This window comes from Flavobacterium sp. PLA-1-15, assembly GCF_049060005.1.
Classification (GTDB): Bacteria; Bacteroidota; Bacteroidia; order Flavobacteriales; family Flavobacteriaceae; genus Flavobacterium.
Genome location: NZ_JBMGQS010000001.1, coordinates 346,030 through 454,439, shown reverse-complemented (window position 1 = coordinate 454,439; position 108,410 = coordinate 346,030). Strand labels below are relative to the sequence as shown.

Here is a 108,410-nt window from a genome sequence, read left to right as displayed (position 1 = left end):
CTCTTTCGGATAATGGTGGACAATTTTCTGGATCGATGACAGCTACTGTCACACTACCTGATACAGCGCAATTTGCATTACTTGCTACAGCTGTAAAAGTATAAAAACCGGTGTCGGTGAACGGTCCGACAGTGTTGCCAGAAATGGCAGTTCCGTTAGCATCATACCAAATTATTGTTTCATCTGAAACAGCATCCAAAGTGACAGTTGTTCCTTGATTTGCAACGATATTTGAATTCGCAATGGTTAAGGTTGGATTCGGATTTACCGTAACCGTAACTTGGGCAACAGCAGATTCGCAACTTCCCGACAAACTCACGGCCTGAATAGAATAGACACCGCTGGTTGTTATTTCAGAAGCTGTTTCGGCAGAAATTGGACTATTGGAAGCATCCGTAAAATTATATTGAATATCGGCAGAACCATTGAAGTTGAGAATGGCATCCCTCAGATTCACACTTCCGCAACCTGAAATTGCATTCTGAACTTGCAATGTTAGCGCTGATGAATAATTGACCGTTACTAATTTCAAAGTATTAGCTTCGTTCTCGCAATTATTATTTACAATAGAAATATAATAGCTGTAAGGCGAATTTGCTTCTGATAATCCAGCGATGGTCAATGTGCCTGTAGTGTCGTTTTTGATATAAGTAACTCCAACATCTCCATTAAAACCTGTTGTAATTTCTTGTGTTTTCTGTTGATCCTTATAATATTTGAAACTGGCACCGCCTATTGATGAAGAAGGCGATAAAATAACACTTCCATTACAAGCGGTTACAGTATCTGGAATCAAAATATCAGTTGCGGTTGGCAGATTTGAAACGGCAACATTTATTCGAATCCGTGCTGATTCTTCTGGACAGCCAATACGCTTTGCGGCAACATAAAAAGCGATATTTTGGTTTAAAACAGGAGTAACAAAAGGAGCTCCTGAAGTAGTTGTAGCCAATATACTCCCTCCTTGTGGCTGACCATACCATCTCAATTCATTTCCTGCATCGGTTGTTGCAATCAAGGAAGCTGTAGATCCCGAACAAGCCGTTGCATTTTGAGTAGCGGGGTCGGTTATGATAGGCAAAGCTGGTGCACGGTTGATGCTGTATAAATCCAAACTTTGGGTAAGTTGTACATTCAACAAAGAATTATACCGTATCGTAATCCTGCTGACTGGAGCATTGGGTGAATACCGAATCGTAGCGACTTGGTTGCCTTGCAAAAGCGTTAGCAAATCTAAATTCAGCAATGAATTTAAATTGATGGTTTGCACCGTATTGGGTCCGTTCGAAGCAATAATTTGGATATTATTTGCAACTCCCAAAGCCAATAATGCTGGGTCAACTCTCATCTTTATATAAAAATCATCGGTTGTTTGCGACGAACTTCCAAAGTAAACTGTTTGCTGTACCGATGAAGCAACGGCTACAACACCAAGGCTTAATCTGGAAAAATTATTTTGATTGGCATCCAAAACATGATGCGGATTGCTAACTCCAGCCTGTCCTAAATTCAATAAGTCCAAATTTAGTCCGGCTCCATCAAATGAAGTGAAGGAAGCTCCTCCACAAGCATCGGGAGTTCCGATATAAAAAGCTTCAAAAACATCTAATCTCTTGGTGTTGAAAAGCCCCAATAGAGCCCCTACTCTGTTGGTCAATCTAACTCTATCGTAAGCTTGATTTGGTGTAATGGCAATAAAATATTCGTTATTAGCATTAGCAACTACACGGAGTCTAGGTCCGGAAAAATCATTAAATAGTTGACTATTTCCTTCCAAAACTACGGTGTTTTGATTTTTAGCCTGTACTGAAAATTCTTGATTCCCAATAAGCACAACACCCAAAACATCGGCAACTAAATTGCCTAAACTTCCACTAAGAAGTGCTGGCAAAAGATTGTCATCTGTCTGAATCTTGATGTAGGTTGTGGTATTGGCTGGAATCTGTGTGGGATACTGTAATTCCAAGTGCCCTGAATAATTCCCGATGTTTAATGCAATCCCAGAACTTGCCCTAATTCTTGCTCTGGTTGAAAGATTTCCATCGATGGAATTGTTTGAAAAGTCAGTATTGCTCTGACTTGAAATGGTGGTGGTGTAAACAGGCGAAAATTGAGCCCGAACATTTTGGAAGAATAGCGATAAAATAAAAACAATAAGATACCGCAAATCAACCCTCGGTTGAAGAGTAAAAATTTTCATAAGCAAAGGATTTTAAGTTATATATAAGGGGTAATTTATATACGTGTTTATAAGCTTCGCATGTATTGGTCGAAAGGAATATAGATTTACTAAAATTGAGCTTAGATTACAATAAACTAGGGGTTATTTATTGTTATAGTAAATTTAAAATCATTAACACTTGTTTATTTATAGTATTTCAATCAATGTTTACAAAATTCCCACAAAAATGAAGTTGATGTATTTTAATTATTATAAATTCGAAAATTGTATAACTATATTGCTAATTAATTGATTAATATTTATAATAAAAACCATTGTAACATTTAGTCAATCAAAAACAAAATAAACAAAATGCTTTTTATATTAATTTTTTGATCAAAAAAAATCGTCCAACTTGATTGTAAAATCAAGAGGGACGATTGTATAGCAATTACAAGCAATTTTAACTTGTATTCATCTACTTAAAAAATTTACTATCCACCATTCATAAGTCTTTTTAGCAATAATTCTAAATTTACACTGGCAAAACCAGAACTGTGATCAGAAAGTCCGTAAGGAATGATTAATTCTTCGTTGTGCACAATAGAACCACATGAATATACTACATTAGGTACATAACCTTCACGTTCATCAGGATTTGGCATAATGAGTGGTTCTTTTAATCGGCCAATCTCTTTTTCTGGATGTTCCAGATCCAATAAGGAAGCGCCAATACAGTAACGTCTCATTGGCCCTACCGCATGTGTCATTACTAGCCATCCGTGCTCTGTTTCAATTGGAGAACCACAGTTTCCAATTTGCACCAACTCCCAAGGATAAAGCGGACTTTGGATTTTGATAGGGTCGTCCCAAACATTTATATTGTCAGAAAACATCAGATAATTGTTCCAGCCATCAATGCGGGACATCATTACAAATTTACCATTTATTTTTCTTGGAAATAGAGCAAGGTTTTTGTTTTTAGCGCCTTCTCCGTTCAAAGGAGATGTCTTAAAATCATAGAAATCAGTAGTCTGTAAAAGCTTGGGCATGATATGAACACCGTCATAGGCGGTATAAGTCGCATAGTAAACAGTTTGCTCATTCTCTTTCGTGAATTTTACAAATCTGGCATCTTCAATACCTTTGCTTTCAAAATCCGATATCGGGAAGATTACCCTGTCGCTAATATCAGTATCTCTTGAAAAACTGATTTTTCTGTAACTATCAGACAGAGCTAATATCTGATTATACTGTTGAATTGTCCTTTCATCCTGTGTTTGATTCTTTGCTTCAAGCACTAATTTTTTCAAGCTTTCATAGTCAAACCTTTCCGGCAAATGGGAGTCAACATCTTTTAGAAAATCGGCATTGATATCAGCTTCTTCGCCTTTTTTGAGGAACAATTTCTTCTGATAGATTGTTGGATGCATTTTTTCAGCTTCATCGATGTAATTTCCAGCAGGAATAATAGTAATATTGTTATGCTTATCAATCATCGCCCGACGAAAAACTACTGATGAAATGTGGCCTTCACCGACAGCCCTAAAGCTAATCAGCAAACGTTGTTGGCCCTCTTCGAGATGGCTTTGATCTGGATCTAATATGATCGAAGGATTAAAAAAAGCCGCTGATTCAATCGAGTACTCGTGTGTAAAATAGGCACCAATAAGATACTTGGTATAATCAGGCATTTGGCTATAATCAGCTCCCGCTTTTTCAATAAAAGGTTTAACCTTTTCACAATGCTTCAATAATTTTTTGGTAATATTCCGATGCCTTTTGGAAAAGTCCTGCAATAAGGGTGAAATAATCGAGAACACTTGATCTTGATTCATTTCTAATATCTTACCAATTAAGAATAAGGCTCTTTCTTCTCCGTTGAAAAAATAACGAGCTATAACACGTCGGGGATCAGGGTATACTTTTACTGATTTACGTTCAATGGATAATCTCATATCAAAGTTTTTTTTTACATTAATTCATATATAAATGTATAGGTAGTTCTAAATTACAATTAAAAACTAACAAACTACAAAAGTGAATTGCTAAAAAAAACCTAATAAATTTCTCTTAACCACAATCTGATCATAAAAAAGACGTGAATTTAATTATCGGCTCTCAAGATAATGTTTAAAATACTTACGCATACCTTTTTGCTCTACTAATGATTTCAGCAATTACACCAATTTTCCAAGGAAAAATGTTTTCTTCCTCTTCATCATAAGGTAATTTAGAAAGATCAATCTCATTTTCCAAAGAACCTATTGCATGAATCGTTTCATTAATGAGCGTATTAACCGCATAGGCAGTAACAGTGCTTATTTTTTTTCTATTAACTAGAAATCCGTAAGAACTTTTATTTTTTGTTTTTGCTCCAAATGGATTCCAAAATGTTTGTATGATTATCTTTCGGTTAGTAGTCTTTAATATAGTTGCGATTTCTGGGGAAGATAATCTTGTGTTGCACATTTGGGGTAGCGATGCTATTTTTTCATAAAAAATGTCGCTTGCCAAGATTTCATTTGCTCTTTGAACAGCCTTCGATATTGAAGTGCTATGTCCTGAAAATATTAATGTAATCATAATGAACAGTTTATACATAAATAAGAACATAATTTATATTGTAAATTTACAAAAAAAGCATCTACTGAAAATCCTTATAAATAGGTATTTTGATATGTAGATATGAAAAATATTATACCCGTTAAAAATACACATTCTTCATTTTTACCCCACAAATAACAAAAATCATTAAAAATGATTCATAAAATTTTCTTTTATTTGCGTAAACAACATACAATATGGAATTCAATCCTGACGAGCTGGATCAAAAAGCCATTTACAAATTACTAACCGGGGCGGTCATTCCACGTCCAATTGGCTGGATATCTTCCATCAGTGAAGATGGAATACTCAACCTCGCTCCTTTTTCATTCTTTAATGCCGTTGGCGACGATCCGCCTCACGTGATGTTTTCAGCCTCTGGTTCGCCTAAAGCCAATCGTGATACTTTGAGCAACGTTTTGGCAACCAAACAATTTGTTGTGAACATGGTGACGGAGGAATTGACCGAACAAATGAACTTGACCTCCCATTCAATTCCATCCCTAGAAAGTGAATTTGATCATGCAGGCGTTACTCCAATTGCTTCTATAAAAGTAAAACCTCCGCGTGTTCAAGAATGTCTCATCACGATGGAATGCGAACTCGTACACCATTATACACTCGAAAACAGTCGCTTTGGCGGACAAACCATAATGGTCGGAAAGGTCGTGATGTTTCATTTTGACGAAAGTGTCCTTTTGGATGATTACAAAATCAATCTGGAAAACTATCAGCCTATTTCAAGGCTTGCAGGTTCGGGTTATTCTAAATTAGGAGAAATTTTCTCTGTCAAAAGAAATTAAAATGAAGATTACAGTTATAGGTGGAGGTCCCGGCGGACTTTACTTCTCCATACTTACCAAAAAAGCCCTACCCGATTGTCAGATTGATGTTTACGAACGTAATAAAGCCGATGACAGTTTTGGTTTTGGCGTTGTATTCTCTGATGAAACTCTGGGCGAATTCCTTACACGGGATACAAAATCGTATGATTTAATCCGAAGCAAATTTGCGTATTGGGATGATATTGTTGTAGCTCGAGATGGCGAAACCGTCAATGTTTCCGGAAACGGTTTTTGTGGCTGTTCCCGAAAAACGCTATTGCAGTTATTACAGCAAAGATGCCAGGAAGAAGGTGTAAATCTTCATTTTGAGCACAATGTTGATGATTTGAATCAGTTTAAAGACTCCGATTATATCTTGGGTTGTGACGGCATCAACAGTGTGATTAGAGATAAATTCGCATCCGATTTCGGCAACAAAAGCGAATTAAAGAAAAATAAATTCGTCTGGCTGGGCTCTACCCGACCATTAGATGCCTTTACCTATTTTTTCAGAACCACACCTTACGGAACCTTTGTGGCGCATTCTTATCAATATCAAGAAGGAATGAGTACTTGGATTTTCGAATGTGCTCCCGAAACTTGGGAAAAAGTGGGTTTTGAAACCACAAACGAGGAAGATACAATTGCCCGAATTTCTAAGATATTTGCAGAAGAATTAGACGGTCACGGCTTGATTTCAAATCGTTCCCATTGGCGTCAATTTCCTGCAATTACTAATGATGTTTGGCATAAAGACAATATCGTTCTTTTGGGAGATGCAAAAGCAACGGCGCATTATTCCATCGGTTCGGGAACAAAATTGGCTATGGAATGTGCTATTGCTTTGTCCGATTCCATCGTAGCTTTTGGTACGGATAAGGAAAAGGCTTTCGCTAAATACGAGCAGTTACGCCGAAACCGTGTCGAGATGATTCAGCATGCAGCCAATGTGTCGCTGGATTGGTTTGAAAACATGGACCGTCACATCAAACATGATTTCTATCAATTCGCATTTGGCGTAATGACGCGTGCTAAGAAAGTGACATTTGAAAATCTTGCACTTCGCGATAAATCGTTTCCTGAAAAAGTTTTGAATGAATTCAATTCAAAAAGAGGAATCGAAAATGTAAAAACTCCGGCCGCCTTCACTCCTTTTTCATTGCGAAAAATGGAACTTCAAAACAGGATTGTAATGGCTCCGATGGGACAATATTCTGCCGAAGACGGACTAATAAACGATTGGCATTTTACGCATTATACCAATCGTGCAATCGGAGGTTTGGGATTGATTCTGACCGAAATGACGGCTATTTCAGAAACAGGAAAAATCACTTTAGGTTGTGCAGGTATATACACTAAAGAACAAATAGTTGAATGGAAAAATTTAACTGAATTTATTCATAAAAACACCAAAACGAAAATTGGAATTCAATTAGGACATTCTGGCCGGAAAGGAAGCATCAAAAAACCTTGGGAAGGAACAAACGAGCCTTTGGAAAATAGCTGGGATTTGATTTCAGCTTCGCCAATTGCCTTCAATGAAAAGTTTTCCACACCAAAAGAAATGACGCTTTCCGATATGGATGAAATTGTTGCCCAATTTATCCAAGCTACAAAAAATGCAGACGAAGCTAGATTTGACATGATTGAATTGCAAGCACATCACGGTTATCTATTGGCTTCATTCCTATCGCCTCTGACAAATATTCGTATGGATGAATTTGGCGGAAGCATCAAAAACAGATTAAAGTTTCCGTTACGAGTTTTCACAGAAATCAGAAAGGTTTTCAATCAAGATAAACCGATGTCGGTAAGGATTTCAGCTTCCGACTGGGTTGAAAACGGAATTACCGAAGAAGATGTTTTTGCAATTGCCGAAGCCTTTAAAAATGCTGGAGCAGACATCATCAACGTTTCGACAGGAAATACCGTTTCGCATCAAAAACCAGCAATTGGAAGAATGTGGCAAACTCCTTTTTCCGAAGCCATTCGAAATACTATTGATATTCCAACAATTACAGCAGGATATATTCAAGACATCGACCAAATCAACACTATTTTATTAAACGGTCGAGCCGATTTGGTAGCATTAGGAAAGACATTGCTTTTGGAACCTAATTTCGTTCGAAATGCACAGGCTTATGAAAGTTTTGAGAGCAACGATGTTCCTAATCAATATAAGATTGCCCTACCCCATTTTTACCCGATGAAAGCCGGAGAACGAAAAATGGTCGAAGGAATGAAAAAAGCACTAAAACCTGAAAGTCACAAATAGAATTATGAAACATTATATTGACAATTTTGCTCATAATCACATTCCGTCAGAAGAACTACAGCCTGATTACATCTGGAATCATCCTGATTTTGAATTCCCTGAAAATCTTAATTGTGTCGATAAATTACTCGATGACCACATTAAAGAAGGTCGAGGAAACGCTATCGCCATTCAAACCTTTATAGAAAAATGGACGTTTCAGGATTTATATGAAAAATCCAATCAGATTGCCCATGTTCTGGTCGATGATTTGGGTTTTGTTTCAGGAAATCGTGTTTTGATTCGTTCTGCCAACAATCCAATGTTTGTTGCTTGTTGGTTTGCTATATTAAAAGCGGGCGGAATAGTTGTCGCAACAATGCCCCTTTTACGAGAAAAGGAATTATCGGTCATGATTGAAAGTGCCGAAATCTCTCATGTTTTTTGCGACATCAGATTATGCGATGAAATGAACTTGGTGAAATCTCCTTTTCTAAAAAAGGTCTGTACGTTTGACGGTTCAAATGAAAATACTTCTGATTTAGAACGCTTGATGGCTTCAAAACCGACAACTTTTCATAATTATCATACACTTTCAAACTCCATCTGCCTTATAGGATTTACATCTGGAACTACTGGAAAACCTAAGATGACTTCGCATTATCACAAGGATATCTTATTGATTTGTGAGGCATTTCCAAAATATTCATTACAACCAACCTCGGCTGATATTTTCACAGGAAGTCCACCTTTGGGATTCACTTTTGGATTGGGAGGTTTGGTGTTATTTCCGTTTTATTATGGAGCTTCGACCTTTTTAATCGAAAAACCATCGCCTGAACTTTTGTTAAAAGCGATTGAAGAATACAAGATAACCATCTGTTTTACAGCGCCAACTGCTTGGAGAGTCATTACCTCTAAAGTAAAAGAATTTGATATTTCGTCGTTACGGAAATGTGTTTCAGCCGGAGAAGCCCTGCCTCTAAAAGTCTGGGAAGATTGGTACGAAGCCACAGGTTTGAAAATCATTGACGGCATTGGTTCTACCGAAATACTTCATATTTTTATTTCATCCAACGAAGAAAACATGCGAAAAGGTTCAACAGGTTTGCCAATTCGCGGTTATGAAGCAAAAATCGTAGATAAAAAAGGAAATGAAGTTGCCGTAAACGAACCGGGAAGATTGGCTGTTCGAGGAATTACAGGTTGCAAATATTTGAATTCGGTTGACAAACAAAAGGAATACGTTCAAAACAAATGGAACATTACCGGTGATATTTTCCGCAAGGACGAAGACGGTTATTTCTGGTTTGTAGCCCGAGGCGACGATATGATTATTTCGTCAGGATATAACATTGCCGCAATTGAGGTTGAAAGCGTTTTGCTAACCCACGATGATATTGCAGAATGTGCTGTTGTAGGCTTACCAAATGAAGAAAGAGGAATGTTGGTTTGTGCCTACATTGTTTTGAAGGATCAAACAAAAGCCAATCCTGAATTTGCCAAGCACATCCAAGATTGGTTCAAGGAAGTCGCTGCACCTTATAAATATCCTAGAGAAATACATTTTATAGAAAGTCTCCCAAAAACAGAAACTGGCAAAATTCAACGCTTTAAATTGAAGAATAAAGCGTAATTTTAGCACATTTGTATTTTGTGATTCAAGAATAAGGAAATGAGAAAAGTATTTGTTGTTTTTAGCATAACATCACTGGCCATTATCGCCATTATGACGTATATCAATTGGAAATCTTTATTCCTCCTATTGATATTTCTTCCATTGATTGTAATGGGATTTTACGACATGTTCCAATCCAAGAAAACCATAAGGAGAAATTTCCCATTGGTTGGTAGAATGCGGTATTTGCTGGAATCACTTGGTCCTGGTGTTCGCCAATATTTTGTAGAAGGCGATTTGGATGGAAAACCTTTCAACCGATTGGAGCGAAGTCTGGTGTATCAGCGAAGCAAAAAAGAAACTGATTCAAATCCTTTTGGAACGCAATTGGACACCTACGATGTTGGCTACCAATGGATCAACCACAGTATAAAAGCAATTCCTTTCTCGGCTGTGAACAGCAATCCGAGAGTAAAGATTGGTTCATCCCAATGCGAAAAACCGTACGAAGCCAGTTTGTACAACATCAGTGCGATGAGTTACGGTTCGTTAAGCAAAAATGCAATTATAGCCTTAAATGAAGGTGCCAAGCAAGGCGGATTCTACCATAATACTGGAGAGGGCGGGCTTTCTCCGTATCATCTGCAAGGTGGCGATGTGGTTTGGAACATCGGAACTGGTTATTTCAGTTGCCGGGATGAAAATGGAAATTTCAGCTATGAAAATTATGCCAAAAGAGCCCAATACGAAAATGTAAAAATGATCGAAATAAAATTCTCACAAGGTGCAAAACCAGGCCATGGTGGAATTTTACCAAAAGAAAAAGTAACCGATGAAATTGCGGCAATCCGTTTGGTTGGCCGAGGACACGATATCATTTCGCCTCCCACCCATTCTGCTTTTAAGACGCCATTGGAACTTATGGATTTCATAAAAGTTTTGAGAAAAGGCTCTGGTGGAAAACCCATTGGTATTAAAATCTGTATCGGAAATAAATCAGAATTTATAGCCATTTGCAAGGCAATGGTGCAAACCGAAACCTATCTCGATTTTATTACCGTTGACGGTGGCGAAGGCGGTACAGGTGCAGCTCCACAGGAATATTCCGACCATGTTGGGATGCCTTTACGTGATGCTCTGGCCTTTGTTTATGATTGCCTAAAAGGTTTCGGAATTAAAGACCAAATCAAGATTATTTGCAGTGGTAAAATCATTACTGGATTTGACATCATCAAGACCCTTTCCACAGGAGCCGATTTATGCAATTCTGCACGAGGAATGATGTTCGCCTTGGGTTGCATTCAAGCGTTGGAATGCCACGCTAATACTTGCCCTACTGGTGTTGCCACACAAGATCCAAGATTAGTAAAAGGATTGGTACCACAAGAAAAAAGCATCCGAGTTGCAAGATTTCAGCATGAAACAGTGAAAAGTGCAATGGAATTGATGGCTTCGGCAGGAATATCACATCCTGATGATGTGGACAGACACGTGGTAAGTATGCGTGTCGATAGAACCAAAATCCAAACCTTTGCAGAAACTTATCCCGAATTGGACAGTGGCTGTTTGCTGGACCAAAATGCAATTCCGAAAACGTTTTTACACCATTGGAAAAAAGCCTCTGCAGAAAGTTTTTAATAAAAAATAAAAATATGAACCAACCCTTTATAAAAAAAGAAAAAATACGTTTCAAACACGTCGATTACGCTGGAATTGTTTTCTATCCAAGATTTTTGGAAATGCTGAACGATTTGGTGGAAGATTGGTTTGAAGAAGCCTTGGAACGTCCTTTCTCTAAAATCCACGAAACCAACGGAATTCCAACAGTTGATTTAAAAGTGCAATTCAAAAAAGCGGCGCGTTTAGGTGAAATCCTAACCAAATCGCTTTGGGTGAAAAATATTGGTGGTGCCTCACTACTATGCGGGTTTAAATTTGAAGATGAAGATGGAAACACCTGTTTGGAAGGTGAAGTGACTTTAGTTAATGTGGCTTTCAAAGATAATCGTGGTGGTATCAAAGCAGAATCATTTTCAGAAGAAATGAAAGAAAAAATATCGAAGTTCATTCTGTCTTAATACTTAATACTCCAACCTTAATACAATCCTATGGAATTTAAAAAATTCAAAGCTGCAACTGTTCAAACCTCGCCTGTTTTTTTAAACGTAGAAAAAACGATTGAAAAAGCAGTTGCATTTATAAAAGAGGCTTCAACCAATGGAGCAAATCTTATTGCTTTTCCTGAAGTATTTGTTGCCGGTTATCCGTATTGGAACTGGATTATGACACCGGTTCAAGGGAGCAAATGGTATGAAGAATTGTATAAAAGCTCAATAAAAGTCTGTGACGATGCTATGCAACCTTTGTACGAAGCCGCTAAAGAATTCAATTGCCATATAGTAATTGGAATCAATGAGCGTGGCGACAGTTATGGCGAAATCTATAATACCAATCTTATTATTGATAATCAAGGAAAAGTAATTGGAAAGCACCGAAAACTGGTGCCAACTTGGGCTGAAAAGCTAACTTGGACGAGTGGTGATGGTTCTTCTTTAAAAGTTTATGATACAGAAGTGGGTCCGATTGGAACCTTGGCTTGTGGCGAGAATACTAACACATTGGCACGTTTTACGTTATTGGCTCAAGGCGAATTGATTCATATTGCCAATTATATTTCGTTGCCTGTTGCACCACCTGATTACAATATGGCCGAAGCGATAAAGATTCGTGCAGCGGCACATTCCTTTGAAGGAAAATTATTCACCATCGTTTCGTGTTCGACTATTTCTCAGGAAATAAAAGATGCCTTGCGAGAAGATGTTGCAAATGTAGATGAATTGCTGACAAGGAAAAATTCTGCTTTCTCAGGATTTATTGGTCCGAATGGAGCTGTTATTGGTGAGCCCTTGATTGATGAAGAAGGAATTGTATATGCAGATATCGATTTAGAGAAATGCATCCAACCGAAGCAAATGCACGACATTTTGGGACATTATAACCGTTTTGATATCTTTGATTTGAGGGTAAATATTGCACCAACAAGGAAGATTACTTTTGTTGATAATCATGAGGATTTTAATAGAAAATAAAATTTGGCTAAAGCCAACAAAATTTTAATTAATGCACCTCTGGCTAAAGCCAGAGGCAATTCAAACAATAAATTATCAATAACAATAGGTTTCGACCCTTGATTGCAAATAAAAATATATGCCATTTATAAAAGTTTACATTCATTTTGTTTGGAGTACAAAAAATAGAATCCCTTTTCTTGAAACACCTGAAATTAGGAAAGAGATGTGGAAACACATCAAAGAAAATGGAGAGAAAAAAGGAATTTTTATTGATTTTGTTAATGGATACAATGATCATTGCCATTGTTTGGTTTCATTAGGAAATGAGCAAACTATTAGTAAAGTTGTACAATTAATAAAAGGGGAATCTGCATTTTGGTTCAATAATCAAAAACTTATTTTAGATAAATTTGAATGGCAAAATGAATATTTTGCAGTTTCTGTTTCTGAATCTGTGATCGAAAAAGTTAGGAACTATATCAAAAATCAAGAGTTACATCATAAAACTAAATCATTTCAGGATGAATATCAAGAATTGATTGATAAATTTGGTTTTCAAAAATTTTTAGATAATAAATAATTCTTATGTCACTTATCAATTGCAATGGGTTTTAACCCATTGTATAAAGAGGAAGCAATTAAAAAACAAGACAATGGAAGGAAAATACAACGACGACGTAATTGGAAGAGCCAGAGTGCAAGATACTCCGGAACTCGAAGCCTATTATAAAGAACTCGAAACCCTTGGTGCTGGTGCATTGTGGACGGTTGCCAACGATATTGAGCCATGGGAGCCGAGAACATCTTCGGTGCCGATGCTTTGGAAGTATGATGATTTGCGGGATTTGGTTTTGAAATCCTCTGAGTTGGTAACACCTGAAAAAGCAGGACGTCGCGTGGTGTATTTGGTTAACGATAAGCGAAAGGATGTATCGGCGGCTGTTGGTTGGTTGTATACTGGAATTCAGGTTACACGACCAGGGGAAAGCACTTCGGCTCATCGTCATAAGGCTTCGGCTTTGCGTTTTATCATGGAAGGCGAAGGCGGTTACACGGTTGTGGATGGTAATAAGATTACTTTTGAAGTCAATGATTTTGTGATTACCCCGAATTCTACCTGGCATGAGCATGGTGTTGCCGAAAATGGAAAAACATGCATTTGGCAGGACGGTTTGGATATTCCGTTGATTAATGCTTTGGAAGCAAACGATTATGCGGTATATGATGGTAAGCAACCTTTAGAAGTTCCAATCAACTATTCTCCAATAAATTATGGCGGTTCACCTGGACTATTACCTTCAGACCAAAAATGGAATAAAGACTATTCTCCTTTGTTTAAATATGCTTGGAAATCGGTTTATCCAGCTTTGGTTGAAGCTTCAAAAATCAATGAAACTTCTCCTTATGATGGAATTATTATGAAATATTCGAATCCATTGACGGGTGGTCATGTCATGCAAACCATGGGAGCTTCAATGCAATTATTACCGGCTGGTTTTAAAGGAAAAGCACACAAACACACAGGTTCATTTGTGTACCAATGTGCCAAAGGAAAAGGCTATTCTACTATTGATGGAAAGCGTTTCGATTGGAAAGAACGCGATATTTTTTGTGTTCCGTCTTGGGCTTGGCACGAGCATCACAATCTTTCGGAAACCGAAGATGCTTGCCTGTTTTCATTTAATGATTTGCCTGTAATTGAAAAACTGGGCTTATACCAAGAACAAAATTACACTGACAACAACGGTTTTCAGACTGTTTGAGAACGAAGATGAGAGCTTATCACGAAACCATTTTAACTAAATAAACGATTAAAAATAACGACTTTGAAACTACTTACCTACAAAACAACAACCTCAGAACCAAGATTAGGATTTTTGCATAACAATCAAGTGGTGGATATGGAAGATTTTGGTGAAACCGTAAATTTCCCTTTGCCTTCGGATATGCTTGAATTGATTGATATGGGACTCGAAGTGATTCCAGAAATCAATGAATTCTTGAGTGAAATTGATGCTGAAGCTTTAGCCGAAGTTTCGTATTCGATGGACGAAATTACCATCCTCGCTCCTATTCCAACGCCTCGAAAAAACATCATCGGAATTGGATTGAATTATACCGAACACGTTGCAGAAAGCGCCAGAACATTGGATACTACAGGAAAATTGCCTCAAAAACCAATCATCTTTTCGAAACCGCCAACAACTGTAACGGGAACAAATACCAATATCTTATTAAACAGAAAACTTACCCAGCAATTGGATTGGGAAGTTGAACTGGCTGTAGTTATTGGGAAGAAAGGAAAATACGTTACGAAAGAAGATGCAATGGAGTATGTTTTCGGTTATACCGTAATCAATGATATTTCGGCACGTGATTGCCGTCGCGAAGGACAATGGATTGTTTCGAAAGGGCAAGATACTTTTGCGCCAATGGGACCTTATTTGGTTACAGCAGACGAAGTTGAAAATCCACACAATTTAAATCTATCTTTAAAAGTGAATGGTGTCGAAAAACAAAATTCCAATACAAAATTTCTACTCTTCAATATCAATGCTTTGATTGAAGATTTAAGCACAGTCTTTACAATTGAATCTGGAGATATTATTGCTACTGGAACACCTTCGGGAGTTGGAGCCGGAAGAAGTCCACAAGAATGGATGTGGGATGGTGATGTTGTGGAAGCAACTGTTGAAGGAATTGGAACCATTATCAATACGGTAAAAGAGATTTAAAAGAAGAAAGAGAAAAGAATAAAGATTTCAAATAAGATGAAAAAATACAGAATAGGACAAATAGTTCCTTCCTCAAACGTAACAATGGAAACCGAAATCCCTGCTATTTTCAGGTCAAGGGAAACCATTTTACCAGAGCGTTTCACCTTCCATTCGAGTAGAATGCGAATGAAGAAAGTAACCAAGGAAGAACTTGAGGCCATGGATGCTATGAGTTTGAAATGTGCACAGGAACTTTCGGATGCTCATGTAGATGTTATGGGATATGCGTGCTTGGTTGCAATTATGAGCATGGGGCGCGGTTATCATTGCGTTTCGGAAGTGAATTTACATCAGGAAACGGTAGCCAACGACTTCCCTACTCCAATTGTTACTTCGGCGGGAGCCTTGATCAATGGATTAAAAGTTTTGGGAGCTAAAAAAATCTCCATCATTACACCTTATATGAGGCCTTTGACCGATATGGTTGTTGATTATATCGAGCATCAGGGCTTTGAAGTAAAGGAAAGTATCGCTCTCGAAATTCCAGATAATTTGGAAGTTGCCGCACAAGACCCAATGAATTTATTGGAAATTTACAAACGATTGGATTTGACAGGTATTGATGTATTGGTAGTTTCGGCTTGTGTACAGATGCCTTCATTGGAAGCAATCGATTTAATCGAAAAAGAAATTGGAATTCCGGTTACTTCTGCTGCGGTTTGTACCACTTACGAGATGATGAAAAAGCTCGGAATTGAAGCAAAATCAGCAATTGGCGGAAGTCTTTTGAGTGGTAAATATTAAATAATGTAAATCCTATAACTTTTAAAAAGAACTCTGTAAGCATTTTCAGCGATTGTTTGATGAAATTTGTAAAACAAACCTCAAAACATTGCACCTATGGAAACTATTTACACATCTTTTAAAGCTTTTCAAGAACTAGACACTGATATCAACAATATCATCAGCATTAATGATAATCATGACGATGATGAAATGGATTATGATTTGGATTACGACCATAATGAATATTTCTACGAATTGGAACGTTTGAACAGCTAAGTAGCGTTATCCACACTAACGTTATGGAGAAGAACCTATAAGATGCGTCTTATAGGTTTTTTTATGCAAATTTAATTGTGTAACATTTATGGAAAATTGCATAAAGGATTTGATAATGAGTAGGGTAACTTTATCATTATAATTAAAAAAATAAATACTATGGGAACTTTAAATAACGGTTCGGGCGGGAAAGGAAATCCTGCAGGACAAAACCACGACGGTCAGAAAAACTACCAACACTCTAACCAGCGTAATCCTGATAACATCAGAAATGCTACGAGAGACAAGGAATATAAGGAGCACGACGAAACGTTGACTAACGATGAAAACTACGATTTGGATTCAAAAGAAATCAAAGGAAATCCGGATTTTGACGACAAGAATCAAAACGTTGACAAAAATCAATAACCACAACCACTAAAACAAAACACTATGAACGGTTTTTTCAAAACAATAATTGCAGGATGGGGAGCTAAGAAATTAGGAGGTGGATGCATCGGTACCATCATCGTATTCATCATCATCTACTATCTTTTAGGCTACTTGTAACATTTAAATTCAAGCGTTATGGAAAATTTAGATATATTCTTTTTCAGTGATGATAGAGAAAAGAGAAAAATAGATGATCCGCTACTGAATCAGGATCATCCCTATGACCCGAATGAAGATTTTGACGATACGGATGATTTTCATAAATATGATGATACCGCAGAAGACGATACTTCAGAATCGGATAAAGAATAAATAAAAAAACTCCAGAAATTCTGGAGTTTTTTTATGTTGTAAATAGTATAAGACTATTTGATAAATTCAATTTTCTGGGCTTCTTCAGCATTTACGCTATCAAAGAAACCTTGCTCGTGCATCCATTCATCACTGAACACTTTGCTCATGTATCTTGAACCATGGTCAGGGAAAATAGCAATTACGTTACTTTCTGCTGTAAACTCTCCTTCTTCTGCATATTGTTTAATGGCTTGCAAAACTGCTCCTGAAGTGTAGCCTACGAATAAACCTTCTTTCTTAGCGATTTCTCTAGTTGCGTGAGCACTTTCTTCATCGGTTACTTTTGTAAATTTATCGATGATGTCGAAATCTGTGGCCGATGGAATCAAATTTTTCCCCAAACCTTCTATTCTGTAAGGATAAATTTCCTTGTTGTCGAATTCTCTTGTTTCGTGGTATTTTTTCAAAACCGAACCAAAAGCATCCACTCCTAAAATTCGGATGTTTGGATTTTGTTCTTTCAAGTATTTAGCCGTTCCGGAGATGGTTCCTCCAGTTCCGCTACAAGCAATTAAGTGGGTAATTTTTCCGTTGGTTTGTTCCCAAATTTCCGGACCAGTAGTGTTATAGTGTGCATCAATATTCAATTCATTAAAATATTGATTGATGTAAACTGAGCCTTTGGTTTCCTCATGAAGACGTTTTGCTACATTGTAATAGGAACGTTCATCATCTGCCGAAACGTGTGCGGGACAAACATAAACCTTTGCTCCTAGACTACGCAACATATCAATTTTGTCTTTTGATGATTTTGAACTAACCGCCAAAATACAGTTGTAACCTTTTATAATACTTACCATTGCTAGACTGAATCCTGTGTTACCAGAAGTAGTTTCGATGATGGTATCGCCTGGAGTTAGAATTCCTCTTTTTTCGGCTTCTTCAATAATATAGAGTGCAATTCTGTCTTTCGTAGAATGTCCAGGATTGAAGGCTTCTACTTTTGCGTAGAAATTACCTTCTAGACCTTCGGTAACCTTCTTAATTTTGATAAGGGGCGTGTTACCTATTAATTCCAAGACATTATTGTAAGCTTTTATTTCTTCTTTCATAAAAAAATAGTTAATCAAGGTGCTTCATTGAATTTTTGACGACCTCAAATCCTTGCAAATTTAACAAAAAAAATCGAATTACTTTTCAATTCCCTCTAAATCTAATAAAAAAGTAAACTCCTTAGCCAATTCTTTCAGGGCTTCAAACCTTCCAGAAGCGCCACCGTGTCCGGCATCCATATTGGTATCGAGGAATAAAAGTTTTTTATCAGTTTTTACAGCTCTTAATTTTGCCACCCATTTAGCTGGTTCCCAGTATTGTACCTGAGAATCGTGCAGTCCAGTTGAAACGTACATATTTGGATAGGCTTTAGCGGTAACATTATCATAAGGCGAATAGGACTTCATATAATCGTAGTATTCTTTGTCGTTTGGATTTCCCCATTCGTCGTATTCTCCCGTTGTTAATGGGATAGAATCGTCTAGCATTGTCGTTACAACATCCACAAAAGGCACTTGAGCGATGACTCCGTTGTATAATTCTGGGGCCATATTCACAACAGCTCCCATCAATAATCCACCTGCCGAACCACCTTCTGCATACAAATGTTCTGGTGAAGTATATTTTTGTTCGATTACAAATTTGGAACAATCGATAAAATCAGTAAATGTATTTTTCTTTTTCAAGAGCTTTCCATCTTCATACCATTGTCTTCCTAAATCTTCACCACCTCTGATATGAGCAATTGCATAAACAAATCCTCTATCCAAAAGGCTCAATCGGGTTGAAGAAAAATAAGCATCCATACTGGCTCCATAAGAACCATAAGCATAAAGCAAAAGTGGATTCTTACCGTCTTTTTTCAATCCTTTTTTGTAAATCATTGAGATTGGCACTTTTGTTCCGTCAGTTGCTGTAGCCCAAACCCTTTCTTCGGTATAATTTTCTTTTTTGAATTTTCCACCTAAAACCTGTTGCTCTTTCTTTACCTCTTTTTCTTTGGTCTTCATATTGAAATCAATTACAGAAGAAGGCGTATTCAAAGATTGATAACTGTAGCGAAGGATATCGGTGTCAAAATCAACATTTGTTGCAGTATAGGCCGTATAGGTTTCGCTCTCAAAAGGCAGATAATACTCCCCTTTTCCGCTCCAAGGCATGATTCGGATTTTGTTCAAACCGTTATTTCGCTCCGAAACCACCAAGTAATCTTTGAAAATATCAATATCTTCTAACAGCACATCTTTTCTGTGTGTAATAACATCTTTCCAGTTTTCTTTAGAAGTAGCATTTTCAGGCGTTTTCATCAATTTGAAATTGGTTGCCTTGTCTTTATTCGTTACGATGTAAAAGCTGTCGCCGTAATGCGAAATGCTGTATTCCAAACCTCTAACCCTTGGTTGGAAAATCTTGAATTCAGCATCCGGAGTATCTGCCAAAAGGGTTCTGAATTCGGTTGTAAGCGTACTTCCAGATTCAATTACAATATATTTTTTAGATTTCTCTTTGCTGATGGATACATTGAAGGTATCGTCTTTTTCATCGAAAATCAATACATCTTTTTTAGCATCGGCTCCTAATTTATGTTTAAAAACCTTATCCGAGCGAAGTGTTACTTTGTCCTGGGTCGTATAAAAAATGGTCTTGTTGTCGTTTGCCCAGATCCCTCTGCCGTCTACATTTTCAATTTTATCCGATAGAATTTCTCCTGTTTCTATATTCTTGATTTGTAGCGTATAAATTCTTCTTCCAACAAAGTCAGTGGAATACACTACGAATTTATTATCAGGGCTTACACTCATTCCTCCCAATTGAAAAAATGACTTTCCTTTTGCCAGCTCATTGCAGTTAAAAAGGATTTCTTCTTTTGCCGAAAGGCTTCCTTTTTTACGGGAATAAATCGGGTAATCTTTTCCTTTTTCGTAACGTGTAATATAGTAATATCCGTTGTGCAAATACGGTACAGATTCATCGTCTTCCTTGATTCTGCTCTTCATTTCCTCAAACAAATCCTTTTGGAATTGCTTTGTATGAGCCGTCATTTTATTGTAGTAATCGTTTTCTTTATTCAGGTAGTCAATAACTTCTGGATTTTCCCTGTCATTTAGCCAATAGTAATTGTCAATTCGCTTATCACCGTGTTTTTCTATCGTTTTGGGAATTATTTTAGCTATTGGAGCGGGTATGTTTTCTGCCATTTTTGAATCGTTTTTTTTAGAACAAGAAGTTGCAAAAATAAAGCAAAGACTCCCTAAAGCATACAGGTTTTTCATTAAATTATTTTATAGTTTATAACAATGCAATTTAATAAATTTGTCACATAAACAATTTTAAAATTATAAACAATGTTTGGAGACCTAATGGGAATGATGGGCAAATTGAAAGAAGCCCAGCAAAAAGTAGAAGAAACAAAATTGCGCTTAGACACCGTATTGATTGACGAACAAAGCAACGACGGATTGTTTAAGGTAACTTTGACGGCAAATCGGAAAATAAAATCTATTCATATTGACGATGCCTTATTGGAAGACAAAGAACAATTGGAAGACTATTTCGTACTAGTTATGAACAAAGCCATCGAAAGGGCTACTCAAATAAATGAAGCCGAATTGGCTGCAGCCGCACAAGACGGGATGCCGAATATTCCAGGAATGGATATGTTTAAATAAAACCATGAAACAACTCCTTACCCTAATCGTTTTTATTGCAAGCATAACCTACTGCAACGCGCAAACCATTCTTGCACAAAAAGGGACATTCACATCGGCAACAAACGAGAAAATTGCTTTTGAGAAAATTCAGATTATTGGAAGTGATTTTCACTATATAGAACCCGCTACGGGCGAAGAAAAGAAAGTAGCTATCAAGACTGTCAAAGTAGTTGAAGATGAAAACTACAAGCGCGTTTTCACCAATAGAAGTATCATTGTTTCCAGTGAATTTTCTTCACAAGGCATTGTGCAAGAAAAAACGCTTACAGACACCATTGCAACAGCCAGAACACAGCTTCCAAAAAAAGAAGAAGTTGTGGCTTCGGAAAATGGCTATCCTGTTGGAATCTATTATACCAAAGATGATTTCATTAGAAAAGTACCCAACTCTAGAGCCGTAATCGTACCAAAAGAGCTAGTAGGCTGGGAAAAAGACGAGTTGACAGGCATTCCGGACAACTGCTATTTTTACCTCGCTAGCGAAGATACAAGGATCAAGAAGGTGTTTGCCATTTGCTACAAAGGTTATATCTATTTTCAAGCGCAGGCTATCCTGGACAACCGCCACAAAACAGATAGAGCCCAGACCAATGCTTTTCCCAACGGTTTTTCCAAAGTTCAAATCATGGGCGAGAATTATTTTTATACAGAAGTGGGCCTCGTCAATAAATGGGCACAAGGTCTTGCCTACAGCGGAGGAGTTGCTGGTAGCGTAATGGCTACCGGAATGTACAACCAGAAAGGCATTGTTTGGGATGTAAAGAATCAAGAATTCAATATCTTCAAAAACTGCAAAGACTATAACGACTTCATCAAAGACCTTTATCCAGAGGGTGTGCAGGATTGCAAAAACCATCAGCCGGACATTCATAAAGTAAGGCAGGCCATGGAAATCATCAAGTAAAAAGCTGAAAAATACTGCCGTAGCATCGGTTGGAGCTCTTCCGTGTAAAGAATTCCTTCCCGTAGGGTCGGTTCTTGCAATTCTGTGCGCAGAATTCCTTCCCGTAAGGTCGGTTCTTGCAATTCTGTATGCAGAATTCCTTCCCGTAAGGTCGGTTCTTGCAATTCTGTGTGCAGAATTCCTTCCCGTAGGGTCGGTTCTTGTAATTCCGTGTACAGAATTCCTTCCCGTAGGATCGGTTCTTTCAATTCTGTACACAGAATTACTTCCCGTAGGGTCGGTTGGGAATTTCACAAATTATTCATCAATAAAAAGCCTTTTCAGTGTCCAAACTGAAAAGGCTTTTTTTATGAGCGTTTAAAATTACTATAACTCTAAGAGGTAGTTGTCAAAGATAAATGCGGCTTTCGCCAAATTGCCTCAGATAACGCCCATTTGCTAAGTCAGTTTCTGTAGCGCCTCAATAACATAAGTATGCATCACTTCCTTATAGTCCAAATGCGTCACGATTCGCAATTTCCCATGCCCCATCGAGCTGATGTAGATGCTTTTTTGTTTCAATTTTTCAATCAACAAATTCTCACTGACTCCTTTTTTAAGGCTAAAGATTAAAATATTGGTTTCTACAGGCTCTACTTTTTCCACCCAAGGCAATCTCTGCAAGACCACAGCCAATTCCTTCGCACGACGATGATCGTCCACCAATCGGTTGATGTTATTTTGCAAGGCATAAATTCCGGCTGCCGCCAAATATCCCGCTTGGCGCATGCCTCCACCAAATATCTTTCTTACTCGGAAAGCCCTATCGATTGTGGCTTTATCGGAAACTAAAACCGATCCAACAGGAGCTCCCAAACCTTTTGAAAGACAAACTGAAATGGTATCAAAAATCTTCCCGTATTCCTGTGGATTTTCTTTTTTATGAACAAGAGCATTCCAAATTCGGGCGCCATCAAGATGAAATTTCAAATTATTGGCATCGCAAACCTGCTTGATTTTCTTCAATTCTTCCATATCATAGCAAGCGCCTCCCCCTTTGTTTGTCGTGTTTTCTACACAAACCAAGCTCGTTAGTGGACTGTGGTAAAACTCAGGATTATTAATCGCCCCGGCAACTTGCTCGGCAGTAATCATTCCTCTTTCACCATCCAATAATGAGCAAGAAACGCCACTATTAAAGGCTACTCCTCCTGCTTCGTAATTAAAAACGTGTGCCCATTTATCGGCAATCAATTGTTCGCCCGGCTGTGTGAGCAATTTTATAGCCGCCTGATTGGCCATTGTTCCCGACGGAAAAAACATCGCCGCTTCCATCCCGAAGATGGAGGCAACCATACTTTCAAGTGCATTTACCGTGGGATCTTGTTTGTAAACATCGTCACCCACTTGAGCCTGAAACATATAGCGGAGCATTTCCTGTGATGGCTTGGTTACGGTGTCACTAACTAAATTTATTTCCATAATATCAAAAGGATATCTTATTTTTGTGGTTCAACTTCGATGAAATCATTTGAACCGTTTCAAAGCAATTTTATCGCAAAATTACACTAATTTATGACAACTACCGAACAAATTAAAGGTATTGTAGAGCGCCTTGGTGCGTTGAGGAGGTATCTTTGACGTCGATAAGAAATTAATCGAAATCACAAACGAGGAGGAAAAAACCCTTGCTCCTGATTTTTGGAACAACCCAAAAGAGGCCGAAGCTTTCGTTAAAGTACTGCGTTCCAAAAAGAAATGGGTCGAAGATTACAACAAGGCGGTTTCAATGACCGACGAGTTGCAAATTGCCTACGAATTCTACAGGGAAGGCGAATTGACGGCTGAAGAATTGGACGAGCAATACAATGCCACGAATTTGCACATCGAAAACATCGAATTCAAGAATATGCTTTCCGACGAAGGCGATTCGTTGAGCGCAGTTTTACAAATCACGGCTGGAGCGGGCGGAACGGAAAGTTGCGATTGGGCTTCGATGCTGATGCGAATGTACATGATGTGGGGTGAGAAAAATGGTTATAAAATCAAGGAACTGAACTTTCAAGAAGGTGATGTTGCTGGAATTAAAACTGTGACATTGGAGTTTGAAGGCGATTATTCTTTCGGCTATTTGAAAGGTGATAACGGCGTGCATCGTTTGGTGCGAATTTCTCCGTTTGATAGCAACGGAAAGCGCCATACTTCGTTTGCATCGGTTTACATTTATCCTTTGGTGGATGATACAATTGAAATCGATATTAATCCAGCCGATATTGAAATCATTACTTCGCGTTCGAGCGGTGCAGGTGGACAAAACGTTAACAAGGTGGAAACCAAAGTACAATTGTTTCACAAGCCAACGGGAATCCAGGTGCAATGTTCGGAAACGCGTTCGCAACAAGACAACCGACAAAGAGCTATGCAGATGCTTCGTTCTCAATTATACGAAATTGAGTTGAAAAAGCAGATGGCCCAACGAGCAGATATTGAAGCAAGTAAAATGAAAATCGAATGGGGATCGCAAATCCGAAATTATGTGATGCATCCTTATAAATTGGTCAAAGATGTAAGAACAGGACACGAAACAAGCAATGTTGAAGGTGTTATGGACGGCGATATCGACGAGTTTTTGAAATCCTATCTGATGATGATGGGACAACACGAAGAAGAATAAATAAAATATCAAAACCTACATTTCTATGATTTGTAGGTTTTGTTTTTTATAGCCATTCTATGAGCGAAACCCCTATTCCTATTGTAGTTTGTACGTTATTATAATCAATTAATGTTTCGCCAAAACCATGCGAAATTTGCAGATAGCCTTTTAGATTTCCTTGAATCGGATAGGACCATGAAAAGGTGCCACTTCCGCGAAGTGTGGAATCAAAATGGAGGTTATGACTTCCGATAAAGGAGAAAACATTTCCATTCTTCGTATAAATAACATTCAAATCACCTCTTCCGATATATTTTGAAATATCGGGATTGTCGTCCTTTGTAGCTCTTAATCGTAACCAAGGCCGAACATAGAAACTCCAATCACCACTTTCGAAACCTGCATGAAAAATAATCCGATTCCAACTTCTTGAAAATGGCAGGCTTTTTCCATTGGATTCATGGTTGAAAGCCACGCCAAACATTCTTGTTTGCACACCAAGAAAATTAAAATTCAACGGAAAATTCAAGATGATTTCGGGCTCATAATTGATTTCCCTGAATGGTCTTGAAAGTGAATTATTGTACAACTGCCAGTGCGATTTCTGCGTGTAAGCCACCCACAGGTCGCCTTTTCCCCAGAGAACGTTTTGCAAAACTTTCGTCTTGAAACTCAATTGAAATTTGGCTTCTATATTGTTGTAATCTGTTCCGGGTTCGGCAACATAATCGGGATTTCCATTACCTGAATAGGGTGTTTCATTGGGTAGCGATGACCATCTGACAGGCAAAACAAAAATAGGTTTATAGGGTGTAACCAAAAAAGTACCTCTAACGGATGTGGTATCTAACTCCCATCTTTCGGTCATGGTTCGGAGTTCATTTTTATTGTTTACAAGTGCTTGGATCTGTGCATTTACTGCCAATGGAAATAATAAAAGTAAAATGCTTTTCTTTATAAAACTCATATCATAAGAGGGGATTTAAACAAATGTAGCTGTTTCGAGTAGGATTTTATTTATAACATTTTACGAATTAGTATTAATTTAATGTAATGGATACTAAATTATTTGGAAATACAGTTCTATTATGGTTTATTTGGTAAAAATTAATCAAACCAATTTTACACTTATATGAAATCATTCACTGTTCAGGAACTAAATGACCTATTGAAAGGGGAACTTGTAGGAAACACTACTCAAACTATAAATGCCCCCGAACAATTGGAACTAGCCAAGGATAATGAGATTTCATTTATTGGGAATAAGAAATATGAGAAATTATGGGAAGCTTCGAAAGCTAGTGTTGCCGTTGTGAACCAGGATATTTCTATTGAACCAGGTGAAAACAGGGCTTTCATTAAAGTAAAAAATGCCGATCTGGCAATGTCCCAGATTTTGGAATTATTTGCTCCTGCTCCACCTCAATTTCATATCGCTATCCATCCAAGTGCTGTAATTGACCCAACTGCAAAAATTGGCAATGGATCAAGAGTTGGTGCGGGAAGCTATGTAGGTCCGAATGTTGTCATTGGAGAAAACACAACCATCTATCCGAATGTTACCATTTTGGATGAATGTACGATTGGAAGCAGAACCATCATTTGGTCGGGAACTGTTGTGAGAGAGAGATGTCATATCGGAAATGATTGTATTCTGCACCCAAATGCTACTATTGGTGCCGATGGATTTGGTTTTAGGCCTTGTGCTGAAAGAGGTTTGGTAAAAATTCCTCAAATAGGAAACGTGATTATTGGTAATGGTGTTGAAATTGGTGCCAATTCTTGTGTCGATAGAGGCAAATTTAGTTCGACTGTTCTTGGAGACGGCTGTAAAATTGACAATTTGGTTCAGATTGGACATAATAGCAAGTTGGGTAAATTCTGTATTATGGCTGGAAACAGTGGACTTGCAGGTTCTGTAACCCTAGGAAACGGTGTTATTATTGGCGGAAGCGCTTCGATAAAAGACCATACAACAATTGGTGACGGCGCAATTGTAGGAGCTGGTTCTGGAGTAACAGGCGATATTCCTGCTGGAAAAACAATGCTGGGTTATCCTGCAATTGAAGCCAGAGATGCCTTGAAACAATGGGCAATTTTGAAAAGATTGGTAAAAGAATCTTGCACTAAATAGATTAAATATAAAAACAAAAAAAATCCGTTATTTCTAACGGATTTTTTTTGTCTATAATTTATTTAGAATAAGCTGATAGTGTAATATACAATTGCTGCAATTATTGCCGAAACAGGAATAGTTAAAATCCAAGCCCATAGCAAATTGATCGTTACTCCCCAACGAACAGCTGAGATACGTTTTGTTACACCAACTCCAATGATACTTCCTGTAATGGTATGTGTTGTAGATACTGGAATTCCGAAATGCTCTGAAAGATATAATGTCATAGCACCAGCCGTTTCAGCACTCACACCTTCTAAAGAGGTCACTTTTGTAATCTTAGATCCCATCGTTTTTACGATTTTCCATCCACCACTCATGGTTCCTAAACCAATAACTGAGAAACTCACAAAAGGAACCCAAGCATAATCATTTACGAAATATTTAAAGGTATCCGGTGCGTTGATGTAGTTCGGATCCATATCAATTTTCAAATGGTAGTAGATGACAGCTGCACCAATAATACCCATAACTTTCTGAGCATCATTTGCTCCGTGTCCTAAACTGAACAAGGCAGAAGAAACCAATTGCAATCTTTTGAACCATTTATCGGCCTTACTCGGGTTGGCTTTCCTACAAATAACCATAATCAAAATGGTCAAAAAGTAGGCTATCGTCATACCGATCAGTGGCGCTAAAAAGATAAATGCTATCGTTGGAATAACTTTTACATAATTAATAACGTCAACACCTTGTACTGCCAAGGCACCAGCGTGAGCCAAAGCAGCTCCCATAAATCCACCCAATAAAGTATGTGATGAAGAAGATGGAATTCCTAATTTCCAAGTGGCAAGGTTCCATACAATTGCAGCAATAAGTCCGGCAAAAATCACTTCAAGTGTGATGAAATTTTCGTTTACTGATTTTGCAATCGTGTTACCGATTTTAAATTCTCCAATCCAATATTTTGAAATAAAATAAGCAAGGAAGTTAAAAAATGCAGCCCAAACAACTGCTTGAAAAGGTGTCAGCACCTTTGTTGCAACAATTGTTGCTATAGAATTTGCCGCATCATGAAAACCATTAATGTAATCAAAAATCAGAGCAAGTATTATAATGATGATAAGTAGCGTCATAAAAATAATTTCAGGATGAAATTGATTGTATTAAGAATGCTTTACAGCGATTGATTCTAAAACGTTGGCCGCACTTTTACATTTGTCAGCCGCAGTTTCCAATACAGAAAGTACTTCTTTGTATTTGATGATTGTTTTTGCATCTGTTTCATTTTCGAAAATATCTGCAACCGCCTTATCATAAACCGTATCCGATTTATTCTCTAATTTATTAATTCTAGCGCAAGCATCCGTAATGTTCTTGATTTTCTTGAAATTACGCAATTCTTTCACTGCTACATCAATATTCTGACAAGCTTCAAGGTTGATTTCTGTCAGCTTTCTGATTGATTTTGTAATCTTATCAACGTGGTACAATTTCATTCTACTTGCAGCACCGTGGATGTTTCCAGCAATATTGTCAATTGCAGTACTCAAAGAATAAATATCTTCTCTATCAAAAGGAGTGATAAAGTTACTGCTCAATTCCAAGTTCGTTTGTCTTGCGATGTCCTCGCCTATTTGCTCTAATTCTTCAATTTTTTGAAATAGTTCATTTCTTTGTTCCAATGGAAGGTTTACTACTTCGTGCAAAGCCGTAGCCATTAAAATTAAATTACTGGTAGCTTGTTCAAATAAGGGAAAGAATTTTTTATCTTTCGGAACAAAATACTGGAAAATGCTGTTTAGAGACATAAAATTAGTTTTTTTTACTCGGCAAAGGTATTCTTTCAATGTTAAGATAACATTAATTTAATATCAATTACTAGTTACGCAAATCAAATAAATTAACCTTCATAACTCTACGATTGAATATTTTTATATTTCAAACGTTTTCGTATTTTAGCAATCCTAAAAATTACCAATAAAATTAAGGATTCATAACCTTTTTATATCTAACACAAAACAGCAATATGGACATTAACTTCAATAAAAACGAAGACCACAACAGACTTTTATTATCTGATTTAAAGCAAAAAACTGCGAAAGTTAAATTAGGCGGAGGCGAAAAGAGAATAGAAAAATTACATGCCGAAGGTAAAATGACCGCCCGTGAGCGCATCGATTATTTGCTTGACAAGAACAGTAAGAGTATTGAAATTGGAGCTTTTGTTGGTGAAGGAATGTATGCCGAACACGGAGGCTGCCCTTCTGGTGGTGTTGTGATAAAAATTGGATATATAAAAGGAAAGCAATGCATTGTGGTAGCAAATGATGCTACGGTAAAGGCTGGTGCGTGGTTTCCTATCACTGGAAAGAAGAATCTTCGTGCACAAGAAATCGCGATGGAAAATCGTCTTCCTATTATTTATTTGGTAGACAGCGCTGGAGTTTACTTGCCCCTGCAGGATGAAATTTTCCCAGACAAGGAACATTTCGGACGCATTTTTAGGAACAACGCCATCATGAGCAGTATGGGAATTACCCAGATTGCAGCCGTTATGGGAAGCTGTGTTGCTGGTGGAGCGTATCTTCCAATCATGTCTGATGAAGCTCTGATTGTGGATAAAACCGGAAGTATTTTCCTTGCCGGAAGCTATTTGGTAAAAGCCGCAATTGGTGAAAGTATCGACAATGAAACCCTTGGTGGAGCAACAACACACTGCGAAATTTCTGGAGTTACAGATTATAAAGCCAAAGACGACAAGGATGCTTTGGACAAGATTAAAAAAATAGTTGACAAAATTGGTGATTATGATAAGGCTGGCTATAGCCGAATCAAGGCTGAAAAACCAGCTTTGGATGAAAAGGAAATCTTCGGAATTCTGCCAAAAGCAAGAAACGAACAATACGATATGATGGAAATCATCAATCGATTGGTTGATAATTCTGAATTTGAACCTTATAAGGATGGTTACGGACAAACCATTATCACGGGTTATGCTAGAATCGACGGTTGGGCTGTTGGAATTGTAGCCAATCAACGAAAAGTTGTAAAATCTAAAAAGGGTGAAATGCAATTTGGTGGCGTAATTTATTCTGATTCAGCCGACAAAGCAACACGTTTTATTGCCAACTGCAACCAAAAGAAAATTCCATTGGTATTTGTTCAAGACGTGACCGGATTTATGGTGGGTTCAAAATCGGAACACGGTGGCATTATTAAAGACGGTGCCAAAATGGTAAATGCAGTTTCCAATTCGGTTGTACCTAAATTTACGGTTATCGTTGGGAATTCTTATGGTGCAGGAAATTATGCCATGTGCGGAAAAGCATACGACCCAAGATTGATTTTTGCTTGGCCAAGTGCAGAGCTTGCCGTAATGGGTGGAACACAGGCGGCGAAAGTACTGGCACAAATTGAAGCTTCTTCATTAAAATCAAAAGGCGAAGTTGTAGATGAAGCCAAGGAACAAGAGTTGTTTGATAAGATCAAGGCAAAATACGACGCTCAAGTTTCGCCCTATTATGCTGCTTCAAGGCTTTGGACCGACGCTATTATCGACCCACTCGAAACCAGAACTTGGATTTCTATGGGAATTGAAGCGGCCAACCACGCTCCTATTGAAAAGCAATTCAACTTGGGCGTGATTCAGGTTTAAGATTCAAAATATTTCAACATAAATGGTTTTCACTGTACAAATAATGTATGCTGAAAACCATTTTTGTTTATTTTTGATGCAACCATTACAATAAAACGAACGTCTTTAAATGGTATCAACCCATTACAATATGAAAAAATACTTTTTGGCTTCTTGCCTTGCGCTATTCCTTGCGAGCTGTTCATCAGTTGAAAACCACAACCGAAAATTAAACGAACTCAAATCTGAAAAAGATTTAAAGAAAGACGTTGACTATACTTATAAAAAGCTGAAAAGAATGCATCCAAATTTGTATTGGTACATCAGCAAGGAAAAATTAGATTTTAAGTTTGACAGCTTGAAAACGACCATCACACAACCTATGACGAGCTTTGCTTTCTATAAAAAAATTGCGCCAATTGTCAATGAAGTGCGTCAAGGACACATGATGGTATATCCTGACACGAAGCAATTGACCAAAAAGGAAACCAAGGAATTAATCAAGAAAGGAACCGGACCATTCTCTCAATTTGAATTTCAGATTTTTAATGATAAGATGTATGTCGTTAAAAACAATTCGAAAGACAAATCAATCAAAGCGGGTTTTGAGGTTGTAGGCATTGACGGCAAAAATACAGCTGATTTATTGAACGATTATAAAAACCTTTTCACTTCCGATGGTTACAACAAAACATATTATAAATACAAGCTGGGCAAAGGCTTCGGAGGTTTTTATACCAATGAAAATGGTATTAAGGACAGTTTGCTTTATAACTTTAAATACAATGATTCTGTAAAAACGGTTTGGATCAAACGAAAAGCAAATGATACTGCAAAAGTAGCCGTAAACGATACAGTGAAAACCGAGGTACCCAAACCCTTGGAAAAGATTGTCCTCACGAAAGCCGAGAAAAAAGCAAAAAGAAAAGCCGAACATCGTAAGAAAAATATTTTCGGTTACAACGATGAAACCAAGCTCTACAACAGAAACTTGAAATTCATTGAAGCCGACAGCAGCGTTGCGGTAATGAAAATCAATGCATTTGCGATAGGGAATCATTATGCGTTTTACAAAGAAAGTTTTGAAAAAATAAAGAAAAACAAAGCCGAAACCTTGATTATCGATTTGAGAAATAATCCTGGCGGAAGACTTAGCGAAATTGCCGAATTATATTCCTACCTGACCGATACCACGATGGTTTTTACCGATAAATCCGAAGTGGCTACCAAAACAAGTCTTTTAAAGGGCGATTATTTCAAAGGTGGCAGTATAGGTATGAAGGCCCTTAAAGGAATTTTCTATCCGCTGTATATAGGTTATACTTTCTTTAAAGTGAAAAAAGCCGATGACGGTAAGTTTTATTACGCAACGAGTGATTCAAAACCGCAGAACAAAAAAGCAAATGCTTTTGAGGGAAAAATATATGTCCTTATCAATGGCGGAAGTTTCTCGGCTTCCTGTATTTTATCATCTAATTTGCAAGGGGCAAAACGCGCCACTTTCGTGGGAGAAGAAACCGGCGGTACCTACAATGGAACCGTTGCCGGAAGAATGCCTCTCATTAAATTACCAAATTCTAAGTTGAAGGTACGTGTAGGATTAATGCGTATCTCGCCACATTACAAGACCGATGTTGAAGGCCGTGGAATTTTTCCAGATGTGGCCATAACTCCTACTTTGGAAGATAGAATTAAAGACATCGACCCGGAAATGAATTGGGTAATGGAGGATATTAAGAAACATCAGAATAGTCAAACAGCCAGCAACAACTAATATGACAAGAATATTCATCATAACTATTCTACTACTTGCAAATCAAATTGCAGCACAAGAATTCACCCGAAAAGATTCGCTTCAAGGCGGTTTTTCGTTTGAAAGGATGTGCTTTGACGTGCAACGTTATGATTTGAATATTACTATAAATCCAGATGAACGCTCAATTGTTGGCTATAATGACATCACTTTTAAAACGGTAAAGGAATCCAAAACCATCCAGCTCGATTTGTTTGAGAACATGCAGGTGGACAGTATTGTTTATGATCATAAAAGACTTGACTATAAAAGAGAATTTGGAGCCGTTTTCATTTCTTTTGAAGAAAAATTACCCGTGGACGGTTCCGATAAAAAACTACGTTTTTATTATTCTGGAAAACCTGTCGTGGCTAGAAATGCGCCTTGGGATGGCGGTTTTGTTTTCGACAGAGATAAAAACGGAAAGCACTGGATTGGTGTTGCCGTTCAAGGAACTGGAGCCAGCTTGTGGTATCCCGTGAAAGATTCGCAAAGTGATGAACCAAACATGGGTGCTTCCATAAAAGTGGCGGTTCCTGATGATTTGATGAATGTTTCCAACGGCAGATTCATCCGCAGTGAGGAATTAAAAAATGGCTATACTTCCTGGCTTTGGGAAGTGAAAAATCCTATCAATACTTATAATATCACAGTCAATATTGGCGACTATGTTCACGTTCATGACAATCATAAGGACTTGGATTTGGATTATTACGTTATCCGTGGCAACGAAGAAAAAGCGAAGAACCATTTTGAGGAAGTAAAACCGATGATGGACTGCTTTCAATCGAAATTTGGGAAGTACCCTTTTTCGGATGATGGCTATAAACTAATTGAAACTCCTTATTTAGGTATGGAACACCAAAGTGCTGTTTCTTATGGAAATAAATATAGAAAGGGTTATCTAGGAGGCGACACTTCCGGTACAGGAATTGGGATGCTTTTTGATTATATCGTAGTGCACGAAACGGGGCATGAATGGTTTGGAAACAGTATTACTTCCCGCGATATTGCCGATATGTGGATCCATGAAGGCTTTACAACTTACTCAGAAACCGTTTTTGTAGAATGCCTCTATGGCTACGATAAAGCGATGGAATACATCAACGGACAAAAGAATCTGGTTGCTAATAGTCGGAAAATAATTGGTGCCTATGGTGTGAATGATTCGGGACCGACGGATAAATATTATAAGGGATCGCTGTTGCTGAATACTTTGCGGCACGTTGTTGATAATGATGATAAATGGTGGAAAATGATTCTTAAATTTTCTGAAAATTACCGTCATCAAATTATTGATACGGAGACTGTGGTGGCTTTTTTTAATGCCGAAAGCGGTATGGATCTCGCTCCTATTTTTAATCAATATTTGAATTATAAGGACATTCCTGTTTTTGAAATTAGAAAAAACGGTAAAGCTTTTCAATACCGATGGAAAACGGATCTAGCTTCTTTTAAAATGCCGGTTGATGTAATCTTCAATAAAAAGAAAATCAGGCTGATTCCTACCACTACTTGGAAAAACCTCAACCTTAAAGTCAAAAAGTCAAACGATATCAAAGTCCTCACCGATCAGTTTTATATTGCGGTTCGCTACTAGCCATCCTTAGCTTGGTTTTTACTTTTTAGAAGCGCAATTCCATATTCTATTAGGCTTTGGCAGAAAACAATGCTCCGTTAAGCTTGTTTCCACTCCTTGTTTTAGTCTCTTTTAAAATTCCTCTGATTTAGACCCAAGCATCTTATGTTTTAGATCCAGTATCTTTTGATTTAGGTCTATTCACTCTTTCGCGAAAGCGTTCTTGAATCGATTATTTATATTTTATATTCTTGAACAAAAAAAAGGGGCTTTATCGCCCCTTTCTTCTTTAGTGTTTATTGTATTATTTTCTTGTTGAATTGTAATCCGTCTTTTGTTGTCACGGACACTATGAGTACCTGATTGGGAAGATCCAACTTGAGGAAGGCTTGGTTGTCGTTGACGTCATCGAGCGTATATAAAATTCTTCCCTGCATGTCGATGATCCTAACGGTACGGATTTCTCCGATAGAAGACTTTACATTTACCGTTTTTTCATCATTGTAGATCAGGATGCCTTTTGAACTACTATTATCTGGAGTTCCTAAAGCGGCGTTCACATAGACTATTTCAAAGCGGTCGTTGAAAGTTCCGGATTGGGTGTTGAATTCATAATTGCTCGCTTTTAAATCATGCACCACATTCAGCTCCTTGTCATGCAGATAAATATCCTGCTGGTCAAAAAGTCCGTCGGTTTTATTGAGCATGATGCTGTGGCTTCCTGCCGTATTGGTTTTATAACCCACTGGAACAATTTGGTTTACATCAAATGGCAAAGCAAACGATTGGATAGAAAGCTTCTTGTCTTCCACGAAAGTGTAAAGAGTGAGTCCATCAGCATCCATCAAACTACCATCCCATCCTCTATCAAAATCGTTAGTAGCATTCGTTGAATGGCCAATCAAGATCTGTTTGAAGCCTCCCGACGCATTGCTGATGCTGGCCCATAATCTGTGCTTTTCTTCTTGAGGACTTCTAAAAAACTGGTTGTTGTTTCCTCCAACTCTCATTTCATTTTTAAAAGTGGCAGTACCGGCAGTAAGTCCACCGATGAAAAAACCTTGACCGGCGGCAATGTATCCGTTTGGCACGTTTAGAGCCTGATCAGGTTCCGACGGTGCGGCGGTTCCTGTTCCGCCAAGGAAGTTATATACCGCATAATCATCTGTAGAATAGCTGTAGATTTGACCTGCAGGGATCAGAGGAGTATTGTGCGTCCAGAGATAGATAACACCGTCGAGATTAGCATTATCAGGATCTGAAAGAAATAAATCGGCATCTATAGCAGATGGATACGGGTTTCCAAGCAGGTTAAAATTTCCATCACCTACCACTGGAATTGTGTAAATCCCGTTATGAGGCATTCCTATGAAATTGCCGGTATAAGGCTGTACATCTGTTGGGTCTGTAGCATAATTTTGCGGTGCTCTGACCACATATCCTGCTCCGGCCTGCATCGTACGATTTCCTACCGGATAGGTAATCCACGTTTGTGAATTAGAATCCCAACCAAAATATTTGTCGAAAAGTGTCAAAGGCGATAAGTTCTTAAGGGTCTGATTTGCTACCGGAGATGACCAATATGTAAGATCATACCTGTACATTGGCTCAGTGATCCTTTTCATGGTGAAATTTGTGCCACTGTTTTGTGAAGTATTATTGGTTTGGACAAGGCTACCATCGTCTTCTACGGTCAGACTTCCACTATTGATAATTAGCGCTCCATTTATGGTCAAACTTATATCGCTTGCCACAATAATATCGGCATTGTTCTCAATTGTAACACTACATGCAATAAAATCTGCATCTAGTGTAGTGTCTCCCGTTACAACGACGTTTGTATTGGGAGCTGGAAAACCGTTGCTCCAAGAAGTTCCGTCCCAAGTTGTAGAATTTATGATTGCACTGGTTATTGTTGAATATACTTCGCCGCAATTTCCGTTACTGATTACCGCTCTAAAGTAAGTGGTTGCCAAAATAAGACCTGCATTTTCACTGGTCAACACATCGGTAAAGTTGGAAAGGTTGGTAATGCCACTTGCAAAAGTTGGACTCTCGGAACGTTGCCAATACAATACATTTCCGGTGTAGCCCGTCAAGGCAATTGGGTCTGGCGCTGTTCGCAAACAAACAATCTGACTACCACTCAAGCTTCCACCTAAAGATTCTGTAAGTACCGTAATGTCTCCATCATCCGTAGCAACAAAACCATTTGCATCGATTACTGTTACCGAATAATTTTCGGTTCCTGCTAAGGCTGTTGGAGGTGTTGCGGTTGCTTGGCTGCCTAGTCCATCTGACCAAATATATGTGTAGGCACCATCGCCTCCAGAAGTTGCAGCCAATAACGTTACTGGTTGATCTTCACAAAAAGCACCAAATCCAGTAATCTCTACAGTGAAGGGCTCTGCTTTTATTCCTGTAAAATAATTAGGAACTCCTTGTGTTAATGGCGCTCCTGCTACAGCAAGCGAGGTGCCAGTCAAAGTATTGTATTTTCTCCAAGGATTGCTTACTGGGTTTAGAGAACCAGCCAACTGGCCCGCAGCAATTGTAGAAATGTCGGCTGATAAATCAGATGACAGATAGGTGGCATTTATAGTAGCAATAGCATCGGGCAAACCTACGGGTGTTATGCGCCAATATCGAGAAAGATGATTTTGCAAACTGTTGTTCTCTGGGTGGATGCCATCCGCAACCGCCACATCGATGTAAGTATAACCCGAAATGGTAGCGGCATCAATGCTGACTTGTATCGGAGAATAGGCCGGTGTGGTATTTTCACCTATCGGAAAGAAATAAGAACCTACGGCTGTAATTTGTTTTCTGACTACTCCAGTCCCTTCGGTAACAATCATAGACGAGGCATTGAAAGTACCTGCCACCGGATTTGCACTAAGAATCAATAATCTGTTATTGACAATTAGTTGCCCAGAATTCAGCGTAAGCGTAGCATTTACTGCTACATTGAAGCCTAAATTGACGTTGCCATTTGTATTTTCTATGATTAAATTATTAAAAGCTGAACTTACTGTACCGCCTATTGTTTGCGGTGTAGACCCTTTCATAACGACTGTTTTTCCTGTAAAATCGACTGCTTCATTTAAGGTTAGATTACCTGTAACATTCAAAGTTGTCGGAATATTTGCAGAAGTTCCAGAAATAATCAGGTTGTTGTAGGCGGCAAGTCCTGTTGTTAGTGATGGAATAGTTTGTACAGATCCGTTGAATTCTACTGTATTTTCTACCGCTCCAGGGCTGAAGATTCCAACTCTTGTAAACACACCCGATATACGCATTGTGTTTCCTGTCAAAGGCCTGAGGCCTGCTCCAGAAGGAATGGTGATGTTTCGGAAATTAGTTGTTCCTGCAATTGTTGCATCCAAGTTCGTAAAAGTTACTGTGTTTCCTGTCGATGCCACATAATTTCCATTGTTGATCCAAGCACCTGCGCCATTGTTCACGGTCATTTGTGAGTTGACAGGAGTATTCACAATACCGCCTGCAAGGATATTGACACTTCCCACCAGCGTTGGATTATTGATCAAAGGATCATTTGGAGTAGTTGCCGCATCTGGAATAATAACTGTTGTATTATCAGAAGGCGTTCCATTTGGAGTCCAATTGGCCGCCGTTGTCCAAGAGTCGCTAAGGGAGCCGTTCCAAGTTAAAACCGATGCGGTTGCTTCGTCAAGTGTAAGTTTTACCAAATCAAATGCAGTTTGAAATACAAGTCCGACATTCACGTTGGTAAGCTCCACCCAATTTTCGGTTGTGTTGTAGTTGGATCTTCCCTGCTCTAGCGTATTATTAGCAGCTACAAAATGAACGATATCAACCAGTCGTGCTTCTACATTTCCGTTTAATTCTGAATCTTTATAATGGGCCTTAATAATTGCTTTTGTGTTGTTTCCACCCGTTTGCCTCAAGTCGTAGATCCTTTGTATTGCACCAGTACGCCAAGTTGGTGCTGTACCTATTTGTATTTTAAGCCCCATCGAGGTTGGCAATGTTCCTATACTTGGAAAAAGAATTGAAGTATGTTCGTGACCGAAGGTATAAAGTACATTTGGTGCAAAAGTATTTCTTGTTACGATTCCAGTGACATCACCGATACCTGTATTGGTAGCCACAGCCCCCATCAGCAGTTCAAATGTTCCTGTAGAAAAGCTTCCAAGTGTTGCAGATGGGTTTGCAGTAGGGAGATTCAGCGTACCATTGACTGTAAGAGCGCCTCCAGCTACAGCACCGCCTGTCGAAGAAACTGTTAGTCCATTATAGGTTCCTGCCACTACTGTTTGTGCAGTCGTAGCCGAATTATAATGAACTGTTCCATTTCCTGACCATGTTTTTCCTGTTGGCAAAGGTGTTGTTGAAGTATTTGCCGTTTGCAGTGTTCCATTCACTACTGATGCCACCAAAGTTCCTGTGAGTGCATTCGTACCCATATCTAAAACTTGATCAGCTGCTATGTTGAGCGTTCCGTTTACAGCCAAGGCATTCCCAACAGTTGTGGTATTGCTTGAGGTCGCAATGGTAAGGTTGTTTAGTAAATTAGTAGTCCCAACTGTTGTCTGATCAAAGCTCAATGTGTTGCTCTGTGTTCCTCCTATTACTAAGTTACTGGTACCGCTCCCTCTTATTCCTGCTTGTGTAGTATTGGTTATACTTCCATTAGATGTTAATGTATTGGAGGCTATTCCTAATTTAGCATTTCCTGTAAAATTTAAATTCCCTACTACTTCTACGTTACCCGAAAGGGTTGCGTTTCCGTTTAATACAAAACTTTCGGCAGTACCGCTAAACGGAACAAAATTAGCAACAGGGTTTATAACAACCGAGATATCATCCAAGGCAAATTCATCGAAATCTACACTTCCCGATACTGTTGCGCTCTCCCATCTTAGAAAGTAATCCGATCCCACAGGAATACTTAGACCTGTGATAGTCGTTACGCGATAATAGGCTTTCCAACCTGGAGTCATATCCGCAGCGGCAGGAGAAACTACATTAAGTGTAGGTACTGCCGTGTAGGCAGAATTATTGATTGAATGACTGAAATTGAAGTTACTTGAAGAAGGCTGATCATTATAGACATAGACTTTGTATCCAACATTTAAAGTTGTCATAGTAGCCCCTGTTCTGTTTTGAAATCGAAGCGTAACAGTTCCTGGAGCAAAATCGCCCGCAGCCGGTTGAATTCCTAATGAAAAATTATCAGGCTGTGTTTCGAAAGCATAGAGGCCTCCTTCAGAAACGCCTCCTTCAGAAGCACCTTGATCATAATCGCTGTCTTCGGCACTTGTTCCTAGAAAAGCAACATTTCCATCACTGAAACCTGTAAAAGCCCAAGCCCTGGAACTTAATTGTCCTACTTGTGCAGTTGCCGAAACGCCATCAGCTTGAAAAACATCATTATTCACACCATCCACAGTAGCATCAAATGTAATGGTATTGACTGTATTGACCGCGTTGATCTGCCATCCTAAAGGTATCGCAGCCGTGGTAGTATTACCTGTAAGCCCGCTAGTTGCATAATTTTCAATACCACTCGTGGTTCCGTTATATTCTACGACCGAAACGTGATAAATTGTCGATGGATTGAGTCCGGTTACGGTAGCACTCGTTCCTGTACCGGAATAGAATACATAATTTCCTGTACCTATTTCTGAACCCGTACCAAATTGCTGTGATGCTGTATAACTTTGCCCATCAACAGGAAGTGAATTTACGGCTCCAGCCTGACGAATAAGCACCAGTCTTCTTGCACCATTCCCAGAATTGGTCCAATTGACCGTAAAACTCGTCGAAGTGATATTGGTAAAATTTATTGCAGTTGCATTTGAGGTTGGCTGTGCAGCCAATACGGTTGCATTTACAGTTATTGTTTTGGTTACTGCTCCGGGTGCCGTATTCGTAATCACGGTATTGTAGATACCTGCAGTTGCAGTTGCCCTTGTCCGAACATATATCGTAACAGGTTGTCCTGTCAGTGTATTTCCTGATCGGGTTAGTACAAGTGATGTTGCATAAGTGACGCCGTCCCTTGAAAGCTCCAAGTTAGCCGGTGCCGTAATGGTTACCGGATCTGCGGTAAGATTGGCTCCAGTAATTGTATAGGTTGTAGCGGCTGATGGTGTTCCCGCTACGTTGGTAGCTAAGTTTATCGCTGCAGTTGAAGTTGTCAAAGTTGGTACTCCAGCCGGATCAATTGTAAAGATATTCGAATTGGAAATTGTTGTTCCGTTGGCTACCGTAACTAATGCAGTCCCAGATGTTATTATATCAGCCGCAGTTATGTTGGCTGTCAGTTGCGTTGGTGAAACATAAGTGGTTGTTCTATTGGACCCATTCCATTGTACCACACTTGTGTTTGAAAAATTCTGACCATTAACTGTTATGGTAAACGAACCTGTTCCGGCAATCTTTGAGTTGGGTGCTATAGAAGTTATAAAAGGCACCCCTACCGTTACTCTCACATTATCAAAAAAGGCTGTTTGGTTGGCTACTGTACCTGCATTCCAATAGACTCCTAACATAGGTAATGATGTTCCCGTTGAGGCATTGTTCACCACACTTCCTTGTGCGGTTAAAGTACCTGAATTGGGATCGGCGAACGCAGTTGTCCCATCGTTTCTAACAAAAAGTTGCCAAGTATTTGTAGTTGGTGTGTAAACTACCTTGACACTCAGGTATTGTGTTCCGAAATCTGTTAATCCAGTAGTGGATGAAGCCAGAAGATTAGTATAGTTTCGTATTCCTGAAGTATATCTTACAAGTCTAATAGGATCAATACTGGTGCTGTTTCCCAATATTACAGCATAGCCAGAGCCTGTAAGGTTGGTACTTCCTGCTGTACCTGCCAAAATAAAAGCTGCGCCATAACCCGAAGCTGCAAATCCTGAAGGATTGGTCCTGCTTTGGCGTAAATTAAAGGTCCATGTTACAGCTCCGGGATTGTTTGCAAGAATAGTATTGTAAGGCGCGGCAAAGCTGGATGACGAAGTGGATCCCAAAACCCATCCAGAATAGTTGAATAGACTTGTAGCCGCAGTATTCGTTAGTTGCATCCGACCATTGCCAATCGCAGATCCAAAATTGGCACCACTCCTGACCATTGTCCAAGTCCCAGATCCACTAATTGGACCGTTGACAATGGTGTAGTTGGGCGCTACAGGAGTTGTAAAATCATCATTGAAGACAGTTGTGGTTTGCCCAAAGGAAAGATGGACGACGAAAAATAAACATAGGACAATACATGCCCTCCGTTTAAGAGAGTAGTTCTTTTTCATTAGTAGGTATTTTATAGATTCTTGTGGGGCAAGAATTTAGGTTGTAGTAAATTTAATAATTTTAAAATTGCCAAATAACCATAAAACGTTAATATTATATCAATTACAACGAAAAAGCATCTTAAACCTAAACATAAACAGTATTCTACTTACATTATGCTCAATAAAGAACCGTATTCTCTAATAATTCAAAAATAATATTCTGTATCCGATGGTTAATTAAATTCTTAATAACTATTCAATAATTAAAAATTGTGCTTCTATTTTCTTTGTAATTTTAAAAGAAAATGAGCACAAGAGACCAATTTATCAGAGAATTTAGAGGGGAAATGCTTGGAACCATCAACAGCCAGTCGTCTGCAGATGAATTTTTTCAGAATGAAACCCTACGGCCCATCCTAAAATTGCAAAATGATATTTTTATTGAAGTTTTCCGGAATTATATTGCCAAGAGCAAAACCGATTTTTATCGTTTTACTATGGAAAAGAAATTGCAGTTTATTGAAAATTCAATCCAGCGCGACATCAAATTCAGGAATTCTTTGAAAGGAATTGTCATCGGATTGTTTACGGTTGAGGAATATTCCAGATACATCCAAAACTCTTCCGACCTTAATAAGAGAATGATGTCGCTCTTAATCGAACGACTGAAAAATCAGGTGTTGTTATTTGAGTTACAGGTATAAAAAAAAGCCACTGATTCACAGATTTGTTCTTTTCAATCTGTGAATCAGTGGCTAAATATTTTAAAAGTCGATAATATCGATATCACCCTTACCTTCCCTAACTAAAACTGGCTCGTGACCTGATAAATCAATGATGGTGGAAGGCTGGTTGTCGCCATATCCTCCATCAATTACCAAATCAACAAGGTTCTGCCATTTTTCAAAAATCAATTCAGGATCTGTGGTATATTCAATCACATCATCTTCATCATAGATGGAAGTCGAAACGATTGGATTACCCAATTGACGCACAATTTCCAATGCAATAGAATTATCGGGAACACGAATCCCGACCGTTGTTTTCTTCTTGAATTCTTTCGGAAGATTGTTATTTCCAGGTAAAATAAATGTGTAAGCTCCCGGCAGAGCTCTTTTCAACAACTTGAAAGTGCTGGTATCAATCTGCTTCACATAATCCGAAAGGTTGCTCAAATCGGAACAGACAAACGAAAAATTGGCCTTTTCCAATTTGATTCCTTTTATTTTTGCTATCCTTTCTAAAGCTTTGGTATTGGTGATATCGCACCCCAGACCGTAAACCGTATCGGTCGGATAAATCACCAAACCACCTTCTTTTAAAACTTTTACAACCTTTGCAATTGCCGATTCGCTGGGTTTGTCTTCGTATATTTTTATAAACTGGGCCATCTTTTTCTTGTAATTTTATTTCAAGTTACGCAAAATTACAGAAATAGTAAGAGTATTTAGCCTTTTATTTCAAATACAAAAACGGGTCAACCAATTTGTATTTTGGACTTCTCTTCATAAAATCATTGAAAAATGCAGTATGGCTCGCCCCCATCAAGATAAAAACACGGTCGCCTGCCTTGAACTCAATTTGGTTAAGGTTGGAGTACATTCTCAGATTTCTGTGGTAGTATTTCGAAGCTTCATCGGCTCCTTCAAAATTGCCTTTCGTGGAAACATACGTCAAGACATCGGCATTCACATTCAACAGAAAATCAAGGTATTGCGGATGATTGTCCACTTTCAATTTATCCAATAACGAAAGATTATCATAGTTCATTTTTTGCTCTTCTTTTTCAACCCAGTCAAAATATCTTTCATAGGTGTTATCATTTACTTTTCCTTTTACCTGACTTCCAATCATATAATTATACCCCATTTGATGGTCGATGCCATAGATGCGGGTAGTTTTGCTCAATCTTCCCAATTCAAAAGCCAAGAGTTCAATTTCTGAAGGCTTTTCAAATTTCATTTTAGGATTGTTGAGGTAATCCTGATACGCTTTTTGAATCAAATGATTGTTCTCTGGAATATCCTCAACAATAATTACTGTAGGTTTGAATTCGGCCAGCATTTTAGCTACCTTATGCACGTCTTCTTGATTTTTCTTGTTGTGTTCGTCAAATTCAACACTGTTGGCGTCTGGTGTATAGCCCATGTGAAAAGTTCCAAAATTCAATACCTGAACGGCATCTGGAAATTTATCGTCGTAAAGCGGTTTTTGCTGTGCTTGAAGTTGCGAAACGATTAGCAATTGAAGGAATAAGAATAATTTGTTCATGATTTTTAGTTTTAAATATTTGATACAAAACTCCAACCTTTCCCCATTTTAAATCGAATCTTTTCGATGAACACCCCATAATTATCGGTCAACACTTTTTGCTTTCAAAAAATGCACACGTACCTTTACCAAAACGAAATTCATCACTATGAAGTTATTTTCAAGACAAAAAGAAATCATCATCCATGTACTATATTGGCTGATTATCATAATTGGTTCCATTATAAAATTGGAGCCCGAAAAACAATTTGTTTTTGGTTTTGATGAAGTAACGCTTTTCAGCTTGAGTAATCTGTTCATCAACATTTCGACGTTCTACCTCAATTATCTTTATATCATGAAGAGGTTTTTTGATGTGAAGATGCTGAGCAAATTTTTGATTGGATTCATCTTAATCTTTGCCTTTTTCATCACGTTCCGTTATCTGCTCGAAGAAGTTTTGTTTTTACATTTGTTCGGAACTGGCAATTATTTTGAAGGAACCACCATCCAATATTATATTTTTGACAATCTCCATTGGGCTTCGGCACCGATTTTTGCAAGTACGATTATATGGATTGTCATCAATTTTATTCGGACGCTTCAAAAAGAAGTGGTTTTGAATGAAGAAAAGAAAAAGGCGGAAATCCAATTTTTAAAGTCGCAAATCAATCCGCATTTTATCTTCAATACCTTGAATAATATTTATTCGATGGTTTTTCTAAAATCTGAAAAAGCATTGCCTGCCATTGAAAAACTGAGTGAGATTATGCGTTTTACAACGTATGAAACACAGAAAGAACTCATTCCGATTGGAAGCGAAATCAAATACATTGAAAGTTTTATCGATTTGGAACGAATTCGCAATACGAAGGAAATCCACATCCAACTTTTGACGGATATTGAAAATGAAAATCGGATGCTTCCACCCTATTTACTTTTGCCTTTTATCGAAAACTGCATCAAGCACGGAATTTTAGACGATGAAAAAAATCCGGTTGTTTTCTCGATTAAATCGGATGAAAAAAAACTTGCCATTAATGTTGAAAATAGAATTAACAACAAATTGAAAGATGCTCATTCAGGAATTGGCGTATCAAATTTAAGAAAGCGATTGGCACATTATTTTCCGAATAAATACCAATTTGAGATTATAAATGATGGCGTAAATTTTAAAAGCCATCTTGAAATAGAATTATAATGAAAAAAATAAAATGCATCATCCTCGACGATGAACCTTTGGCAGTTGAACTCTTAAAAAACTATGCCAACAAACTCCTGCAATTAGAAGTAGTTTTGGCTACAACCGATGTTTATGAAGTAATTGAATTCCTTCAGAAAAACACAGTTGATTTGATTTTTATCGATATTCAAATGCCTGAATTATCTGGAATTCAATTAATGCAGATGTTCAACAAGGACAATTATTTTATCGTCACGACCGCTTATGCAAATTACGCACTTGAAAGTTACGATTATAGAGTTGTTGATTATTTATTGAAACCCATAACCTTTGATAAATTCCATAAAGCCGTGACTAAATTCACTGATTTTGTCACGCTGGAAGCAAAAGAAACTTCGAATTATTTATTTGTAAAAGTCGATGGAAAACAAGTCAAAATCAATCCAGAAGAGATTTATTTTATCGAAGGATTAAGCGATTATATCCGAATCCATCTTCAAAACGAACGCCTGATTGTATTGGATAATTTGAAAGATTTCATCAACAAGCTTCCTGCAAAGGATTTTATGCGAATCCATAAATCGTATATCATTCAATTGGATAAGATTAAATCCATTGATGGGAATATGATTTACCATGCATTGGGCTCGACTCCTATTGGGGAAACGTATAAGAGTGAGGTTAAAAAATGGGTTGGAAGTAAAGATTGAGGTTGCTTTTTCTTTGCGACTTCGCGACTTTGCGAGCAATTATTATCACGCAAAGTCGCAAAGACGCAAAGTTCATTAAATCAAGACATTAAGACTACCCAATCACATCCAACTTCGCAAACCTTAACAACAATTTTTTAATCCCACCAATTTCAAATTTAATCTCCGCTTTTTTATCCGCTCCAACACCTTCAATATTCACCACTTCCCCTTTTCCGAAACGTTCATGCATCACGATATTTCCTGCAGTCAAACCACTGTCAAACAGATTGGCACCTGTTTTTGTTGGTGCAGAAAGAGGCTTTAATTTTCTAATATTCGAATCAGGTTTTGGTTCGTTGCTGGTTATATGCTTCGGAGGTGTTCCGCTTATAGGCTTCATCTGACGTAGTTTTGACTTATCCACATCACCAAAAATATCGCTGTCAATCATCGGTTTGTAGCGGTAATTGGTTTCTTCAGGCGATAGATATTCCAAAAACTCGCTTTCAATTTCATTGATAAATCGCGAAGGCTCGCTGTCGGTCAGTTTTCCCCAACGGTATCGTGATTGGGCATACGTCAGATACGCTTGATGTTCGGCTCTGGTCAAGGCCACATAAAACAAACGGCGTTCTTCTTCCAATTCGCTTCGCGTACTCATTGACATGGCACTCGGAAACAAATCTTCTTCCATACCCACCACAAAGACATAAGGAAACTCAAGTCCTTTTGCCAAGTGAATCGTCATCAGGGCCACACGGTCGTCATCGCCGGTATCTTTATCCAAATCTGTCGCCAAAGCCACATCTTCCATAAACTCCGACAAGGCTCCCCTTGCTCCATCAATTTCTCTTTGACCTTCTATAAAATCCTTAATACCGTTTAAAAGTTCCTCTATATTTTCAATTTTGCCAATTCCTTCCGGAGTGGCGTCTTTCTTCAATTCCTGAATCAATCCTGTTTTCTTGGTCACATGGTCGGCCAAATAAAACGCATCCTGATTTTCATTGATGACTTGGAAACTCTGGATCATCGTTACAAAATCCTGTAATTTGGCTTTTGTTCCGGCATTCAGTTTCAAATCAATCCGGTCGATGTTCTGCATCACTTCAAAAATCGAACGTTTGTAGTGATTGGCTGCTATGGTCAGTTTTTCAACCGTTGTATCGCCAATTCCACGTGCCGGATAATTGATGACACGAATCAACGCTTCCTCATCTTTCGGGTTGATTACCAATCGCAAATAACACAACACGTCCTTGATTTCCTTCCTTTGATAGAACGACAATCCACCATAAATTCGATACGGAATATCGCGTTTTCGCAAGGCATCCTCCATTGCTCTGGATTGTGCATTGGTTCTATATAAAATGGCAAATTGTCCATTTCCTAGTTGGTTTTGCATCTTCTGTTCCCAAATCGTAGAAGCCACAAAACGGCCTTCTTCGCCGTCGGTCATACTGCGGTGCACTTTTATCTTTGGTCCGAAATCATTGGCCGTCCAAACGACTTTATCGAGCTTTACCTTATTCTTGTCGATAATAGAATTTGCCGCTTCCACAATATTTTTTGTAGATCGGTAGTTTTGCTCCAAACGGTAGGTTTTTACCCCTTCATAATCCTTCTGAAAATTCAAGATGTTGTTGATGTTTGCGCCACGGAACGCATAGATACTCTGTGCATCATCCCCTACTACGCAAATATTTTGGAACCTATCCGATAAGGCACGAACAATCAAATACTGCGAATGGTTCGTATCCTGGTACTCATCTACCATGATGTAACGGAAACGGTCCTGGTATTTGGCCAAAACATCTGGAAAACGATTTAATAATTCGTTGGTTTTCAACAGCAAATCATCAAAATCCATCGCTCCGGCTTTGAAACATCTTTCTACATAAGCCTGATAGATTTCCCCAATACGCGGTTTTTTCGACATTGCATCGGCTTCCTGTAATTCGGGATTATTGAAATAGGCTTTTACGGTAACCAAGCTGTTTTTATACGAAGAAATCCTTCCCAAAACCTGCTTTGGTTTGTAGATGTCACGGTCAAGTTGCATCTCCTTTATGATGGCCGAAATCAACCGAACGCTGTCCTGGGTATCATAAATGGTAAAGTTGGAAGGATAGCCCAATTTATCAGCTTCGGAACGCAGGATTCGCGCAAAAACGGAGTGGAAAGTTCCCATCCAGAGGTTTTTTGCTTCGGTTGTACCTACAATATCAGAGATACGTTTCTTCATTTCACGGGCTGCCTTATTGGTAAAAGTCAACGCCAAAATGTTAAACGAATCGACTCCCAAACTCATCAGATAGGCAATCCTGATGGTTAAAACCCTTGTTTTTCCTGAACCTGCACCAGCTATTATTATCATTGGTCCGTCCTTGTGGAGAACGGGTTGTTGCTGTGCGTCATTAAGCTGGCTGATGTATTGTTGCATGCTGTTTTTAATTTGCTCAAAATTACTATTACTCTACCGTTATTGCAAATGGGATTTGGTTTATTTGTGTTATAAAAATTGGCCACAGATTCACAGATTTTTAATTTTTTCAATCTGTGAATCTGTGGCTAATAAAATGACAATGCTTAACGCTTTATATTCAACTAAAATTATATTTTTGCGTTATCAATAAAAACCTAAAATGGATTCTACAAAAATCATCGAGTTACTGAGCTATACGTTACCTGCCGTAATCACTGGAGGTGTTGCCTATTATTTGTTCAATTCTTACTTTAAAGACCAACAAAATACCCGAAGATGGTTGTTGCAGAAAGAAGCGCAGAAAGATGCTTTGCCTTTGCGTTTACAGGCTTATGAAAGATTGTCGTTGTTTTTGGAGCGCATCAATCCATCAAAATTATTGATTCGCGTGGCACCAATTTCTAATGACAAATATGATTATGCCAATTATGTGATTGCGCAAATTGAACAGGAATTTGAACATAATTTGACGCAACAGATTTATATATCAAACGCATGCTGGAATTATATTTCGACTGCAAAAAACGCTACGATTCAAATGATTAGAAAGGCTTCTACACTTGAAAATGTAAACGATGCCAATGATTTGAGGGAAGTGATTTTGAAGGATTTATTCGACAAGGAAGTTCCAAGCAATGCGGCGTTGGCGTATATAAAAAACGAGGTAAGCGAACTATGGTAGGATGTTTTCGCTCATAACTTCACTCTTATTTTGGGCGTATTCAAATCCATCGTGCCACCATTTTTTCATCTGTTTTTTATTAAAAATCAAGGCATTGTCCGTCAGTTTTATAGGAGTATGATATAAATTCAGTTTTACATCTTTATTCTTTGCTGATAACTTTCCGATAGTGATATCGTGTTTTTCAACCTGATTCAAAAGTGTCTGAAACAAATCGACCATCAATGAAAACGGATTTTTTCCGATGGTTCTTGGAGCTGTTTGTGTTTCGGTTTCTAAAATAATCACGTCTATTTCTTTTGCCCCCCTATTGATGGCTTCGCGGATGGGCACCAGACTTGAAAATCCACCATCACCATATTCGCATTCATTCTTTGTAACCAAACTCATAAACGGAATATAGTTGCAGGAAATCCAAATCCAGTCGCAAAATTCATCGTATTCAAAATCACGAATGCACTTGTATTCTACATCGTTTTTGGACAAATTCGTAACCGTAATGACAATATTGCAATTCGAAGATTTCAACTGATTGAACTCCGAAAGCGAAAAATTCTCCCGAATGTATTTTCTTAAATTCTGGCTTTCGCCAAAGGTTCTTTTTCCTTTGAAAAATTGCTTGATTACATTGAAATGATTGATGGTTACAATATCAACATCCTCTTTTTGTTTGATTACAAACGGATTGATACTGAAAATCTTCTCCATATTGACATTGGTATAGATGCCGTAAATCTTGTCGATATTTCCCAACGCCAAATGCGGAATCAGCAAACTTCCCGTTGAAGTTCCCAACAGCAAATCATATTGGTATTTTTTTTCCTGCATCAAATATTGCGCAACGCCTCCCGCAAAAGCCCCTTTACTTCCACCTCCTGAAATCACTAATGCTCTCATATTTTTTCATTTAGTAATCGGTTCAACTGGAATTGTTCATTTTCTGGAAGTTCAGCAACAATGGATTCAAAGTACTTTCGATGCTTATCGCTTTTCAACAAAGCACGGATATTATCCCTTGAATATTTTGAGAATTGCCATCTGTGGCTTACCAATCCATTCACCAAATATTTCATTGGGTTGATGTCATTCTTATCCAAATACAAAAGCTTGGTCAAGGCATTTTGACGCAAGGTACTTTCATAATTTGGTGAAGCATATTGCAACAATTCTTCGTAGAATTTTACGTTATTTTCAGGCTGATAATCTTTTTTTCGCAAAGCGAGTGTCAGCCACAAAACACGAAGGTTCTTGTCATTAAAACCTATCCAATCCTTAGTTTTTTCAAGTAACCATTGTTGGTCATCCGGAAACTCAGAGAAATAGACATTCATTGCAATTTCCTTTGTGATGTAGGAATCGTCGTCAAGCAATGTCTCGTATTCAGCTTTAAAATCTGTTGGAACTTTACGCATTGTTTTGGCAATGGCCTGACGTGTTTTGAAGTCCTTCGTCTGCATGGCAGTTTTTAGAAAATCGGCCTTTTCCTCATAAGCCAAATCCTGCAATTGATAGATGATTTCTTCCTTTATCGGATAAAAAACATCCGATTTCAATAATGCTTCGATTTGGTTTTTTTTCTGAGAAAACGAAATATCTTTCAATTCCGAAACTTCAAAATAGTGTTGGATGAATTTATTTTTATTTAAAATCGCCATCACTTCCTTCACTTGAAACACGGGACTTTCCAACCAAACTTCTTGAAATTTCTTGGTATCGTATTTGGAAACTTTTTTGATTTCAGCAAAAAAATCATCGGTGTTTACATTTTTAAAACCATATTTTTTTAGATAGCTTTTAACGGCTTTCTGAAAATTTTTGTGTCCAACGTTTTCACGTAAAACATGCAAAGCCCAAGCTCCTTTTTGGTAGAAACTCAGCGAGCTCGCCTTTTCATTCAAAATCGGAATGGTATCGGTTTTAGATGCTTGTTGCAATCTTTCGGCAATTTCATACATTTCCCAATTGAAATGGTCTTCGCCAAAGAGTTCCTTCTCGGCCAAAAGTGCATAGTAGGTGGCAAAACCTTCCTGAAGCCAATGGTGTTTTCCAGATGTTGCCGTAATCAAATCGCCAAACCATTGATGGGCAAGCTCGTGTGCATTGACATTGATATAGGTCAGGTCATTAAAGCCTGTTTCATCTACAACATAATACTGGGAAAAAATCGTGGAAGTCGTGTTTTCCATTCCACCGTACAAGAAATCCTTTGCCGGAATCTGACGGTAAATTTCCCATGGATAGTTCACGCCAATCTCCTTTTCGAAGAAATCAAAAATCTGTTTGGTATATCTGTAAGTTGGTTCAAATTTCGAAACATCTTCTGGCGAAATATAGTTTTCCAAAAGTGTTCCCGAAGTTGATGTTAAGGTTTGTTTTTCGAATTTTCCAATAGCCAGCATCAATAAATACGAGCTCATCGGTTTTTTCATCTTATAATTCCAGATAAAATTGTTTCCGCTTTCGGTTTTGTTTTCTAGAATTCCATTTGAGATGACTCTATAATTTTTATCATAAGTTATGCGCATATTAAAGATGACTTTCTCGTTCATATCATCAAAACTTGGAAACCAATGGCTGGTGTATTTTCCTTGACCTTGTGTCCAGATTTGCATGTTTTCGCCTGTACCAACAAAGTACATCGTCTGTTTTGGATTGGCCGAATATTCAAAACTTAAAGTATTATTTCCCTTTTTATATCCTTGATAAATCAATAATTCCTTAGCTGAATTACTGAATTTATACATCTGATTATTGACTTTTACATTATTGAAATTCAAATTTTTAGCATCAAGCCGAATGGTGTCAATATCCGCCAAAACTTCAAAGGTATATTCTACTTTTCCTGAAACTGATTTATCAATCGGATTCACGGTAATATCGGCGTTTACGCTTTTAAAATCAACTAATTTTGTTTGCTGAGAAAAAAGAAAAGAAGGAAAAAGTATAAGAAAAAATTGGAGTTGCTTCATTTTAAAAAATATCAGAACTCCAAATTTACAAAGGTTTGATAGAAAATTAGGTTATTTTTCTTCAAACATTTTCAACAACTGTGTCACGGTATTCCAATTTCGGATGGTGGAAATGACGTTTAATTTCTTTTCAATATATTTTTGGTCCAATCGAGTTTTACCTGCACCAACGGCATATTTGATATAGATTCTGTTTTCATCGATACTCACTTCATCTGGCTTAAACTGACTCATTTTTAAATCATTGATACTTTCCTTTTTCAAGGCAATCGAAACAAAAGCGACATATAACTTCTTGGTATCTACGTCTTTTTCATTCAAAAACGGATTGTTTTTAAAGCAAGCTGACAAGTCATTCTTTGCAATAACGATTACAGGAACTTCATGCCCAAAAACCTTGAAAATTTCCTGTTTGATCATAAAACCAACTTTGGAAGCATTTTCTTCCTCTGTGTCCACAAAAACATTTCCTGATTGGATATAAGTGGTTACATTCTGAAAACCGATGGCTTCCAGAGTAGTCTTTAAAGCTTCCATTTTGATCATATTATGCCCGGAAACATTGATGCCACGAAGTAATGCGAGATGCGTTGTCATATTCTTGTTATTTATAATTTCAAATGTATCATAAAAAAATCAAACCATTAAGGTATTAAGAAAATTAAGGCTTAATGAACCTTAATCTCTTACTGGTTCCAAAAAAAATCAATTTTAAAATTCCCAATTAAAAACTATCTTCGCTTTTGATAATTTTAGTTCTGCTTTTTCATTTTCAAATCATCAAATCAATTTATTTCCAAATCAACTAAATGTCCTATAATCTCCTCCAAACTCCAATCGAATACCTTAAAGGCGTTGGCCCGAATCGTGGCGAACTGCTTCGAAAAGAGCTGGGGATTCACAAATACCAAGACCTAATCAATTTTTTTCCAAATAGATATATTGACCGGACGCGGTATTATAAAATCAATGAACTGCAGCACAACAATGCCGAAGTTCAGATTATCGGAAAAATAATCAACATCAAAACCGTTGAACAAAAGAGAGGAAAACGTCTTGTGGCTACCTTTGTGGACGATACCGGACAAATGGAACTCGTTTGGTTTCAAGGCCATAAATGGATCCGCGAGAGTTTGAAACTGAATGTATTTGTTGTCATTTTTGGAAAATGCACATCTTTCAACGGATTGTTCAATATGGCACATCCTGAAATTGAACTGCTTTCGGAGCATGAACAAAGCCTTCGTTCGGCAATGCAACCGGTTTATCCATCGACAGAAACGCTTACCAACAGAGGCATCAGTAACCGAGCCATCAATAAAATGATGCAGCAGCTATTTCTCGAAACCCAGGCACTTTTCAGTGAGACGCTTCCTGATTATATCATAGAAGAATTAAAGCTGATCCCGAAAAACGCCGCCTTATTCAACATCCATTTTCCGAAAAGTGCCGATATTTTGGCTAGAGCCCAATTCCGATTGAAATTTGAAGAATTGTTTTTCATCCAACTGCAATTGATTACTAAAAATCTGATTCAAAAGCACAAAGTAAAAGGGCATCCTTTTGATAAAGTGGGCGAAAATTTCAACAATTTCTTCAAGAATCATTTGCCTTTTGATCTGACAAATGCCCAAAAAAGAGTGCTGAAGGAAATTCGAAACGATATGGGAAGCAATGCCCAAATGAATCGTTTGCTTCAAGGAGACGTAGGTTCGGGAAAGACAATTGTGGCTTTGATGACGATGCTTCTGGCGTTGGACAATGGTTTCCAGGCGTGTTTGATGGCTCCTACTGAAATCCTCGCCAATCAGCATTTCAAAGGACTAACCGAATTGGCTCAAAATTTAGACATCAACATCAAAATACTAACGGGTTCGACCAAAACTGCTGATAGGAAAATAATTCATGAAGAGCTGATAAACGGCACTTTACATATTCTTATCGGAACGCATGCTTTATTAGAAGATAAAGTTCAATTTCACAATCTTGGACTTGCCGTAATCGACGAACAGCATCGTTTTGGCGTAGAACAAAGGTCGAAACTTTGGAAGAAAAATGACATTCCTCCACACATTTTAGTGATGACGGCAACGCCAATTCCAAGAACTTTGGCGATGAGTTTATATGGTGATTTGGATATTTCGGTTATTGATGAATTGCCTCCTGGCAGAAAACCCATCCAAACCGTTCATCGATTTGATTCCAACCGATTGAAGGTTTGGAAATTTCTTAAAGATGAAATTGCAAAAGGGCGACAGATTTATATCGTTTATCCGTTGATTCAAGAATCTGAGAAAATGGATTACAAGGATTTGATGGACGGTTATGAAAGCATTTCAAGGGATTTCCCTTTGCCCGAATATGCGATTTCAATTGTTCACGGCAAAATGAAACCTGCAGACAAGGATGCTGAAATGGAACGTTTTTCGAAAGGCAAAACCCAGATTATGGTCGCGACAACCGTTATAGAAGTGGGTGTTAATGTTCCCAATGCCAGTGTGATGATTATTGAAAGTGCCGAACGTTTTGGGCTTTCGCAACTTCATCAGCTTCGTGGTCGTGTGGGTCGTGGTGCTGAACAAAGTTATTGCATCATGATGACTTCGCATAAGCTTTCAAACGACAGCAAGATCCGAATGGAAACGATGGTACGAACCAATGACGGTTTTGAAATTGCCGAAGTTGATTTGAAACTTCGTGGTCCCGGTGATATCATGGGAACCCAGCAAAGTGGCGTTTTAAATCTTCAAATCGCTGATATTGTTCGGGATAAAGATATTTTGCAATTGGCTAGACATCATGCGATGAAACTTTTAAAGGACGATGCCTCTATGGAAAAACCCGAACATCAAACCCTCCGAAAAATCTTCATCGAACTTTCAAAAAAGAAAAACATCTGGAATTACATCAGCTAGACTGCCTTTAAATTTAACACAAACAACTGTTAAATAATATTTAACGATAATAAACAGTCTGCTTTATAAGGTTTAGTTTTGTTCAAAACTAAATTCATCCCTACTTTTTATCACATTATGAAAATAAAATACATCGTTTACACCTTAATTATTGTAGGAATCGGTGCCTTCATAGCTTACAGAATTTCAGAAAATAGTGCCGGTGACGAAAAAAATGCTTCTAAAGGCGGAGATAAAAAACAACCTATCGGTGTAAGCGGAATTGTATTGCAACCCCAAGAGTTTGCTGATAATCTTTCGCTTTCGGGTTCCATTGAAGCCAATGAGCAGATTGATTTGAGAAGCGAGGTTTCGGGAATTGTGGAAAGCATCAATTTTAAGGAAGGTAGCTCGGTAACAAAAGGACAAATCCTCTTTAAAGTAAATGATACAGAGCTTCGTGCACAATTGGCACAAGTAAAAACGGCTCAGAATTTATCTTCCGAAAATGAAAGAAGGGCAAAATTATTGTTGCAAAAGGAAGCCATCAGCCAAGAAGAATACGACATTGCAAGTGCTGATTTTTTATCTGCGAAAGCACAAGCACAACTGATTCAAGCACAATTGGCAAAGGCTACTGTAAGAGCTCCGTTCTCAGGAAAAATTGGCTTGCGCTATATTTCACAAGGAGCTTATGTAACGCCAACTACCTTGATTGCAAAGCTTGTCAATACCAACCAACTTAAAATTACCTTTTCGATTCCGGAGAAATATGCTTCTCAGATGAAAGTGAACAGTACACTTACTTTTACGACAGCAGGTTCGAAGGAAAAATTTACTGCCAAAATTTATGCCATCGAACCAGAAATTGAAGTGGCAACAAGGACTTTGAAACTTCGCGCGATTGCACAGAATCCAGAAGGTAAATTATTTCCTGGAACTTTCGCTAATGTGACGCTTCCCCTGGAAAAGTTATCAGATGCCCTACTCGTCCCTACCGAAGCCTTGATTCCGATTCAAAATGGAAAGAAGATTTTTGTTTCTAAAAATGGTCAAGCCAAAGAAATAATCGTGGAAACGGGAGCAAGAACTGACAAAGACATCTTGATCACATCAGGTTTAAAAGCGGGCGACACTGTACTGACTTCTGGTGTAATGACCTTGAAAGATGGAAGTCCGGTAAAAGTAAAAATTCAAAAATAGATTTCAATTTAGGTCAATCCTAAATCAGAAATCTAAAATCTAAAATCTAATGAGTTTATCTACTTTAAGTATAAAAAGGCCGGTTCTGACGATTGTAATGAATGTATCTCTGATTCTGTTTGGAATTATTGGCTACACTTATTTGGGAATTCGTGAATTTCCATCGATTGACCCTGCTCAAATTTCGGTAAGAACGAGCTATTCGGGTGCCAATGCCGATATCATAGAGTCGCAAATTACCGAACCTCTCGAAAAAGCCATCAACTCCATTGACGGAATCCGAAACATCACTTCTTCTTCCAATCAGGGTTCGAGTAATATTACCATCGAATTTAATTTGGATAAAAATCTTGAGGAAGCGGCGAACGATGTCCGTGACAAAGTTTCGCAAGCGATTAGAAGCCTACCGCAAGATATTGATGCTCCTCCTGTTGTTTCTAAGGCTGATGCCGATTCGGAGCCCATTATTACGATGACAGTTCAGAGCGACAAGAAAAACGTCTTGGAACTTTCAGATTATGCCGATAACGTGATTGCACAAAGATTGCAGACGATTCCCGGAGTCAGTAGTGTCCAGATTTGGGGACAACGAAAATATGCGATGCGATTGTGGATTGATCCTGTAAAATTGGCTTCTTATGGTGTTACGGTTTCGGATGTTCTGCAAGCGCTAAACGCTCAAAACGTGGAACTTCCATCAGGAAAATTAACGGGTGCCAATACAGAATTGACGGTAAAGACATTAGGGAATCTTTCCAATGAAGAACAATTTAACAACATTATCATACGTGCCGAAGGCGAAAAGATTGTCCGTTTCATTGATATTGGAAACGCCTCATTGGAAGCCGAAAATCTTGAAACTAAATTGAGTGATTCCGGACAGCCGATGGTGGGTATGGCAATTATTCCCCAACCGGGAACAAATTATCTGGAAATTGCAGACGCTTTTTATGTTCAATACGAACAATTAAAGAAGGATTTACCAGCCGATTTCAAATTAAATATAGCGATTGACAATACGCTTTTTGTGAAGAAAGCTGTTCTTGAAGTTGCTGAGACGCTTTTAATTGCAATTATTCTTGTTGTTTTAATTATTTATTTATTCTTCAGAAATTGGGCGATTGCCTTCCGTCCATTAATAGATATTCCGGTTTCGTTGATTGCCACCTTCTTCATCATGTGGCTTTTTGGATTCTCCATAAATGTATTGACGCTGTTAGCGATTGTATTGGCAACCGGATTGGTTGTAGATGATGGTATCGTGGTAACGGAAAACATCTTCAAAAAAGTAGAGGAAGGAATGTCACCGATTGAAGCAGCGATAAGGGGTTCCAATGAAATTTTCTTTGCCGTAATTTCTATTTCAATCACTTTGGCGGCTGTATTCTTGCCGGTTATTTTCTTGGAAGGATTTGTCGGACGACTATTTCGGGAATTTGGCGTCGTCATTGGTGCCGCAGTTTTAATTTCGGCTTTTGTGTCGTTGACCTTGACACCAATGCTGAATGCCTATCTGATGAAAGGTGGCGAACAGAAAAAATCTAAATTCTACAATTGGAGTGAGCCCTATTTCTTGAAATTAAATTCAGGTTATGCAGATTCTTTAAAAAGTTTTATGAAGAGGAAATGGTTGAGTTTCCCAATTCTGATTGGTTGTATCGGTTTGATCATTTTGTTTTTTGGCATATTACAAAAAGAAACTGCACCTTATGACGATAGAAGTTTTGTGAGTGTAAATGTAACTGCTCCAGAAGGTGCTTCCTACGATTATATGGACCGCTTTATGAACGAACTGACAGAGTTGATAAATGATTCCATTCCTGAAAAGAAAGTGAGTTTGATTATTACTTCTCCAGGTTTTGGTGCTTCTTCTGTTAATAGTGGACGTGCAAGAATTGCATTGGTAGAAGCCAACGAAAGAGATCGTTCGCAAAAAGAGATTGCAGATAATTTGTCCAAATGGACCAAGCAATATTCGGAAGCAAAAGTATCCGTTTCGGAAACCCCAACCATTGCCGTCAACCGTCGTGGCGGATTACCGATTCAATACATCATTCAGGCTCCGAATTTTCAAAAACTTCAAGAAAAGATTCCTGAGTTTATGGACGAAGTTGCAAACGACCCAACATTCTCAATTACAGATGTTAACCTAAAGTTTAATAAACCAGAAATTTACGTCACGATTGACCGTGAAAAAGCACAAAGTTTAGGAGTTTCTGTCATTGATGTGGCACAAACACTACAACTTTCTTTGAGCGGACAACGTTTTGGTTATTTTATGATGAATGGAAAGCAGTACCAAGTGATGGGGCAATTTGACAAGAAAGACCGAAATGCGCCGATGGATTTGACTTCGATGTTTGTTAGAAATAACAACGGCGATTTGATTCAACTGGATAACTTGGTGACTATTGAAGAACAAAGCAGCCCGCCTCAATTGTACCATAACAACCGCTATATGTCGGCTACGGTTTCCGCAGGTTTGGCACCAGGAAAAAGCATCAGTGATGGAATTGCTGCCATGGAAAGAGTCAAAGAAAAGGTTTTAGATGAAAGTTTTACGACGGATTTAAGTGGAGAATCACGCGATTTTGTGGAAAGTAATTCCAATACTTCGTTTGCATTCGGATTGGCATTATTGCTTATTTTCTTGATTTTGGCCGCACAATTTGAAAGTTTCATAGATCCGTTCATCATTATCCTAACGGTACCAATGGCTGTTGCCGGAGCTTTATTTTCATTGTGGCTTTTCGATCAGACTTGGAATATCTTCAGTCAGATTGGGACCATTATGTTGATTGGTCTGGTAACCAAAAATGGTATCTTGATTGTCGAATTTGCAAACCAACTTCGAGAGCAAGGAAAATCAAAAATGGAAGCCATCATGGAGGCATCGGAATCCCGACTTCGTCCTATTTTAATGACAAGTTTAGCTATTGCTCTTGGCGCTTTGCCAATTGCAATGTCACTTGGAGCCGCATCCACAAGTAGAATTGGGATGGGTGTCGTAATCGTTGGAGGAACTTTATTCTCGTTGATTTTAACGCTTTTCGTCATTCCAGCGATCTATTTTATGTGGTCAAGAGAAAAAAAACACCGTCCTGAATTTGATAATATAAAAGAATATGAAAATGAATAGTGCTATGAATCGTAAACTCATTTTTAGTATTTGCTTGGTATTTCTTGCTGGTTTCTCAATGAAGTCTCAGGAAACGTTGACGGTTGAAGATGCTGTAAAAATCGCTTTGGAAAATAATTTTGAAATCAAGATTGCTTCCAATGATCTGAAAATTGATCAGCAAAATGTAAGTTTGGCTAATGCTGGAATTCTGCCAAGTTTAACTGCCAACGTTACCAATAACAACAGTATTTTGGATACAAAGCAAACACAAGGCGATGGAACGGAGCGGGAATTGGACAATGCTAGAAACCTTAATCTTACCTATGGAGTGGCCTTAAATTGGACTGTGTTTGATGGAATGCGAATGTTTGCAAGACACAATCAGCTCAAAGAATTGGAAAAATTAGGCGATGCCGAACTGAAGCTTACAATCTTAACCAAAATCAGTGATGTCATTACGACTTATTATGACATCGTTCAGCAACAGCAACAGTTATCAGCTTTAGACACCACAATCGTCATTTCAAATGTTAGAGTCACAACTGCAACGAATAGATATACAATTGGAAAAGCTTCAAAACTGGAAGTCTTGAACGCTCAAGTTGATTTAAACACCGATACCACTGAATTTTTAAGACAAAAAGAGTTGTATGCCAATACCAAAATCCAATTGAACCAAATCCTAGCAAGGGATCCAAATATCGACTTTAAAGTCAAAGAAGAAGTTCAAATAGACGAAAGCCTACTCCTACCCGATTTGATGATTTTGGCAGAAAAACAAAATCCCCAATTGCAAGCACAAGTCATTAATAAGAGAGTGGCTGAATTGGAATTAAAGCAGATAAAGGGCGATCGATATCCAACCGTAAACATCAGTTCGGGCTACAACTTTACCCGTTCTGAAGCTTCATTGGGCTTTATTACGCAATCATCCGGAAAAGGTTTTGTGTATGGTATCAATGCTACAATGAATATTTTCAATGGAGGTTTGCAGAATCGAAACGAAAGGATTGCAAAGCTACAGATTGAAAATTCCCAAATATTGATAGACCAGCAGAAATTGGCTTTGAACACGCAACTTTCAACTGCTTATCAAACCTATATGACCAACTTGCAATTGAGTAAATTGGAGGCCAAAAACGAAGAAATTGCCAAGCAAAATATGGACATTACGTTTGAGAAATTCAGAATTGGAACCATCACTACAACTACTTTGGAATTCAGAACGGCCCAGCTGAATTACATCAATGCAAAAGTGCGAAACAGTAATGCCCAATACCAAGCAAAAATCTCAGAAATTGCCTTAAAAGAATTGGCAGGAAATCTTAATTTTGATTAGTTGCACAAACCGATTTTTCAATTAAATTTGATGAAAATTCAACGCTAGATGGTTTCATACAATACAAAGGATTGGTTTACCTTTATTTTCCGTTTTCACAAAGCAGATACTTTCCGAAAATTAATCCCAATAATGCTTGCCATCGGTATCTATTCTGGCGCGGTCGGCTATTTAGAGGTTGAATATTGGAAGCTTTCCGATACCAATTACATCAAAAACATTACGATAATGCACGGAATGTTAGGTTTCGTGATTTCGCTATTGCTTGTTTTCCGAACCAATACAGCCTACGACCGTTGGTGGGAAGGTCGAAGATTATGGGGATCATTGGTAAATAACAGCCGAAATTTTGCCATTAAATTGGCCGTTCTTTTGAAAAATGAAGAAGACAAGGCATTCTTTCGAAAAGCAATTCCAAATTATGCATCTGTTTTGCACATTCACCTTCATAACAGCGATACGGGAAAACAACTTTTTGACAATTTAGATTTAGAGATCGATCATCACAAACACAAACCCAATCAAGTGGCAAAGTTGATGTTTGAAAAGTTGAACGATTTACATCTTCAAGGAAAAATTTCAGGAGATCAATTGATTGTTTTAAACAACGAATTTATGTCGTTTACCGATATTTGTGGTGCTTGCGAAAGAATCAAAAACACACCAATCCCCTATTCCTACAGTGCTTTTATCAAAAAATTCATCTTTTTCTACGTGATGACACTTCCATTTGGATATGCTTTCAGCCTTGGTTATTATGTTGTTCCAGTTGTAGTTTTTATCTTTTATGTTTTGGCGAGTTTGGAATTGATTGCCGAAGAAATTGAAGATCCTTTCGGTGATGACGAAAACGATTTGCCTACCAGAAAGATTTCTGAAAACATAAAAAAACATGTAGAAGAAATCATATAAAAGAGTTGATAAATCAGGAGCATTTTGCCCTTTTACAACTTTGAACCTCACAAAACATTGACTATATTTGCATCCTTATTAAAATTGACAAATGAAAATATCCTATAACTGGTTAAAACAATTCATCAAAACCGACTGGAATTCTGAAGAAACATCTGCCCTACTGACTGATTTAGGTCTTGAAGTGGAAGGTGTAGAAAAATATCAATCTGTAAAAGGTGGATTGGAAGGAATTGTAGTGGGCCACGTTTTAACCTGTGTTCAGCATCAAAATGCCGACCGATTGAAAGTGACAACTGTTGATTTGGGCGATGGTGACCCAGTTCAGATTGTTTGCGGAGCTAGCAATGTTGCTGCTGGACAAAAAGTGCCGGTTGCAACAATTGGGACCACTTTATATGATAAAGAAGGTAATTCATTTGTAATCAAAAAAGGAAAAATCCGCGATCAGGAAAGCCACGGAATGATTTGTGCCGAAGACGAATTAGGTCTTGGAACAAGCCATGACGGAATCATGATTTTGAATGAAGATTTAAAACCAGGAACTCCAGTTGCAAAGGTTTTCAATATTGAAAATGATGAAGTTTTTGAAATTGGCTTGACGCCTAATCGTGCTGATGCAATGAGCCACATGGGAGTTGCAAGGGATTTGAGGGCTGGATTATTACAGAAAAATATTTCTACGGAATTGATTACCCCTTCCATCTCTAATTTCAGGATTGACAAAAGAACCCTGAAAATGGACGTTTCGGTTCAAGATTCAAAATTGGCTCCGAGATATTGTGGTGTTACGATTTCGAATATTACGGTAAAACCCTCTCCTCAATGGTTGCAAAACCGTTTGAAAGCAATTGGTTTGACACCTAAAAACAATATTGTGGACGTTACGAATTATGTTCTTCATGAATTAGGACAGCCACTTCACGCCTTCGATGCATCAAAAATAAAAGGCAATAAAGTAATTGTAAAAACGGTTGAAGCGGGAACAAAATTCACAACTCTTGATGATGTAGAAAGAACTTTGCACGAAGAAGATTTAATGATTTGCGACGAAAACGGACCAATGTGTTTTGCAGGTGTTTTCGGTGGAAAAAACTCTGGCGTTACGGAAACCACAAGTTCTATTTTCTTGGAAAGCGCCTATTTCAATCCGGTTACAATCAGAAAAACGGCAAAAAGACATACTTTGAGTACTGATGCTTCTTTCCGATTTGAAAGAGGAATTGATCCAACGATTACAGAATATGCCTTGAAAAGAGCTGCTATTTTGATTCTTGAAGTTGCAGGTGGTGAAATCACTTCGGATGTTGTGGATATCTATCCTAAAAAGATGGAAGATTTTTCAGTGGTTTTGAATTTCAATAAAACTGCAAAAATCATCGGTCAGGAACTGCCAAAGGAAACCATCAAGAAAATATTGGCTTCTTTAGACATCAAAATCAACAGCGTTTCAGATGTTGGTTTAGGACTTATAATTCCAGCTTACCGTGTCGATGTTCAACGAGAAATTGATGTTATCGAAGAAATTCTTCGGGTTTACGGATATAACAACATCAACATCACTAAAAAATTCAACGCTTCTGTTTCCAATTCACCAAGAACGGAAGATTACAAAGTACAGAATATCATTGCCAATCAATTGACCTCTTTGGGCTTCAATGAAATGATGGCAAATTCGCTTACCACTCCTGATTATGTAGAATTATCAGAAAAATTAAATGCCGATTTCAATGTGATGATGTTGAATCCATTAAGCAAGGATTTATCAGCCATGCGACAATCATTATTGTTTTCAGGTTTGGAAGCCATTTCGTTTAACATCAACAGAAGAAATGCCGATTTGAAATTATTCGAATTTGGAAAATCCTACCATAAATTGCCTGGTGGATACGAAGAACACAAGCATTTGACGATGTTCATTACTGGAAATCGTTTGGCAGAAAGCTGGACAAACAATCAAAAGGTTTCGGATTTCTTCTTATTCAAAGGATACGTGAATACTATTCTTTCAAGATTAGGAATTGAAAAAGGACAAAACAAGCCAGTAGATTCAGACGTTTTCAGCGAAGGAGTTGCAGTATATTTAGGCACTGATACGATTGTAGAATTTGGAACGGTTAAAAAATCAATCGCAAAAGAATTTGATATCAAGCAAGAAGTTTTCTATGCTGATTTTAATTGGAATGTAATTTTAAAATTGATTTCAAATAAAATTAAATTTACCGAAATCCCGAAGTATCCAGAAGTTCGTCGTGACTTGGCTCTTTTGGTAGATGATAGCATTCAATTTGATGCTATTTACAACATCGCAAGACAATCTGAAAAAGGTTTATTGAAAGGAATCAATCTTTTCGACGTATATCAAGGAAGCAACCTTCCGGAAGGTAAAAAATCTTATGCAGTAAGTTTCACTATCCAAGATACAACCAAAACTTTAACCGATGTTCAGATTGACAAGATCATGAGCAAATTGCAGAAAAGTTTTGAAACAGAATTAGGAGCTGTATTGAGATAATTTTAAACAGACTACTATTAAAATGACTTGAAGCAATTCAAGTCATTTTTTTTTGTATTGTCATACATTATAAAAACTTTGCGTCTTGGCGACTTTGCGAGAATAATAGCTCGCAAAGTCGCCAAGACGCAAAGTATATAAAAGTCCTCCTCTATCTTTATTAGATAATTATAAACAAAAAAAGCCCCGTATTTCTACGAGGCTTTCATATTCAGATTAAGAAAGATTAGTTTCCTCCTTTTTCCATTTTAGCTTTCAATTCAGCAAGAATATCGTTGTTATCTCCTAAAGTAGATGCAGAAGCATTAGTTGAAGAAGTAACATTGTTATTTTCAGTTTGAGCTTTCACGTTTTTCTCTTCTTCTTCACGGAAGATAGCTGTGTGAGAAGCTACAACTCTTTTGAATTCTTTGTTGAACTCGATAACTTTGAATTCAGCAGAATCACCTTTTTTCAACTTTTTACCGTCTTCTTTTTCAAGGTGACGAGTTGGGATAAAAGCAACAACATCTTCAGCGAATTCTACAGTAGCTCCTTTGTCTACGATTTCAGAGATTTCACCTGTGTGGATAGTTCCAACAGCGAAAGCATCTTCATGTTTGTCCCAAGGATTAGCAGTAGTTTGTTTGTGACCTAAAGATAATTTACGTCCATCAACATCTAATTCTAATACTACAACGTCAAGTTTTTCACCAACGTTTACAAATTCAGATGGATGTTTGATTTTCTTAGTCCAAGAAAGATCAGAAATGTAGATCAAACCATCAATTCCTTCTTCTAATTCTACGAAAATTCCAAAGTTTGTAAAGTTTCTAACGATACCTGTGTGTTTAGAACCAACTGGGTATTTAGAAGTGATATCAGTCCATGGATCTTGTGTCATTTGTTTGATACCCAATGACATTTTACGGTCATCTCTATCAAGAGTCAAGATTACAGCTTCTACTTCATCACCAACTTTTACGAAATCCTGAGCACTTCTCAAGTGAGTAGACCAAGACATTTCAGAAACGTGGATCAAACCTTCAACACCTTCAGCAACTTCGATAAATGCACCGTAATCAGCGATTACAACTACTTTACCTTTTACTTTGTCACCAACATTCAAGTCAGCACTCAAAGCATCCCATGGGTGAGCGTTCAATTGTTTCAAACCTAATTGGATTCTTGTTTTCTCATCATCGAAATCAAGGATAACAACATTCAATTTTTGGTCTAATTCAAGAACTTCACTTGGGTGGTTGATTCTTGACCAAGAAAGGTCAGTAATGTGAATCAATCCATCAACACCACCTAAGTCAATAAACACACCATAAGAAGTAATGTTTTTAACAACACCTTCTAATACTTGTCCTTTTTGTAATTGACCGATGATTTCTTTTTTCTGTACTTCAATATCCGCTTCGATAAGCGCTTTGTGAGAAACAACAACGTTTTTAAATTCGTGGTTAATTTTCACAACTTTGAATTCCATCATTTTGTTTACGTAAACATCGTAATCTCTAATAGGCTTAACATCAATTTGAGATCCTGGTAAGAAAGCTTCAATACCAAAAACGTCAACGATCATACCACCTTTAGTTCTGCATTTCACAAAACCATTAACGATTTCACCTGTTTCGTTTGCTGCGATAACTCTATCCCAAGCTTTGATCGTACGTGCTTTTCTGTGAGAAAGAACCAACTGACCTGTTTTATCCTCACGGATGTCAATCAATACTTCTACCTTGTCACCCACTTTCAAGTTCGGGTTGTAACGGAATTCGTTCAAAGAAATTACACCTTCCGATTTAGCGTTGATATCAACGATAGCATCTCTGTCAGTAATTCTTACAACAACACCTTCCACTACTTCTTCCTGATCAGTTGCTATAAAAGTTTTAGCTACTAATTCTTCAAATTCTTGCAAGTTTTTCTCATCAACAGCATCAATACCTTCTTGGAAATTGTGCCAGTTAAAATTAGCTAAAAACTCTTCTTGTGATTTTAATTGTTCAGACATTTGTTCTGATAAAAATTTGTATTCTGCATTTTCTTGCGTTTCTTAATGCGATAAGAAAAAACAGAAGTTGTTTTACTTAAATATTTGATTCCTAATGGAAACGCTGACCGCCAAAAGGTTTGCAAAACTAATAATAAATTTTAAAACTGCAAAATATTATAGTTTAGATTTTTAGGAGCGAAACACTTGGGCTGAAAATAATCCATTTTCCCGCCTTCCTTGCAAATCTTTTTGTTTTTAAAGAAAAAACAAAAAGGATTTTCCCTCCAGTCGGGGCTAATAAGTTAATCATAGCTTTGCCAATATTATGGTTACTGACTTAAAAAACAAAACCCGATAGATTGTTGTTTCTATCGGGTTTTATATTTATTTTAATGCATCACATTTTCAACTTCCTCCGGATTGTGCTTGTGTTTAAACAAAACCGCAAAAGCAATCGCAATTACCAAAGCATAAACCGCAAACGAAATCCAGATGCTGTGCCAATCCTTCATGAAAATAGGGTTATTGAAAACTCCATCAGCAGAAACAGTAATTCCGTGATTCTTGATAAACTCTGACATCAAAGTATTTGATTCTTCCGTTTGAAGGTATGCAGATAACTCTGTCGTATTATTAAAAGTCTTTGTAAAATATTTATCAATTGCCCAACCAGAAGTAAAACTTCCCAGGATGGCACCAAAACCATTGGTCATCATCATGAATAAACCTTGTGCAGAAGAACGGTTTTTAGGTTCCGTATTTGTTTCCACAAACAAAGACCCTGAAATATTAAAGAAATCGAATGCCATTCCGTAGACTACACACGACAAAATAATCATCCACAATCCTTGAACCGGATCGCTGAAAGCAAACAGACCAAAACGCAAAACCCAAGCCAGCATACTAATCAACATTACTTGCTTGATACCGAATCGTTTCAAGAAAAACGGAATTGCCAAAATAAACAACGTTTCAGAAATCTGCGAAATCGACATGATAATGGTAGAATATTCCACCACAAAAGAATCGGCATATTTTGGAAAATGTTTGAATTCATCCAAGAAAACATCACCGTAGGCGTTGGTCAATTGCAAAGCACCTCCCAAGAACATCGAAAAGATAAAGAACAAAGCCATCTTGTAACTTCCAAATAATTTGAAAGCTTCCAAACCTAAAGTCTCCGTTAAAGAAGCATTTTCCTTTGTCAATCTTTGCGGTTCGCATTTTGGAAGCGTAAAGGCATAAAAACCTAAAAGCAATGCGGCAATTCCTGCGATATAAAATTGATATTCCGTTGCTTTATTTCCCGTCAGATTTGTAATCCACATGGCTACAATAAATCCAATAGTACCAAAAACGCGAATTGGTGGAAAATCCTTTACAACATCATTATTATTCAATTTCAATGAAGTGTAAGAAATAGAGTTGCTCAAGGAAATTGTTGGCATATAAAAACACATCGCCAAAAGCATCACATATATAAAAGTAGAAGGATCGGCAACTTGTGGCAGATAGAACAAAACTCCCGCATACAAAATATGAAGTATTCCGTAGAGTTTTTCAGCATTTATCCATCTGTCGGCAATGATACCGGTTAGAGTAGGCATAAATAAGGAAGCGATTCCCATTGTTCCGAAAACCAACCCGAATTGGGTTCCCTCCCATTGTTTGGTTCCAAACCAATAATTTGCAATTGTGATAAGCCAGGCTCCCCAAACAAAAAACTGAAGAAAGCTCATTGAGATTAATCTATTCTTGATTCCCATAAAAATATTATTGCGCTTTTGAAAATTTTACAGCCCGTAAATCTACTATTAAAAATGAGATAAACAAAAAATTACACCGTTTTCGTAGTTTCATTTACAAGATCCAAAACGGTCGCAAACTGTTCTTCTCTTGTAAGGTCGGAATTGTCAATTTCTATTGCGTCGTTTGCAATAACTAAAGGAGAATCTTCTCTGTGGGTATCGATATGGTCGCGTTCTTGAACGTTTTTCAATACTTCTTCATACGAAACGCTATCGCCTTTTTGCTGCAGTTCATCAAAACGTCTTCGTGCTCTTGTTGAAGCACTTGCCGTCATAAATATCTTGAGTTCGGCATCTGGAAAGACAACCGTTCCAATGTCCCTTCCGTCCATTACTATTGCCTTGTCTTTACCCATCTGCTGCTGCTGTTCCACCAATTTGGCACGAACTTCTGAAACTTCGGCAACACGGCTCACATAATTGGAGACTTCAATGGTGCGGATTTCCTTTTCAACATTTACATCGTTCAAAAACATTTCGGCAAAACCCAATTCGGGATTGAATTGAAATTTAAGGTTGATGTCCGGCAAGGCATTTATCAAAGTTTCCTTATCAAAAGATTCTTGGTTGATGTAACCGTTATCCATTGCGAAATAGGCAACGGCACGGTACATTGCACCTGTATCTACATAAACATATCCGAGGTGTTTGGCCAATTGCTTGGCTAAGGTGCTTTTTCCTGTGGAGGAAAATCCGTCGATGGCGATGGTGATTTTTTTCATATTTATTTTCGCCACGAAGGCACTAAGTCGCAAAGATAAAATAAAGTTTGAAAAGCTTTGTGGGAATATTCGATGTTTTGCGGTTTTGCTTGCTTGATGATTGTGGAGTTTATATTCCTACCCATTTTAATTCCAATAATAATTAAATATATCTGATGGTTAAAATATTATGAATACAGAAGGAATTTTGCAAATTTTCTATTGCCGTGATTTTAGTAGATAAAAAACATTTTTAGAAAAGAGGATATCCATCTAATACGTTTTGTATTCTAGCATCTATAAACTCAGGAAAAGTACAAGCTCTCTCATAGTAATGACTTGGAGTAGGATCAACTTCTTGGAGCATATAATTGATGATAGGATTATCCCCCTCATCTAAAAACATAAATACAGCATAATCAATATTTTCAGTTTCAAGGTAAAAATGAGGTCTATCTATTACAACATCGTAAAATTCTTCTAAATCTTCATTTAGTTGGTTGTGATTCTCAATGATACTATTAATTCCACTAGTTCCATTAAATTGAACGTAACAACAATATCCCCCCGCTAAATACAGGAATTCTTTTAGTACTTTAGGAAATGGATTTCCATTGTTAAATATTAATTCTAACTGTTGGATATCTGTTTGAGACAATCCTTCATTAGTAAATCCATCATGCGTTGGATTTTCCTTCATTTTTTTTAAATATGTTATTTGCATAATCTTATCTTTTATTTATAATGGCCTTTTCCTTTTTTCTTTAAGGAAAAGATTGTAACGGAAAGCCCGACAGCATTTTTAAAAAGGCTATGGGCAAACTGAATTTGCCTTTTTGAAAATGGTGGCACGCCCAAATACTAATCCTGAAAGTTAATCGTAAGTCCGAAAAGACTGGTGTTTCCTGCCAAAGTATAGCGTGAATAGGAATAATCGAATTTTATTTTGTTGAAACGGAGTCCGAAACCTACGGAAATTCCGGAGAAGTTTCGTTGGTCGAGAATCCTGAGCTCCTCACCTCTTCGGAAATTATAACCCAATCTGAGGTTGAAGGCTTTTTCTGGAAACAATTCGGCTCCAAGAATCACGTGACGCAGAGCGTTGTTGAAAAAGGACACTTTTTCTTCGTTCTGGCCTCCATCGATTGTGCCTTCTGCTCGTGCTGGATTTGAAAAAGCTAAGTTCCATTGTTGCAGATTTTCCAAGGTAAGGTGCCATCTTAAAGGAACGTGTTCCAATTCCTGAGAGATTCCGGCCATGATTTCAAGTGGAAGATTTTCTCGTGTTCCTGCATAAGTTGTGAATTGGGTTCCGATGTTTCGGATGGCAAAAGCGATGTTAATATCGTTATAATCATCGACATACAAAGCACCTAAATCCAAGGCTCCACCAAAAGAATTATAGCTTTCTAGAGTTGAGGAAATCAGTTTTGCATTTGCTCCGAGATAGACGTCCGTATGCGGAACATTGAATGCATATCCGAAAGAAAGCGCGGTTTCGCTTCCTGTAAAATCGGAAGTATAATTTCCATTTTCGTCGTAGCCCTCAAAATTTCCGTAGTTGACGTAGTTGACTCCTGCGTGGAAAGTCTGCAGATGTCGGTCGTATGTATAAGCATAATTTGCGGTTCCATAAGTGACTTCACCAAAGAGGCTTCCGTAGTTCATCGAAAGATGGTTATCCATTTCAGCATTAATGGTTGCAGGATTGTACATCGCCTGATTGACGTCGTAATCGTAGATGGTAAGAATTTTTCCGCCCAAAGCGGCCTGTCGTGGAGAAGTGATCAGATTTAAAAACTGATAAACTGATTTACCGCCTATCTGACTGTAACTTACAGCGCAAAAAAGCATCAAAACAGCAATCGAGAGTTTTTTAAACATAGAGGATTTACCAATTTACTTATCCTATAACGGAAATGCGAAGATATTATTTTTTTCAGTTGCAATTAAAAATTAAAAATGAGGAATTAAAAATTATTGCAAGGCTGAAAAAAAAAGTTTAATCGGTTAGGATTAAACTTTTTATGTAAATATAAATTAGCAAATTACTTTAATTCAATATTTTAGCGTTTTTAGCATTTTGGTCGGTAATGGCTATGTCCAAAACTTCGCTCATTTCTTTTACGTAATGAAAAGTCAAACCTTCCACATATTCTGGCTTGATTTCATCAATATCACGTTTGTTTTCGTGACAAAGAATGATTTCCTTGATGTTCGCTCTTTTAGCTGCAAGGATTTTTTCCTTGATCCCACCAACAGGAAGCACTTTTCCGCGTAACGTAATTTCACCCGTCATGGCAAGGTTTTTCTTGATTCTTTTTTGTTTGAAAACAGAAACAAGAGACGTTAACATTGCAATTCCTGCACTAGGACCATCTTTTGGAGTTGCTCCTTCCGGAACGTGGATGTGAACATTGTATTTCGTAAGAACTTCTGGGTCAACACCTAATTTTTCTGCATTTGCTTTGATATATTCCAAGGCAATTGTAGTGGACTCTTTCATAACCGTACCTAAATTTCCGGTCATGGTCATACTGCCCTTTCCTTTAGATATCAAGGATTCGATGAATAATATATCACCACCAACGCTCGTCCAAGCTAATCCTGTAACCACTCCGGCCACTTCATTGCTTTCAGATTTATCGCGTTGCATCCTTGGAACGCCAAGAATTTTTATGACGTCTTCGTCTGTAAGTTTTACATTGTATTCCTCTTCCATTGCAACCGATTTTGCAACGTTACGAATTACCTGTGCGACTTTATTCTCTAAACCTCTGACACCCGATTCGCGTGTATAACCTTCTACAATTAATTCCAATTGTTTTTTACCAACAGTCAAGTGTTTAGCTGTTAAACCGTGTTCTTTCAATTGTTTTGGAAGCAAATGTTTTCGGGCAATTTCCACTTTTTCTTCGATGGTATAACCGGACATCTTGATAACTTCCATCCTATCGCGTAAGGCAGGCTGAATGGTTGCCATATTGTTTGACGTCGCTATGAACATCACCTTTGATAAATCATAACCCATTTCAAGGAAATTGTCGTAAAACTCCTTGTTTTGCTCAGGGTCTAAAACTTCAAGCAATGCTGACGAAGGATCACCATTGTGGCTGCTTGACAATTTATCTATTTCATCCAATACAAAAACTGGATTGGATGTTCCTGCTTTTTTCAAACTTTGGATGATTCTACCAGGCATCGCTCCAATATAGGTTTTTCTATGCCCACGAATTTCAGCTTCGTCACGCAAACCACCTAAGGAAATACGCACATATTCCCTACCCAAAGCTTCGGCAACCGATTTACCGATGGAAGTTTTTCCTACTCCAGGAGGTCCAGTCAGGCAAAGGATCGGTGATTTCATATCGTTACGCAATTTTAAAACTGCCAGATGCTCGATCATTCTCTTTTTTACATCTTCTAAACCAAAATGATCTCTGTCCAAAACTTTCTGGGCTTGCTTTAAATCGAATTTGTCTTTTGAAAAATGATTCCAAGGCAATTCTAGAAACAATTCAAGGTAGTTTCTTTGGATGCCAAAATCAGGAGCCTGCGGATTCATTCGTTGCATTTTCGACAATTCCTTCTCGAAATGCTTTTGCGTCTTTTCGTCCCATTTTTTGGTTTTCGCCTTTTGGCGCATCTCCTCAATTTCTTCTTCATGCGAAACGCCACCCAGTTCTTCTTGGATGGTTTTCATTTGCTGATGTAAAAAATATTCACGCTGTTGCTGGTCCAAATCAAAACGAACTTTTGATTGGATATTGTTTTTTAATTCGAGTTTCTGCAACTCTAAGTTCATAAAACGCAACGTTTCTAAAGCTCTATCTTTTAAGTCATTGATAGCAAGCAAGTCTTGTTTTTCTTTAACTGAAAGATTCATATTTGAAGAAACAAAATTCACCAAAAATGATTGACTCTCGATGTTTTTTATTGCAAAGGTAGCTTCCGTTGGAATGTTCGGACTCTCTTGAATAATTTGAGTTGCCAATTCTTTCAATGAATCTATGATTGCATTAAATTCCTTCTCGCCTTTTTTAGGACGCTTTTCTGGAACTTCTTTTATGGTTGCTCTGATATAGGGAACTTCGGTTGTAATAGTATCTATTTCAAAACGCTTTTTTCCTTGCAGGATAACGGTAATGTTTCCATCTGGCATTTTAAGGATGCGCAAGATTCTCGCAACGGTACCCACTTTATTGATATCATTTTGCGTAGGATCTTCGTCTTCCTCGTTCATCTGAGAAACAACTCCGATGATTTTATTTCCAGCATTGGCATCATTAATCAACTTAATTGATTTATCACGACCAGCGGTAATCGGAATTACAACTCCGGGAAATAGAACGGTATTCCGCAAAGGTAGTATCGGTAAGTCTTCAGGAAGTTCTTCGTTGTTCATTTCCTCTTCGTCTTCTGGGGTCAACAACGGGATTAACTCCGCTTCAGAATCGAATTCCTGTAGTGACAAGTTGTCAATGGTTATGATCTTTTGATTCGACATATAGTATTTAAGTCATTTTGTCATTATACAAAAAACACCTGCACTATAAATTAATATAGGCTTAATGTTTACTTCATTGAATATCAACCTAATTTAAGAATATTAGTTGAATATTCTATTATTAAAGTCAATCTTTATGCCATAAAAAAATCCCGACGAATCGGGATTATATATGTCATTAAGGGTTTTGTTATTAATATTCTACATCAAAAGCTCCCTCTGTGATTGCTTGTCCCGTTACAGCTGTAAACTGAAAAGTACCTTTTATTCGATCATCTGTTTTGCTGATGATTGTTAGCGATCCGGAAGTTGCATCTGAACTTTCAGCATTTCCAATCTGGTAAGATGCTTTCGCATTGCTGCCAAATTCATTTACGATTGCATGTGTTCCCAATTCAGCATCATCATTTATATTGATAGAAATTGAATTCTGGGCCGTATTTTTTCCATTAATAGTGATCCAAGCTGATTCACCTGAGGATGCATAAGCAGTTGTAATCACCTCACCTACGAATGCAGCTCCATTTACTTTTGCTGTAAAGCTATCTCCTTCAACTGGGTTACCTGAAGAAGTAAAAGGAATTTTAAATGATCCATTTGTAAATTCTATTGGAGCAGGTGGATTTTCATCTGTAAAATCAGACCAATGTCCTGTAAATGCAAATGTTCCAGAAATCATTTTGGTATCCATATTAATTTCTGTGATCACAACCGTACCGTTGCTAACATAATTACCATCTGGCAATTCATTAAAATTCACATAATCATACTCTGAATTTGGACTTGCAGAATAGGAAATTATATGGGTATCGGTATTGTATGTCCCAACAGTGGCTCCATCAAGCGCAATACTAATAGTCTGCCCTGACGATTTTACTCCAGAAATTAAGATATTTCCACTGGCAACATAGGCAACAGTTGTGTTTGCTTCAAAAGTTTGACCACTAAAATCTACTTTAAAAAACGATCCTGCTGGTGGATTTGGATTTAATTCTACTGCTGGATCCAAAGGCTCCACATCGCCGGAGCATGAGATAAAATTGAAAGCAGTAACCACTAACAAACAAAGGGATAAGAATTTAGTCTTTTTCATAACATTAATTTAATTTTTCAAATATAATTTTTTTATTCCTTATCCAATACTTTTTTCGGAACTCTAAATAATAAAAATATTCCGATGATAAAAAATAAGGCTAAAAATATGACCGCACTTCTTATGCTTCCTGTAATTTGATCGATAATTGCAAAAATAGCCATACCGATTACAATTCCGACTTTCTCAGAAACATCATAAAAACTAAAGAATGAAGTTGTATCCTTTGTTGAAGGTAGAAATTTAGAATAAGTAGAACGTGATAAGGATTGAATTCCTCCCATGACAAGACCTACAAAACTAGCCTCAATATAAAATTCTAATGGAGTTTGAACAAAAAAGGCTGTTATACATAGAATCAACCACATAAAATTAATGACAATCAATACAATTATGTTTCCGAATTTTGTTGCTGCTCTAGATGTTAAAATAGCACCTAAAACTGCTATCAATTGAATTAATAAAATACTAGTAATCAAACCACTGGTCTTTTCACTATCAGAGCCCCATAAAACTTCTTGTTCTCCAAAGTAAGTTGCTACCAGCATAAATGTTTGAACAGCCATGCTGTAAACAAAGAAGCTAAACAGATATTTTTTAAGGATCAGATTTTCTCCCAATAGATTCCAAACCTTTTTCAATTCCTTGAAACCATTGAAGAATACCGACTTTGTCAATTTATTTCCGTTGTTTCCTTTTGGCAGATAATAGAATGTATATTGTGCAAATAACATCCACCAGATACCTACTGTAACAAATGAAAAACGCATTGCCTTCATAGCCATTTCTCCTTCTGTTCCACTAAAACCGAAAGATTCTGGAAGTAAAACCATCGCCAAATTGAACACCAGCAAAACCACACTCCCAATATATCCCATGGAATATCCTCTAGCACTGAGCTTATCTTGTTGTTCAGGATAGGCCACATCAGGTAAATACGAATTGTAAAATACAATACTTCCCCAGAAACCAATCAGTCCAAAGAAATAACAAGTCAGACTGATGTAAATCTGTTCTAAATCAAACCAAAACAATCCTATGCACGACAAAGCTCCTAAATAGCAGAAAAACTGTAGAAAGGTTTTCTTATTTCCTGCATAATCCGCAATACCTGAAAGCAGTGGTGATATAATGGCTACTACTAAGAAAGCTCCTGCGGTTACAAAACTTATTAGTGCCGAACTTTTTATGGTTGTGCCAAAAGCATCAATATAATTGGTTCCTTTTATTTTGAAAAGTGCTCCGTAATAAAGGGGAAAAATCGCAGAAGCAATAACCAACGTATAAACCGAATTTGCCCAATCGTAGAAAGCCCAAGCGTTCATTAACTTTTTACTTCCCTTTTCAAGATGTGCCATAGATGCTAATTTTTAGACATAAAAAAACCACGCTTTTTTGCGTGGTTCGAAGATAATATTTTTATTTAAATGTAACTCCAAATTTTGCAGCATCTGCTTTTGCTTGAGGAATTAACCTTTTTAGATTTGCAATCCTTGTTGCATCAGAAGGGTGTGTGCTTAAAATCTCTGCCGGAGCTCCCCCTCCTGATTTTGCCGACATTCTTTCCCAGAAGGCAACCGAAACATCCGGATTGTATCCAGCGATTGCCATCAAAGTCAATCCAATTTCATCTGCTTCTGATTCGTGGCTTCTGCTAAAAGGCAACATTCCACCAACATTACTACCTACTCCATAAGCCTGCATTACCAGAGCCTGAGTTTCAGCACTTTTATTTCCAACAGCTGCTTGTGCAACACCTGCACCTAGTTGCTGTGCCAAACCAGCACTCATCCTTTGCTGACCATGATTGGCCAAAGCGTGAGCTACCTCGTGTCCCATAACCGTTGCTAAACCTGCTTCGTCTTTTGTTATTGGTAAAATTCCTGAATAAACAACAATCTTTCCTCCTGGCATACACCAAGCGTTTACTTCTTTATTATCCACCAATTTATATTCCCAAGCATAACCTTGCAAAGCATCTGAAGTTCCTCTTGCTTTCAATAGTTTTTCAGCAGCGGCTCTGATTTTTGCACCCACTCTTTCTACCATTTTCGCATCGGCAGTTCCAGAAATAACTTTATTTTCTTTTAAGAAAGTACCATATTGACTGAAAGAAGAGGCAAAAATTTCGTCGTTGGACACAAATGCCATCGTTTTTTTTCCTGTAACAGGATTTGTAGCGCAAGAAAATGCAATTGCAAGCATCAAAGTAGCGCTTCCTAGATAAATGTATTTTTTCATAGTGTTTTTGTTTTTGCAGTAAAAATACACATTTTTCTATTTCCCAACAATATGAAGTTCTGTGAAATCTTTATGAATAAACAAGGTGTTTTTGCCATCAAATTGTGCGCTTTCTAATGATGTTTCATCATTATCAAATTGGATTTTAGCAATTTCAAAAGGCAATCCGTGTAAAACAATCTTGAATTTTTTATAATTCGTTTCAAATTTTCCTTCAATGTGCTGTTGGATAATCAGTTCGTTTTCCTTTCCTCTTAAATTAAAAGTAGACAAGCTGAAACGCCCTTTGCTATAATCATAACCATCCTGAGCATCTTCATAAAGCATCGATTTTTCCTTGCCCAATTTGAAATAAACATCAAGTGTAATTTCCTCAAACTCCAATTCGCCAACATATTGCTGAACCGGATACTTTGGAATAATGGCACCTTCTTTAATGAAAATCGGAATCTGATCATAATCGGTTCCTACCCAAAACTCTTTCTTTCCTGCCACGACTTCTTCTGTCCAGTAGTTGTACCAATTTCCTTTAGGAAGATACATTCTTCGTCCGATAGCGTTTGGTTCTAAAATCGGGCAAACCAAAATCTGGTTTCCAAAAATAAACTCATCCGTTCTATAATGTGTCTGTGGATCTTCTTGGTCAAAATATACCAAGGGCTTCAACAAGGGCGCGCCATCATTGATGTATTCCCAAAACATGGTATACAAATAAGGAAGCAATTGATAACGCAATTCAACAAACTTTCGGGTGATATTAATCACCTCTTCGTCAAACGACCAAGGTTCTTGATTACCGTGATGTCCGGAAGAATGTGTTCTGCAGAATGGATGAAAAACCCCCAATTGAATCCATCTCGCATATAATTCGCCAGAAGGCTGTTCTGCAAATCCGCCGATATCGGAGCCTGTAAAGCCCATTCCAGAAATTGACATTCGTTGCATCTGGATGTTGGCAATCCATAAATGCTCCCAGCTTGCCACGTTGTCACCTGTCCAAGACGATGTATATCTTTGCGCTCCAGAATAAGCCGAACGTGTAATAATAAATGGCCTTTTCGGATACGAGAATCGCTTCACACCTTCATAAGTGGCGCGTGCCATCTGTGTTCCATAAATATTATGCGCTTTTCGGTGACTGCAAGGATTTCCGTCGTAATTATGACGAACATCCATCGGAAATGTTTTCCCCGGAACGTCCATAACGGCTGGTTCGTTCATATCGTTCCATACGCCTTTTACACCAATATCCGAAATCAATTCCTTGAACAATCCTGCCCACCATTCCCTAACTTCTGGATTGGTATAATCTGGGAAATTGCATTCTCCTGGCCAAACTTTACCTTTCATGTAAGGGCCATCGGCTCTTTTGCAGAAATAATCGTTTGCAATTCCTTCGGCATAAACCGAATATTCCTTGTCAATTTTGATACCTGGATCGATGATGACAACAGTCTTGAAACCATCTTCTGCCAATTCGGCCACCATCTTTTTTGGATCTGGAAAATAATCGTTATTCCAAGTAAAACATCGGAAACCATCCATATAATCGATGTCCAAATAAATGGCATCACACGGAATTTGAAGCTCCCTGAACTTGCTCGTCACCTCTTTAACCTTGCTTTCCGGATAATAGCTCCATTTACATTGATGGTAACCCAAAGCCCAAAGTGGCGGTAATTCTGGCTTTCCTGTCAGATGCGTGTAAGTCGTTACCACATCTTCCATTTGCGGTCCGTAGATAAAATAGTAATTCATCTCACCACCATCGGCCCAAAAGCTGGCTATATTTCTTCTTTCGGCACAAAAATCAAAGAATGTCTTGAAGGTATTATCAAAGAAAACACCATAAGCCTTGTTGTTTTGCAAGCCAATATAAAATGGAACCACCTTATACAAAGGCTCTTGATCCTTGTGAAAAGCATATTGATCGGTTGCCCAATTCTCTACCCTTTTACCTTTTAAATTAAAGTGCGAAGCCTTGTCGCCAAGTCCGTAAAAGCTTTCCCCATCTTCCGAAAACTTGCTCATTTTTACGATGTTTCCACCAAAATGATAGTTTTCTTCCCAATGAAATCCTTGCTCGTCCTTTAAAATACAGTTTCCGTCCAAATCAAAAAGAGTAATTTTCATCGTTTCTTTCTGAATGATGCAACTCACCTTGCTGGTCTTGATTTCGTAATGATCTTCTGACTCTATCAGCTCCAAAGAATTATAGCCGTGGGATTGGCCTTTATCAATGGCATATGAAAAATCGTTGCTGAAATAGCCTTTTGTAGTATATCGAAAACGGAGCAGGCTGTCGCGCAACACCGAAACCCTTAAAATCACACTGTTATCGGAATGAAAATCAAAGGAGTTGACTTCTTGCGTAAACGAAACAATCTTGGATGGATATAAATCTCCCTTATTTTCTAATTCTGTATTTGTAATCATTTATTTTTATTTAAATGGTAAAAGCCAAATTTACAAAGTTGCCTTCTTCTTTAACCAATTGTAAGCAAGTAGTTTTCAACGACAACGTTTTCGGTTTTTGATAATTAAGTTATTTTTTGAGTTTGGTCTGGATAAGTTCCATCAGTGATTTTACTCCGAAGAAAGTCCCTTCAAAATACTTGCCCTCCTTAAAACTGGAAACAAAGAAAGAATCCACTTTTGCTTTCACTTCTTCATCAGAAATCAATTTAATCAGTTCATTCGAATTATGAATCCTGATTCTTCTAAATTCTTTCGAGATATTGACATTCATCTTTCTATCAGAAGTAGAATTGCTGAAATTCGTAAGCCCCGACGTAAAGTTTTCAAAGTTTTCTTTTGTCGTAAAGCCACTGCCAATCGTAAAGATCGATATTTCTATACCCGTTTCCTTTTTAAAATCAACAAGCATTTCCTGCAACTTTTCGGCTTCAGTTGGATTGAATAAGTTTTCCAAATCATTTAAGGGCTTAAAACCTTTTTTAAGAACCTTTGACAATTCTGCCTCTCGTTGCAATTTAAAAGCATTTACACTATCATTTCCTTGCGAGAAAGAAACCATCGACGATAATAGAACAGCTAGAATAATAATTTTTTTAAACATTTTTTATTTTTTGCCATATAAGGCATTTAAGATTTTCAAGCCAAAGTAATTATATGAACTTATATGACTTATATGGTTAACTTTAATTTATGAAATTTTAAAAGCCACAACACCCAAAGGCGGTAGCACCAATGATGCCGAAAACGCCCTTCCGTGGTATTCCTCCTTGTCAATTTTTATTTTGGCTTCGTTGGTAACGCCACTTCCACCGTAACGTTCATCATCACTGTTGAAAATTTGAACCAACTTCCCTTTTCTCGGAAGCCCAATTCTGTAATCCGTTCGAACCACGGGCGTAAAATTGCAAACCACAATCACATCGCCTTTCGGATTGCTTCCTTTTCTAATAAAAGCCACCACCGCATTCTGATGGTCGTCATAGCTGATCCACTCAAAACCTTCGGACGAAAACTGCTTTTCATACATCGAAGGATTTGATTTATAAAGTGCATTCAAATCGGTAATCACGTTTTTGATGCCCGAATGAAATTTAGATTCCAACAGATTCCAATCCAAGCTTCCCTCAAAATTCCACTCGCGTCTTTGCCCGAATTCCGAACCCATAAACAATAATTTCGCTCCCGGATGCGTAAACATATAACTGTAAAGCAATCGCAGATTCGCAAACTGTTGCCACTCATCGCCCGGCATTCTTCCCAAAACCGAATACTTTCCGTGCACCACTTCATCATGCGAAATCGGCAACATAAAGTTCTCCGAAAACGCGTAGGTCATCGAAAACGTCAAATCATTCTGATGGTATTTCCTGTAAATCGTTTCCCGTTTAAAGTACTGCAAAGTATCGTGCATCCACCCCATCATCCACTTCATCCCAAAGCCAAGTCCACCCTGGAAGGTAGGTCTCGAAACCATCGGGAAAGCCGTACTTTCTTCGGCAATCGTCTGTACGCCTTCAAAATTGGTATAAACCGCCTCATTAAAATCTTTCAAGAAACTTATGGCATCGAGATTCTCCCTTCCACCAAAAATATTAGGCTCCCAACCACCTTCTTCCCTTGAATAATCCAAGTAAAGCATCGAAGCCACGGCATCCACACGAAGCCCGTCGGCGTGATAATGTTGCAACCAAAAAATTGCATTGCTGATCAGGAAAGCCCGAACCTCATTCCTTCCGTAGTTAAAAACCAAACTCTTCCAGTCCGGATGATAGCCTTTTCTTCTGTCAGGATGTTCGTATAAATTCGAACCGTCAAAATACCCCAGACCGTGCCCGTCATCCGGAAAATGCGAAGGCACCCAGTCCAGAATCACACCGATTCCAGCCTGATGCAATTGATCGACCAAATACATAAAATCCTGTGGAGTTCCAAAACGCGAAGTAGGTGCAAAATACCCCACCAACTGATACCCCCAGGACGGGTCATACGGATATTCCATAACCGGCATCAGCTCCACATGCGTAAATCCAGTTTCCTTTACATAGTTCACCAAATCTTCGGCCAACTCCCGATACGTCAGGAAACGGTCTTCCGTTTCGTGGCGTTTCCAAGAACCAAGATGCACCTCATAAACCGAATACGGCCTGTCAAGCCCATTGGTTTCCTTTCGAGATTTCATCCATTTGCTGTCCTTCCATTGATAATCCAAATCCCAAACAATCGAAGCCGTTTGAGGCGGATGCTCACAAAACAAAGCAAAAGGATCGGCCTTTTCCGTCAAGGCATTATTATTAAAAGAGCGAATCCTGTATTTATAAACCGCCCCTTTCTGAACCCCCGGAACAAAACCCTCCCAGATGCCCGAGCTGTCCCATCGCACTTCCAGCTGATCCTCGCTCCCATCCCAAGAATTGAAATCGCCAATAACCGAAACACTCTTAGCCGAAGGCGCCCAAACCGCAAAGTAAACACCCTGCTCGCCATTCACTTCCGTAAGATGTGCCCCCAATTTTTCATACAACCTGAAGTGTTTTCCAGCCTTAAAAAGGTCGATATCAAAATCAGTAAAAAGAGAATGCGATATAATTTTGCTCATAATTGGTTAGTTGAAGATTCCTGCTTTTAATATTTTTTAAATCTAATTATTTTTTTGGTCGTAATGCTTAAAGGTTGTGAGAAATTTAGGGTTTTATGGATGATAATATTTAATTTTCGTAAGTATAATGAGTCTTATCAAATCAATTTAAGGTGCTGGATGGAAAAGCTTTCTTAATTCGATTAAAGTTCCTTGATTCAAGTTTTTATATTGAGACCAACAAGTACAGTTTATTATACTGTTTCTATGTCTTAGTTCTTTCTCTACATCTTTGAATTCATTTTCCGCAATTATTTTCAAAAGCTCATCACCTATTATGTCAGCTAAATATTTTAAACTATTGTTATTATTAACAGAAACATTGGGATTATCTAGTATAAATTTGTTTAGGAAAGGACGTAAAGGAAGTTTTCCTTCAATATTGTTTAAAATTATCATTGATCCCACATCTCTATACTTGTTACCTTTTTTATAATTATCTTTAAATTCAACTAAATCAGAATAATACCAATCTTTTTCTGTTTGTTGCGAATTCCAATGCACGGGATTTACTTTTGTAACCCTAACAGTTTTTATATATTCTGATTTAATTAAAGAAATATCAAAAGAAAATAAAAATGGACCATATTTATTTCGCCTTTTAAATTCAGTATGAATATCCATAGCATCTAAAAAAATCCCATCCCAAATTTCAAATTTTTTATCTTTTGCATCTGAGTACTGCCCTGTTTGAAATAAATGATTATCTTCTACATACTTTCGCGATAAAAGAGATCTTTGGTTTAAAAAAGTAATTGATGTTGCTATAGTATTTGCATGGTACAAGTTCTTTATTCCTTTTTCATAAAGAATTTGGTATAATTCATTTTTATCTAAATCAAACTCTGTTATCATATGACTTTGTATTAGTATTTTTCGCTTTAATATTTTTAAATAAAATTAAATAAAAAACCCCAACGACACGCGTCAGGGTTTCCATTAAAATTACTCTTTTTTGCCACCATAATGGCTCCTCATCCGCGAAACAATTTTCTTAATCACATACTCATCCTTCTTCACATCATCCTTAAAAACAAGTTTCCCGGCATTTGCAATCTTAGCAATCATAGCATAAAGAGCAGTATACACAGCCTTGTTTTCGCTTGTCAATGCTTTCAGCTTATTCATAAAAACATTCTGAGTCGAATTCAAATCCTCTAGCTTTTCCTTCGCATTACCCAATTCCTGTGGAAAATTCGACCTCATGCCTTCCTGTTCCAATACAAACCTATGTTCAGTCAAAAATTGCTTAACATTCTCAATTTTCAAAACCGCACCCTCAATATTATCATTACTCAAATCCTTCTTCAAAGCCGTCACAGCTTTTGTATCCAAGCCAGCTTCCTTCAAATAAGTATTAATAAAATTCAGTTCATCGCCCAAGTAGTCCGCAACCTGATACAACATCAGGGTTGCCTTCTTCTGCTCTTCCGTCATAAACAAAGCACCTTCCAAGGTTTTCACCTCATTCAGCTTCGCTAAAAAACCATCCCTATAAGGTTTCCCTAATTTAGGATATCGAACTACAATCAAATCCAAATCACGATCATAGCTTTTTCCAATAAAATCCCCAAGAGTACTATACTCTTCTACTCTAACATAATTGGTCATATAATAAAAAATTTAAAAGGTTAAAAAAATAACATTTAGGGGTATTTAATATATAGGGGTATTTTTTAAATTTTTATAAAGAAAGAATCCTTCCAACTCGTTTGACGAAGTTCCCAACTCGTTTGACGAAGCTCCCAACTCGTTTGACAAAGCACCCAACACGTTTGACGAAGCTCCCAACTCGTTTGACAAAGCACCCAACACGTTTGACGAAGCTCCCAACACGTTTGACAAAGTTCCCAACTCGTTTGAGGAAGCTCCCAACACGTTTGACGAAGCTCCCAACTCGTTTGATTTGAATCCGATGCCGTTTGATTTCCTTCCGATATCGTTAGATTATCATATATTTTTCACACTCTTACTTTCTAAACCATCATTTTCTCAAAGAACACACACATCACATCAAACAATTTATGCTTTTTTTATGATACCTAAATTTAATAAAAATTGCAGAATATAATAACTTGCATAAAAATTTATTGAAATGGCAAAGAATTCCAAAATTCGAAAGCAATCTTTAAACATTCCGAAGTCAATCCTCGTTACCGTACAGATTTTACAATTTATTTCCCTCAAACTCGTTACCCGCTTCGGAGCCAGATTGTTTGCCACCCCAATAAAACACCGCATGCCCAAGCGAGAATTCGAAATGAACGACAAAAGCCGTCAGGAAAAAGTACTCATTCCCGCCATTTCAAAAGAAGTAATGGTCTATCATTATGGGACTTCCGCCAAAAAAATACTCCTCGTCCACGGATGGTCAGGCCGAGGAACCCAGCTCGTTAAGATTGCCGACGAATTGCTCAAACTCGGTTATTCGACCATCAGTTTCGATGCCCCAGCCCATGGAAAATCCAGCGGAAAAACCACACTAATGCCTGAGTTTATTGCCTCGATATTAGAATTGGAGAAACAATTCGGTCCATTTGAAGCAGCAATCGGTCATTCACTAGGCGGAATGTCGCTCTACAACTCCATGCGCCAAGGACTAAAGCTCAACCGCCTCGTCACCATTGCCAGTGGCGATGTGGTGCAGGACATTATGGACGATTTCACCTATAAACTAAGGATGAAACACAAAGTCAGCAGCATGATGCGTCGTTATTTTGAAGACAAATTCGGCGAAACCATGGAAAGCTTTTCTGCGTATCTATCGGCAAAGGAAATTGATATTCCGGTGCTGGTAATCCACGACAACGATGATGAGGATATCCCCGTAAAAGCAGGAATCCACATCCATAAGTTCCTCAAAAACGGACAACTGATGATTACCAAAGGCCTCGGGCACCGCAAAATCCTCGGCGACGAAAAAGTGATTCAAGCCACAGTAGAATTTATTAAAAATTGATAAAAACCTAAATGCCTTATATGGTTAAATAAAAAAGAGTATGAAAAAGATTGTAGCAATATTAATGGTGATATCAACCTTAACCTCCTGCCAAAGCCAGCAAAACAACAACGATGTGGCGAAGGCCAACTCCAAGCAGACGTCCAAAACCGAAGACGAATGGAAAAACGAACTGACGCGTGAGCAGTATGAAGTCTTAAGAGAAAAAGGAACCGAACGCCCGTTTACAGGCCAGTATTGGAACCATTTTGAAAAAGGAAAATACGTGTGTGCCGCCTGCGGAAATGCCCTATTTGATTCCGATGCAAAATTTGAATCGGACTGCGGATGGCCTTCGTTTGACAAAGCCATAAAAGGATCAGTAATCTATAAAACCGATACGAGCTACGGAATGGAAAGAACCGAAGTGATGTGTGCCAATTGTGGCGGGCATTTGGGTCACGTTTTTGATGACGGTCCTGAGGAAACTACAGGGAAACGTTTTTGCACCAACTCCGTTTCGATTGAATTTGTGAAGAAGTAAGATTTTAATTTACCGCAAATTCGCAAATCTTATAAAAGAATAATTTGCGAATTTGCGGTACCTAACAATAAAAAACATGGAATATCCAATAAAAAAAACAGAAGAACAATGGAAAGCCCAGCTAGGCTTAGAACGTTACAAAATCCTCCGCCAAAAAGGAACCGAGTTCCCGCATTCAGGAAAATACAACATCCATTTTGAAAAGGGAACCTATTGCTGTGGCGCATGTGGCGAACCTTTGTTTGAAAGCCACTCCAAATTTGACGCACATTGTGGCTGGCCATCTTTCGATGAATCCATCCCAGGAAAGGTAGAATACATCAAGGACACCACCCACGGAATGATCCGTACGGAAATTGTCTGCGCCAATTGTGGCGGACACTTGGGTCACGTTTTTGATGATGGCCCTACAGAAACCGGACAACGTTATTGTGTGAATTCGCTTTCGGTAGATTTCAAGAAATAGAACACAGATTTCACAGATTTTCACAGATCAATACAAATAAAAAAGCCGTTAGAATTTAGTTTCTAACGGCTTTTTATAGTTGTTGTAAAATATTACTCTACTCTTGTGTATGAAATTGCATAACTAACGCTTACGTTTGCAATGATTTCAATTTCTCCGATGGCAAGTGTTTGTCCAGCTCCTGCTCCGTCAAAAGATTTCATTTCCATTGCTGCAGCATACATTGGTCTTGGGTAGTAGGCTTGTGTATTATCGGTTACACTTATGATATTTCCTAATTTTTGAGTTGTTGCCGACATAAAATCATCCGCTTTCGCTTTTGCATTCTTCATTGCCAGCTTTCTAGCTTCAGATTTATGCAACTCTTCTTTAGACGATTTGAATTCAACATTTCCAATTGAATTTACGCCTGAGCTTACCAAACCTTCCATCAACTCATCATATTTATTAAGATCTTTCATTAAAATATTAATAGTTTGGGTTGCATAGAAAGTGGTTTTCTTTTTCTCATAATCATATTGCGGATTTAGAGAAACTCTTTGCGTTTGATAGTCTTCCTTGGCAATGTTTGCTTTTTTGATGTATTTGATAACTGCATCAATTTTTTCGTCATTCTGCTTTTTTACTTCTGCAGAGTTATTGCCTCTTGTTTCTACCGAAACGGAGATGCTCACTTGGTCTGGAGCTACTTTTACTTTACCTTCTCCCGAAACAGAAATATTAGGAACTTGTTTTACTTCTTGTGCGTTTGCAACCGTCATGACCATTGTCATTAGGATTAAAAATGTTTTTTTCATGATTGATTTTTTTATTGTTGATATTTGATGTTCGATATTCAAAAGCTGTGCCATTATAGCTTTCCAAGCTTGGCCATTATGAAAAGAATTGCAATTGGAATTGCTAAAGCAACAACTGTCAGCGTGTTATCTGTAAACATATGTGGTTCTTTTACCAATGTAATCAAATAGCCTCCAATTGCTCCACCAAAGTGTGCTGTATGCCCGATGTTATCATTTTTCGCTCGCATACCATAAATTGAATATAATAGATAAAGGATTCCAAAAAGATATGCGGGAATAAAGAAATTAATCATCATCATTGGTTCAAATAATATGGCAGAAAATAAAACTCCTGTTACAGCTCCCGAAGCACCAATCGCACGATAGCTATAATCATCCTTGTGCAATAGCAATGTCAATAAACTTCCGAAAATTAGACTTGAAAAATAAACCAGCAGGAATGAAAGTTCTCCCATGTATCCTATTACAACCGGTGCAAAAAAGAAGAGTGTCAGCATATTAAAAAACAGGTGCGAAATATCGGCATGGAGAAAGGCTGATGAAAACATTCTCACCTGATCACCAGAGCGGATACTCCCAATATGAAACTCATATTTCCTAAAGAAAGAAATATCATTAAACCCTTTAAAACTCACCAAAACATTCAGCAAAATGATTGCTATTAAAACTATGCTCATTAAATAAATATTTATTTACAAATTTAGTCTTTTTGAGTTCAACACTTTTATACATATCACTAATTTCAGAGAAATAGCCTTATATTTGCACAAAAATAATATCCCTCTATGCAGTTACTGGCCTTTCTATTGATATATCCAATATTATGGTGCATTTCAATATTACCCTTCCCAATTTTCTATAAACTCTCTGATGTTGTTTGCTTCTTCGTTTACCGTGTTTTTGGTTACAGAAAAAAAACAGTACGTAAAAACCTAGCCATGACCCTGCCCCATCTTTCCGATAAAGAGCGATTGGAAGTGGAGAAGAAATTCTTCAGCCACATGTGTGATATGTTTTTGGAGATGATTAAAACCATGACTATTTCTGACAAGGAAATCAATAGACGTTTTGTTATTACAAATATTGAACTCCTTAGTGAATATGAAGCTAAAGGAAAGAGTGTCGTTTTGATGTGTGCCCATTACGGAAGCTGGGAATGGCTTATTAATATTGCAAAGAAAATTAATTTCAAAAGTATTGCTGTTTACAAACGAATCGGAAATAAATATTTTGATAAGCTAGTTAGAGATATTCGTTCGAGATTGCATGCTGAATTGGTGGAAACCAAGAAAACAGTGGAGCTAATGGAGTACAATGCAGCTCATGGAATCAAGGCTTTTTATGGTTTTGCCAGCGATCAATCGCCACAACTTGAAAGAGCGAGGTATTGGGATTATTTTATGGGATATGAAGTACCGGTTTATACAGGTGCCGAAATGCTTGCAAAAAGATTGGACATGAATATGGTTTTCGTTAAAGTGAAAAAAGTAAAAAGAGGTTTTTATGAAGCTACCATCATGCCATTGGCTGAAAATGTCAGACAATATCCTGATTATGAAATCACAAGTATCTTTCTAAGAGAAGTTGAAAAACAAATTCTAGAACAACCTGAATATTACTTTTGGACGCATAAGCGTTGGAAACACGTCGGCAAAAAAGCTATTGGGCAAACCAACTAGAAACGATTTCCTTTTCAAACGATTGTGCCTCTTTGTGCAAGAATTCATTCGAACTCTTGTTGTAATCATAGTCATTTGCCCATTCCTGATGATTCTCGGCTAAAGCTTTTATGCTTTGGCAGACAAATTCGACCTCTTCAGAAGTTGTAGTGGGATGAATAGACATTCTGATCCATCCTGGTTTTTGAATCAAATCTCCAGAATCAATTTGACAAGTCAAGCTGTGTGAAGTTTCCTGATCTACGTGAAGCAAATAATGTCCGTAAGTTCCAGCACAACTACAACCGCCACGCGTTTGGATTCCGAATTTATCATTTAAGATTTTCACACCTAAATTGAAGTGCAAATCATCGATGTAAAAAGAAATCACCCCTAGCCTATTCTTATGCTGGCCTGCAAGGATTTTAATATTCGGAACATTTCCTAAAGTTTCGAAAACATAATCCACGATTTCATTTTCTCGTGCAAGGATATTATCAATTCCCATTTGTTCCTTCAACTGAATGGCCAATGCAGTCTTGATTACCTGAAGGAAACCCGGAGTTCCACCGTCTTCCCTGTCTTCAATATTATCCACATATTTGTGTTCTCCCCAAGGATTTGTCCAACTTACAGTTCCTCCTCCAGGATTATCTGGAATCATGTTGTTGTATAATTTCTTGTTGAAAATGAGCACTCCAGAAGTTCCAGGACCGCCTAGGAATTTATGCGGAGAAAGGAAAATCGCGTCCAAATAACTTTCCGGATCTTCAGGATGCATATCAATTTTCACATAAGGACCTGAACAGGCAAAATCTACAAAGCAAACACCATTGTTCTGGTGCATTAATTTCGCCACTTCGTGATAAGGAGTTTTGATTCCTGTAACATTGGAACAAGAAGTAATAGAAGCAATTTTTATCGGACGGTCTTTATATTTCTCTAATAGTTTTTTGAAGTTGTCCATACAAAAAAGCCCCTTTTCACAAGCAGGAACTACTTCAACATCGGCAATGGTTTCCAGCCAAGAGGTTTGATTGGAATGATGCTCCATGTGTGTAATAAATACAATCGGACGCTTTTCTGAAGGAACATTTACGTGCGGTTTTAAGCTTTCAGGAACCTTCAAACCTAGAATCCTTTGGAATTTATTGATAACGCCTGTCATCCCCGTTCCATCGGTAATCAAAACATCGTCCTGATTGCTGTGGACGTGTCTCTTGATAATGTGTCTTGCCTCGTGATAGGCCATTGTCATTGCCGTTCCTGAAACCGTAGTTTCGGTATGGGTATTGGCCACAAAAGGACCAAATTGGTTCATCAGTTTTTCTTCAATCGGACGATAAAGCCTTCCACTTGCGGTCCAATCCGTATAGATGATTTTTTTTCTGCCGAAAGGCGAATTGAATTCTTGGTCAATCCCAATAATATTTTCCCTGAATTTTTGAAAATATACTTCTAATTCTGTTTTTGGTTTGCTTGCTGTAGAAATCATCTTTTGAAACTTTAATGAAGTTCCAAAGGTATAATTATTTTATCGAATAAATAAAAAAGTGGTTTCGATACTAGCAATATCATTTTCTAATTCACAAAAAGGATAATTTATTTGATAAAAACAAAAAACCGGACTGTTTCCAGTCCGGTTACTTCATTTAAAATTGATTGCTCAATTATTTCACTTCTTCGTAGTCAACATCTTGAACGTTGTCTCCTTGAGCTTCACCTTGCGGTTGAGCACCACCTTGAGCTTGTCCAGCTTCTCCTTGAGCATACATTGCTTCAGTAGCCGCTTTCCATGCTGCGTTGATGTTGTCAAGAGCAGTTTGGATTGCTGGAAGATCTTGATTTTCATGCGCCAATCTCAATTCTGTCAAAGAATATTCGATTTTTGTCTTGTGATCATCCGTTAATTTATCACCAAGCTCTTTCAATTGAGATTCTGTTTGGAAAATCATTGAATCAGCTTCGTTCAATTTCTCTGCTTTCTCTCTTGCAATCTTATCAGCATCTGCATTAGCTTCAGCATCTTTCTTCATTCTTTCGATTTCTTCAGCTGTCAAGCCAGAAGAAGCTTCGATACGGATATCGTGCGATTTTCCAGTTCCTTTGTCAGTTGCAGAAACTTTGATGATACCATTAGCATCAATATCAAAAGTCACCTCAATTTGTGGAACTCCTCTTGGTGCTGGTGGAATACCATCCAAGTGGAAACGTCCAATCGTTTTGTTATCAGCAGCCATTGCTCTTTCTCCTTGCAATACGTGGATTTCAACTGTTGGTTGAGAATCTGCTGCAGTAGAGAATACTTGCGATTTTTTAGTTGGGATAGTTGTGTTTGATTCAATCAATTTCGTCAATACACCACCCATTGTTTCGATACCTAAAGATAAAGGTGTAACGTCAAGCAACAATACATCTTTTACATCTCCAGAAAGTACACCACCTTGGATTGCAGCTCCAATTGCCACAACTTCGTCAGGGTTTACTCCTTTTGAAGCTTTTTTACCGAAGAATTTTTCTACTTCGTCAGCAATTCTTGGCATTCTTGTAGAACCTCCAACAAGGATTACTTCGTCGATATCAGATGTAGAAAGACCTGCATCTTTCAATGCTTTAGCAACTGGCTCCATAGAACGTTTTACCAAAGAATCTGTCAATTGCTCAAATTTAGAACGTGACAATTTTTTAACCAAGTGCTTTGGTCCTGAAGCCGTAGCTGTAACGTAAGGCAAGTTGATTTCTGTTTCAGCAGAAGAAGACAACTCGATTTTCGCTTTTTCAGCAGCTTCTTTCAAACGTTGCAATGACATTGGGTCTAAACGCAAGTCAATACCTTCTTCAGATTTGAATTCGTCAGCCAACCAGTCAATGATTGTTTGGTCAAAATCATCTCCACCTAAGTGAGTATCGCCATTTGTAGACAATACTTCGAAAACTCCGTCACCTAATTCAAGGATTGAGATATCAAAAGTACCACCACCTAAATCGTAAACTGCAATTTTTTGATCAGTTCCTTTTTTATCCAAACCGTAAGCCAAAGCAGCAGCTGTAGGCTCGTTGATGATACGCATTACTTTCAAACCTGCAATTTCACCAGCCTCTTTTGTAGCCTGACGTTGCGCATCGTTAAAGTAAGCTGGAACAGTGATAACTGCTTCTGTAACTGTCTGACCTAAATAGTCTTCAGCTGTTTTTTTCATTTTTTGAAGTGTCATTGCTGACAATTCTTGTGCAGTATACAAACGACCATCAATATCAACACGTGGTGTATTGTTGTCTCCTTTTACTACGCTATAAGGTACTCTTTTTGCTTCTGTAGTAGTTTCTGAGAAACCTTGTCCCATGAAACGTTTGATAGAAGCAATAGTTTTAGTAGGATTGGTTACCGCCTGTCTCTTAGCAGGATCTCCTACTTTAATTTCTCCACCCTCTACAAAAGCGATGATAGATGGCGTTGTTCTTTTTCCTTCCGAGTTAGGGATTACCACTGCCTCGTTACCTTCCATTACAGAAACGCAAGAGTTTGTTGTTCCTAAATCGATTCCAATTATTTTACCCATTTTATTATATTTAATTTTAGTTTTTTATTTGTTTAAACTTGATTCGTCTAAAAGCAATGACTGTGCCATCGGAAAAAATAAAAGAAATTGGCAGTTTTTAAAGTGACTGTCTTTATTAAATATGACAAGATGACATTTTTAAGACCATTGTTTTTATGACAAAGTTTGGCATAAATGGTTTAAAAGAAGCCTAGAATTTTTAATCTAGCCCCGATACTGGAATTGTCTGAGCTCTTAAAACTGTGAACAACAGTTTTAAAGCTCCCGAAGTTTCGGGACAGTAGCGGGAAAATGGATTAAACAATTCCAAGGTGGTGCTTCTGGAAATTTTAAGGCGTAAAAACCAAGCAAACTGGCGCACAAAGTTCGATGCGCTTTTTTGTATCGGTCAATTTTCCCGTCAGTTTATCTATCTTGAAAATAACTACATTATTAGTGTATTGATGCGCCACTAAAAGAAAATTACCTGATGGATCGATGGCAAAATTCCTCGGTCCTTCGCCTAATGTTTTTAGGTTTGTCTTGTAATTGAGCTTGCCATTTTTCATAATTTCAAAAATGGTAATGTCATTCACGGAACCTCTGTTTGTGGCATAAAGGTATTTCCCGTCAGGTGAAATATGGATGTCAGCACCACCTATTTCACCTTTAAAATCATCTTCAATAATTTGTGCTTCCTCGATTTTTAGCAATTCTTCGTTTGTATAGGAAAAAACCGTGATGGTTCCGTCAAGCTCCTGAAGCAGATAGGCATATTTTCCGTTAGGACTAAAAGTCAGATGTCTTGGTCCGCTTCCCCTTTTTACACCGATGCTGTCCTTGATTTCAAGAATATTGGTCTCAGAATCAGGATTGTATTTATAGATATAAATCTTATCTGTCCCCAAATCATTGGCCAAAACATATTTTCTGTCTGGCGTAAACTGCACCATGTGAACGTGGGCACTTTCCTGTCGTTGCTTGTTTCGGCTCGAACCTTTGTGTTGCACAACTTGCTTTGCAGGAGTCAAACTTCCATTGGCATTTTTCTTGAAAACCGAAATATTTCCACCAGAATAATTGGCTGTGATTACGTTTTTTGTATCATTCAAAATATAACACGGGTCTTCTCCTTCCGATTTTTGTTTGTTCAAAGCTTTCAGCGTTCCTTTTTTAGAATCGAAGGCAAAAGAACTTACCGTGCTTTCTTTTCCGTTTTCGTTCACGCTGTACACAAATTTATTGTCTTCAGAAACAGTCAAAAAGCTTGGATTGACTACTTTTTCAGTGGAAGATTTCAATTTGAAATCGGCTGTTTCGGTATTAAAATCATATACATAAATGCCTTTGCTTTCGCAGGAATTAGTATAGGTTCCGATAATTAAATTCATATTGGTTTGTTGTGCAAAACTCGCTTTTGAAAGCAGAATGAACGTTGCGACAGATAGAAATTTCTTCATTTTTATAATTTAATTGGGTAACAAATTTAGCTTTTTGATCGCTTGAAATCATTTTTATCTAACGGCTTTTGCAAATTTTTATGATTTAAAAATCAAATTTTAAACGCAAAAAAATATAAAAAGTAGTATTTTTGACAGCAATTCGGTGCACTTAATACTTTTGAAGCAAATCAAATCAGAATGCAGTTTAAACATCCAGAAATTCTTTATTTTCTTTTTCTACTTCTCATTCCAATTCTGGTTCATTTATTTCAATTAAGACGCTTCAAAAAGGAATATTTCACGAATGTCCGCTTCCTTAAAGAGCTTTCCATACAAACCAGAAAAAGTTCTAAACTCAAAAAATGGTTGCTTCTCGCTACACGACTTCTAATTTTGGCTTGTATTGTTTTTGCCTTTGCCCAACCTTTTTTCAAGGCAAAAGACAGTAATAATACGACAAATGAAATGTATATCATTTTGGACAATTCCTTCAGCATGCAAGCCAAAGGACAAAAAGGCGAATTGCTGAAAAGAGCCGTGGAAGATTTATTGGAACATGCTCCTGAGAATCAGAATTTTTCGTTGATAACCAATTCAGAGACTTTTTGGAATACTGATGTGAAATCCATTCAAAAAGAACTTCAGAATTTAAAGTACAGCGCTTTTCCTTTTCAATTGGAAAGCCTGATGGCAAAAGTAAAATCTAGAAAATCGCCTTATAACAAGGATGTCATCATTATTTCGGATGCTGTTGGTCTGGAAACTTCGGATTTGAAAAGCATTTCTCCTGAATTCAATACCTATTTTATACATCCGAAAGGCGAGCAAAAAAACAATATCTCGATTGATAGTGTTTTCATCGAAAATACGTTGGATAATTTTTATGAAATTGGTGTAAAATTATCTGCTTATGGCGAAAATACTGCCGAAACTCCAATTGCCATTTACAATGAAAAAAAGCTGATTGCAAAGACATTGGTGCAATTCAGCGAAAAAGAAAAGACCATCAACTTTACGATTCCAAAAGAAGATTTTCACGGCTATGCTTCGGTTTTGGACAATTCTTTGGAATACGACAACCAATTGTTTTTCAGTATTACAAAACCAGAAAAAACTAATGTAATCAGTATTGGAAATGCTGAAAAGAGCCAGTTCCTTTCTAAAATTTATACCGAAAAAGAATTTACCTATTCTAATTTTGAGTTGAATGCTTTGGACTATAATTTGCTTGAAAAGCAAGATGCCATTGTGTTGAACGAATTGAAGGAAATTCCGCAGGCACTGCAAACCACCTTGAAATCGTTTATTGAAAAAGGTGGAAATGTGGTGTTGATTCCTTCAGAAGAAAGTTCGGTTTCCAATCTAAACAGCTTTGTATCCAATTTTGGAAACATTCAATTCAAAGCTTTGCAGAATACAGAAAAGCAGATTACAAAAATCGCCTTCAACCATCCGCTTTATGCGAGTGTTTTCGAAAAGAAAATCGATAATTTCCAATATCCAAATACGAAAAACGGTTTTCAAGTTGCATCAAATTCACCAGCAGTCTTGAGCTATTCCGACCAAAGTGCATTTTTGACAGCCATACAGAATCAAGTTGCTTCACTTTATGTTTTTTCGGCTCCGATAAACAAAATAAACAGCAATTTTCAGAATTCCCCTTTGATTGTTCCAACGTTTTATAACATGGCGCAAAGCAGTCAGAAAACGGGTGTTACGGCTATAAAAATTGGAAACAATACTCCGCTTCTGGTTGATGCTTTAATGGCAAAAGACGAAATTGTTTCGGTAAAAAATACAGAAGAAAATTTCGTTCCTGTTCAGCAAATTTTGAACAACAAGGTAAAATTGACTTTTAACGATTACCCACAATTGGCAGGTAATTTTGGTATTTATAAAAAAGACGAATTATTAAAAAACATCAGTTTCAATTACGACAGGACCGAAAGCAATGTCACATCAGCAAACATTGATTTGCTTGACGATTATAAGGTAATTGATTCCATCGAAACCGTATTTGACACCCTACAAACCGACAGAACCAACAACGAAATCTGGAAATGGTTTGTGGTCCTCACCCTACTCTTTTTAGTCACTGAATTATTTATTCAAAAATTTGTAAAATGAACCTAATCATCCGAGAAGCTAAGATTATTGATTCGAAAAGTCCCTACAACAATCAAGTTGTAGATATTGAAATTGCTGATGGAATCATTAAAAAGATTGGTGTAAAACTTAAAAATACTGATAAGGTTGAAGAAGTGAAACTGGATAATCTCCACGTTTCACAAGGTTGGTTTGACAGTAGTGTTTCGCTTGGTGAACCTGGTTTTGAAGACCGCGAAACAATTTTGCACGGCTTGAATGTGGCTGGTAGAAGTGGCTTTACTGGGATAGCTTTGCAACCGAACTCTTCGCCTATTATCGACAATCAATCGCAAGTTAATTTTGTAAAAAACAGAGCCAATAACCTTGCAACGGAACTTTTCCCAATTGGAGCTTTGACCAAAAACAACGAAGGAAAGGATTTGGCCGAACTTTTTGATATGAAAAATGCCGGAGCTGTTGCTTTTGGTGATTATAATAAGAATTTAGACAATGCAAATCTGTTGAAAATCGCATTGCAGTATGTTCAGGATTTTGATGGATTGGTGATTGCCTACAGTCAAGATTCCAACATAAAAGGTAATGGTGTTGCCAATGAAGGAATTGTTTCAACAAGATTAGGATTGAAAGGGATTCCGGCTCTTGCCGAAGAACTACAAATCGCCAGAAACTTGTTTATTTTGGAATATACGGGTGGAAAATTACACATTCCGACGATCTCTACTGCAAAATCCGTTCAATTGATTAAAGAAGCAAAAGCGAAAGGTCTGCAAGTAACGTGTAGTGTTGCTGTACATCATTTGGTTTTAACCGATGAAAAACTGGACGGTTTTGACACACGTTTTAAAGTAACGCCACCACTTCGAACCGAAGCCGATAGAAAAGCATTAATCAAAGGTGTAAAAGATGGCACAATTGACATGATTACATCCGACCATAATCCGATGGATATCGAACATAAAAAGATGGAATTCGATTTGGCCAAAAACGGAACAATCGGTTTGGAAAGTGCTTTCGGAGCTTTGATGACTGTTTTACCTATTGAAATTATTGTAGAAAAACTTACTTCAGGTAGAGATGTTTTTTCAATTGAAAATGAATCAATTGAAGAAAATAAAAAAGCAAATATAACTTTGTTTTCAACCGAAGAAAATTGGACTTTCGAAAAAAGCGACATCCTTTCGAAATCTAAAAATTCAGCCTTTATCGGAACAAAAATGAAGGGTAAGGTATATGGAATTTGCAACAAAGGAAAATTAAATATTTACAAATAAGTGATTGAAATGAACAGTATAGAAGAAGGAAAAAATATGGCCATTGTGAGCTACATCACGATAATCGGATCGTTTATAGCATTAATTATGAACAATGAAAAGAAAAATGCATTTGCCAATTTTCACATCCGCCAAGCATTAGGAATATTCGTTACCTTTTTTGCTTTTGGTTATTTTATCAGTTATTTTGATAGCTGGATGATAACATCAGCGTTTTGGCTCTTTATTTTTATTTTATGGATTTATGGTTTTTTAGGTGCATTGGACGGTAAAATGAGAGTTGTTCCGATCATCGGTGAATTTTACCAAAAACTTTTTAAAGGAATTCAATAATGAGCTTATCCCTGTACCATCTCATTAGAGAACCAAAAGTAAAACTAGATAAAAATCCACTGATATTACTACTTCACGGTTACGGAAGCAACGAGCAGGATTTGTTTTCCTTTGCAAGTGAACTTCCCGAAGAGTATTTTATAATCTCAGCAAGAGCGCCTTATGATTTACAATACGGAAGTTATGCTTGGTATGCCATCAATTTTGATGCGGATGAAAATAAATTTTCCGACCACGATCAAGCCAGAACTTCACGTGATATAATCGCAAATTTTATCGATGAGTTAATTGAAAATTATCCGATAGATAAAGAAAATGTAACCTTAATCGGTTTCAGCCAAGGAACGATTTTAAGTTATGCTGTTGGATTATCTTATCCTAAAAAAGTACAGCGAATTGTTGCTTTGAGCGGATATTTAAACGAAGAAATCATCAAAGAAAATTTTCAAGAAAACGATTTCAGCAACTTGAAAATGTTTATTTCCCACGGAACAGTAGATCAGGTAATTCCTGTAGATTGGGCTAAAAAAGCACCTTCGGCACTTGAAAAACTGGGAATCAAAACGGTTTACAAGGAATATCCGGTTGGTCACGGTGTGGCACCACAAAACTTCTTTGACTTGAAAAATTGGCTGGAAAGCAACTAATATATTTAGGCACAGATTCACAGATTTCAGTGAATTATCTGTGAATCTGTGGCAACTATTTTTTTATTGTTTATGATGCAAAACCGTTTCAGCTACTTCAAATGAAACTGTTTTGTCATCATTAATAAAATATTTGACAATCACCTCGCCCCAAAGATTACCGTCACTAAAATCGGCAATGATCCATCTGTGGTTCAACACTTTGGCTTTGTTGATGATGAATTTTTGAGCGCCCATTTTATCAAAACCCACATAAGGATTTCCTTCGGGCAAAGTATTAAATTCCATTAATTTCTCTTTTACAAATGGAATTAATTTTTCGTGAGAAATGAATTCTCCTGAATCATTTGCAAAATATTCCTGAGCATTTTGGTTGGTTTCCAATGCAAAATAATTCGCATCACCCAATTGATTCACAACCAAATCCAAACTGTCTCTTAGTTTTGTGTCGAGTTTTTTATAGCTTTCTTGTTCGGCTTTAACTTGCTTGTTGTAAAACATATACGTGAAAACGTTGAAAAGAACGGCCAAAATAAACAGATAAAGTAATAGTGATTTTTTCATTTTAATTAAATAGTAATTTCTAAATTATCGTAGGCCAAAAATACATTTTTCGGCAAGGTTTTCTCGATCTCTTCATGGAAGCCAAAAATGTGACTGATATGAGTGAGATACGTTCTTTCGGGTTTGATTATCTCAATAAAACGCAACGCTTCATCAAGATTGAAATGCGTATCATGAGGTTCAATTCTTAAAGCATTAACCACTAAAACTTTGACACCTTTAAGTTTCTCAATTTCATTTTCAGAAATGGTCTTCACATCCGTCAGATAGGCAAAATCATCTATTCTGTAGCCGAAAACCTGAAGATTGCCATGCATCACATCAATTGGAACAACCATTTTATCTCCAATCAAAAATGATTTTCCATTCAAAACTTCATTGATTTCAACCGATGGAGCTCCAGGATATTTGTTTTCTTTCTCAAAAATATAATCGAATCGTTTGGTCAAGTTTTCCAGAACACGTTTATGTGCAAAGACTGGAATATCTCCTTGCTTGAAATAAAACGGACGGATATCATCCAAACCTGCCGTATGATCGGCGTGTTCGTGCGTAAATAAAATTCCATCCACCTTTTGGCAGTTCGAAGTCAGCATTTGTTGCCTGAAATCCGGTCCACAATCAATGACATACGAAGCATTTTCCCAAGAAATCCAAACGGAAACGCGAAGCCTTTTGTCTCTCGTATCATCACTTTTACAAACAGGATGATTGCTCCCGATTACCGGAATACCCTGTGACGTGCCTGTACCCAAAAAATAGACTTTCAATTGCGTTAATTTTTTACAAAAATAACATTAATTCTCTTTCTTAAAAGCCCTATTTTGTTAACTTTGTGACTATATAATCCTATAAAAAATAAATGGATACCGAAATAACATTAAAAGGTGATAGGGCCATCGAGCAAATCCCTTCTATTAAGGACAAGGCTTTACGAATTAACTTAAACGAAAATATCTACGGTACATTCGCAGAAATTGGTGCTGGTCAGGAAACAGTAAGACATTTCTTTAGGACTGGAGGTTCTTCAGGCACCATTGCAAAGGCCATGTCTGCTTATGACAAAGATTTTAGCGACTCTATATATGGCATCGAAGCCGATGGAAGATATGTTACCGAAAGCCGTCTGAAAAAAATGTTGTCACACGAAGTCAACCTTATTGAGGACCGTTTGAAGAGGGAAAAGCATCCTAGCAAGATGTTTTTTAGTTATGCAAATACGGTTGCTACAATCGATTTTGCAAAACAATTCAAAGGACACGGCTGGGTTGGTATCAAATACCAAATTGAGCCAGATGAGGATTATAACGAAATCATTATCCACATCCGTTTTAAGGAAACCGATGCACGTTTGCAACAGGAAACCCTTGGTATTCTAGGTGTTAACTTGATTTACGGGGCTTTCTACAAATACAATGATCCAAAGCGATTGTTGCGTTATTTATACGATCACTTGGATAAGGATCAATTGGAAATCGATACCATTAACTTCTCAGGACCTCGTTTTGCAGATGTTGACAACCGTTTGATGAGCTTGCAGTTGGTTAAAAACGGAATGACTGATGCCGTGATGTTCAATCCTGATGGAAATAACATTTTACCAGCTTCTATCCTTTACAAAAAAAATATTCTAGCATTGAGAGGAAGTTTCCGTCCTGTTACGAAAGTAAATATGGACATGTATGAGAAGTCCTTAAAGATGTTTTTGGAAGAAAATAAAGTGGACAAGGACAATACATTGGTAGTTTTTGAAATTACCCTTTCAAATCTTCGTTCGGATGGAGAAATTGACGAGCGTGATTTTATGGACAGAGCCGAATTACTTTGCTCATTGGGTCAAACCGTAATGATTTCGAATTTCCAGGAATATTATAAAGTGGTGGAATATTTCTCTAATTATACCAAAGCCAGAATGGGATTGGCAATGGGTGTCAACAACCTGATTGATATTTTTGATGAAAAATACTACCGTCATTTAAGTGGTGGAATCCTGGAAGCTTTCGGAAAATTATTCTACCGAGATTTAAAAGTATTCCTCTACCCTATGCTTGGCGAAGATGGCGAAGTAATCAATTCAGAAAACTTAAAAGTACATCCAAGAATGAAAGAATTGTATAAGTTCTTCAAATTCAATGGAAAAGTAATCGACATTGATGATTTTGATCCACAGCACTTGGAAATTTTCTCAAGAGAAGTTTTGAAAATGATCAGCAAAGGAAAACCAGGTTGGGAAAAATTACTTCCAATCGGTATTGCCGAACTTATCAAGAAAGACCAACTTTTTGGTTACGATCCGAATAAAATATTGGAAACAAATTAATAGCAAAAGAGCCGAAATTATTCGGCTCTTTTTTATTTCTACAAAATATTATTTCAAAATCTGTGAAGCGTGTGCTTTGGTTTTCACATCCGAAATCACCTCTTCAATAATTCCTTCTTCGTCAATTACAAAAGTCACACGGTGGATTCCGTCATACGTTCTTCCCATGAATTTCTTCGGTCCCCAAACGCCAAATGCCTCAATAACCGATTTGTCTTCATCTGCTAAAAGCGGAAAAGGGAACTTAAACTTGTCCTTGAATTTTCCTTGAGCTTTTTGAGAATCGGCACTAACGCCAAGTAAAGCATAATTGTTGGCTTTAAATCGTTCGAAATTATCTCTTAAATCGCAGGCTTCTGCCGTACAGCCTGGCGTGTTTGCTTTTGGATAAAAGAACACCACTAACTTCTGCCCTTTGTAATCTTCCAATTGATGAAATTTATTGTCCTGGTCAAATCCTGAAAAATCAGGAGCCTTGTCGCCCTTTTTTAATGTCGTCATAACGCTTATATTTGTTAGGTTAAAACTACACAAAAATGACCAAAGAAGAACGCGTGCACTTTGTTATTAATACGTTAAAAGAACTATATCCAACAATTCCAATTCCGCTCGACCATAAGGATCCTTATACTTTACTGATTGCCGTTTTGCTTTCGGCTCAATGCACCGATGTTAGAGTGAATCAAATCACGCCATTGCTTTTCGCTAAAGCCGATAATCCTTATGATATGGTTAAAATGTCGGTGGAGGAAATCAAGGAAATCATTCGTCCTTGTGGATTGTCACCTATGAAATCGAAAGGTATTCACGGTCTATCACATATTTTAATTGACAAATACAATGGAGAAGTGCCGCAAAGTTTTGAAGCATTAGAATCTTTGCCAGCTGTCGGACATAAAACGGCAAGCGTAGTAATGTCTCAAGCATTTGGAGTTCCAGCCTTTCCAGTTGACACACACATTCACCGATTGATGTACCGATGGAACTTAACCAATGGAAAAAATGTCGTTCAAACCGAAAAAGATGCTAAGCGAATCTTCCCAAGAGAATTATGGAACGATTTGCATCTGCAGATTATTTGGTACGGAAGGGAATATTCGCCCGCAAGAGGATGGAATCTGGAAAAGGACATCATCACCAAAACAATCGGTAGAAAATCAGTTTTGGAAGAATATAAAAAATCCCGTATCGTTTAAACAATACGGGATTTTCTTAGTTAGCGATAGTCTCAATTTTAAGCTTACCCACTTTAATAAAGCTCAGTGCTTTGGAGTAATTCAGCAAAAAAGATATGGTTTCTTTTTTAGGTTTCATTGTAGATTTTGCTAACATTTTTTTAGAGTAAATTTTCGCCATATAAAAGGGTTTTTCTTTTATAACGACAACTTCTCCGTAATATTGTTAGTTCGTCAATACAATTTGATGTTTTTCGATAACTTTTCTCAAATTCAATAAAGCATAGCGCATTCTTCCCAAAGCGGTATTAATACTTACGCCTGTCAATTCTGATATTTCCTTAAAACTCAAGTCTTGATAAATACGCATCACCAAAACTTCTTTCTGATCGTTCGGAAGTTCGTCGATTAATTTTTGCAAATCATTCTCAACCTGAGTTGTAATCATCTGGGATTCGATATTCGGATTATTATCGGTCATGATCGAAAAAATCGAAAACTCCTCTGTTTCTCGAAACATTGGCATCTTTTTATTTTTTCTAAAATAATCCACAATCAGGTTGTGCGCAATTCGCATTACCCAAGGAAGAAATTTTCCTTCCTCGTTATAAGAGTTGGATTTCAAGGTTTTGATGACTTTGATAAACGTATCCTGAAAAATATCTTCCGATACATCTCTGTCACCCACTTTTGAATAAATAAAACCGAAGATTTTCGATTGATGCCTTTTGATTAATGAAGCCAAAGCGTTTTCGTCTCCTGCAACATAATTCTTTACCAATAAAGCATCGGGGATTTGAACATTAGCCATAAAATTAACTTTTTAGTTTTTGGTTTAAGATTTTCGAGATGTCTCTAAAAAGTAATTTTTTGGAATAGGCAAATGTTAATTAAAGATTAAATAATACCCAAATGTAACGTAAAATATTTTTACCATCCAAATGCAAATTGAAAATTTAACATTTTTCATACAATAAACTTTAAAAACAAAGCTATTTTATGTCAAAAACATTTGAGTTTACTTGATTATACTTCACAATAAGCATACCATTCTAATATTCTATAAATTATATAATATTTGACATTTGCCACACAATAAATCTATATGCAGAATGATTACCTTTGTAAAAATTCACTTTTTGCAATGAAAATAGACCTTTCCACTCTCGAACCGAAGAAAAATATAATCATCAAAGGAGCACAGGTACACAACCTGAAAAACGTTGATGTCGCCATACCTAGAAACAAATTGGTGGTCATAACAGGCCTTTCGGGTTCTGGAAAATCCAGTTTGGCATTTGATACCTTATATGCTGAAGGCCAACGCCGTTATGTAGAAAGTCTGTCGTCCTATGCAAGACAATTTCTTGGAAGATTGGACAAGCCAAAAGTAGAATACATCAAAGGAATCGCTCCTGCAATTGCGATTGAGCAAAAGGTAAATACCACCAATGCCCGTTCTACAGTCGGGACTTCTACCGAAATATACGATTATCTGAAATTGCTTTTTGCCCGAATTGGAAAGACCTACTCGCCTGTTTCTGGACTTGAAGTCAAAAAAAATACCGTTACCGATGTCATCAACGATGTAAAAACGTTTGAACTGGACAGCAAATGGTTGCTCCTCGCTCCTATCCATATCGAAAAAGGGAGAACGCTCGAAGAAAAACTAGGTGTGCTTTTACAGCAAGGTTTCTCCAGGATATTGGTCGATAACGAAACTATCCGTCTGGATGAATTTGCGGAAGCGATGGAGAAAATCAACAAACTGAAGTCGAAAAAAGATGTCTATTTGATTGTGGATAGAATCATCGTTAAGGACGAAGAAGAATTCTACAACCGCCTTTCAGATGCCGTACAGACTGCTTTCTTTGAAGGAAAAGGCGAAAGCTTTCTGCAAGAATTAAACACGGATAAACGATATACCTACAGCAATAATTTCGAACTCGATGGCATTTCGTTTCTAGAGCCAAACGTGCACCTATTCAGCTTCAACAATCCCTATGGAGCCTGCCCGGTTTGCGAAGGCTACGGAAATATCATCGGTATCGATGAAGAACTTGTGGTACCCAACACCGCTCTTTCCATCTATGAAAATGCCGTCTATGCCTGGCGTGGCGAAAGCATGGGCTGGTACCGCGACCAATTGGTCAATTCCGCTTATCAATTTGATTTTCCAATACACAAGCCGTATTATCAATTGTCCGATGAGCAGAAAGACGTGCTTTGGAAAGGAAACAAGTATTTTACAGGCCTGAATGATTTCTTCAAGGAATTGGAGGAAAAAAATTATAAGATACAAAACCGTGTGATGCTTTCGCGCTACAGAGGAAAAACCAAGTGTTATGCCTGCAAGGGCAAGCGTTTGCGTCCCGAAGCATCCTATGTAAAAGTAGGCGGAAGAACTATTTCCGAACTTGTAGATTTGCCTATTAAAAACCTGACCGCATTTTTCAAGGATATTGAACTGTCTGAATTTGACCAGAAAGTAGCCAAACGATTGCTGATTGAAATCAACAACCGCTTGAGTTTCTTGGTCGAAGTGGGTCTGGATTATCTTACCCTCAACCGTAATTCGGCCACACTTTCGGGTGGTGAATCACAGCGTATCAACCTTGCGACTTCCTTGGGAAGCAGTTTGGTGGGTTCGATGTATATCTTGGACGAACCCAGTATCGGATTGCATCCAAAAGATACCGAACGATTGATTAATGTGTTGATTTCATTACGCAATTTAGGCAACACCGTAATCGTGGTCGAACACGACGAAGACATTATGCGTTCGGCCGATATGATCATCGATATCGGTCCCGAAGCAGGAACCTTCGGAGGAAATCTTGTAGCACAAGGAACCTATGAAGAAATCTTGAAATCAGATTCGTTGACTTCAAAATATTTGAATGGAAGCCTTGAAATCAAAGTGCCGAAAAGCCGAAGAAAATCAGGTGCCTATATCGAAATCCTGGGAGCTCGCGAAAACAACCTGCAGAATGTAGACGTACGTTTCCCGTTAGAAGTTTTAACGGTGATTACAGGCGTTTCCGGAAGCGGAAAAAGTACGCTGGTCAAGAAAATCCTCTTTCCAGCAATGCAAAAGAAACTCGACGGCGTGGGCGAAAAAGCCGGACAGTTTACCGAAATGCGAGGCCATTACCACAAGATCCACCATATTGAATATGTGGACCAGAACCCAATCGGGAGGAGTTCGCGCTCCAATCCGGTTACCTATATAAAAGCATACGACGACATCCGTGATTTGTATGCCAAGGAAAAACTGTCCAAGATAAGAGGCTATCAGGCCAAGCATTTCTCGTTTAATGTGGACGGAGGGCGTTGCGAAACCTGCAAGGGCGAAGGTTCGATCAACGTGGAGATGGTCTTTATGGCCGATGTTCAATTGCCGTGCGACACCTGCAACGGAAAACGTTTCAAGAAGGAAATCCTCGAAGTCAATTTCGAAGGAAAAAATATCGACGACATCCTGACGATGACCGTTGACGATGCCTTGGCGTTTTTCAAGGACACCAAGCAGACCAAGATTGTACAGAAACTGCAACCCCTGCAGGACGTTGGTCTGGGCTATGTGCAGTTGGGGCAGTCCTCTTCTACCCTTTCCGGTGGCGAGGCCCAGCGTATCAAGCTGGCGTCGTTCCTGGTAAAAGGAAGCACGAAGGAGAAAGCGCTGTTTGTTTTTGACGAACCTACCACCGGTTTGCACTTCCACGACATCAAGAAATTGCTGACTTCGTTTGATGCCCTGATCGACAAGGGCCACTCGATTATTGTAATTGAGCACAACCTCGACATGATAAAATGTGCCGATTGGATTATTGATTTAGGTCCCGAAGGGGGCGAAAATGGCGGACAGATTCTAGCCGTTGGGACACCTGAGGAAGTGGCGAAGAATAAGGCTAGTGTTACGGGGAAGTATTTGAAGGAGAAGTTGTAGGGATTTATGGTATATTTGAAAAATGAAATAAATAGTCTTTTGCATATACAACCATTTTGATGTGATTAGCGAAAGTTTGTTTCTAATATAATAAGATTTACAAGCAATTTTATGGAACATCAGCAACACAATTTCGAGAAATTACCTGATATAGAAACAATTCAGAAGATAATTCTTGAAATTAGTTGCGCCGACTTCAGCCAATTAAGCTATACCAAATTGATTCAAAAAATTCGATCGTTAGTTTTTATTCCTTTTGCTTCAGCCAAATTAAAATCGGGTCACTACATTGAAAGAGCAAGAATTAACAAACCTGATCAAATATTTTACTCAGAAAAAGATTTGTCATACAGAACAGATTACGAAAATATCAAAACCTATGGCAGGGCAAATGTTCCGCATAATTCATTGTTTTATGGTGCTTATGAATCAGAAGCAATCGCACTTCCTAGATATGTAAACTTAATGGAAACAAGTGAAATATTTAGGAACCTTGAAACCAATAATGTTGATAACGCCGATTTTATAATGACTGTGGGGAAATGGAAAATAATAAATGAAATGGAAATTGTTGAAGTCGTTTTTGATGAAAAATCGATTGAAAATTCTGTAGATATTCAGAGAGCATTTGAATTTCATTCTGAAAGATTAAAAAATGAACTTCCTCAATTTGTAGTTCAATTTCAGGCTATTTTAAAATTCTTTTCCAACCAATTCGCAAAAAAAAATATAAAGTCTCATTTCGACTACATGCCCTCTGCAGCTTATACTGACTTAGCTATTAATTGGCGACGTTTTCCAGGAATAGCTTATCCGAGTGTGAAAACAGAATTTAAAGGTCAAAATGTTGTTCTTTCTCCATCTGCCGTTGACGCAAATTTGCAATTGGAAGTTGTTTCAATGTTTAGGGTTTTAAAAAAAGGTAAAAATACGACAGTAATTCCAATGCGTACTGCAATTGATTTTGGCCCAATGAATACCCGTTTCAAATGGATTGATACAAACAACGAAGATTTTACAATCTAAAACTATCCGTCGTTAGTCGTCATGGCTGATTTTCGGTAGCTGGAAGTTGTTCGTTTACGAAGAAAGTTCTATCTTGTAGACAAGTTTCACGGAACTAAACAAAAATCAAAATATGACATTTACAGAATATTTAAATACCGATTTAGACAATTCAGATTTAATTTTTGAATATTACTTACAATACTTATCAAACTTATCTTCTAAAGAGTTTCCATACGAGGAACAAATTCAGCTAAAAGCGACTTCGACAAAGTTTATTAATTGCATAGATAATTTGACTTACATTGTAAAAGAAAAAAAGGAGAAATATTTTGATTTAATTAATTCAATAGTTGAAGATGTAAAAGTGAATAGAAGACGAAAAGATAAGTCTAAAATTTTACTATTTCTCTTGGGTAAAAATGGAAACATTATACCAAAAATTAAGGATGATTTCGAAGAACTTTATTCTCAAACTTTAGAGTTTATTGGCGATGCTTCGAATATGAGACACTATCGATACAACAATTTGAAACTTAACGGATTCTTTCAGCCGGAAAATTCGAACAAGCAACAAGTAAAAGAACTAATCCTTGACGCAATTGAACTGATAAAAAAGGATATAACTATTAGCGATAAAGTTAAGAAACAGATAATTGAATATTTACAAAGAGTAATAAAGAAACTTGACAATCAGTATATCGATTGGTCTTCTGTTATTGGATGTATAAAGGAAACTATTATTGTGTTAGGAGCATTAGGCGGATTTGTGGGAGGAATAACTCCTTTAGTTCTGGCAAAAGAAAAACTCGAAGAAACATCTAAAGTCATTGAAAAGACTTCAATAAATATTAATTACAAAACAATTAATGAAACGTTTAACATTCAAAATGTCGAAAGGTTGGAACAATTAAATAATACAATTTTCCAGATTGAGCAAAATAATACAAATTTACTTGAAGAATAGATCCCCCGCTCCCGCTCGAATCCCTTCGCGTGGCACAAACAAAATCAAACTGCAAGCCACAAACCTTGCAGTTTTTTTAATTTGTAAATACCCTTGTACAACTGTACAACCCCCTAAAGCAAGTGCTTTTATGCCTTGTACAACTGTACAACCCTCTTAAGCAAGTGCTTTTGCCCCTTGTACAACTGTACAACCCTTTAAAGCAAGTGCTTTTATGCCTTGTACAACTGTACAACCCTCTTAAGCAAGTGCTTTTGCCCTTTGTACAGTTGTAACGGATTCTGATTTTTTTGCTCAAATGTAAGCTACCTCATACAGCTGTAACGGTTTTTGGATTTTGAAGCAAAATTTCAGCTACTTGATACAGCTGTAATGACTTTTGTATTTTTAACCCAATAATACGCAATCTCATACAGCTGTAACAGTTTTGAGGATTTCAACCCTAAAATACTTTTTTAAATATATTTAGAGGTATCATTAGCCTAAATCGAAAATATTTTTATTTACCGATGTGCATTTGTTAAATAAATTATTATTTTAGATTTCAATTTTAATCTAATATAAAATACTATGGAAAAAGAAACACCAAAAACAGAAGTAAAAAAATCAACAAAGAAACGCACGGTTCCACAAACCGATATTGATTTGGGTGCTGTGGTTACAAAAGCCACTGAGAAATGGAAAGCCAATCCTTGGCTAACCTTACAATGGCTCAAAGTAGATCAATTTGAATCGGATGCTATAAATTATAATATTGTTTTACAAGCAAGGCTAACCGATGGTGGCTCTAGACCACAAATTGCAAAGGCACTGAAGATGCTCGACAAAAAGATTGACGATAACTTGAGCTATGTGAAGGGATATATTGCCGAAAAGCATAAGAAGGAAAGTGCCACAAGCTATTTTCCGGCTTTTGGAATAGAAATGAAAGACGGTCGCTATGCATTTCCAAGGGATCAAAACAAGCGTTTGGCTTCGTTGAAAATGATGATGGACGGATTGCAAAAAAATGGTTTTGATGATCGTGAGTATGGCAGGAAGTTTTGGGAAACCATCCTAAGAGATTATGAAAAATTGATGAAAGTAGCCAATGATCTTGATGGAGCGATTTCGGTAAATGTAGGTGGGAAAAACATATTGAAAGCAAATGTGGTGAAAGCGCTCAATGCGATTGTGAATGTAATCAAGGGGAATTTTCCCGACACATACAAACAGGAGTTGCGTGATTGGGGCTTCCAGAAAGAGAAATACTAAATCTTCTAGAAAAGATTTTAAATGCCTTGACTGTGTCAGGGCATTTTTTTTGAACACAGATTGCACAGATTTTCACAGATTAATTAACCACTCATCATACGGATGCAACGGATTTTATATTAATCTGTGTAAATCTGTAGAATCTGTTGCAAAATAAAAAAGCTGGAAATAATTCCGGCTCACAATATTTAAACCTCTTACACAGAAGTTTATCCAGACACTGGAAATACCTTTAAAAATAAAATTGTACTTTTGATTTACTAAAAAAGTGTGCTATGGATATCGATTTGAAAATACAAAATACAAAACTTGAATTAATTCAATGGCTTTCGACTTTGGAAGATGCAACGATTCTTGAAAAAATAATGGATTTAAGGAAACGCGAAAATAAGGATTGGTGGAATTCTATTTCAGAATTGGAAAAGGAGTCAATTGAAGAAGGATTAAAAGATGCTGTTGCGGGGAAATTAAACTCACATTCAAACGCCAGGAAGCTGTATGAAAAATGGCTATAGGATTTTTTGGACCGATAATGCATTAAAGGAATTAAGCGACACAATTGAATTTCTTGAAGAAAACTGGACCGAAAAAGAGTTGCGCAACTTAGCTTTAAAACTTGAAGAAACGGTACAATATATTTCTCAAAATCCAAATCTTTTCCAAGTTTCTGATACTAAGAAGGAAATTCGAAGAGTAGTCATACTAAAACACAACACGCTGTATTATCGACTTTTCAAGGATCAAATTGAAATTCTATCTTTCTTTTCAAATCGGCAAAACCCTCAGAAGAGAAAATTGAAATAGATAAAATCATCAACAAACAAAAATAAAACTGCAAGCCAAATACTTGCAGTTTTTTTGTAGTATTTTTTAGTCAGAAAGAATTAACCAATGATTAAACGGATTTTAAACCAATCCGTGTACAATCTGTAGAATCCGCGAAATCTGTGGCAAAAAAACTTAAATGAACTTATATTTCTTATATGGTAAAATTAA

86 protein-coding genes and 1 pseudogene are annotated in these 108,410 nt (G+C 37.5%); 46 read left to right on the top strand and 41 right to left on the bottom strand.

Annotated elements, in window-relative coordinates:
* The 3 genes and pseudogenes from ACI6PS_RS01970 to ACI6PS_RS01960 form a co-directional block, all read right to left on the bottom strand.
* Window positions 1-2,200 (bottom strand): annotated as a pseudogene (locus ACI6PS_RS01970) (hypothetical protein); the annotation flags it as partial.
* Window positions 2,201-2,655: 455 nt separating this feature from the next.
* Window positions 2,656-4,119: a glycoside hydrolase family 130 protein gene (locus ACI6PS_RS01965; protein ID WP_421010862.1), complete on the bottom strand. Its 1,464-nt coding sequence runs from the start codon at window positions 4,117-4,119 to the stop codon at window positions 2,656-2,658.
* A 184-nt stretch (window positions 4,120-4,303) separates the two neighbouring features.
* Window positions 4,304-4,747 (bottom strand): hypothetical protein, encoded by a 444-nt coding sequence (locus ACI6PS_RS01960; protein ID WP_421010861.1) that lies wholly within the window; start codon window positions 4,745-4,747, stop codon window positions 4,304-4,306.
* A gap of 218 nt (window positions 4,748-4,965) precedes the next feature.
* On the opposite strand from ACI6PS_RS01960, the gene ACI6PS_RS01955 reads away from it, so the two are divergent.
* The 13 genes from ACI6PS_RS01955 to ACI6PS_RS01895 all read left to right on the top strand — a co-directional run bounded on the left by ACI6PS_RS01955 (window position 4,966) and on the right by ACI6PS_RS01895 (window position 17,058).
* Window positions 4,966-5,571 (top strand): flavin reductase family protein, encoded by a 606-nt coding sequence (locus ACI6PS_RS01955; RefSeq protein WP_421010860.1) that lies wholly within the window; start codon window positions 4,966-4,968, stop codon window positions 5,569-5,571.
* Between the two features lies 1 nt (window position 5,572).
* Window positions 5,573-7,867, top strand: coding sequence for an FAD-dependent monooxygenase (locus ACI6PS_RS01950; protein WP_421010859.1), 2,295 nt, complete (start codon window positions 5,573-5,575; stop codon window positions 7,865-7,867).
* 4 nt (window positions 7,868-7,871) lie between these two features.
* Window positions 7,872-9,482, top strand: coding sequence for an AMP-binding protein (locus ACI6PS_RS01945; protein WP_421010858.1), 1,611 nt, complete (start codon window positions 7,872-7,874; stop codon window positions 9,480-9,482).
* Between the two features lie 39 nt (window positions 9,483-9,521).
* Window positions 9,522-11,102: an FMN-binding glutamate synthase family protein gene (locus tag ACI6PS_RS01940; protein ID WP_421010857.1), complete on the top strand. Its 1,581-nt coding sequence runs from the start codon at window positions 9,522-9,524 to the stop codon at window positions 11,100-11,102.
* Window positions 11,103-11,116: 14 nt separating this feature from the next.
* Window positions 11,117-11,542, top strand: a complete 426-nt coding sequence (locus tag ACI6PS_RS01935; protein ID WP_421010856.1) for an acyl-CoA thioesterase — start codon at window positions 11,117-11,119, stop codon at window positions 11,540-11,542.
* Window positions 11,543-11,572: 30 nt separating this feature from the next.
* Window positions 11,573-12,553, top strand: a complete 981-nt coding sequence (locus tag ACI6PS_RS01930; RefSeq protein ID WP_421010855.1) for a carbon-nitrogen hydrolase family protein — start codon at window positions 11,573-11,575, stop codon at window positions 12,551-12,553.
* 118 nt (window positions 12,554-12,671) lie between these two features.
* Complete coding sequence (gene tnpA / locus ACI6PS_RS01925; protein WP_421010854.1) at window positions 12,672-13,115, top strand: IS200/IS605 family transposase; 444 nt, start codon at window positions 12,672-12,674, stop codon at window positions 13,113-13,115.
* A 73-nt stretch (window positions 13,116-13,188) separates the two neighbouring features.
* The gene (locus tag ACI6PS_RS01920) at window positions 13,189-14,298 is read left to right on the top strand and encodes a cupin domain-containing protein (RefSeq protein ID WP_421010853.1); all 1,110 of its coding nucleotides are present in this window, start codon (window positions 13,189-13,191) and stop codon (window positions 14,296-14,298) included.
* 63 nt (window positions 14,299-14,361) lie between these two features.
* Window positions 14,362-15,270, top strand: a complete 909-nt coding sequence (locus tag ACI6PS_RS01915) for a fumarylacetoacetate hydrolase family protein (RefSeq protein WP_421010852.1) — start codon at window positions 14,362-14,364, stop codon at window positions 15,268-15,270.
* A gap of 36 nt (window positions 15,271-15,306) precedes the next feature.
* Window positions 15,307-16,056: a maleate cis-trans isomerase family protein gene (locus ACI6PS_RS01910; protein ID WP_421010851.1), complete on the top strand. Its 750-nt coding sequence runs from the start codon at window positions 15,307-15,309 to the stop codon at window positions 16,054-16,056.
* Window positions 16,057-16,152: 96 nt separating this feature from the next.
* Complete coding sequence (locus ACI6PS_RS01905) at window positions 16,153-16,314, top strand: hypothetical protein (RefSeq protein WP_421010850.1); 162 nt, start codon at window positions 16,153-16,155, stop codon at window positions 16,312-16,314.
* Window positions 16,315-16,473: 159 nt separating this feature from the next.
* Complete coding sequence (locus tag ACI6PS_RS01900; protein WP_421010849.1) at window positions 16,474-16,722, top strand: hypothetical protein; 249 nt, start codon at window positions 16,474-16,476, stop codon at window positions 16,720-16,722.
* Window positions 16,723-16,881: 159 nt separating this feature from the next.
* Complete coding sequence (locus ACI6PS_RS01895) at window positions 16,882-17,058, top strand: hypothetical protein (protein ID WP_421010848.1); 177 nt, start codon at window positions 16,882-16,884, stop codon at window positions 17,056-17,058.
* Between the two features lie 53 nt (window positions 17,059-17,111).
* Here ACI6PS_RS01895 and ACI6PS_RS01890 read toward each other — a convergent pair whose 3' ends face one another.
* A complete protein-coding gene (locus ACI6PS_RS01890) occupies window positions 17,112-18,152 on the bottom strand; it encodes a PLP-dependent cysteine synthase family protein (protein ID WP_421010847.1) in 1,041 nt (346 codons plus the stop codon).
* Window positions 18,153-18,230: 78 nt separating this feature from the next.
* Window positions 18,231-20,291: a S9 family peptidase gene (locus tag ACI6PS_RS01885; protein WP_421010846.1), complete on the bottom strand. Its 2,061-nt coding sequence runs from the start codon at window positions 20,289-20,291 to the stop codon at window positions 18,231-18,233.
* A gap of 147 nt (window positions 20,292-20,438) precedes the next feature.
* Here ACI6PS_RS01885 and ACI6PS_RS01880 point away from each other — a divergent pair, with 147 nt between their 5' ends.
* Both ACI6PS_RS01880 and ACI6PS_RS01875 read left to right on the top strand, forming a co-directional pair.
* Window positions 20,439-20,762: a YbaB/EbfC family nucleoid-associated protein gene (locus ACI6PS_RS01880; RefSeq protein ID WP_421010845.1), complete on the top strand. Its 324-nt coding sequence runs from the start codon at window positions 20,439-20,441 to the stop codon at window positions 20,760-20,762.
* Window positions 20,763-20,766: 4 nt separating this feature from the next.
* On the top strand, window positions 20,767-21,708 hold the full coding sequence (locus ACI6PS_RS01875) for a hypothetical protein (RefSeq protein ID WP_421010844.1): 942 nt from the start codon (window positions 20,767-20,769) through the stop codon (window positions 21,706-21,708).
* Window positions 21,709-22,146: 438 nt separating this feature from the next.
* Here the strand turns inward: ACI6PS_RS01875 and ACI6PS_RS01870 are convergent, their stop codons facing one another.
* Window positions 22,147-23,169, bottom strand: a complete 1,023-nt coding sequence (locus ACI6PS_RS01870) for a threonine aldolase family protein (protein ID WP_421010843.1) — start codon at window positions 23,167-23,169, stop codon at window positions 22,147-22,149.
* A 93-nt stretch (window positions 23,170-23,262) separates the two neighbouring features.
* Between ACI6PS_RS01870 and prfB the strand changes: the two genes are divergently transcribed.
* Window positions 23,263-24,361, top strand: a protein-coding gene (gene prfB / locus ACI6PS_RS01865) for a peptide chain release factor 2 (RefSeq protein WP_421010842.1) whose coding sequence is annotated in 2 segments (ribosomal slippage) — window positions 23,263-23,325 and window positions 23,327-24,361 — 1,098 coding nt in all. Because the reading frame shifts where the segments join, the coding sequence is not laid out codon by codon here.
* 46 nt (window positions 24,362-24,407) lie between these two features.
* Here prfB and ACI6PS_RS01860 read toward each other — a convergent pair.
* On the bottom strand, window positions 24,408-25,310 hold the full coding sequence (locus ACI6PS_RS01860) for a phospholipase A (RefSeq protein ID WP_421010841.1): 903 nt from the start codon (window positions 25,308-25,310) through the stop codon (window positions 24,408-24,410).
* Window positions 25,311-25,475: 165 nt separating this feature from the next.
* On the opposite strand from ACI6PS_RS01860, the gene lpxD reads away from it, so the two are divergent.
* Entirely contained in the window at window positions 25,476-26,477 is a 1,002-nt protein-coding gene (gene lpxD, locus ACI6PS_RS01855; protein ID WP_421010840.1) for a UDP-3-O-(3-hydroxymyristoyl)glucosamine N-acyltransferase, read from the top strand.
* Between the two features lie 62 nt (window positions 26,478-26,539).
* Here the strand turns inward: lpxD and ACI6PS_RS01850 are convergent, their stop codons facing one another.
* Window positions 26,540-27,595 carry an inorganic phosphate transporter gene (locus ACI6PS_RS01850; protein ID WP_421010839.1) on the bottom strand — a complete coding sequence of 352 codons (1,056 nt, stop codon included), beginning with the start codon at window positions 27,593-27,595 and terminating at the stop codon, window positions 26,540-26,542.
* 30 nt (window positions 27,596-27,625) lie between these two features.
* Window positions 27,626-28,270 (bottom strand): DUF47 domain-containing protein, encoded by a 645-nt coding sequence (locus ACI6PS_RS01845; RefSeq protein ID WP_421010838.1) that lies wholly within the window; start codon window positions 28,268-28,270, stop codon window positions 27,626-27,628.
* 218 nt (window positions 28,271-28,488) lie between these two features.
* On the opposite strand from ACI6PS_RS01845, the gene ACI6PS_RS01840 reads away from it, so the two are divergent.
* From ACI6PS_RS01840 to ACI6PS_RS01830, 3 genes are all read left to right on the top strand, one after another.
* Entirely contained in the window at window positions 28,489-30,117 is a 1,629-nt protein-coding gene (locus tag ACI6PS_RS01840) for an acyl-CoA carboxylase subunit beta (RefSeq protein WP_421010837.1), read from the top strand.
* A 130-nt stretch (window positions 30,118-30,247) separates the two neighbouring features.
* Window positions 30,248-31,870: a S41 family peptidase gene (locus ACI6PS_RS01835; protein ID WP_421010836.1), complete on the top strand. Its 1,623-nt coding sequence runs from the start codon at window positions 30,248-30,250 to the stop codon at window positions 31,868-31,870.
* Between the two features lies 1 nt (window position 31,871).
* A complete protein-coding gene (locus ACI6PS_RS01830; RefSeq protein WP_421010835.1) occupies window positions 31,872-33,488 on the top strand; it encodes a M1 family metallopeptidase in 1,617 nt (538 codons plus the stop codon).
* A gap of 275 nt (window positions 33,489-33,763) precedes the next feature.
* On the opposite strand, the gene ACI6PS_RS01825 is transcribed toward ACI6PS_RS01830, so the two are convergent.
* Complete coding sequence (locus ACI6PS_RS01825; protein WP_421010834.1) at window positions 33,764-40,759, bottom strand: fibronectin type III domain-containing protein; 6,996 nt, start codon at window positions 40,757-40,759, stop codon at window positions 33,764-33,766.
* Between the two features lie 287 nt (window positions 40,760-41,046).
* Here ACI6PS_RS01825 and ACI6PS_RS01820 point away from each other — a divergent pair, with 287 nt between their 5' ends.
* Entirely contained in the window at window positions 41,047-41,445 is a 399-nt protein-coding gene (locus tag ACI6PS_RS01820) for a glyoxalase (protein ID WP_421010833.1), read from the top strand.
* A gap of 60 nt (window positions 41,446-41,505) precedes the next feature.
* Here ACI6PS_RS01820 and ACI6PS_RS01815 read toward each other — a convergent pair whose 3' ends face one another.
* Window positions 41,506-42,132, bottom strand: a complete 627-nt coding sequence (locus tag ACI6PS_RS01815) for an L-threonylcarbamoyladenylate synthase (protein WP_421010832.1) — start codon at window positions 42,130-42,132, stop codon at window positions 41,506-41,508.
* Between the two features lie 64 nt (window positions 42,133-42,196).
* Complete coding sequence (locus ACI6PS_RS01810; RefSeq protein WP_421010831.1) at window positions 42,197-43,012, bottom strand: DUF5694 domain-containing protein; 816 nt, start codon at window positions 43,010-43,012, stop codon at window positions 42,197-42,199.
* 148 nt (window positions 43,013-43,160) lie between these two features.
* Between ACI6PS_RS01810 and ACI6PS_RS01805 the strand changes: the two genes are divergently transcribed.
* Both ACI6PS_RS01805 and ACI6PS_RS01800 read left to right on the top strand, forming a co-directional pair.
* Window positions 43,161-44,192, top strand: a complete 1,032-nt coding sequence (locus tag ACI6PS_RS01805; RefSeq protein ID WP_421010830.1) for a sensor histidine kinase — start codon at window positions 43,161-43,163, stop codon at window positions 44,190-44,192.
* The gene (locus ACI6PS_RS01800; protein WP_421010829.1) at window positions 44,192-44,884 is read left to right on the top strand and encodes a LytR/AlgR family response regulator transcription factor; all 693 of its coding nucleotides are present in this window, start codon (window positions 44,192-44,194) and stop codon (window positions 44,882-44,884) included. The genes ACI6PS_RS01805 and ACI6PS_RS01800 overlap by 1 nt, the downstream gene beginning before the upstream one ends.
* A gap of 94 nt (window positions 44,885-44,978) precedes the next feature.
* Here the strand turns inward: ACI6PS_RS01800 and ACI6PS_RS01795 are convergent, their stop codons facing one another.
* Window positions 44,979-47,309 carry an ATP-dependent helicase gene (locus tag ACI6PS_RS01795; RefSeq protein ID WP_421010828.1) on the bottom strand — a complete coding sequence of 777 codons (2,331 nt, stop codon included), beginning with the start codon at window positions 47,307-47,309 and terminating at the stop codon, window positions 44,979-44,981.
* 202 nt (window positions 47,310-47,511) lie between these two features.
* Between ACI6PS_RS01795 and ACI6PS_RS01790 the strand changes: the two genes are divergently transcribed.
* Window positions 47,512-48,033 (top strand): hypothetical protein, encoded by a 522-nt coding sequence (locus tag ACI6PS_RS01790; RefSeq protein WP_421010827.1) that lies wholly within the window; start codon window positions 47,512-47,514, stop codon window positions 48,031-48,033.
* Here the strand turns inward: ACI6PS_RS01790 and ACI6PS_RS01785 are convergent.
* Genes ACI6PS_RS01785 through ACI6PS_RS01775 form a run of 3 tightly spaced genes read right to left on the bottom strand, consistent with a single transcriptional unit; the run spans window position 48,025 to window position 51,599 of the window.
* Entirely contained in the window at window positions 48,025-48,930 is a 906-nt protein-coding gene (locus ACI6PS_RS01785) for a patatin-like phospholipase family protein (RefSeq protein ID WP_421010826.1), read from the bottom strand. The genes ACI6PS_RS01790 and ACI6PS_RS01785 overlap by 9 nt on opposite strands.
* The gene (locus ACI6PS_RS01780) at window positions 48,927-51,002 is read right to left on the bottom strand and encodes a M1 family metallopeptidase (protein ID WP_421010825.1); all 2,076 of its coding nucleotides are present in this window, start codon (window positions 51,000-51,002) and stop codon (window positions 48,927-48,929) included. Before ACI6PS_RS01780 ends, ACI6PS_RS01785 begins: the two co-directional genes overlap by 4 nt.
* 51 nt (window positions 51,003-51,053) lie before the next feature.
* Window positions 51,054-51,599, bottom strand: a complete 546-nt coding sequence (locus ACI6PS_RS01775) for a DUF1697 domain-containing protein (RefSeq protein WP_421010824.1) — start codon at window positions 51,597-51,599, stop codon at window positions 51,054-51,056.
* 212 nt (window positions 51,600-51,811) lie between these two features.
* Here ACI6PS_RS01775 and recG point away from each other — a divergent pair, with 212 nt between their 5' ends.
* The 6 genes from recG to pheT all read left to right on the top strand — a co-directional run bounded on the left by recG (window position 51,812) and on the right by pheT (window position 62,986).
* The gene (gene recG / locus ACI6PS_RS01770) at window positions 51,812-53,917 is read left to right on the top strand and encodes an ATP-dependent DNA helicase RecG (protein ID WP_421010823.1); all 2,106 of its coding nucleotides are present in this window, start codon (window positions 51,812-51,814) and stop codon (window positions 53,915-53,917) included.
* A 117-nt stretch (window positions 53,918-54,034) separates the two neighbouring features.
* The gene (locus tag ACI6PS_RS01765) at window positions 54,035-55,099 is read left to right on the top strand and encodes an efflux RND transporter periplasmic adaptor subunit (protein ID WP_421010822.1); all 1,065 of its coding nucleotides are present in this window, start codon (window positions 54,035-54,037) and stop codon (window positions 55,097-55,099) included.
* A 49-nt stretch (window positions 55,100-55,148) separates the two neighbouring features.
* On the top strand, window positions 55,149-58,238 hold the full coding sequence (locus tag ACI6PS_RS01760; protein ID WP_421010821.1) for an efflux RND transporter permease subunit: 3,090 nt from the start codon (window positions 55,149-55,151) through the stop codon (window positions 58,236-58,238).
* Window positions 58,239-58,242: 4 nt separating this feature from the next.
* Entirely contained in the window at window positions 58,243-59,559 is a 1,317-nt protein-coding gene (locus ACI6PS_RS01755) for a TolC family protein (protein WP_421010820.1), read from the top strand.
* A 48-nt stretch (window positions 59,560-59,607) separates the two neighbouring features.
* The gene (locus ACI6PS_RS01750; RefSeq protein WP_421010819.1) at window positions 59,608-60,471 is read left to right on the top strand and encodes a bestrophin family protein; all 864 of its coding nucleotides are present in this window, start codon (window positions 59,608-59,610) and stop codon (window positions 60,469-60,471) included.
* A 91-nt stretch (window positions 60,472-60,562) separates the two neighbouring features.
* A complete protein-coding gene (pheT, locus tag ACI6PS_RS01745) occupies window positions 60,563-62,986 on the top strand; it encodes a phenylalanine--tRNA ligase subunit beta (RefSeq protein WP_421010818.1) in 2,424 nt (807 codons plus the stop codon).
* A gap of 226 nt (window positions 62,987-63,212) precedes the next feature.
* Here the strand turns inward: pheT and rpsA are convergent, their stop codons facing one another.
* The 15 genes from rpsA to ACI6PS_RS01670 all read right to left on the bottom strand — a co-directional run bounded on the left by rpsA (window position 63,213) and on the right by ACI6PS_RS01670 (window position 82,329).
* Complete coding sequence (gene rpsA, locus ACI6PS_RS01740; RefSeq protein WP_421010817.1) at window positions 63,213-64,988, bottom strand: 30S ribosomal protein S1; 1,776 nt, start codon at window positions 64,986-64,988, stop codon at window positions 63,213-63,215.
* A gap of 371 nt (window positions 64,989-65,359) precedes the next feature.
* Window positions 65,360-66,736, bottom strand: a complete 1,377-nt coding sequence (locus ACI6PS_RS01735) for a nucleoside permease (RefSeq protein WP_421010816.1) — start codon at window positions 66,734-66,736, stop codon at window positions 65,360-65,362.
* A 71-nt stretch (window positions 66,737-66,807) separates the two neighbouring features.
* The gene (gene cmk / locus ACI6PS_RS01730) at window positions 66,808-67,500 is read right to left on the bottom strand and encodes a (d)CMP kinase (RefSeq protein ID WP_421010815.1); all 693 of its coding nucleotides are present in this window, start codon (window positions 67,498-67,500) and stop codon (window positions 66,808-66,810) included.
* 232 nt (window positions 67,501-67,732) lie between these two features.
* Window positions 67,733-68,203, bottom strand: a complete 471-nt coding sequence (locus tag ACI6PS_RS01725) for an SMI1/KNR4 family protein (protein ID WP_421010814.1) — start codon at window positions 68,201-68,203, stop codon at window positions 67,733-67,735.
* A gap of 137 nt (window positions 68,204-68,340) precedes the next feature.
* Entirely contained in the window at window positions 68,341-69,363 is a 1,023-nt protein-coding gene (gene porQ / locus ACI6PS_RS01720; protein WP_421010813.1) for a type IX secretion system protein PorQ, read from the bottom strand.
* 169 nt (window positions 69,364-69,532) lie between these two features.
* Window positions 69,533-71,986: an endopeptidase La gene (gene lon, locus ACI6PS_RS01715; RefSeq protein WP_421010812.1), complete on the bottom strand. Its 2,454-nt coding sequence runs from the start codon at window positions 71,984-71,986 to the stop codon at window positions 69,533-69,535.
* A 193-nt stretch (window positions 71,987-72,179) separates the two neighbouring features.
* Window positions 72,180-73,079, bottom strand: coding sequence for a DUF6252 family protein (locus ACI6PS_RS01710; protein WP_421010811.1), 900 nt, complete (start codon window positions 73,077-73,079; stop codon window positions 72,180-72,182).
* 32 nt (window positions 73,080-73,111) lie between these two features.
* A complete protein-coding gene (locus ACI6PS_RS01705; protein ID WP_421010810.1) occupies window positions 73,112-74,437 on the bottom strand; it encodes an MFS transporter in 1,326 nt (441 codons plus the stop codon).
* Window positions 74,438-74,498: 61 nt separating this feature from the next.
* A complete protein-coding gene (locus ACI6PS_RS01700; RefSeq protein WP_421010809.1) occupies window positions 74,499-75,320 on the bottom strand; it encodes a M48 family metallopeptidase in 822 nt (273 codons plus the stop codon).
* Window positions 75,321-75,356: 36 nt separating this feature from the next.
* Window positions 75,357-77,756 carry a glycoside hydrolase family 31 protein gene (locus ACI6PS_RS01695; protein ID WP_421010808.1) on the bottom strand — a complete coding sequence of 800 codons (2,400 nt, stop codon included), beginning with the start codon at window positions 77,754-77,756 and terminating at the stop codon, window positions 75,357-75,359.
* A gap of 109 nt (window positions 77,757-77,865) precedes the next feature.
* The gene (locus tag ACI6PS_RS01690) at window positions 77,866-78,399 is read right to left on the bottom strand and encodes a TPM domain-containing protein (protein WP_421010807.1); all 534 of its coding nucleotides are present in this window, start codon (window positions 78,397-78,399) and stop codon (window positions 77,866-77,868) included.
* Window positions 78,400-78,486: 87 nt separating this feature from the next.
* Window positions 78,487-80,394 carry a 1,4-alpha-glucan branching protein GlgB gene (glgB, locus tag ACI6PS_RS01685; protein ID WP_421010806.1) on the bottom strand — a complete coding sequence of 636 codons (1,908 nt, stop codon included), beginning with the start codon at window positions 80,392-80,394 and terminating at the stop codon, window positions 78,487-78,489.
* A gap of 147 nt (window positions 80,395-80,541) precedes the next feature.
* Window positions 80,542-81,288: a hypothetical protein gene (locus ACI6PS_RS01680; RefSeq protein ID WP_421010805.1), complete on the bottom strand. Its 747-nt coding sequence runs from the start codon at window positions 81,286-81,288 to the stop codon at window positions 80,542-80,544.
* 90 nt (window positions 81,289-81,378) lie between these two features.
* On the bottom strand, window positions 81,379-82,044 hold the full coding sequence (locus ACI6PS_RS01675; RefSeq protein WP_421010804.1) for a hypothetical protein: 666 nt from the start codon (window positions 82,042-82,044) through the stop codon (window positions 81,379-81,381).
* 45 nt (window positions 82,045-82,089) lie between these two features.
* A complete protein-coding gene (locus ACI6PS_RS01670) occupies window positions 82,090-82,329 on the bottom strand; it encodes a hypothetical protein (protein ID WP_421010803.1) in 240 nt (79 codons plus the stop codon).
* Between the two features lie 199 nt (window positions 82,330-82,528).
* On the opposite strand from ACI6PS_RS01670, the gene ACI6PS_RS01665 reads away from it, so the two are divergent.
* The 3 genes from ACI6PS_RS01665 (at window position 82,529) to msrB (ACI6PS_RS01655) (ending at window position 84,381) form a co-directional block, all read left to right on the top strand.
* A complete protein-coding gene (locus ACI6PS_RS01665; protein ID WP_421010802.1) occupies window positions 82,529-83,392 on the top strand; it encodes an alpha/beta fold hydrolase in 864 nt (287 codons plus the stop codon).
* A gap of 40 nt (window positions 83,393-83,432) precedes the next feature.
* The gene (gene msrB, locus ACI6PS_RS01660; protein WP_421010801.1) at window positions 83,433-83,915 is read left to right on the top strand and encodes a peptide-methionine (R)-S-oxide reductase MsrB; all 483 of its coding nucleotides are present in this window, start codon (window positions 83,433-83,435) and stop codon (window positions 83,913-83,915) included.
* 76 nt (window positions 83,916-83,991) lie between these two features.
* On the top strand, window positions 83,992-84,381 hold the full coding sequence (gene msrB / locus ACI6PS_RS01655; RefSeq protein ID WP_421010800.1) for a peptide-methionine (R)-S-oxide reductase MsrB: 390 nt from the start codon (window positions 83,992-83,994) through the stop codon (window positions 84,379-84,381).
* 92 nt (window positions 84,382-84,473) lie between these two features.
* On the opposite strand, the gene ACI6PS_RS01650 is transcribed toward msrB (ACI6PS_RS01655), so the two are convergent.
* A complete protein-coding gene (locus tag ACI6PS_RS01650; RefSeq protein ID WP_421010799.1) occupies window positions 84,474-85,178 on the bottom strand; it encodes an SIMPL domain-containing protein in 705 nt (234 codons plus the stop codon).
* 53 nt (window positions 85,179-85,231) lie between these two features.
* Window positions 85,232-85,858, bottom strand: a complete 627-nt coding sequence (locus tag ACI6PS_RS01645; protein ID WP_421010798.1) for a rhomboid family intramembrane serine protease — start codon at window positions 85,856-85,858, stop codon at window positions 85,232-85,234.
* A 108-nt stretch (window positions 85,859-85,966) separates the two neighbouring features.
* Between ACI6PS_RS01645 and ACI6PS_RS01640 the strand changes: the two genes are divergently transcribed.
* Complete coding sequence (locus ACI6PS_RS01640) at window positions 85,967-86,860, top strand: lysophospholipid acyltransferase family protein (RefSeq protein WP_421010797.1); 894 nt, start codon at window positions 85,967-85,969, stop codon at window positions 86,858-86,860.
* Here the strand turns inward: ACI6PS_RS01640 and ACI6PS_RS01635 are convergent.
* The 3 genes from ACI6PS_RS01635 to ACI6PS_RS01625 all read right to left on the bottom strand — a co-directional run bounded on the left by ACI6PS_RS01635 (window position 86,841) and on the right by ACI6PS_RS01625 (window position 91,838).
* Window positions 86,841-88,334, bottom strand: a complete 1,494-nt coding sequence (locus ACI6PS_RS01635) for an aminotransferase class V-fold PLP-dependent enzyme (protein ID WP_421010796.1) — start codon at window positions 88,332-88,334, stop codon at window positions 86,841-86,843. The two genes, ACI6PS_RS01640 and ACI6PS_RS01635, sit on opposite strands and share 20 nt — an antisense overlap.
* A gap of 175 nt (window positions 88,335-88,509) precedes the next feature.
* Window positions 88,510-90,399, bottom strand: a complete 1,890-nt coding sequence (gene dnaK / locus ACI6PS_RS01630) for a molecular chaperone DnaK (protein WP_421010795.1) — start codon at window positions 90,397-90,399, stop codon at window positions 88,510-88,512.
* A 329-nt stretch (window positions 90,400-90,728) separates the two neighbouring features.
* A complete protein-coding gene (locus ACI6PS_RS01625; protein ID WP_421010794.1) occupies window positions 90,729-91,838 on the bottom strand; it encodes a lactonase family protein in 1,110 nt (369 codons plus the stop codon).
* A gap of 180 nt (window positions 91,839-92,018) precedes the next feature.
* Here ACI6PS_RS01625 and ACI6PS_RS01620 point away from each other — a divergent pair, with 180 nt between their 5' ends.
* Genes ACI6PS_RS01620 through ACI6PS_RS01605 form a run of 4 tightly spaced genes read left to right on the top strand, consistent with a single transcriptional unit; the run spans window position 92,019 to window position 96,180 of the window.
* Window positions 92,019-93,947: a vWA domain-containing protein gene (locus ACI6PS_RS01620; RefSeq protein ID WP_421010793.1), complete on the top strand. Its 1,929-nt coding sequence runs from the start codon at window positions 92,019-92,021 to the stop codon at window positions 93,945-93,947.
* Entirely contained in the window at window positions 93,944-95,200 is a 1,257-nt protein-coding gene (locus ACI6PS_RS01615; protein WP_421010792.1) for a dihydroorotase, read from the top strand. Before ACI6PS_RS01620 ends, ACI6PS_RS01615 begins: the two co-directional genes overlap by 4 nt.
* A 9-nt stretch (window positions 95,201-95,209) precedes the next feature.
* A complete protein-coding gene (locus tag ACI6PS_RS01610) occupies window positions 95,210-95,533 on the top strand; it encodes a DUF4870 domain-containing protein (protein WP_421010791.1) in 324 nt (107 codons plus the stop codon).
* Entirely contained in the window at window positions 95,533-96,180 is a 648-nt protein-coding gene (locus ACI6PS_RS01605; RefSeq protein WP_421010790.1) for an alpha/beta hydrolase, read from the top strand. Before ACI6PS_RS01610 ends, ACI6PS_RS01605 begins: the two co-directional genes overlap by 1 nt.
* A 63-nt stretch (window positions 96,181-96,243) precedes the next feature.
* On the opposite strand, the gene ACI6PS_RS01600 is transcribed toward ACI6PS_RS01605, so the two are convergent.
* Together ACI6PS_RS01600 and ACI6PS_RS01595 are read right to left on the bottom strand one after the other, a co-directional pair.
* Window positions 96,244-96,744 carry a hypothetical protein gene (locus ACI6PS_RS01600; RefSeq protein ID WP_421010789.1) on the bottom strand — a complete coding sequence of 167 codons (501 nt, stop codon included), beginning with the start codon at window positions 96,742-96,744 and terminating at the stop codon, window positions 96,244-96,246.
* A gap of 5 nt (window positions 96,745-96,749) precedes the next feature.
* Window positions 96,750-97,514: an MBL fold metallo-hydrolase gene (locus tag ACI6PS_RS01595; RefSeq protein ID WP_421010788.1), complete on the bottom strand. Its 765-nt coding sequence runs from the start codon at window positions 97,512-97,514 to the stop codon at window positions 96,750-96,752.
* Between the two features lie 92 nt (window positions 97,515-97,606).
* Here ACI6PS_RS01595 and ACI6PS_RS01590 point away from each other — a divergent pair, with 92 nt between their 5' ends.
* Window positions 97,607-99,064, top strand: coding sequence for a TonB-dependent receptor (locus ACI6PS_RS01590; RefSeq protein WP_421010787.1), 1,458 nt, complete (start codon window positions 97,607-97,609; stop codon window positions 99,062-99,064).
* 48 nt (window positions 99,065-99,112) lie between these two features.
* Here the strand turns inward: ACI6PS_RS01590 and bcp are convergent, their stop codons facing one another.
* A complete protein-coding gene (bcp, locus tag ACI6PS_RS01585) occupies window positions 99,113-99,565 on the bottom strand; it encodes a thioredoxin-dependent thiol peroxidase (RefSeq protein ID WP_421010786.1) in 453 nt (150 codons plus the stop codon).
* A gap of 35 nt (window positions 99,566-99,600) precedes the next feature.
* Between bcp and ACI6PS_RS01580 the strand changes: the two genes are divergently transcribed.
* Window positions 99,601-100,260: an endonuclease III domain-containing protein gene (locus ACI6PS_RS01580; RefSeq protein WP_421010785.1), complete on the top strand. Its 660-nt coding sequence runs from the start codon at window positions 99,601-99,603 to the stop codon at window positions 100,258-100,260.
* A 16-nt stretch (window positions 100,261-100,276) separates the two neighbouring features.
* Here ACI6PS_RS01580 and ACI6PS_RS01575 read toward each other — a convergent pair whose 3' ends face one another.
* Both ACI6PS_RS01575 and ACI6PS_RS01570 read right to left on the bottom strand, forming a co-directional pair.
* Window positions 100,277-100,420: a hypothetical protein gene (locus ACI6PS_RS01575; protein ID WP_421010784.1), complete on the bottom strand. Its 144-nt coding sequence runs from the start codon at window positions 100,418-100,420 to the stop codon at window positions 100,277-100,279.
* 45 nt (window positions 100,421-100,465) lie between these two features.
* Window positions 100,466-101,050 carry an RNA polymerase sigma factor gene (locus tag ACI6PS_RS01570; protein WP_421010783.1) on the bottom strand — a complete coding sequence of 195 codons (585 nt, stop codon included), beginning with the start codon at window positions 101,048-101,050 and terminating at the stop codon, window positions 100,466-100,468.
* A gap of 333 nt (window positions 101,051-101,383) precedes the next feature.
* Between ACI6PS_RS01570 and uvrA the strand changes: the two genes are divergently transcribed.
* From uvrA to ACI6PS_RS01540, 6 genes are all read left to right on the top strand, one after another.
* On the top strand, window positions 101,384-104,188 hold the full coding sequence (gene uvrA / locus ACI6PS_RS01565; RefSeq protein ID WP_421010782.1) for an excinuclease ABC subunit UvrA: 2,805 nt from the start codon (window positions 101,384-101,386) through the stop codon (window positions 104,186-104,188).
* 111 nt (window positions 104,189-104,299) lie between these two features.
* Window positions 104,300-105,214: a hypothetical protein gene (locus ACI6PS_RS01560; protein ID WP_421010781.1), complete on the top strand. Its 915-nt coding sequence runs from the start codon at window positions 104,300-104,302 to the stop codon at window positions 105,212-105,214.
* A 112-nt stretch (window positions 105,215-105,326) separates the two neighbouring features.
* Window positions 105,327-106,160 (top strand): hypothetical protein, encoded by an 834-nt coding sequence (locus ACI6PS_RS01555; protein WP_421010780.1) that lies wholly within the window; start codon window positions 105,327-105,329, stop codon window positions 106,158-106,160.
* A gap of 570 nt (window positions 106,161-106,730) precedes the next feature.
* Window positions 106,731-107,414: a hypothetical protein gene (locus ACI6PS_RS01550; protein WP_421010779.1), complete on the top strand. Its 684-nt coding sequence runs from the start codon at window positions 106,731-106,733 to the stop codon at window positions 107,412-107,414.
* A 275-nt stretch (window positions 107,415-107,689) separates the two neighbouring features.
* Complete coding sequence (locus tag ACI6PS_RS01545) at window positions 107,690-107,929, top strand: hypothetical protein (RefSeq protein ID WP_421010778.1); 240 nt, start codon at window positions 107,690-107,692, stop codon at window positions 107,927-107,929.
* The gene (locus ACI6PS_RS01540; protein WP_421010777.1) at window positions 107,913-108,218 is read left to right on the top strand and encodes a type II toxin-antitoxin system RelE/ParE family toxin; all 306 of its coding nucleotides are present in this window, start codon (window positions 107,913-107,915) and stop codon (window positions 108,216-108,218) included. The genes ACI6PS_RS01545 and ACI6PS_RS01540 overlap by 17 nt, the downstream gene beginning before the upstream one ends.
* Window positions 108,219-108,410: the final 192 nt, after the last annotated feature.

What these genes read in the sequence shown, in the direction of transcription:
- ACI6PS_RS01965 (WP_421010862.1), bottom strand. Translation starts at nt 4,119, where the DNA reads ATGAGATTATCCATTGAACGTAAATCAGTAAAAGTATACCCTGATCCC.
- ACI6PS_RS01960 (WP_421010861.1), bottom strand. Translation starts at nt 4,747, where the DNA reads ATGATTACATTAATATTTTCAGGACATAGCACTTCAATATCGAAGGCT.
- ACI6PS_RS01955 (WP_421010860.1), top strand. Translation starts at nt 4,966, where the DNA reads ATGGAATTCAATCCTGACGAGCTGGATCAAAAAGCCATTTACAAATTA.
- ACI6PS_RS01950 (WP_421010859.1), top strand. Translation starts at nt 5,573, where the DNA reads ATGAAGATTACAGTTATAGGTGGAGGTCCCGGCGGACTTTACTTCTCC.
- ACI6PS_RS01945 (WP_421010858.1), top strand. Translation starts at nt 7,872, where the DNA reads ATGAAACATTATATTGACAATTTTGCTCATAATCACATTCCGTCAGAA.
- ACI6PS_RS01940 (WP_421010857.1), top strand. Translation starts at nt 9,522, where the DNA reads ATGAGAAAAGTATTTGTTGTTTTTAGCATAACATCACTGGCCATTATC.
- ACI6PS_RS01935 (WP_421010856.1), top strand. Translation starts at nt 11,117, where the DNA reads ATGAACCAACCCTTTATAAAAAAAGAAAAAATACGTTTCAAACACGTC.
- ACI6PS_RS01930 (WP_421010855.1), top strand. Translation starts at nt 11,573, where the DNA reads ATGGAATTTAAAAAATTCAAAGCTGCAACTGTTCAAACCTCGCCTGTT.
- tnpA (WP_421010854.1), top strand. Translation starts at nt 12,672, where the DNA reads ATGCCATTTATAAAAGTTTACATTCATTTTGTTTGGAGTACAAAAAAT.
- ACI6PS_RS01920 (WP_421010853.1), top strand. Translation starts at nt 13,189, where the DNA reads ATGGAAGGAAAATACAACGACGACGTAATTGGAAGAGCCAGAGTGCAA.
- ACI6PS_RS01910 (WP_421010851.1), top strand. Translation starts at nt 15,307, where the DNA reads ATGAAAAAATACAGAATAGGACAAATAGTTCCTTCCTCAAACGTAACA.
- ACI6PS_RS01905 (WP_421010850.1), top strand. Translation starts at nt 16,153, where the DNA reads ATGGAAACTATTTACACATCTTTTAAAGCTTTTCAAGAACTAGACACT.
- ACI6PS_RS01900 (WP_421010849.1), top strand. Translation starts at nt 16,474, where the DNA reads ATGGGAACTTTAAATAACGGTTCGGGCGGGAAAGGAAATCCTGCAGGA.
- ACI6PS_RS01895 (WP_421010848.1), top strand. Translation starts at nt 16,882, where the DNA reads ATGGAAAATTTAGATATATTCTTTTTCAGTGATGATAGAGAAAAGAGA.
- ACI6PS_RS01890 (WP_421010847.1), bottom strand. Translation starts at nt 18,152, where the DNA reads ATGAAAGAAGAAATAAAAGCTTACAATAATGTCTTGGAATTAATAGGT.
- ACI6PS_RS01885 (WP_421010846.1), bottom strand. Translation starts at nt 20,291, where the DNA reads ATGGCAGAAAACATACCCGCTCCAATAGCTAAAATAATTCCCAAAACG.
- ACI6PS_RS01880 (WP_421010845.1), top strand. Translation starts at nt 20,439, where the DNA reads ATGTTTGGAGACCTAATGGGAATGATGGGCAAATTGAAAGAAGCCCAG.
- ACI6PS_RS01875 (WP_421010844.1), top strand. Translation starts at nt 20,767, where the DNA reads ATGAAACAACTCCTTACCCTAATCGTTTTTATTGCAAGCATAACCTAC.
- ACI6PS_RS01870 (WP_421010843.1), bottom strand. Translation starts at nt 23,169, where the DNA reads ATGGAAATAAATTTAGTTAGTGACACCGTAACCAAGCCATCACAGGAA.
- ACI6PS_RS01860 (WP_421010841.1), bottom strand. Translation starts at nt 25,310, where the DNA reads ATGAGTTTTATAAAGAAAAGCATTTTACTTTTATTATTTCCATTGGCA.
- lpxD (WP_421010840.1), top strand. Translation starts at nt 25,476, where the DNA reads ATGAAATCATTCACTGTTCAGGAACTAAATGACCTATTGAAAGGGGAA.
- ACI6PS_RS01850 (WP_421010839.1), bottom strand. Translation starts at nt 27,595, where the DNA reads ATGACGCTACTTATCATCATTATAATACTTGCTCTGATTTTTGATTAC.
- ACI6PS_RS01845 (WP_421010838.1), bottom strand. Translation starts at nt 28,270, where the DNA reads ATGTCTCTAAACAGCATTTTCCAGTATTTTGTTCCGAAAGATAAAAAA.
- ACI6PS_RS01840 (WP_421010837.1), top strand. Translation starts at nt 28,489, where the DNA reads ATGGACATTAACTTCAATAAAAACGAAGACCACAACAGACTTTTATTA.
- ACI6PS_RS01835 (WP_421010836.1), top strand. Translation starts at nt 30,248, where the DNA reads ATGAAAAAATACTTTTTGGCTTCTTGCCTTGCGCTATTCCTTGCGAGC.
- ACI6PS_RS01830 (WP_421010835.1), top strand. Translation starts at nt 31,872, where the DNA reads ATGACAAGAATATTCATCATAACTATTCTACTACTTGCAAATCAAATT.
- ACI6PS_RS01825 (WP_421010834.1), bottom strand. Translation starts at nt 40,759, where the DNA reads ATGAAAAAGAACTACTCTCTTAAACGGAGGGCATGTATTGTCCTATGT.
- ACI6PS_RS01820 (WP_421010833.1), top strand. Translation starts at nt 41,047, where the DNA reads ATGAGCACAAGAGACCAATTTATCAGAGAATTTAGAGGGGAAATGCTT.
- ACI6PS_RS01815 (WP_421010832.1), bottom strand. Translation starts at nt 42,132, where the DNA reads ATGGCCCAGTTTATAAAAATATACGAAGACAAACCCAGCGAATCGGCA.
- ACI6PS_RS01810 (WP_421010831.1), bottom strand. Translation starts at nt 43,012, where the DNA reads ATGAACAAATTATTCTTATTCCTTCAATTGCTAATCGTTTCGCAACTT.
- ACI6PS_RS01805 (WP_421010830.1), top strand. Translation starts at nt 43,161, where the DNA reads ATGAAGTTATTTTCAAGACAAAAAGAAATCATCATCCATGTACTATAT.
- ACI6PS_RS01800 (WP_421010829.1), top strand. Translation starts at nt 44,192, where the DNA reads ATGAAAAAAATAAAATGCATCATCCTCGACGATGAACCTTTGGCAGTT.
- ACI6PS_RS01795 (WP_421010828.1), bottom strand. Translation starts at nt 47,309, where the DNA reads ATGCAACAATACATCAGCCAGCTTAATGACGCACAGCAACAACCCGTT.
- ACI6PS_RS01790 (WP_421010827.1), top strand. Translation starts at nt 47,512, where the DNA reads ATGGATTCTACAAAAATCATCGAGTTACTGAGCTATACGTTACCTGCC.
- ACI6PS_RS01785 (WP_421010826.1), bottom strand. Translation starts at nt 48,930, where the DNA reads ATGAGAGCATTAGTGATTTCAGGAGGTGGAAGTAAAGGGGCTTTTGCG.
- ACI6PS_RS01780 (WP_421010825.1), bottom strand. Translation starts at nt 51,002, where the DNA reads ATGAAGCAACTCCAATTTTTTCTTATACTTTTTCCTTCTTTTCTTTTT.
- ACI6PS_RS01775 (WP_421010824.1), bottom strand. Translation starts at nt 51,599, where the DNA reads ATGACAACGCATCTCGCATTACTTCGTGGCATCAATGTTTCCGGGCAT.
- recG (WP_421010823.1), top strand. Translation starts at nt 51,812, where the DNA reads ATGTCCTATAATCTCCTCCAAACTCCAATCGAATACCTTAAAGGCGTT.
- ACI6PS_RS01765 (WP_421010822.1), top strand. Translation starts at nt 54,035, where the DNA reads ATGAAAATAAAATACATCGTTTACACCTTAATTATTGTAGGAATCGGT.
- ACI6PS_RS01760 (WP_421010821.1), top strand. Translation starts at nt 55,149, where the DNA reads ATGAGTTTATCTACTTTAAGTATAAAAAGGCCGGTTCTGACGATTGTA.
- ACI6PS_RS01755 (WP_421010820.1), top strand. Translation starts at nt 58,243, where the DNA reads ATGAATCGTAAACTCATTTTTAGTATTTGCTTGGTATTTCTTGCTGGT.
- ACI6PS_RS01750 (WP_421010819.1), top strand. Translation starts at nt 59,608, where the DNA reads ATGGTTTCATACAATACAAAGGATTGGTTTACCTTTATTTTCCGTTTT.
- pheT (WP_421010818.1), top strand. Translation starts at nt 60,563, where the DNA reads ATGAAAATATCCTATAACTGGTTAAAACAATTCATCAAAACCGACTGG.
- rpsA (WP_421010817.1), bottom strand. Translation starts at nt 64,988, where the DNA reads ATGTCTGAACAATTAAAATCACAAGAAGAGTTTTTAGCTAATTTTAAC.
- ACI6PS_RS01735 (WP_421010816.1), bottom strand. Translation starts at nt 66,736, where the DNA reads ATGGGAATCAAGAATAGATTAATCTCAATGAGCTTTCTTCAGTTTTTT.
- cmk (WP_421010815.1), bottom strand. Translation starts at nt 67,500, where the DNA reads ATGAAAAAAATCACCATCGCCATCGACGGATTTTCCTCCACAGGAAAA.
- ACI6PS_RS01725 (WP_421010814.1), bottom strand. Translation starts at nt 68,203, where the DNA reads ATGCAAATAACATATTTAAAAAAAATGAAGGAAAATCCAACGCATGAT.
- porQ (WP_421010813.1), bottom strand. Translation starts at nt 69,363, where the DNA reads ATGTTTAAAAAACTCTCGATTGCTGTTTTGATGCTTTTTTGCGCTGTA.
- lon (WP_421010812.1), bottom strand. Translation starts at nt 71,986, where the DNA reads ATGTCGAATCAAAAGATCATAACCATTGACAACTTGTCACTACAGGAA.
- ACI6PS_RS01710 (WP_421010811.1), bottom strand. Translation starts at nt 73,079, where the DNA reads ATGAAAAAGACTAAATTCTTATCCCTTTGTTTGTTAGTGGTTACTGCT.
- ACI6PS_RS01705 (WP_421010810.1), bottom strand. Translation starts at nt 74,437, where the DNA reads ATGGCACATCTTGAAAAGGGAAGTAAAAAGTTAATGAACGCTTGGGCT.
- ACI6PS_RS01700 (WP_421010809.1), bottom strand. Translation starts at nt 75,320, where the DNA reads ATGAAAAAATACATTTATCTAGGAAGCGCTACTTTGATGCTTGCAATT.
- ACI6PS_RS01695 (WP_421010808.1), bottom strand. Translation starts at nt 77,756, where the DNA reads ATGATTACAAATACAGAATTAGAAAATAAGGGAGATTTATATCCATCC.
- ACI6PS_RS01690 (WP_421010807.1), bottom strand. Translation starts at nt 78,399, where the DNA reads ATGTTTAAAAAAATTATTATTCTAGCTGTTCTATTATCGTCGATGGTT.
- glgB (WP_421010806.1), bottom strand. Translation starts at nt 80,394, where the DNA reads ATGAGCAAAATTATATCGCATTCTCTTTTTACTGATTTTGATATCGAC.
- ACI6PS_RS01680 (WP_421010805.1), bottom strand. Translation starts at nt 81,288, where the DNA reads ATGATAACAGAGTTTGATTTAGATAAAAATGAATTATACCAAATTCTT.
- ACI6PS_RS01675 (WP_421010804.1), bottom strand. Translation starts at nt 82,044, where the DNA reads ATGACCAATTATGTTAGAGTAGAAGAGTATAGTACTCTTGGGGATTTT.
- ACI6PS_RS01665 (WP_421010802.1), top strand. Translation starts at nt 82,529, where the DNA reads ATGGCAAAGAATTCCAAAATTCGAAAGCAATCTTTAAACATTCCGAAG.
- msrB (WP_421010801.1), top strand. Translation starts at nt 83,433, where the DNA reads ATGAAAAAGATTGTAGCAATATTAATGGTGATATCAACCTTAACCTCC.
- msrB (WP_421010800.1), top strand. Translation starts at nt 83,992, where the DNA reads ATGGAATATCCAATAAAAAAAACAGAAGAACAATGGAAAGCCCAGCTA.
- ACI6PS_RS01650 (WP_421010799.1), bottom strand. Translation starts at nt 85,178, where the DNA reads ATGAAAAAAACATTTTTAATCCTAATGACAATGGTCATGACGGTTGCA.
- ACI6PS_RS01645 (WP_421010798.1), bottom strand. Translation starts at nt 85,858, where the DNA reads ATGAGCATAGTTTTAATAGCAATCATTTTGCTGAATGTTTTGGTGAGT.
- ACI6PS_RS01640 (WP_421010797.1), top strand. Translation starts at nt 85,967, where the DNA reads ATGCAGTTACTGGCCTTTCTATTGATATATCCAATATTATGGTGCATT.
- ACI6PS_RS01635 (WP_421010796.1), bottom strand. Translation starts at nt 88,334, where the DNA reads ATGATTTCTACAGCAAGCAAACCAAAAACAGAATTAGAAGTATATTTT.
- dnaK (WP_421010795.1), bottom strand. Translation starts at nt 90,399, where the DNA reads ATGGGTAAAATAATTGGAATCGATTTAGGAACAACAAACTCTTGCGTT.
- ACI6PS_RS01625 (WP_421010794.1), bottom strand. Translation starts at nt 91,838, where the DNA reads ATGAAGAAATTTCTATCTGTCGCAACGTTCATTCTGCTTTCAAAAGCG.
- ACI6PS_RS01620 (WP_421010793.1), top strand. Translation starts at nt 92,019, where the DNA reads ATGCAGTTTAAACATCCAGAAATTCTTTATTTTCTTTTTCTACTTCTC.
- ACI6PS_RS01615 (WP_421010792.1), top strand. Translation starts at nt 93,944, where the DNA reads ATGAACCTAATCATCCGAGAAGCTAAGATTATTGATTCGAAAAGTCCC.
- ACI6PS_RS01610 (WP_421010791.1), top strand. Translation starts at nt 95,210, where the DNA reads ATGAACAGTATAGAAGAAGGAAAAAATATGGCCATTGTGAGCTACATC.
- ACI6PS_RS01605 (WP_421010790.1), top strand. Translation starts at nt 95,533, where the DNA reads ATGAGCTTATCCCTGTACCATCTCATTAGAGAACCAAAAGTAAAACTA.
- ACI6PS_RS01600 (WP_421010789.1), bottom strand. Translation starts at nt 96,744, where the DNA reads ATGAAAAAATCACTATTACTTTATCTGTTTATTTTGGCCGTTCTTTTC.
- ACI6PS_RS01590 (WP_421010787.1), top strand. Translation starts at nt 97,607, where the DNA reads ATGGATACCGAAATAACATTAAAAGGTGATAGGGCCATCGAGCAAATC.
- bcp (WP_421010786.1), bottom strand. Translation starts at nt 99,565, where the DNA reads ATGACGACATTAAAAAAGGGCGACAAGGCTCCTGATTTTTCAGGATTT.
- ACI6PS_RS01580 (WP_421010785.1), top strand. Translation starts at nt 99,601, where the DNA reads ATGACCAAAGAAGAACGCGTGCACTTTGTTATTAATACGTTAAAAGAA.
- ACI6PS_RS01575 (WP_421010784.1), bottom strand. Translation starts at nt 100,420, where the DNA reads ATGGCGAAAATTTACTCTAAAAAAATGTTAGCAAAATCTACAATGAAA.
- ACI6PS_RS01570 (WP_421010783.1), bottom strand. Translation starts at nt 101,050, where the DNA reads ATGGCTAATGTTCAAATCCCCGATGCTTTATTGGTAAAGAATTATGTT.
- uvrA (WP_421010782.1), top strand. Translation starts at nt 101,384, where the DNA reads ATGAAAATAGACCTTTCCACTCTCGAACCGAAGAAAAATATAATCATC.
- ACI6PS_RS01560 (WP_421010781.1), top strand. Translation starts at nt 104,300, where the DNA reads ATGGAACATCAGCAACACAATTTCGAGAAATTACCTGATATAGAAACA.
- ACI6PS_RS01555 (WP_421010780.1), top strand. Translation starts at nt 105,327, where the DNA reads ATGACATTTACAGAATATTTAAATACCGATTTAGACAATTCAGATTTA.
- ACI6PS_RS01550 (WP_421010779.1), top strand. Translation starts at nt 106,731, where the DNA reads ATGGAAAAAGAAACACCAAAAACAGAAGTAAAAAAATCAACAAAGAAA.
- ACI6PS_RS01545 (WP_421010778.1), top strand. Translation starts at nt 107,690, where the DNA reads ATGGATATCGATTTGAAAATACAAAATACAAAACTTGAATTAATTCAA.
- ACI6PS_RS01540 (WP_421010777.1), top strand. Translation starts at nt 107,913, where the DNA reads ATGAAAAATGGCTATAGGATTTTTTGGACCGATAATGCATTAAAGGAA.